The following is a 113,376-nucleotide window of genomic DNA, read 5'->3' on the forward strand; positions in this document are numbered from 1 at the left end:
TCAGCACGGCCTGCGCCGAGACCGTGCGTCGGCGGGCGACGGCGAGCACCGTGACGATCACGGCCAGGAGCGTCCAGATCGCGAGCCCCGTCAGGGCGGCACCGACGCCGGTGGCCGAGGTCAACGCGGCCACCATCCCGTTGTAGGCGGGGGACGTCGGCAGCACCGCGGCGATCGCGTTCAGCACGCCGGGCACCGTCGAGACGACCCCGGTGGCCACGAGGAGCACCCCGACGAGCGCGGCGATCCAGCGGCCCGCGCCTCCGAGGGCGGCGACGAGGGCCTGGTTCACCGCGGCGAACGCGATTCCCGCCGCGATGCTCACGCCCGCGAACACCGACCACTGCGCCCACTCGTACCCCGCAGCCCACTGGACGACACCGGCGACCAGCAGCCCCTGCAGCGCGCCGATCGCGGCCGCCGGCCCGAGAGAGCGCAGCGCCAGCGTCGCCGATGACGCCCGCGACGTCAGCGCGCGTCGCGAGACCGCCTGCAGCACGATGAACGTGGCGAGCCCCCCGAACCACAGGGCCAGCGTCGACAGCAGCGGAATGGCGGATGCCCCGAACAGCGACGATCCGAGGCCGTCGGTGCCGACCGGATCGGCGACGACGCTCGCGAGGTCGGCTGCTTCGTCGTCGGTGTACGAAGGAAGGGCGGCGACGGCGGTCGCGAGGCCCTCGGCGAGCTCGTCGGTCCCGGTCGCCAGCTCGTCCGCGCCGTCGCCGAGCTGGCCCGCACCGTCCGCCGCCGCTGTCGCGCCCGACGCGAGACCGCCGGCGCCCGCCGCGAGCTGATCGGCGCCCGCCGCGAGCTGCGAGACGCCGTCGGCGGCCTCGGTCGCGCCGGCGGCGAGTCCCGCCATTCCGTCGGCGATCTCGTTGAGGTTCCCCGACATGCCGACGAGGGTCTGCCCCACGGCCGGCAGCTGGTTGAGACCCTCGATGCCCGCCGCGATCTCATCGGCGCTGTCGATCACCCCGGTGACCGCCGGCAGCGCCTCGTCGGCGCGGGCGGCGGCCGCCGCGATGCCGTCGCACAGCTGGGGCGAGCCGCCCTCGGCGAGACACTCCGCAGCGAGCTGGTCGAGCTGCGCGACCGCGTCGGAGACGGCCGCCGAGATCTGGTCGCTGTTCGCGGCCGCCTGATTCGCGGCATCCACGATCTGCTGGGGCACCTGGGGTGACTGTGCGAGTCCCGCACCGATCTGTGCGACGCCTCCCGCGATCTGGCGGGTGTTGCCGGCGATCGACTGCGACCCCGCAGCCCACTGATCGATGCCTGCCGACGCCGCGTTCGCGCCGGCGGCCCACTCGGCGGTTCCCGATGCCAGCTGACCGGCGCCGCCGGCGAGCTCGACGATGCCGTCGGCGAGGCTCTGGGCACCCTCGGCCGTCTGCGACATGCCGTCGGCGAGCTGGGCCGCGCCGTCTGCGGCGTCGCCGAGCTGATCGCCGAGCGTCGTGAAGCCGAGGAAGACGTTCTCGAGGTACAGAGTCGACAGTTCGTCTCCCATGAGGGATGCCGCCGCCGTGGTGACCTGCGCGGTCACGGCGTCGTCGACGATGAGGCTGTCGTCCGGGGTCGTCACCTCGATGACGGCCTGTTCGGGCGTTCCGCCCGGCTGGGTCGATGTGGCCGCGGCCGAGAAGTTCTCGGGGATCGTGATGACCGCGTCGTACGTGCCGTCGGCGAGGCCGTCGGCGGCGTCGCCGGGATTCGAGATCGTCCACGTGAGGTTGCTCTCGATCTCGTCGGAGCCCTCGACGAGCCCGGCGGTGAGCTGACGCCCGAGCGGCACGAGCTGGTCGTCGATCGTGACCGGCGCGTCTTCGTTCACGACCGCGGCGTTGAGCGCGTCGAGGCGCTCGGTCGGGTTGTAGAGCGCGGCGACGAGGATGCCGCCGATCACGGCGGGCAGCAGCACGATGCCGACGATCGTCAGCCAGGTGACGGGCCGTCGCGAACGGGAGCGTTCGATGGGCAGGGTCATGCGATCACCTCGGAGGCGGGGGAGGTCGAAGCGGAGCGGACCCGCAGCGCGAGCACCGAGGTGTCGGTGCGGCGGGCGTCGGTCAGGATGTCGCGGGTCACCGGTGCGGCGGCGGTGGTGGCGACCACGGTCAGGGGCCCGTCGGCGCCGCGGCCCGCCGTGGCGTCGCGCAGCACGGCAGCGGCCTGGTCGCGGTCGGCGGAGTCGAGGTCGTCGAGGCCGTCGACCACGACGATGCCGATGCGGCCCGACAGCGCCGCGCGCAGCTCACGCAGCGGGTCGTCCGCGCCCCGCAGCAGGGCGAGGCCGACGTGGCTGCGCACCCACGGTGCGCGTTCGGGCAGGAGGTGCCCGCCGACGCGCAACCGGCCCTCATCGGTGCCGAGGCGGCCTGAGACCGCCAACGCGAAGGCGCGCGAGGAACGGGCGTCGCCGACGGCGACGAGGGTGCCGCCCGGCTCGATGCGGAAGTCGGCGCCGTCGAACAGCGCCACGCGCCCCGAGCCCGAGGGTTCGGCGTGCACCCCCACCCGCTCACCGACGAGGGCTGCCGTGGTGTTCGGCTCGGGCCAGTCCGCGAGGGCCAGCTCGCGCTCGACGGCCTCGCCCTCGATGTCGAAGTGGGGGAGGAGGCGGTCGAGCCAGCGCGGCATCCACCAGGCCTTGTCGCCCAGCAGCGCCATGACAGCAGGCGTGAGCGTCATGCGCACGAGGAACGCGTCGACGGCGATCCCGACCGCCAGTCCGAGTGCGATGGGCTTGATCGACGAGTCGCCCTCGGGCACGAACGCCGCGAAGACGAAGAACATGATGAGAGCGGCCGCGGTGACCACGCGCGCCGATGCGGTGAAGCCCGAGCGGATCGCGGCCATCGCGATCCGGCGGCGATTCGCGTCGGGGCCCGCCGCCCGCAGGGCGTGGACGTAGTCCTCGCGCATGCGCGAGACCAGGAAGACCTCGTAGTCCATCGCGAGTCCGAACAGCACGCCCATGAGGATGATCGGCATGAAGCTGATCACCGGTCCGGTGCGCGCCACGTGCAGGGCGTCGGCGAACCAGCCCCACTCGAAGACCGCAGCGACGACGCCGAACGCGGCGAGGATCGACAGCAGATAGCCGACGGTGGCCTTCAGCGGCACCCAGATCGAGCGGAACACGATCATCAGCAGGATGAACGAGAGGCCGACGACGAACAGGCCGAACGGCAGCAGCGCGGCGCCCAGCCGGTCCGAGATGTCGATTCCGACGGCCGTGAACCCGGTGACCTTGAGGTCGACGCCGTACTCGTCGAGCAGCCGTTCGTGCTCGGCGCGCAGGTCGCGCACCAGCTGCGCGGTCGCCGGGTCATCCGGCGCCGTCTCGGGGACGATCTGGATGAGACCCGTGTCGGCGGTCTCGTTGGGGGTCGCCAGCGCGACCTCTTTGACGCCGGGAACCTGCTCGATTTCGTCGGCGAGGTCTTCCATGAGCCCCAGCGGGTCGGTCGACGTGACGATCGTCCCCGCCATGATGAGCGCGCCGTTCTCGCCGGGTCCGAAGTGCTCGGCGGTCAGGTCGTACGCCTGTCGCGCCTCGCTCGACTCGGGCTGGACACCGGCGTTCGGCAATGCGAGAGTCAGGCTCGCGGCGGGGATGGCGGCGATGCCGAGTGTGACGACGACCGCGACGGTCGTGACGATCGGATGCCGTGTCACGAGCATGACCCAGCCGTTCTGCCTCGCGGCGGAGGGTGTTCCGCCGTCGGCGTCGGCGCTTCTCCGGCGGCGCCCGAAGCGGAAACCGGTGCCGACCCGCTTCCACCCGGCGACGCGAGCGCCCGCGAAGCCGAGCAGCGCGGGAGTGAGGGTCACAGCCACCAGTACGGCGATCGCGACGGCCACCGCGGCGGCGATGCCCATGGTCGTGAGGAACGGGATGCCGGCGAACGACAGGCCGATGAGGGCGATGAGCACGGTCATCCCCGCGAACACGACGGCCGACCCGGCGGTGCCGGTCGCACGCGCGGCCGATTCCGCGGGATCGGTCCCTGTGCGCACCTGGTCTTGATGTCGGGCCACGATGAACAGCGCGTAGTCGATGCCCACGGCCAGCCCCAGCATGATCGCGAGCATCGGCGTGGTCGACGAGATCGTCGCGAACGCGGTCGAGACGTAGATGAGTGCGATCGCGAGGGCGACGCCGATCAGGGCGCTCACCAACGGGAACCACGCGACCACGAACGACCGGAAGGTGACCATCAGCACGAACAGCGCGATGAGCACGCCGATCGCCTCGGTGATCGTGAGGGAGGGCACCGACGTCGAGAACAGCTCGCCGCCGATCGCGACCGCCGAGCCCTCGGGCAGCTCATCGCGGGCGTCCTGGGCGACCTGCATGAGGGCATCCGTCGTCTCGTCGGTGACGTCCGTCGGCGCGCCGTCGAACTGCAGGCGGATGATGGCGGCGGTCGAGTCGTCCGAGACGAGGCCGGTGACCATCTCGTCGTACGGGTCGGTGACGGCGAGCACGCCGTCGAGGTCTTCGAGCTGACCGATCGAGTCCTCGATCTGAGACGTGTAGGGCTCTTCTTCGATGTCGTCGCCGTCCGCGGCCACGATGACGAGCTGGGCGCTGGTTCCTGCGGCCTGGGGGAACGAGCGCGCGAGCAGTTCGATGCCCTCCTGCGCCTCGGTGCCGGGGATCGAGAACGAGTTGTCGGTGCCCTTCATGAACACGAGGGCGCCGCCGCCGGCGAGCACGAGGAGCAGGAGCCAGGCGATCAGAACACGCCAGGAGTGGTGGAACGACCAACGGCCGAGCGTGTAAAGGAGTGTGGACACAGCGGCTCCGGGTTCCAGGGGTTCAGACAGTCTGGATACAGCGCTGTATCGGATACATGAGTGTATCGTAGGGGCCGAATCGCGGCCGAACCTGAACGGACCGTGTGAAGATGACGGCGGAAGGAGCGCGATGACCGAGACCGTGAGCGTCGCCTCGCCCCGCCGTGAGGTGACGAGGCAGAAGCTGCTGGATGCCGCCGCCCAGGTGTTCGCCGAGGTCGGGCTCGATGCGGCGTCCGTCGAGGCGATCTGCGAGCGCGCCGGCTTCACCCGCGGAGCGTTCTACTCGAACTTCGAATCGAAGAACGAGCTGTTCCTGGCGCTGGTGGCGGCGGTGAGCGGCGAGCGGATGCGCATCGTCCGTGAACGCGTGAGCGACCTCAAGTGCCGCGCCGATCTGGGCGCCGACCCTGCACAGGTGCTCGGCCTGGTACAGCAGGTGCTCGACTTCGACGCCGACGACCGTGAGAGCGTGCTGCTCATGAGCGAGATCCGCATCCACGCGCTGCGCGATGCGGAACTGGCCGATGCGTACCTCGCGCAAGAGGACGAGCTGCTGCAGCAGATCACCGAGATCATCGACGACATCGCGGAGGCGCGCGTGCTGGCGTTCCGGCTGCCCGCCGATCGCACCGCGCGACTCATGCTCATGGCGTGGGAGGGCGCCGCGATCCGCAGCGTGATGCGTGGACTGTCCGCCGAAGAGCGCCGCCGCGCCGTGGGTGCCGAGCTGGCGCGGATCGCGCAGATCGCGATCCGGCCCGTCGACGCCGGGCGCTGACCGGCGTCCTCACTCTCCGAGCAGGATTCGGCAGCGGGCGAGTCGATCGAGCCACCAGCGCTCGCGGTCGGCGGGGGCGCGATGGCGGTCCAGCAGCTCCCGGTCGGCCTGAACGCGCCCCACGGGGATGGCGCCGTCGACAGGCACCAGCGGCGTGCCGGTGACGTCTGCGGCGAGCAGGGCCGCCGTGCCCAGGCCGCAGTCGAAGTCGAGGTCGGGCAGTGCGGCGGCCAGCGCCGCACCCATGCCGAGGCCGATCGAGGTGTCGAGTGCGCTCGAGACGACCGCCGGCAGTCCCGCTTCGCGGACGATGTCCAGTGCCCGGACGACGCCGCCCAGCGGCTGCGCCTTCACCACCACGAGGTCGGCGGCGCCCGCGCGCGCGACCGCAAGCGGATCATCGGCTTTGCGGACGCTCTCGTCGGCGGCGACGGGGATGCCCATGTAGCGGATGCGGCGTCGCAGCTCGGCGAGCTCATCGATCGTCGCGCAGGGCTGTTCGACGTACTCGAGGTCGAACTCCGCCAGCGCGTGCACCGCGTGCTCGGCCTCGTCGAGATTCCACGCGGCGTTCGCATCGACGCGGATGCGTCCTTCGGGTCCGAGTGCCGCGCGAACCGCGGCGACCCGTTCGACGTCGTCGGCGAGGGTCTGACCGCGCTCGGCGACCTTCACCTTGGCGGTGCGGCATCCGGGGAACCGCGCGAGGACGCCGGCGACCGATGCCGCGGCCACGGCCGGAACAGTGGCATTCACCCGCACGGTGGTGCGCACCCCGGCGGGCTGGGGGTTCCAGCCGTAGTCGATCGCGGCCGTAAGCCACATCGCCGCCTCGACGTCGTCGTACTCGGGGAACGGTGAGAATTCCGTCCACCCCTGCGGACCCTGCAGCAGCAGCGCCTCTCGGACGCCCACGCCACGGAAGCGCGTACGCAGGGGGAGTGCGACGACGCGTGCGGTCGAGAGCAGCTCGGCGGTGGAGGGGAGTGCAGGTGTCACGTCCCCATCATTCCGCCTGCACGCTCTGCATCAATGTGCGCTTGACTATAGTGTGCGTCACACAGTACAGTGTGACGCATGAGCGAGAACGAGGCCCTCGAGACCCACGTGCAAGAGCTGCGACGGGGCACCGTCGTGCTCGCCTGTCTGCGGCTGCTGCGCGAACCGGGCTACGGCTACGGCCTGCTGGAAGAGCTCCAGGGGCGTGGGTTCGACACCGACGCCAACACGCTCTACCCGTTGCTGCGCCGCCTCGAGAAGCAGGGTCATCTGACCAGCGAGTGGAACACCGACGAGGCACGTCCCCGCAAGTTCTATCGCACGAGCGCCGCCGGCGATCGGCTCGCGGCCGCGCTCAGCACCGAATTCACCGAGATCGTCCGTGCGATCCACGACCTTCCCCAAGGGAGCTGACATGTCCGCCCACACCCTCACCGAACGCTATGTCGCCGCGGCGATGCGCACCGTACCCGACGACCAGCGAGACGACCTGGCAGCCGAATTGCGCACGTCGATCGACGACCAGATCGACGCGCGCGTCGACGGCGGCGAGCCTCGCGAGCGCGCCGAGCGCGAGGTGCTGACCGCGCTCGGCGATCCCGACAAACTCGCCGCGGGCTACACCGGCCGGCCGCTGCAGCTCATCGGGCCGCAGTACTTCCTGGACTGGAAACGCCTCGTGACCGTGCTGCTGTGGATCGTCGTGCCGCTCGCGGCGCTCGGCATCGCGCTGGGTCAGACGCTCTCGGGCGCCGGCGTCGGCGCGATCATCGGCTCGGCCGTCGGCGGTGCGATCACCGTCGCCGTGCACCTCGTGTTCTGGACGACGTTCGTGTTCGCTCTGGTCGAGCGCTATCAGCGCCCAGCGGGCCCTCTCACGACCTGGACGGTCGACCACCTGCCCGAGCCCCGTCAGAGCGGCACCGGCGTCGGCGAGGTGATCGGCGGCGTGGTCGCGCTGCTCGCGGCGACCGCAGCGCTCATGTGGGATCACTTCGTGGGGTTCGTCCCCGGCATCCCGGTGTCGTTCGTCGCTCCCGAGCTGTGGCCGGCGGGCGTGACCTACGCCCTGATCGTCCTCGCCCTCGACGCGCTGCTGCTGCTGGTCGTCCACGTCGTGCGTCGCTGGACGATCCCGCTCGCGGCCATCGCGATCGTGCTGAACCTCGCGCTCGCGGTGCCGGCACTGTGGCTGCTGGCCACCGGCCAGCTGGTGAACCCCGAGTTCTTCCCGACGATCATCCCGTCAGGCGGCGAGCAGGTGGGGAGGATCGTCACGATCGTCGCCGGCTTCGTCATCGCCGGCACGTGCGTGTGGGACATCATCGACACCGTCCGCAAGACGGTGGCCGCGCGACGCGGCTGAGTCGCTCCGGCGCGCGCCGGGATGCCTAGGCTGAAGCCATGCTCCTCGACGTCCCGGTGCGCCTCGGCGTGCAGATCCCACCCCAGCATGTGACCTATCCCCAGCTGCGCGACGTCGTCCGCCGTCTCGAGGACATGGGCGTGGACGTCATCTTCACGTGGGACCACTTCTTCCCGCTCTCCGGTGACCCCGACGGCCTGCACAGCGAGTCGTGGACGACACTAGCGGCGTGGGCCGAGCAGACCGAGCGGGTCGAGTTCGGCGCGCTGGTCAACTGCAACAGCTACCGCAACCCCGACCTGCAGGCCGACATGGCCCGCACCATCGATCACATCTCGGCGCGAGGCGGCGAAGGACGCTTCATCTTCGGCACCGGATCGGGTTGGTTCGAGCGGGACTACACGGAGTACGGCTACGAGTTCGGCACCGCCGGATCCCGTCTCGACGACCTCGCCGACGGGCTGCGACGGATCGAAGCGCGCTGGGCGAAGCTCAACCCGCCGCCGACGCGCCGCATCCCCGTGCTCATCGGCGGAAAGGGCGAGAAGAAGACCCTGCGTCTGGTCGCCCGGCACGCCGACATCTGGCACAGCTTCGTCGGCGCCGAGGAGCTGCCCCACAAGCTCGCGGTCATCGAACGGTGGGCCGAGACCGAGCAGCGCGACACCGCCGGACTCGTCATCTCGAGCGAGCTCGGACGCCGCGATGGGGCGCAGGCCGACGCTCTGTTCGCCGGCGGCGCGCGGCTGTTCACGCTCGGCATCCTGGGCCCCGACTTCGACTACGACCTCGTCGCGTCCTGGTTGCGCTGGCGCGACGCGAAGAACGGCGTCTGAATCATGACCGGAGGACTCATCGCCGTCCCTCGCCGCGGCACGCCCAATCACCGCAGGTGGATGATCCGGGCCCTGGCGATCGGCGTCCTCCCGCCGCTGGCGGGACTGTCCGGTGCCGTCACGCTGTGGCTGTTCGCGCTGACCGAGCCGGGAGAGGCCCCCGTCTTCAGCGACATCGCCGTCCTCGCGGTCATCGTGCTCGTGGCCGCCGCTGTGCTCGGGTTCCTCGCGACCCTCGACGTGCGCACCCGCACCGCGGGCGTCGCGACGCTCGTCATCGCCGCGCTGCTCAACCCGGCGAGCTTCGCGCTCGTGCAGGCCGCGGCAGGCGTGCAATGGTGACCGAACCGCCGACGGCGGTGCGCCGCGGCATCCCGAGGCCACGGGTCGCGCTGGCGGCGGGCGGTCTCGCCGCATCGGCGGCGGTCGTCGCCGCGATGCTGCAGGCGCCGTGGCCGGTGCTCACGCTCATCGGCATCACGGCGATCGCGGTGGCGGTGCTCGCGACGCTCGTGGCGGTGCGTCGCGACTCGCGCGTGGTCGCACCGCTCGCCGTCGCCCTGGTCGCACTGGTCAACCCCGTCGTGCTGACCGCCGTGTCCGACCACGTCGTCGCGCGCGTGGGGGTCGTCTCCTTCACCCTCGACCGCGGATTCGTGCTGTGGGGCGTGTACCCGGGTATCGCCGGGTGGGATCCTCCCGCCGACCCGCCACTGGTCGACATCGGCGGCATCGCCCGCACCTCGCAGGATGCGGTGCGCGATGTGGTCGACGCGACGAGCAGCGCGTTCGGATGGGCGTGGCGTGTCGGCGACCAGCCGTCCGGGGCGAGGGCGATCGTCAACGGCTGGGGTGGCGTGTCCGCGTTCTGGCGGATCGACTCGCCGACCTGGATCAGCGACGACGCCGGCGACCTCGGCCGACGCGCCGTGCTCACGGACGCCGTGGCCGGGGCAGCGGAGCGCCTGGATCTGCCCTTCGAGGCCGATGTCGACGGCGACGTCGACACCGGCGACGGCGTGCGGGCGTGGAGCGACGACCTCGGCGGGACGCTCTTCCTCCAGATCGCCGGTGCCCGGGCCACCGTCTGGTACACCGGCGGCCCGTTCCTGGCGACGACGGTCGAGGACTTCGAGGAGCGGCTCGAGCCGTTCGAGGGCCTGCTGCCCCCGGCGACGATCGAGGAGCCCGACCTGCCGTGAGCGGCGCGGGACTCTAGGCTGGCACCCATGGTCTCAGAGCTGTTCGACCCGGAGCAGTGGACCCTCGCGCCCGGCGCCGAGGACTACACCGACATCACCGCGCACGTGAGTCTCGACGGACGCATCGCCCGCGTCGCGTTCGATCGACCCGAAGTGCGCAACGCGTTCCGTCCGCACACCGTCGATGAGCTGTACCGAGCTCTGGACGCCGCACGTCAGGACCCGCGTGTCGGCGTCGTGTTGATCACCGGCAACGGCCCGAGCCCGAAGGACGGCGGCTGGGCGTTCTGCTCGGGCGGAGACCAGCGCATCCGCGGTCGCGACGGCTACACCTACGCTGCCGACGACGCGACCACACCCGATCCCGCTCGCGCGGGGCGCCTGCACATCCTCGAGGTGCAGCGGCTCATCCGATTCATGCCCAAGGTCGTCATCGCCGTCATCCCGGGGTGGGCCGCCGGCGGCGGGCACTCGCTGCACGTCGTCTGCGACCTGTCGATCGCGTCGGCCGAGCACGGCCGGTTCAAGCAGACCGACGCCGACGTCGGCTCGTTCGACGCCGGATACGGCTCGGCCTACTTCGCGCGGCAGGTCGGTCAGAAGACCGCGCGCGAGGTGTTCTTCCTCGCCGAGGAGTACTCCGCGCAGCGTGCCCACGAGATGGGCGCGGTGAATCGCGTCGTGCCGCACGCCGACCTCGAGCGCGAGGCGATCGCGATGGCGCGGACGATCCTCACGAAGTCGCCGACGGCGATCCGGATGCTGAAGTTCGCGTTCAACGCCGTCGACGACGGTCTGGTCGGCCAGCAGGTGTTCGCGGGCGAGGCCACCCGGCTCGCCTACGCCACCGACGAGGCGGTCGAGGGTCGCGACGCGTTCCTCGGCAAGCGCGACCCGGACTGGTCGGCGTACCCGTGGCACTACTGACGCGCGACGGGTCACGGTCGCGATGAGGCTCGAGCCGATCACCGATGCGGATCCGCGGCGCATCCTCGCTGCCGTGCGCGCCGTGCTCTCCGGCGACGGACCCGCGCTGGGCCTGGGTCTGGTCGACCGCCGCCCCGCCCACGTCGGCGACGGCACGGCGGCGGTCATCACGACGTCGGGATCGACCGGCATCCCCAAGAGCGTCGTGCTCGCCCGCGACGCCGTCGTCGCCTCGGCACGCGCGACCGCCGACCGCATCGGCACGGGCACGTGGCTGCTCGCGCTGCCGGCCGCGTACGTCGCGGGACTCCAGGTTCTGGTGCGCTCGGTGGTCGCCGGGCGCGAGCCCGTGCTGCTCGAGGGTCCCTTCACTCCGGCATCCTTCGCCGAGGCGGCGCTGATGATGCCGCGGACGCGCGACGGTGCGCGCGAGCCGACCTTCACGTCGCTCGTGCCCGCTCAGCTGCAGCGCCTGCTCGACGCCGCCGATCACGACCGCGCGGTCGCCGAGGCGCTGCGCGCGTTCGACCGGGTGCTGATCGGCGGTCAGGCGCTCGCGGCGGTGACGCTCGAGCGCGCCGAGGCCGCCGGAGTCCGGATCGTGCGCACCTACGGCTCGACCGAGACCAGCGGCGGATGCGTATACGACGGTGTGCCGCTCGCCGGCGTCTCGGTGCGCACCGTCGACGGCGAGGTGCAGGTGTCCGGACCGATGCTCGCCGACGGCTATCTCGCCGAACCCGAGGCGACGGCAGCGGCTTTCCCGCACGACGACGCCGGTGTGCGCTGGTATCGCACCGGCGACGCCGGCGTCATCGAGGACGGCGTGCTGCGCGTGCGCGGGCGCCTCGATCACGTCATCGTCTCGGGCGGCATCAACGTCTCGCTCGACCGGGTCGAGCGCGTCGTCCGTTCGGTGCCGGGGCTCGCCGCCGCGGTCGTCGTCGGGGTGCCCGACGAACGGTGGGGCGAAGCATCCGTCATCGTCGCCGGTCGTGGCGAGGCGCTGCGACGCAGCGAGGCGATCCAGCTCGACGAGGCGCGTGCGGCCGTCGCCGCCGAGATCGGGGCGCACGCGCGGCCGGTGCGTCTCGTGCTCGTCGACGAGCTCGCGACCCTCCCATCGGGCAAGCCCGACCGCGAGGCGATCCGGCGGGCGGTGCTCTCGCTGCATTGACACGGTCGCGTCGGCCTATGATGTCCAGTCGTGGCAGGCACCTCGAGCAAGAAGCGCAAGCGCCCCGGGCCCAAGAAGCAGACGGCCCGCGGCAACCCCCAGAAGGCGAACGTCCCTCGCGACCCCCGGCAGGTGAAGCCCGCGACGGCGGGAGACTGGATCGGCGCGGCACGGCTGCGCACCCTGCCGCTCGCAGTGACGCCCGTCGTCATCGGGTCGGGGGCGGCGATGGTCGTCGTCGACGCGTTCCACTGGGTGATCGCGCTGTTCTGCCTCATCGTGTCGGTGTCGCTGCAGATCGGCGTGAACTTCGCCAACGACTACAGCGACGGCGTGCGCGGGACCGACGACCACCGCATCGGTCCCGAGCGCCTCACCGCGTCGAAGAAGGCGAAGCCGCGTACGGTGCTGGTCGTCGCACTCGCGTTCTTCGCGATCTCGGCCGTCGCAGGCCTGGCGATCACGATTCGCACACAGCAGTGGTGGCTGATCGCCGTCGGTCTGGTGTGCATCGCGGCGGCGTGGTTCTACACCGGCGGGAAGCGGCCGTACGGCTATTACGGCCTCGGAGAGCTGTTCGTGTTCGTGTTCTTCGGCCTGGTCGCGACGCTCGGCACGACATGGGTGCAGGCGTTCTCGCTGCCGCAGGAGGCCTGGTTCGGCGCGGTCGGCGCCGGCCTGATCGCCTGCGCGGTGCTGTTGGCGAACAACCTGCGCGACATCGATCAGGATCGCGCGGCCGGCAAACGCACCCTCACCGTGCTCATCGGCCGCACGGCGACGCGCTGGCTGTTCACGGTGTTCGTGCTGGCGCCCTTCGCGATCGCGATCTTCCTGGCGCTGTTCTACCCGATCGCATGGCTGACGCTGCTGGCGCTGCTGGCGGCTCTGCCGGCGATCCTCATCGTGTGGACCTACCGGCATCCGCGAGAGCTGGTCGTCGCCCTCGCACTGACGTCGCTCACATCGCTCGGATACGGCGCGTTCCTGGCCTGGGCGTTCGTCGGCTGATCTCGCCCGTCCTCCTCATCTGGCGCCGAGCGGACGAGGATGCACGACTCTCCCGGCGTGTCGCGTGCATTCCTGTCCGCTCGACAGGGGGGAGGGGGGAGGGGGCGACCGGGAGGTCAGGTTTCGTCGGTGGCGGCGTCCTCGACCTGCTCATCGGATGCCTCGCGCCGGCGCGCTTCCCGGCGTTCGGCGAGCCCGGCGCTGACCTCGTCGAGCGGCGTGCGCAGGAACAGCAGCGAGATGCTGAGGCCGATCATCGCCGCGAACAGAGCGGACAGCCAATAGAACTCGCGCCCGATCGGCAGCAGCATGAGCAGGCCGAAGGGCACCAGGAACGCGAGCAGTCGCAGCACCGAATAGACGAAGACGGAGCGGGCGCGCATCCCTCCATGGTAAGCGTCCGTCATCCTAGCCCTCTGCCACGGTTGGGTCACGACCCGGCCCCCGCAGCGGACGCGCGCCTAGGATGGAGGAGTGCCTCGGGTGCTGTTGATCCTCGCTCTGGTGGCGACCGCGTTCTGGGTCTTCACCATCGTCGACTGCGCCGTGCAGCCGCCCACCCGCCATCGCGGGGTGCGCAAGAGCGCCTGGATCCTCATCGTGGTCTTCCTGCCCGTCGTCGGCGGACTGCTGTGGCTGACGATCGGCCGCACGCGCGCCGCGTCGATGGCCGCGCGCCGCGCACCCGACGACGACCCCGAGTTCCTGGGCACGATCGGCTCGATCGCCGACCAGGATGAGCGCATCCGCCGACTCGAGGAGGAGCTCGCACAGCTCGACGCGGAAGACGACGACCCGCGGTGGAACCTGACGCACGCCGACGACGCCGCATCCGACGCGGCCGCCGCCGCTGACCCCGCGCCCTCCGATCCGCCCGCGCGCGGCGCCGAACGCGGCGACGGCGACGATGACGGCCGCGAACAGCGCGGCGCCGTCAGCTGACGTGAGCAGCGGCGACGCGCCGCCCGACGCGCGCTCCCCGGCATCGCCCGCGACCGACGCCGCCGCGGCACTGCTCGGACGACTCGTCGACCGCGGCGTGCGCCACGTGGTGGTCAGCCCCGGTTCGCGTTCGCAGGCTCTCGCCCTCGTGGCCGCCGAGCTGGAGGCGCGTGACGTCGTGCGCCTGCACGTGAGGATCGACGAACGCGTCGCCGGTTTCACCGCGCTCGGCGTCGGACGAGAGTCGGGCGTGCCGGCCGTCGTCGTCTGCACGTCTGGCACGGCCGCCGCGAACCTGCTCCCCGCCGCGCTCGAGGCCCATCACGCCGGCGTGCCGCTGATCCTCGTGACCGCCGACCGGCCGCCCGAGCTGCGAGGCGTCGGAGCGAACCAGACGACTCGGCAGCCGGGCATGTACGCGCCGAGCGTGCGATACGAAGCCGACCTGCCCGTGCCGGACCAGGTCGACGCGGGCGGCGACGCTGCGCAGACCGCGCTGCTGCGCACGGTGGCCGACGAGGCGTTCGACGCCGCACTCGGCGCGGGACTGCGCTCCGCGGGCCCGGTGCACCTCAACATGCCGCTGCGCGAGCCTCTCGCGGGCGAGCTGCCGGCCTGGCTCGGGATGCCCGTGCTCGATCCCGCTCCGGTCGTCCTCGATCCCGACCGGCCCCCCATCGACGAGCAGCCCGAGGATGAGGCATCCGGGGCTCTGTACCAGGGCGGCGGCGGGATCGGGGGTTCCGACGTACCCGACGAGCCGGGCGAGCTGCCCACCGTGCTCGCGCGCGGACCGCGGACGGTCGTCATCGCCGGCGCGGACGCCGGGCCCGACGCCGAGGTGCTGTCGAGCGCCGGCGGCTGGCCCCTGGTCGCCGAGATCGTCAGCGGGTCGCGGTTCGGACCGCACCTCGTGCACGGGTACCGGATTCTGCTGCGCGAGCCCGAACTCGGAGGTCGGGTCGAGCGCGTCGTCGTCGTCGGGCATCCGACCCTCAGCCGCGAAGTGACCGCGCTGCTCTCGCGCACCGACGTCGAGGTGTTCGCGCTGCGCGGACCGGGGGAGCCGCTCAACCTCAACGGCCGGACCGTGCCCGTCGATCTCATCGCCGTCGGCGCGGGGGAAGCCGATCGCGACTGGCTCGGCGCGTGGATGCGGGCCTCGCGCGCCGCCGCCGTCGACCTCGCTCCACCGGCACCCGATGCGGACGCGCTGAGCTCCGTCGTTCCCGACGAGCGGCTCGGTGCGATCCGCGATGAACTGGGCGTGATCCGTGCGCCGCTCGACCGCGAGGCGCTGGTCGACGCCGTGTGGCGGGCGACGTGGCCGCACGACCGGCTGATGTTCGGCTCATCGCGGCTCGTGCGGGTCGCCGACGCGGTGCTCGCGGGCAAGCGCGTGCCCGTTCACGCGAACCGCGGCCTGGCCGGCATCGACGGCACGGTCGCCACGGCGATCGGCATCGCGCTCGCGGCCGAGTCGGCGGGAGCCCGGGGGGTCACCCGTGTGCTGCTGGGTGACCTCGCCCTGCTGCACGACCTCGGCGCCCTGCTGCTGCCTCCCGGCGAGGCTGCCCCGCGGATGCAGGTGATCGTCGGCAACGACGGCGGCGGCACGATCTTCGACGGTCTCGAGGTCGCCGAGATCGCGGGCGAGGCCGCGATGGACCGCGTGCTGTACACGCCGCACACGGCCGACCTCGAGCGGCTCGCCGCCGCCACCGGGTGGGAGTTCCGTCGGGCTACCACGCGCGGCGAGCTGGACCAGGCGCTCACCGCCCCGCTGAGCGGGCGCATCCTCATCGAGGTGCCGCTGACACGCTGAATCCGACGCGCGGCCCCCGCATCGGCCATGATGGGCGGATGGGCAAGGACGCTGAGGACATCTGGTCGGACGACGTCGCGCAGCTGCTGCGCGTGAGCGAGGGGTTCATCCTCTCCGGGGTGGACCCTACGGGGACTCCCGGCTACGCGCACGGGAAGAAGCAGGGCGCCAAGGATCTCGCGACGGGCGCGGCCGAGCTCGACGAGTATCAGGATCGCCTCTTCGCGCGCAGTCGAGTGGATGCCACGCACTCGTCCGTGCTGCTCGTGCTCCAGGCAATGGACACGGCCGGCAAGGGCGGGATCATCCGTCATGTCGTGGGCTCGGTCGACCCGCAGGGGGTGAAGATCACGGCCTTCAAGAAGCCGACGCCGACCGAGTTGAAGCACGACTTCCTCTGGCGCATCGAGAAGGCGCTGCCCGAGGCCGGACAGATCGGCGTGTTCGACCGGTCGCAGTACGAGGACGTGCTGGTGGCGAAGGTGCGCGAACTCGCGCCGCCGGAGGAGATCGAGCGCCGCTACGGCGCGATCAACGACTTCGAGCAGGAGCTGACCGAGAACGGCACGCACGTGCTGAAGGTCATGCTCCACATCTCGTACGAGGAGCAGCGCGCCCGACTCATGGAGCGCCTGGACCGGCCCGACAAGCACTGGAAGTTCAACCCGGGCGACGTCGACGAGCGCTCGCTGTGGCCGCACTACATGTCGGCCTACCAGACCGTCTTCGAGCGCACCTCGACCGATCACGCGCCCTGGTACGTGGTGCCTGCCGATCACAAGTGGTACGCCCGGCTCGCCGTCCAGACGCTGCTGTTGCGCACGTTCGCCGCGGTCGACCCCCACTGGCCCGTCGCCGACTACGACATCGCCACCGAGCGCGCCCGGCTCGCCGCGACCTGAGGCCTACGCCAGCGCGTCGACGATCGGCCGGAACTTGACGCGGGTCTCGAGCAGCTCCGCCTCGGGGTCGCTTCCGGCGACGATGCCGGCCCCGGCGTGCGCCGTCACCGGCAGGGTGTCGCCGCCGGTCGCTTCACCGACCTGGGCGCACCGCAGCGCGATCGCCCACTCGCCGTCGCCGTTCGCGTCGACCCAGCCCACCGGCCCGGCGTAGCGGCCTCGGTCGAAGGGCTCGAGGCGGCGGATGGCCGCGATGGCGGCATCCGTCGGCGTGCCGGCCACCGCGGCGGTCGGGTGCAGCGCCGCGACCAGATCCAGGGACGATGCGGAGTCGGCGAGCCCGGCCTCGATGTCGGTGGCCAGGTGCCACACGTTCGGCAGCTTGAGGGCGAACGGCTGCTCGCTCGCCGAGAGGGCGCCCGCGTAGGGCCGCAATGCCGCGACGACGCTCTGCACCGCGTACTGATGCTCGTCGAGGTCCTTGGCGCTCGTTGCGAGGGCGAGGGATGCGGCGGCATCCGCGTCGGGGTCGGCTCCGCGCGCCGCGGTGCCCGCGAGCACGCGTGCGGTCGCGACGCCGCCGGCCACCGAGATAAGGGTCTCCGGGCTCGCGCCGATCAGTCCGTCGACGGCGTAGGCCCAGGTATCGGGGTATCCCGTCGACAGCGCGCGGGCGAGCCGTCGCAGGTCGGATCCGGCCGGAATGGTGCCGACCAGCTCACGGGCGAGGACGACCTTGCTGACCTCGCCGGCGGCGATCGCGTCGAGACCGCCCCGCACGGCGTTCTGGTACCCCTCGGGGTCGAGCCGGCCCGGTCCGAGCGTGGCGGCCCAGTACGGCCCGTAGCCCGTGGCCTCGGGCGGCTGCGGAGCAGGCCGCCCCTCGCGATGGATCGTGGTGATCCAGAAGCGATCGCCTGATCGCCCCAGGACGACCGACGGCACGATCAACGCCCCGCGCGTGGTCGACTCCGGGTCGAAGGGCAGCGCTCCGAACGCGATCAGACCCGTGCCGTGCAGGCCCACCGGGTCGTCGACCGCGGCGTCCTCGACCGCGGCGCGCCACGCCGACCCTACGGAATCGCCGGCGCCCGCGACGTCGATCCGCAGGGTCTCGCCGACCCCGACGAATCCGTCCCCGCGGCGCAACCACACCAGCGGTGCCGTCGGATGCGCGTAGGCGAGCAGGTCCTCGACCGGGTCGGCCTCGCGGGTGGTGGCGACCAGCCTCGCGGGTCGGGCGGCATCGAGGAAGGTCACGAGGAAAAGCCTAGACTCGTCGCATGCCCGGCGTTCCCGCATCCGACTCCCCGTCCCGTCCGGCGCCCGGCACGCGGGTCGAGTTCACCTGGCGCAAGTGGGACGGATCGCCGCACTGGGTGCACGAGTGCGTGTACCTCGGCAGCGACCGTTGGGGCGACTGGTTCGGTCAGCAGATCGGCTGGCGCAGTGCGCGTCCCGGACGCGAGGTGATCGCGCAGGCTCCGAACGTCACCCTCGTACCCCCGGACGGCGAGTACGCCTTCACGCACAACGCCCCGCCGGCGCGCACGTCGGTCTACATCGATCTCGCATGGGACGCCGGCTGGTCGGATGCCGGTGAGCCGACCGGTATCGACATGGACCTCGACGTCGTCGAGCACGCCGACCGCGGCCTGTACATCGACGACCGCGACGAGTGGGACGAGCATCGCGTCGCGTTCGGCTATCCCGCCGACATCGTCGCGCGGCTCGAGGCGCGCGCGGTGGAGCTCGAGCGTGCCGTGGGGGCCGGCGAGGCACCCTTCGACGGCCCGACCGCCGACGGGTGGCTGCGCACTCTGGCCGATCTCGTCGAGCGGGCCACGCGCGCCGACCTCGGCAAGGATCCCGCACGCGTCAGCGGCATGTTCGACCAGGTCGCCGCCGGCTACGACCGCACCAACACCGTGCTGAGCATGGGCAACGACAAGCTGTGGCGCGCGGCGACCACGCGCGCGGTCGCACCGCGCCGGGGCGAGCGCATCCTCGATCTCGCCGCCGGAACCGGCGCGTCGAGTGTCGCTCTCGCCCGCAGCGGCGCGACCGTGACCGCGGCCGACTTCTCGCCGGGCATGATCGCCGAGGGGCGCCGCCGGCACCGTGGCATCCCGAATCTGACCTTCGTCGAAGCGGACGCGACCGACCTGCCGTTCGACGACGCGGAATTCGACGCCGTCACGATGTCGTTCGGGCTGCGCAACGTCAACGACCCGTCGCAGGCGCTGCGCGAGCTGCTGCGCGTCACCCGGCCGGGCGGCCGGCTCGTCGTGTGCGAGTTCTCGCACACGCCGTCGAAGGCATTCGGGGGCGCCTACCGCTTCTACAGCGATCGGGTCCTGCCCGTGGTCGCCAAGGCGGTGTCGTCGAATGCCGACGCGTACGACTACCTGAACGAATCGATCCGCGCGTGGCCGGACCAGCGCACGCTGTCGGCGTGGATCCGCGAAGCCGGATGGACCGACGTGGCGTACCGGAACCTGACGATGGGGATCGTCGCGCTGCACCGCGCTCGTCGCCCGGCATGAGCCCTCCCGCCCGCCGGTAGGCTGTGGGGGTGACTCCGCCGCCACCCGACTCGCGTCTCGCGGGCAATCTCGGTCTGACGGACCGGATCTTCGCCGGCCCGCGGTCTCGGCGGCTGCTCGCCACGGTCGAGGCGGGCCTCGAGCGGGTGGATGCGTCGCTGCAGCGTGAGCTGCACGTCACCGATGCGCTCGCCGACTCGGCGAGCCGCTATCTGTACGAAGCGGGCGGCAAGCGCGTCCGCCCGATGCTGGCACTGCTGACCGCACAGCTGGGCGACGGCGTCATCGACGGCGTCGTCGACGTCGCCACCGCACTCGAACTGACGCACCTCGGCTCGCTGTACCACGACGACGTCATGGACGTCGCCGACCGTCGGCGCGGGGTGCCCAGCGCCCATGCCGTCTGGGGCAACAACGTCGCCATCCTCACCGGCGACCTGCTCTTCTCGCGCGCGAGCCAGATCATGGCGCGCCACGGAGATCGCGCGATCCGGCTTCAGGCCGACACCTTCGAGCGTCTCGTCTTGGGGCAGATGCACGAGACCGTCGGCCCGGGCGTCGACGACGACCCCGTGGACTACTCACTGCAGGTGCTCTCCGACAAGACCGGTTCGCTCATCGCGGCGGCCGCCCAGGCCGGAGTCATCTTCTCGAACGCCCCGAGCGCGTACGAGGAGCCGCTGCGCGTCTTCGGCGAGAAGGCCGGCGTCGCCTTCCAGCTCCTCGACGACGTGATCGATCTGTCGTCCGACCCCGACGAGACCGGCAAGGTGCCCGGCACCGACCTGCGCGCGGGTGTGCCCACCATGCCGTACCTGCTGCTCGGGCGCCGGACGGATGCCGCATCCGTCGGCCTGCGCGCCCGCATCGACGACGGGGTCGCAGACATCGCCGCCGGCGAGGACGCCGCAGTCCTCGACGCCGACCTCGCGCAGCTGCGCGACCACGACGCCACCGATGAGACGCTGCGCCTGGCGCACCAGTGGTCGCGCGAAGCCGTCGCCGCCCTCGATCCGCTCCCCGACGGCCCGGTGCGCGAGGCGCTGACGCGCTTCGCGCAGGCCGTCGCCGATCGCTCCAGCTGACACACGACACTTGAGGGGCCGCCGAGTCGGCTCCGCGGGAGGACCAATGACCAAGCTCAGGCTCGCCATCGTCGGCGCCGGGCCCGCCGGCATCTATGCGGCCGACATCCTGCTGAAGGCCGAGCGCAAATTCGACGTGTCGATCGACCTCTTCGAGCAGCTGCCGGCCCCGTACGGGCTCGTCCGCTACGGCGTCGCGCCCGATCACCCTCGCATCAAGGGCATCATCACGGCACTGCGCGGCGTGCTCGACCGAGGTGACATCCGGATCTTCGGCAACGTGCGGTTCGGCGAGGACATCACCCTCGACGACCTCAAGCGCCACTACCACGCGGTGATCTTCGCCACCGGCGCCGTGCAGGATGCGAACCTCGCGATCCCCGGGATCGATGCCGCCGGATCGTACGGTGCGGCCGACTTCGTCAGCTGGTTCGACGGGCATCCTGACGTGTCTCGCCAGTGGCCTCTCGACGCGGCATCCGTCGCCGTCATCGGCAACGGCAACGTCGCGCTCGATGTGTCGCGCATGCTCGCCAAGCACGTCGAAGACCTCATGCCGACCGAGATCCCCGCGAACGTCGAGGAGGGCCTGCGGGCGAGCCGTGTCACGGACGTGCACGTCTTCGGCCGTCGTGGCCCGGCCCAGGTGAAGTTCACACCCCTCGAGCTGCGCGAGCTCGGCGAGCTGCGCGATGTCGACATCGTCGTCTACGACGAGGACTTCGACTACGACGAGGCCTCGCGCGCGGCGATCGCCAGCAACAAGCAGGTCATGGTCATCGACCGGGTGCTGCAGTCATGGCGCAAGCGCGAATCGGTCAACAACGCGGGGGGAGAGGCATCGCGGCGCCTGCACCTGCACTTCTATGCGCGCCCTCTCGAGGTGCTCACCGACGACGAGGGTCGGGTGAGCGGTCTGCGGTGGGAGCGCACCCGACCCGATGGAGAGGGAGGCGTCGTCGGCACCGGCGAGATCCGCGAACTCGAGATCCAGGCGCTGTACCGCGCGGTCGGCTACTTCGGCTCACCGCTGCCCGGGGTGCCGTTCGACAAGCGCCACGGTGTCATCCCGAACCACGAGGGTCAGGTGCTGCGCAAGGACTCGAACGAGCGCGTGCCCGGCGTGTACGCGACGGGCTGGATCAAGCGCGGCCCGGTGGGCCTCATCGGCCACACCAAGTCGGACGCGATGGAGACGATCCGCCACCTCATCAACGACCAGGGGTCGTGGTGGCAGCCCGCCGACCCGTCGGAGGAGGCGATCCCTCGCCTGCTCGAAGAGCGTGGCATCGCGTGGACCGACCTCGAGGGGTGGCATCGACTCGACGAGCACGAGATCGCCCAGGGCGAGCCGCACGAGCGCGCCCGCGTGAAGGTCGTGCCGCGCGACGAGATGATCGCGATCTCGCGCGGCATGTGACAACCGCACGCCCGGCTCGCGCCGGGGCGGCCGCAGCGCGCGGGTCGGCGTGCAGGACGCGACGAGATGCGCCGAGCGGCGCTCGATCATCCCGTGTCATGATCGACGGATGCGGCGCCCTCTCGTGCAGGTATCGCTCGGCTCGCTGGCGGTCGCGACCGTGCTGCTGGCGGGTTGCGACGCCGCGCCGCAGGAGGCGGCGACGGAGTCGCGTGCGCCGACGGTCAGCTCCGCACCGTCGCCGACGCCCACCGAGTCGGCCGACGAGGGCCCCGGCAGCCGGTTCGAATTCGCGTGTCCCGACTTCACCGAGACGATCGCCGAGCTCCTCGGCGGCGACGTGCAGCTGGATGCCACGGTCCCCGAGACCGCCGGCGGACCCCGCTGGCTCGGCGGACCGGCTCAGTACGCGATCCCGCAGCTGGGGGGTCTGGTGTGCGAGTTCGGGGGTGCGCAGGACGGGTCGGGGTCGAGCGCGACGATCTTCGTCGTCCCCGACGGCGCCGGGGCGATCACCGCCCGCGCCGAGGTCTACGGTGACGGCGAAGAGCCGCGATGCTCTCCGCTGCTGGAGGACTTCTCCTGCACGTGGGTCGATCTCGTCGCCGGCTCGTACGCCGAACTGAGATCCAGCGGCATCGCCGTCGATGACGTCGACGAGGCCGAGGCCCGTCTCGACGCGGCGATCAGCGGCATCCGGAGCTATCTCGTCGCACTGCCCGCGTCGGACGACCGGTGGGCTCCCCCCACGGAGACGGTTGCGATCGCCGAGGGATGCGGCGGGATCCTGCCCCCTGAGGCGCTCGCCGGAGCCCTCGGTTCGCCCGAGCTCGCGATCGGGTTCCCCGCCGGCGGCTGGTCGATCGAGGCCTGGACGCTCGTCGACGAATGGGACGCGCTGCCGTGCTACTACTACGAGGTCGGGGTCGACCCGTTCACGTCGAGCGTCGGCGAACTCACGTTCCTGCCCGGCGGAGCGTGGGCGTTCGTCAGCGCAGTCCGCGGCACCCCCGTCACGCTGCCGGGCGAGGACCACGCCGCCGTGTCGTGCGGCACGAGCGAGGAGTGGGCGTGCACGATCGACGTCCTGGCGGGCGGCAGCTGGCTGCGGTGGGCGACAGATGTCGAACCCGACGACCCGCCGGAGTACGCCGCGGCGATCGCGGCGACGATCGTGGCCGGGGTCCGCGGCTGACGACGCTGCTCTCGTAGGGTGGCTCTATGACGGATGAGTGGCGACCCGATCTGCTCGGGGTCGGCTTCGAGCAGCTGTCGCTCCCCCTCGGCGCTGATGTCGAGGGCCCGGTCGGCGCGACGCTCGTGCGCCGGCTGCCCTCGCCCGCTCGCCGGTTGCTCGGCCCGCTGCGCGACGTCGACGTCCTCGCCGTCCACGGCTGGTCGGACTACTTCTTCGACGTCGAGCTCGCCCGGTGGTGGACCGACCGCGGTGCGCGGTTCTTCGCGCTCGATCTGCGCAAATACGGGCGCAGCCTGCGCGACGGCCAGACGCCCGGCTACGTCGACCGTCTCGCGGAGTACGACCCCGACATCGATGCCGGCCTGGCGGCGATGGGACACGCGCCGGATGCCTCATCCCACCGCCGGCTCGTGCTGCTGGGTCATTCCACGGGCGGTCTCACGCTCTCGCTGTGGGCGGCGCGTCACCCCGGTCGGGCGGCCGCCCTGGTGCTCAACAGTCCTTGGCTCGAATTCCAGCTCGGCGCGATCGGGCGTCAGGCGATCGCACCGCTGGTGGGTGTGCGCGCCCGGTTCGATCCGCGCGGCACGCATCCCGTCGTCGACCTCGGCTTCTACACGCGCGCACAGCGTGAGCTCGGCGTCCTCCCGGCCACCGGCTACCGCGAGGACTGGCGGCCCGCCCAGGGCTTCGCCACGCACCCTGGCTGGCTGCACGCGGTGATCGCCGGCCATGCCGCGGTGGCGGCAGGCATCGACGTGGGGTGCCCGGCGCTGGTGCTGCTGTCGACCCGTTCGACGCCGCCCGTGCAATGGGACGACCGTATGACCTCGACCGACTCGGTGCTCGTGGTCGATGAGATCGCGCGTGCGGCGTCGAGGATCGGCAGGCGGGTCACCCTCGCCCGCATCGACGGGGCGATCCACGACGTGTTCCTGTCACGGCCGCAGCCGCGCGCCGAGGCCTACACCGCCATGGGGGACTGGCTGCGGGGTCTTCCCCGCTCTTCCCGCCGTGCGCCGAGTTCGAGCCTCGCGACCTGATCGATGCGCGGATGCAGATCGTCGCCGTCGTCGACGCGTCCCGCGTGCCAACTCAGATCGAGGCCGTCGGGCCGCTCCTGGAGCACCGACAGGTTGTTGTCGAACCAGGGGCCGGCGATCGTGTTCCAGGTGAAGGGCGGGTCGGGAACCTTCGCCGAGCGCGCCGCGAGCGCGCCGAAAGGGGTCGCCACGCCGTACGACATGACCACCGAGAACCAGCGCATGACGATGGGAAGCGGGTTGCGCACGGGTGAGCACACCGCTTGCACGATCCTGCTGCCGCGGTCGCGGGCGATCTCGGCGACGTACGAGTAGTGCACGTCGCCGGACAGCACGGTGACGGTCTCGGGCGCACGTCCGCGCTCGCCGTCGGCCACTTCGGTGAGCGACGTCGCCATCGCCCGGAAGCTGTTCTGCCACGCCGCCCAGTGCTCGAGATCGACCATCTGCCGCAGCCGCTCGCCGATCCGCGCGAACCATCGCCCCCAGGCCCCCTGGGCGAGCGCTTCGTCCCACGACTCGACATGGTGCAGACCCATGGGCAGCAGCAACGGCAGTGAGGTCGCCACCAGCAGGTGCCGCACATCGCCCCGCAACTGCTGGTCGACCCACGACCACTCGACGCGGTCGACGAGGGCCCGATCGCTCGGCGTGAGGTCGCGTGCGGCGCGCGAGTCGACGACGACGAGCCGGATGTCGCCGAAGTCCCGCGCGTAGCTGAACCGGTAGGTGGTCGGTTCGCGGTCGACACGGTCGGCGAAGGCGTCGAGGGCCTCGGTGACGTCGGGCTCGTCCGGTCCGTCATGCGCGGCGATGAGCTGCCAGATCTCGTCGTCCGCCCGTTCGCGGGGTGAGAGATTCCCGAGGTGCTGATACACCCAGTACGAGGCGAGACCGGCGACGATGCGCCCGTGCCACCACGAGGTCTGCTCCATCGACTTCTTCCACGACAACGACGCGTTCCAGTCGTCACGTACGTCGTGGTCGTCGAAGATCATGGCGCTCGGCACCGTCGACAGCAGCCATCGGTTCATCGGGTCCGACCAGGCCAGCCGGTAGAGGTGGGCGTACTCCTCGAAGTCCTTGAGCTCGGTGCCCGGAGGCTCGCGGATGTCGCGCTTGTCACGGATGAAGTCCTGCATCGCCTCGGTCGTGATGTCGGCGTAGACCTGGTCGCCGAGCAGCAGGATGAGGTCGGGGCGCAGTGCGGCATCCTCGGCCATCGCGAGCGCGAACGTGCGCATCGCGTCGATGCCGTGTCGACGGTTGCCCTTCCGGTCATGGGGCACGCTGGTGCGGCACGACCCCCAGGCCATCCGCAGTCGCGCTTTCGGATCGCGGGTGACGATGCGTGACGCGGGATGTCCGGCGTCCGGCGCGGGCCACACCGGCCGGTCGTCGACGACGATCTCGTACTCCTCACTTGTTCCCGGCTCGAGCCCGTCGAGTTCGACGAGGGCGTAGTGATGGCCATGAACGCCGAACGTGCGGGCGTTCCACTGGCGAGCGCCCATGCGCACCGTGACGATGACCGCGTTCGCGGTCTCGACCCAGACGGCGGCGGTCGTCTCATCGGTGTAGCGCAGCATCGGGCCGAGGACGAGGGGTGAGTCCGACATGCTCCCGTCTTATCGGGTGCACCGCCGACGTGCGGGATCTTGCGTGGGGACGCCCGGCGTGCAAGGCCTACCCGATCCGGCGCAGCAGGAGGATCCCGTCGTCGAGGTGCGCGGCCGATCCGTCGGGAGCCGTGGCAGCCCGGCGCCGCACCTCCACGATCTGGGGCGCCCAGGTCTTCGGGTCGAGACGGAGCAGCGCGAGATCCTCCTCGGGCGCGCGCATGACGGGGGCGTGGGCGGGAACCTCGCGCACCCAGGGCGGCGGGGCCGCGTGCGAGACGATGAGCAGCAGGCCGCCCGGCGCGACGCGGTCGGCCGCATCACGCAGCATCCGCGTGCGGGGGAAGTCGGGCTCCCACGAGTGCAGGAAGCTCGCGAGCACCAGATCGAAACGGTCCTCGACCGTCGCTGGTCCGTCGCCTTCGACGAACGTCGCTGCGACGCCGCGGGATGCCGCGAACTCGGCGGCGCGCCGCACCGCGGTGGCCGAGACGTCGACACCGGTGGCCTCCCATCCGTGCTCGGCGAGCCACACCACATCGCCGCCCTCACCCGAGCCGATGTCGAGCGCCGTTCCCGGGGGCAGCTCGGCGACGATCGCGGCGACCGAGGAGTTCACGCGACCCGACCAGAAACGGTCCTGGGCGGCGTAGCGGGCCTCCCACTCGGCGTTGCGTCGGGCCGTCCGCTCGGCCACGGCGAGGTCGAAGTCCTCGGCGGCGAGCATCGCATTGGCGCCCGCCCCGGCCATCGATCCCGCGCCCATCGCGACCGGCACGTTGGCGAAGGGCATGGTGGCGTTGCCGGCCGCGAACACGCGCGGGTGGCTCGTCGCGCCCCGCAGGTCGGTGACGATCGGCCCGCCGGGCTGGTCGCCGCGGACGAGGCGCAGCTGCTCGGCGAAGTCGAGGCCGAGCTCGGGCTCACCGCCCGTGAACAGTGCGTCGACGACGACCTCGCTCTGGTCCTCGGTGGCGATGACGAGTCCGTCCTCGCGGTGGGCCACTTCGCGGACGGGCGACGGTGCGATGGCGATGCCGCGGGCGGAGAGGCGCTCGAGGGCCGCCTCGTCGAGCGTGCCGGCTCGGGCGGTGAAGGCGGTGACATGATCGGAGAGCTGGCGCACCAGTTCGATCTGATGGATGCTCGCGATCGAGGTGGCGAGAACGCCGAGCCGCTGCCCGGCGACCTCCCAGCCGTGGCAGTAGGGACAGTGGAGCACCGAGCGACCCCACTGCTCGCGCAGACCCGGGATGTCGGGGAGGTCGTCGCGGACTCCGGTGGCGATCACCAGGGCGCGCGCGGTGTCGACGAGGCCGTCCGACCTGGTGACGCGCAGGCGGCCGTCGACCTCGGTGACGGCGACGACGGTTCCCGAGGCGAAGGCGACGTCATACCGGTGCGCCTCGTCTCTGCCTCGCGCGAGCAGTTCCGCAGGATCGACGCCATCGTGGCCGAGCACGCCGTGCATGTGGGCCGCGAAGCGGTTCCGCGGTCTGCCCGCATCGATCACGAGCACCCGCCGCCGCGAGCGCCCCAGCATCTGTGCGGCACTCAGGCCCGCCGCGCCGCCGCCGATGATCACGGCATCCCAGTCGTTCGTCATGGTCCCAGCGTGACGAAGATCCGCTTCGATCGGCAAGCTGTCTTGCGAAGATGGCAAACTGGTGCCATGGACACCGCTCTCGCACAGATCGGTCCCCGATTGCGCGCCGCGCGACGGGACCGCGGCTGGACGCTGGACGACCTCGCCGCGCGTGCCGGGATGTCGGCGAGCACCCTCTCTCGCCTGGAGTCGGGCAAGCGCCAGGCCAGTCTCGCGCTGCTGCTGCCGCTCACACGACACCTGGGGATGCGGATCGACGATCTGCTGCCCACCCCGCCGAGCGACCCGCGGGTGCGGCGAGCCGTACAGCGGCGCGACGGCATGGTCATCGCGCCGCTCACGCTTGAGCACTCCGCGGTGCAGACCTTCAAGATCACCTACCCGGCGACGGATGCGGCGCCCGCAGCACGGACTCATGAGGGGTACGAGTGGCTGTACGTGCTCAGCGGTCGCGTGCGCCTCGCTCTGGCCGGCCACGAGCACATCATCGAGCGGGGCGAGGCGGCCGAGTTCGATACGCGGATGCCGCACAGCATCAGCGCCACGAACGACGGGCCGGCCGAGGTCCTGAGCATCTTCAGCGCGTCCGGGGAGCGCATCCACACCCACGTCGGGCCGGGTGAAGGGACGGTCTCCGCCTGACCTTCGCATAGAATCCGGTCTATGCACGCGACCCGCCCGCTGCCGGAGCACAACGGACCGACGCTCGGACGATCGGCGGCCGAAGAGCTGTCCCGCACACTGCGGGTCGTCGCCGACCCGACACGGCTGCAGCTGCTCAGTGCGATCCTCGGTTCCACCGACGCCAGGGCGACGGTGGGGCAGTTGGCCGAGGTGCTGGGGCTGACCCAGCCGACCGTCACCCACCACGTGCGCATCCTCGTCGACGATGGCGTGCTCGTGCGGGAACCGGAGGGAAAGTTCGTCTGGCTCTCCCTCGACCCGCATCGGCGCGACGCGATCGAGGACCTGCTGCGATGACCGAGGGGGAGAAGCGCACGCATCGCATCGGCAGGCCCCTCGACCCCGGCGAGGCGGTCGCGCGTGCAGCGCAGGCGGCCGTGCTCGGTGACTCGATCAATCTCCGCGTGCTCAGCGCGATCGCCGCCGGCATCCATCCGGCCGAGCTCGCCGACGCACTCCACGTGGCTGCGGAGCGGGCGGCGACCGCGGTCGACGTGCTCGGCCGCGCGGGCATCGTGCAACGCGACGCCGACATCGGCTGGACGCTGACGGCGCACGGTTGGGTGCGGTTCGGGCGGTTGCTCATCGACGACCCCGCGTTGCGCGCGCTGCGCGAACGCCGCGCGCCCGTCGCGGCGCTGCCGACCGCCGTCGATGCGGTCGCGCGCGACCTCGCCTACCGGTTCGCTTCGACCTTCAGCGCCGAGACGGTCTCACGCTACGTCGCCGAGAGCTATCTGCTGCTCAGCCGCAGCGCCAACGTGAGGTCGCACCTGGCGACCCTGACGGCGCGCTATGCGGCGGAGCGACTCGAGGCTCTCGCTTCCGCAGAGGGCCTCGTCCTGCGCGGGACGCCGGAGGTGCTCTTCGTCTGCGTTCAGAATGCCGGTCGGTCGCAGCTGGCCTCCGCGTACCTGCGGCATCTCGCGGGCAACACGGTGCACGTGCGCACGGCGGGTTCGGCGCCGGCCGCCGAGGTCGACCCTCGCATCGCGCGCACGCTCGCCGAGGTCGGCGTACCGGCAGCCGACGACTACCCGAAACCCCTCACCGACGAGGTCGTGCAGGCGGCCGACTACGTCATCACGATGGGATGCGGCGACGCGTGCCCGGTCTACCCGGGCCGGAGATACCTCGACTGGCCGCTCGAGGACCCGCTCACCGTCGACGACGACGAGCTGCGTGTGATCCGCGATGAGGTGAGGCTGCGGGTCGTCGACCTGATCGCAGAACTCGGTCTGGCCCCTCAGCAGGCGAGCCGGTAGCCGACTCCGCGCACCGTCTCGATGGGCGACGCGCCATTCGAGCCTGGGTCGAGCAGGCGGGTGCGCAGCCGGCTGACCGCCACGCGGATCGCCGCGAACGGGTCGGCCGTGCGCCCCGCGTACTCGGCGGCGAGCTCTTCGAGTGTCGCCAGATGGGGGTGCGAGCGGACGAGCGCCTCGAGCACGGCGAACTCGCGCAGCGTCACCTCGACGGGCTCGCCGCGCCACGTCACCCGGTGGCTGCGGGTGTCGACGGTGAGTCCGCCCACCGAGAGGATCTCGTCGCCGACATGCGGCGCGGCCGCATGGGGAAGACGGCCGATGGCCGCGCGCAGGCGGTCCGGCGTGAGCGGCAGCATGACGGTCGTGCGAACCCCCGCGGCGAGCGCCACGCGGACGGCGTCGACCGCCTCGGCGTCCGACAGGCCGAGGATGACCGAGTCGGGGCAGACCGCGAGAAGCAGATCGAGGGCGTCCGCGAGCGGCAGGGCGCTGAAGTCGCTGGCGAGAACGACGATCGTCCCCGGATCATGGGCTGCGTCGACCAGCGCATGGAGGGGGTCGGCATGACAGGCGATCGAGATCCCGGCGTGCCGGTACTCGGCCGGGCGACCGCGCACCGCGGCATCCGGCCCCAGCAGCAGCGCGCGCCGGGTGCCGTCGACCGCGAGGGGCCTCATCCGAACCGGCCGCTGATGTAATCCTCGGTGCGCTGGTCGGCGGGCTGCTCGAACAGCTTCGAGGTGAAGTCGTACTCGACCAGCACGCCGGTGCGGTCGCCGGTGGTGTCGTCGGCGAGTGCGGTGAAGAACGCCGTCCGGTCGGCGACGCGCGCCGCCTGCTGCATATTGTGCGTGACGATGACGATCGTGTACTCGTTGCGCAGCTCGTGCATGAGGTCTTCGATCTTCGTCGTCGCGATCGGGTCGAGCGCCGAGCATGGCTCGTCCATCAGGATGACCTCGGGCTGCACCGCGATCGTGCGCGCGATGCACAGACGCTGCTGCTGGCCGCCCGACAGCCCGAACGCCGACTGCTTGAGCTTGTCCTTGACCTCATCCCACAGCGCAGCCTTGGTGAGGGCCTCCTCGACGAGGTCGTCCATCGACGACACCTTCATGCCCGTGACGCGTGGGCCGTATGCGATGTTGTCGTAGATCGACTTGGGGAACGGGTTGGGCTTCTGGAAGACCATGCCGATCCGGCGACGCACCTCGATGGCGTCGACGTCCTTGCCGTAGATGTTCTCGTCGTTGAACATGATCGTGCCCTCGACGCGCGCGCCTTCGACCAGGTCGTTCATGCGGTTCAGAGAGCGCAGCACCGTCGACTTGCCGCAGCCCGAGGGGCCGATGAGCGCGGTGATCTCGTGGCGATGGAACGCGAGGCTGACGCCGGTGACCGCACGGAACGAGCCGTAGAAGATGTTGACGTCGTTGCAGTCGAGCACCGTGGGCGGGTCGTAGTCCGCGTGCGCGGTGCGGCTGAGCGCGTGGTCGAAGTGCATGCTGGGCTGAGCGCCGCTGATGTCGTTCATGATGGGCCTTTCGGGTCACCAGCGCTGCTGGTAGCGGTTTCGGATGAAGATGGCCAGCGCGTTCATCGCCAGCAGCACGATCAGCAGCACGATGCTCGTCGCGGCGGCGAGCTCGTGGAAGCCCTCCTGCGGGCGGCCGGTCCAGTTGAAGATCTGGATCGGCATGGTCGTGTAGCCGCTCTGCAGGCCGTTCGGATCGAACCGCAGGAAGACCAGGCCGCCCAGCAGCAGCAACGGCGCGGCTTCGCCGAGCGCGCGCGAGAGGCCGAGGATCGACCCGGTCGCGATGCCGGGCAGAGCCGCCGGCAGCGTGTTGCGGAACACGGTCTGCAGCGGCGTGGCGCCCAGCGCGAGCGAGCCCTGGCGGATCTCTGCCGGTACGGCACGCAGGGCCTCGCGGGTCGCGATGATGATCACCGGCAGGATGAGCATGCTCAGCGCGAGTGCACCCACCCACACCTGGTTCTTGTTGACGACGCCGAAGAACCCGAGCGCCGCGAGGGTGAGCATGCCGTAGATGACCGACGGGATCGCGGCGAGGTTCTGCACGTTGAGCTCGACACCGCGGTTGATCCAGTTGTTCCGGTCGGCGAACTCCTCGAGGTGGATCGCAGCGGCGACGCCGATCGGCAGTGTCATGACCGCCGTCGTGCCGATGACCCACAGCGAGCCGAGGATCGCGGGGCGGGCACCGGCGTCATCCGGGTTCGACGACGGGTACTCCGTGAACAGTCGCGAGTCGAGCCGTCCGTTCCCATCGATCCAGATGGTCACCAGCAGCACCGTCAGGAACAGCAGGGCGAACAGCAGGCAGAACCACAATGCGACCAGGAAGATGATCGAGCGCGGGCTCGACTCGCCGCCCTTGGCGCGACCGCGGATCGACTGTTGCATGACGCCGCCGATGCCGCGGGTCTTCGTGGACGTGGACATCAGTAGGCCTCCCGGAATCGACGCACGATCGCGATGCTGACGAAGTTCACCAGGAGCGTGATCAGGAACAGGAGCAGACCGACCGCGAACAGGGTGTCGTATTCGAGCGAACCGACCGGCGAGTCGCCGAGCGCCGCCTGTGCGATGAAGCCGGTCATGGTCTGGCCGGCTTCGAGCGGGCCGGTGACGATGCGGGCCTGCTGGCCGGCGGCGAGTGCGACGATCATGGTCTCGCCGACGGCGCGCGAGATGCCGAGGACGACCGCGGCGATGATGCCGGACAGCGCGGCGGGGAAGACGACGCGCACCGTCGTCTGCATCCGGTTCGCTCCGAGTGCGGCCGAGCCCTGGCGCAGGGCGTTGGGCACGGCCGACATCGCATCCTCGCTGATCGATGCGATGGTCGGGATGATCATGACTCCCATGACGAAGCCGGCCGACAGGACACTGAACGAGCCGGTGTCGAGCTGGAGCCAGTCGCGCAGGACGGTCGCCTGCACGAACTGGACGGCGAAGTAGCCGTAGACGACGGTGGGGATGCCCGCGAGCAGCTCGAGGATGGGCTTGAGGATCTTGCGGGCTCGGTGGTGCGCGTATTCGGAAAGGAAGACGGCGGCGCCCAGACCGAAGGGCACGGCGACCAGCAGCGCGATCGCGGTGGTCCACGCGGTGGCGGTGACCAGAGGGACGACGCCGAACGAGGCGTCGGCGAAGCGCGGCGCCCATCGCGTTCCGAAGAGGAACTCGGTGACCGGCACCTGGGCGAAGAAGCCGATCGAGGGGATCAGCAGCGCCACCAGGATGCCGGCGGTGATGACGATCGTGAAGATCGCGGCGAGCCGGAACAGCAGCCGGATCGCGAGATCCAGAGGCCGGGGCTTCGCGTGAAGGCTGGATGGTCCGCGGTCGACCTTGCGGTGGCGCGCGGTGGAGAGAGTGGTCATGGGGCTCCTCGATCGAACGGCCGGGGGCGGAGGGGTCTCCGCCCCCGGCCGTGTCGGATGGGCGTCAGCCGATCAGGCTGGCGAGCTCCTCCTGAGCGATCGAGACCTGCTCGTCGGTGAGGGGCACGAACAGCGCGGCCTGGGCGACGCTCACGGCGTTCTCGACGTAGTAGTCCACGAAGGTCTGCACCTCGGGCTTGTCTGCGTACGAGGCGTTGCTGACGTAGATGAACAGCGGGCGGCCCAGCGGCGTGTAGCTGCCGTCCTGCACCGTCTCGGTCGAGGGGTAGACGCAGCCGTCGCCGCCGTCGACCTCGAGGCCCTTGAGGAGGTCCATGTTCTCCTCGAGGTAGCTCAGGCCGAAGTAGCCCATCGCGCCGAGCTCGCCCGACACGCCCTGGATGGTGACGTTGTCGTCCTCCGACGGGCTGTAGTCGGTGCGGCTCGCGCCCTCTTCGCCGTTGATCACGTCGGTGAAGTAGTCGAACGTGCCCGAATCGGTGCCCGCACCGTAGAGCGTGAGCGGCTCGTCCGGGAACGAGGGGTCGACCTGGTTCCAATTCATGATCTCGCCCTCGGACTCGGGCGACCAGATGGTGTTGAGCTGCTCGACCGTGATGCAGTCGATCCAGTCGTTCTCGGGGTTCACGACGACCGACAGTCCATCGTTCGCGATCACGATCTCGGTGAACTCGATGCCGGCGTCGGCGCAGGCCTCGGCCTCTTCGTCCTTGATGGGACGCGACGCGTTGGAGAGGTCGGTCTCGCCCGCGCAGAAGGTCTTGAAGCCGCCTCCCGTGCCGGATGTGGCGACGGTGACCTGGATCTCGGGCTCGACGGACGCGAACTCGGTGGCGGCGGCCTCGGTCAGGGGAGCGACGGTCGACGATCCGTCGGAGGCGACGGTTCCGCCCATGGCGGAGCCCTCCTCGCCGGTGCCTCCGGCCGACGACTGGCCGCCGCAGGCGCTGAGCGCCAGGGCTCCGCTGAGCAGCAGGGCGGTAGCTGCGAACTTGGCTGTGGTTGTGTTCACGGTGCGCTTTCGTTCAGGGCCTTTCGGCCTTGTTCGAGCTCGCCGCAGATGGCGAGTCAGATAGATGGGTTTCTATCCGTGTTAGATAGAAGCGTCTCTATGTGAACGCACGGTGAACGAGGGTTGGCCGTCGGGCGCACGGTCGAGTGCCCAACGGCCGAACAGTTCCGCCGCGAGGGCGGAGGATGGTCTACCGGTAGTTGACGAACTGCAGGTCGACGTCGAGGTCGGCCGCCTTGAGCAGACGGATGACCTCCTGAAGGTCGTCGCGGCTCTTGGACTGCACGCGCATCTCGTCGCCCTGGATCTGCGACTTCACCGACTTGGGGCCCTCATCGCGGATGATCTTGCCGATCTTCTTCGCGTTCTCCTGCGAAATGCCGTCTTTGAGGCTCGATGCGATGCGGAACTCCTTGCCGCTGGCGACGGGGTCGCCCGACTCGAGGCTCTTGAGCGAGATGCCGCGCTTGATGAGCTTGGACTGGAAGACGTCGAGCACGGCCTTCGCCCGTTCCTCGGAGTTCGCGACGATGAGGATCTGCTCGCCGCTCCAGGCGATCGATGCTCCGGTGCCCTTGAAGTCGTAGCGCTGCTCGACCTCCTTGCGGGCCTGGTTCAACGCGTTGTCGGCCTCCTGGTGGTCGACCTTGCTGACGATGTCGAAAGAGGAATCAGCCATGCCGGGAGTCTAGCCTCGCACCGCACTGCTCCCGGATGTCCGTGAAGGTCACAGCGAGATATCGAACGCCGTTCCCGGTTGCCAGATCGTGGGGGTTGTGTGCAGAATGTAAGCGCTTGCATTCGCGAGCCGCACGTAATGGCCTCGACGGCGCCGCCGCTCGAGTGCCGATCATCCAGCACCCAGAGAGGCACACACACCAATGAAGGTGAACAAGAGGAGCGTCGTCGCCCTCGGCGCGATCGCCGCCGTTTCATCCCTGACCCTCGTCGGCTGCGCCGGCGGCAGCAGCAGCGACTCGGGCGGCGAGACCACCGCCCCCGAGATGTCCGGTTCGATCACGGTCTGGGTCGACGCCGACCGCGCCGGCGTCCTCGAGGACGCCGCAGCGGAATTCACCGAGGAGACCGGCGTCGAGGTCGAGCTCGTCCAGAAGGAGTTCGGCGAGATCCGCGACCAGTTCGTCCAGCAGGTTCCGACCGGTGAGGGCCCTGATATCGCGGTGGGCGCGCACGACTGGCTCGGCGTCCTCGTGACCAACGGTGTCGTCGCCCCGGTCGAGCTCGGCGACAAGTCGGCCGACTTCCAGCAGGTCGCGATCGACGCGTGGGCGTACGACGGCCAGACCTACGCCGTTCCGTACGCGATCGAGAACATCGCCATCCTGCGCAACGCCGACCTCGTGCCCGACGCCGCCACCGACTACGACGACATGATCGCCAAGGGTCAGGCCGCCGGCACCGAGTACGCGTTCCTCGTGGGTCTCGATCCCGAGGCCGCCGACCCGTACCACCTGTACCCGTTCCAGACGTCGTTCGGTGCCCCCGTCTTCGGCACCAACCCGGACGGCAGCTACAACGCCGAGGACCTCGAGATCGGCAACGAGGGCGGCCAGGAGTTCGCGACGTGGCTCGCCGCTCAGGGTGCTGCGGGCATCTTCAACACGAACATCACCGGCGACCTCGCCCGTGAGAACTTCGTGGCCGGCGAGGCGCCCTTCTTCATCACCGGTCCGTGGAACGTCCCCGCCGCCGAGGAAGCGGGCATCAACCTCGCCGTCGACCCGATCCCCTCGGCCGGTGGCCAGGACGCGCAGCCGTTCGCCGGTGTGCAGGGCTTCTTCCTGAGCTCCGAGAGCGAGAACCGCCTCGCCGCCAACGAGTTCCTCGTGAACTACATCGGCAGCGAAGACGTGCAGATGGCGCTGTTCGAGGTCGGCGGACGCACTCCGGCGCTGACCGCGGCGTACGATGCCGCTGTCGCCAGCAGCCCGATCACCGCCGGCTTCGGCGAGGTCGGCGCCAACGCGGTTCCCATGCCCTCCATCCCCGAGATGGGTTCGGTCTGGCAGTTCTGGGGCGTGACCGAGGCCGCCATCATCAACGGCACCGGCGGCGACCCGGTCGAGCTGTGGAACAAGATGGCCGCCGACGTCCAGACGGCGATCGAGTAACACTCCGATCAGTCGGCGGGGCGGCATCCACACGGATGTCGCCCCGCCCTCCACCGCCGTAGGATCCGAACGGGAAGAGCGACGATGACGACGCCGACGACAACGCGGGAGCGCGCAGCGAACTCCGCCGAAGACCGCAAGCGCGCTTCGCGCTCCAAGCGCGCGATGCAGCTGGCCGAGGCGGCGAGCGGCGGCTGGAAGATCCTGCTGCTCAAGGTCGTCGCATTGGGCATCATCGACGCCCTCGCCGTCTACTCGATCCTGGTGCTCATCCAATCCGAGCAGTGGGTGCCCGCCCTCGTCGTTCTCGCCGTCACCGGATACGCGAACTGGATCTACTTCACCCGCGGGCATCTGCCGGCGAAGTACCTGATCCCCGGCCTCATCTTCCTCTTCGTCTTCCAGATCTTCGCGGCCGCCTACACCGGCTACATCGCCTTCACCAACTACGGCACGGGCCACAATTCGGACAAGGACAGCGCGGTCAGCTCGCTGCTCCTGTCGGCACAGGAGCGCGTGCCCGACTCGCCCGCGTACCAGCTCACCGTCGTCGAGCAGCTCGGCGAGTTCTCGTTCCTGGTCACCGATCCCGACGGCGACGTCGAGCTCGGCGGCGAGGAGCGTCCTCTCCAGCCGGTCGACAACGCCGAAATGGACGGCGGAAAGGCCGTCGGCGTCCCCGGCTACAACTCCCTCGACTTCGCGGGAATCGTCGCCAACCAGCAGGTGATCGCCGACATGGCGGTGCCTCTGAGCGACGACCCCAACGACGGCTCGCTGCGCACCCCCGACGGGTCGAGCGCGTACGTGTACCTGTCCAAGCTCGTGTACGACGAGCAGGCCGACACCATGACCGACACGCGCACCGGGATCGTCTACGCCGACATCGGCACGGGTGCGTTCACCGCCGAGGACGGTTCGGAGCTGCTGCCGGGATGGCAGATCTGGGTCGGCTTCGACAACTTCGTGCGGGCCTTCACCGAACAGTCGATCCGCGCTCCCTTCTTCGGCGTGCTGATCTGGACCTTCGTCTTCGCGTTCCTGTCGGTGGCGACGACGTTCGTCATGGGCCTGTTCCTGGCGATCGTGTTCAACGATCCGCGCATGAAGTCCAAGAAGTACTACCGGGTCATCATGATCCTCCCGTACGCGTTCCCCGGCTTCCTCTCGGCGCTCGTGTGGGCGGGCATGATGAACCAGGAGTTCGGCTTCATCAACGTCGTCCTTCTCGGCGGCGCCGACATCCCCTGGCTGACGAACGAATGGCTGGCGAAGTTCAGCATCATCTTCGTGAACCTCTGGCTGGGCTTCCCGTACATGTTCCTCATCTGCACGGGCGCGCTCCAGGCGATCCCCGAGGATCTGCAGGAAGCAGCCCGGGTCGACGGCGCGAGCGCGTGGCAGGTGTTCCGCAACATCAAGCTGCCGCTGCTGTTCGTCGCGGTCGCCCCGCTGCTGATCGCTTCGTTCGCCTACAACTTCAACAACTTCAGCCTGATCTACATGCTCACCGGTGGCGGGCCGCGCGACGCCAGCGCCTCGGTGAACGTCGGCGCCACCGACATCCTCATCACCCTCGTCTACAAGGTCGCCTTCGTCGGCTCCACCGCCGATTACGGTCTGGCCAGCGCGTTCTCGATCATCATCTTCATCCTCGTCGGCACGATCTCGGTGATCGCGTTCCGACGGACCAAGGCACTCGAGGAGCTGAACTGACATGAGCAACCTCCGACCGGGCGCCCCCGCCGCACGCGATCTGCTCGACCGCGTCGCCGACGACGATGACGCCCTGCACACCCCCACCGGACATGACGGCGCAGGCGTCCGCGGTGAGGTGGCGCTGCCCCGCCGTCCTTTCAAGCGATACTTCCGCGAGACCGGCTGGCGACACCTGGTCGGTATCGCGGTCGCGATCTTCGCGATCTTCCCGCTCCTGTACGTCTTGTCGGCTTCGCTGAACCCGGGCGGAACGCTGCTGACGGCGAACTCGCTCTTCTCGAACCTCAGCATCGAGAGCTATGTGGAGCTGTTCACGACTCCGCGCCATCCGTACGGCGCGTGGTTCGTGAACACACTCGTCATCGGCCTGATCACCGCCGCAGGCACCGTGTTCCTCGGCGCGCTGGCGGCCTACTCGTTCTCACGCATGCGGTTCACCGGCCGCCGGTTCGGGCTGACGTCCCTGCTGGTCGTGCAGATGTTCCCGCAGATGCTCGCGATGGTCGCGATCTTCCTGCTCATGGTGCAGATCGGCGACATCTTCCCCGCGCTGGGACTGAACACCCAGGTCGGCCTGATCATGGTCTACCTGGGCGGTGCGCTCGGCGTGAACACGTACCTCATGTACGGGTTCTTCAACACGGTTCCCTCATCGATCGACGAAGCCGCCAAGATCGACGGAGCAGGCCACGCGCGGATCTTCTTCACGATCATCCTGCGCCTTGTCGCGCCGATCCTGGCCGTCGTCGGTCTGCTGTCGTTCATCGGCACCTCGAGCGAGTTCGTGCTGGCGAGCGTCATCCTCATCGACCCCGAGAAGCAGACGCTCGCCGTCGGCCTCTACAAGTTCATCTCCGACCAGTTCTCGCAGAACTGGAGCGTGTTCGCCGCCGGAGCCGTGCTCGCCGCGATCCTGCCCGTCGCGCTGTTCCTCGCTCTCCAGCGCTACATCGTGGGCGGGCTGACCGCGGGGAGCGTGAAGTAGCGGGATGCCGCACAACGTCCGCGCGGTCGTCCGCGCAGCCGTCGGCGCGCTCGCCGCGTGCCTGGTCGTGGGTGGGCTGGTCGCGTGCTCCCCGACGGTCGAATCGGTCGAGGTCGAGCCGGCTCCGCCGGACGTCGGCATCCAGCTCTTCCAGTTGCCCTGGACCGCGATCGCCGACGAGTGCGAGACGACGCTCGGACCGAACGGGTTCGCGTGGGTGCTCACGTCGCCGCCGAACGAGCACATCGTGCGCGACGAGTGGTGGGCGTCGTATCAGCCCGTGAGCCACGCGATCGACTCGCGCCTGGGCAGCCGCGAAGAGTTCGCCGACATGGTCGAGCGCTGCGACGGGGCCGGCGTGGCGGTGATCGCCGACGCGGTCGTCAACCACATGACGGGCCAGGACACCCCCGGAACCGGCTGGGCGGGATCGGCGTACGAGCACTACGAGTACCCCGGTCTGTACACCGACGCCGACTTCCACCACTGCGGCCTCACGGCCGACGACGACATCCAGGATTACACCTCGCGTGAGCAGGTCCAGACCTGCGAGCTGGTGAACCTCGCCGACCTCGACACGGCGAGCCCCTCCGTCCAGGCGACGATCACCGCCTATCTCGAAGACCTGCTGGCCCTGGGCGTCGCGGGCTTCCGCATCGACGCCGCCAAGCACATGGCGGCCGACGACGTGGCGGCCATCGTCGCGCCGCTGCCGGCCGGCACACGCATCATGAGCGAGGTCATTCGCGGCGGCGGTGAGCCGATCACCCCCGAGGAGTACGTCGGCTTCGGCGAGGTGTTCGAGTTCACATACGCCCGCGATCTCACCCCACCGCTGCAGAACGGCGTGTTCAACGATCCCGAACTCGACGGCGACCGGCCACTGCACGTTCCCTCGGACTCGGCGCTCGTGTTCGTCGACAACCACGACACCGAGCGGGGAGAGGCCAGGGTCACCTACCGGGACGCTGCGATGTACATCATCGCGAACGCGCTCATGCTGGCGGACGACTACGGCACGCCCGTCGTCTATTCGGGCTACGCGTTCAGCGACCGCGACGCCGGCGCCCCCACCGACTCCGACGGCCGCGTGACGCCGGTCTCGTGCGCGCTCGAGACCGACGTGCCCGCCGACGACTACGACGACGGTGCGCGCACATGCGTGCAGACGTGGCCGGCGGTCGCCGGAATGCTCGAGTTCCGCGCCTTCGCGGGCGACGCTCCACGGCTCGAGGGTGTCGATGCGGGCGACGCCTACGGCTTCGAGCGCGAGGGCCGCGGCGTGGTGGCCGTCAACGTGGGCTCCGAGACGCAGCGCATCGAGATCCCGACGAGCCTGCCGTCGGGGAAGTACTGCGATGTCGTCAGCGGCGGCCGTGACGCGGTCGTCGACGACGGATGCCGCGGCGAGACGTACACCGTCTCGGACGGCACCGTGCGTATCGATCTCGCACCTCAGACGGCCGTCGCGATCCACATCGGCGGCCGCCTCTGACTCTGTCGTCGCCGCGTGCCACGATGGATCGACAACCGAACAACAATCCGAGGGCTCTGTCATGGCGTGCGCCGTGCAACCACGTCGCATCCCGGGCGGCGACGCCGCCTGCAGTTCGAAAGGCATCCCGATGACGAATCTCCTGCCCCATCACGACGGCTCGCCGATCCATGTGTCCGATCTCGAGCCCTCCCTCGGCGACACCGTGACGCTGCGCCTTCGCGTCCCGGTCGGCTACGGGCCGTTGGCGGCCGTGCGCGTGCGCTCCAATCCGGACCACGAGCCCGCTTGGTCGACGGCGACGCCGGCAGGTGTCGCGGACGGATGGCAGTGGTGGGATGCGCCGCTGCGAATCGCGAACCCGCGTCAGGGCTACCGTTGGGTTCTCCAGCACGAGGACGGCCGCGTCGAGTGGCTCAATCAGGCGGGCATCCACTCGCTCGAGACCCTCGACACCGAAGACTTCGCGGTGATCGCCCACCCGGCACCGCCGCGCTGGATGTACGACGCGGTGATGTATCAGATCTTCCCCGACCGCTTCGCACGGTCGCAGGCGGCCGACGAGCGCGAGCTGCCCGACTGGGCGATCCCGGCGGAATGGGACGACCCGGTCGACCCGGTCCTCCCGGGCCGCTCGCAGCAGTTCTACGGCGGCGACCTCGACGGCATCGTCGATCGACTCGACCACCTCGCCGACCTCGGCATCGACCTCATCTACCTGACGCCGTTCTTCCCCGCCGCGTCGAACCATCGCTACGACTCGTCGAGCTTCGACCGCGTCGATCCGCTGCTGGGCGGAGACGAGGCGCTCGTGCGACTGGTCGAGGCCGCCCACGCGCGCGGCATCCGCGTCATCGGCGACCTGACGAGCAACCACTCGGGAGACCGACACGAATGGTTCCAGGCGGCCGTGGGCCATCCCGACGCGCCCGAGTCGGACTACTACTACTTCGTCGACGACGAGAACCTGCGCTACGAGGCCTGGCTCGGGACACCGTCGCTGCCGAAGTTCAACTGGTCGTCGCAGGCGCTGCGCGATCGCTTCATCGAGGGCCCCGACTCGGTCGTCGCGAAGTGGCTCGACGCGCCGTACCGCCTCGACGGGTGGCGGATCGACGTCGCCAACATGACCGGGCGACTCGGCGCGATCGACGTGAACGCCGACGTGAGGCGGGTGCTGCGGCGCACGATGATCGAAGTCAACCCCGACACGGTGCTGCTCGCCGAGGTCGCGAACGACCCCAGCGCCGATCTGCAGGGCGACGGCTGGCACGGTGCGATGACGTATCCGCCGTTCACGCGCCCGCTGTGGGCGTGGCTCGGCGAGGCGCGCGGTGCGGCCTACACCACCGCCGAGGGTGACGTCCGCCACGACCCCTGGTTCTTCGGCCAGCCCATCGGCGGCATCCCGCGCTACACCGCGCGCGACCTGGTCGCGGCGATGACCCGCTTCACCTCGAATCTGCCGTGGCGCGTGCGCCTGGGCAACATGCAGGCGCTGGACTCGCACGACACCGGGAGATTCGCCAGCGTCGCCCGCCCGGGCACGATTCCGATCGCCGTCGGACTGTCGATGACGCTGCCCGGGATGCCGGTCGTCTTCGCCGGAGACGAGTTCGGCGACACCGGGGTCGACGGCGAGATGAGCCGCGTGCCCATGCCGTGGGGGAGCGACGAGCGCGATCCCGCCGTCGCCGAGCGGCTGGAGGTGTATCGCGACCTGATCGGGTTGCGGCGCGCCCATCCGGCTCTCGCGCGGGGCGGGCTCAGGTGGGTGCACGTCGACGACGCGTCACTGGCGTTCGTGCGCGAGGGCGAGACCGAGACCGTCCTCGTCGTCGCCTCGACCGGCGACCTCGACGTCGAACTGCCGGCCGCGGCGCTCCCGGGTGCGCATCGAGCCGAGACGCTGTACGGCCAGGCCACCCTCGGCGTCGCCGACGACGGGGCGGTGCTGCTGTCTGCTGAGGGCCCCGTCTTCGCCGCGTGGCGGCTGCCGGCCCCCGCTGCGCCCGACCTCGCGCCCGACGGCCCCGATCAGTCGTGGAGCGGCATCGCGGATGCCCGCTGGCGCACCACGGCCGAAGAAGCCGAGCGATCGTGAGCGGCGCCTCGCGGTCCGACCGGTTCGCGCAGCGCAGCGACGCCCTCGCCCGTGCCGTGCGCGCGACCGACGGCCTGGTCGGCTTGGCGTTGCTCGGCTCTGCCGCCGAAGCGGGGTCCGTGCGACGCGACGAGTGGTCGGACCACGATTTCTTCGCCATCACCGCGCGCGGCGCCGGGGCGCGGCTGCGTCCCGACCTCACCTGGCTTCCCGAGCAGGACCGGCTCGTCCTCACCGCGCGCGAGGGCGAGATCGGCTTCGTCGCGGTCTACGACGATGGACACGTCTTCGAGTTCGCCCTCTCGGATGCCTCGGAGCTGGCGGACGCGGTCGCCGGCGAGGCATCCGTCGTCGTCGACGACGAGAGCGGAACCACCGCGCAGCTCATCGAGCAGGCGCAGGCGCGCGCCGCGGCATCCGATCGGTTCGATCCGGCCAACGACGCGCGGCTCGTGCTCGTGAAGCTGCTCATCGGCGTCGGTCGCTCGCGCCGAGGTGAACGGCTCAACGGCAACGGCTTCGTCCGACAGTGGGCGCCTCAGCACCTCGTGCGCGCCATCCGCGGCCGGTTCGCCGGCTCGTCGACGACGCAGCGCGACACGATCGACCCGATGCGTCGGTTCGAGCGCGACTTCCCGCAGTGGGGCGGCCGACTTGCGGATCTGCTCGACCGACCGCTCGAAGAGTCGGCGCGCGGCCAATTCCTGCTGCTGCGCGAGGTGCTCGAACCCGGCTGGGCGGACTTCCCCGTGATGGCCGCCGACGTCGTCGCGCGCCGTCTCGGCTGGTGATGCCTGCTCGCCTGTGGACAACGGGTGACACGGCGTAGCGGAATCCGGCACACTGAGTTCCATGTCAGCGTTGACGACCATCGGACTTCCCGTGGCCCTCGGAATCATCATGTTCGGTCTGGGCCTGAGCCTCACCCTCGGCGACTTCGCCCGGGTTCTGAAGCAGCCGAAGGCGGTGATCGTCGCTCTGCTGTGTCAGCTCGTGCTGCTTCCCGCCGTCTGCTTCGGGCTCGTGCTCGCCTTCCAGCTTCCGCCGATCCTCGCGGTCGGCATGATGATGCTCGCCGCGTCTCCCGGTGGGACGACGGCCAATCTGTACAGCCATCTGTTCCGCGGCGATGTCGCCTTGAACATCTCGCTCACCGCCGTGAACTCGGTCATCGCGGTGGTCACCCTGCCGCTGATCACCAACCTCGCGATCCTCTACTTCAACCCCTTCGACGACCAGCTCGGCCTGCAGTGGTCGAAGACGCTCGAGGTGTTCGCGATCGTGCTGCTGCCGGTGGCGCTCGGGATGCTCGTGCGCCGCTTCTGGCCCGCCTTCGCGAAGGCGATGGACAAGCCGGTGCGCATCGCATCGGTCATCATCCTCGTCGTCGTCATCGGTGGCGCCGTCGCGTCGAACTGGACGCTGCTCGTTGAGAACTTCGCGGCGCTGGCGCTCATCACGATCGTGTTCTGCCTCATCAGCCTCGGTGTCGGCTATACCGTTCCGCGTCTGCTGCGCGTGGGCAGGCGCCAGGCGATCGCCTCGTCGTTCGAGATCGGCATCCACAACGCCACCCTCGCGATCGTGATCGCGCAGACGGTGCTCGGCTCGGTCGAGCTCAGTCTGCCGGCCGCCGTCTACGGCGTGCTGATGTTCTTCATCGCGTTCGGTTTCGGGTTCCTGATCCGCGAACGCACGGATGCCGCGGACGGCTCGGCGGGTGGCGGCGCCGATGAGACGGATGCCGCGGAGGCCGCATCCCGCTGAGCGAACCCGGTGCCGTTCGGGCGTGCGCTTCGTAGACTGGGCGCACAGGAGGTGCCATGCGCCCACTGACCGAAACCGACGTGCGGTCGTCGTTCGTCAATGCTCCGGCGGACGAGGTGCGGATGGTCGCGTTGCCGACCGACTTCCCGCTCGCCGACTGGGACCACCTCGACTTCTATGCCTGGCGCGATCCGCGCGCCCGCGGGCGCGGCTATGTGATCGCCGAGATCGACGGTGCCGTGCGCGGCGTCGTGCTGCGGCGTGCCGACGGCAGCTCGCGGGCGCGATCGGCGATGTGCAACCTCTGCCACACGATGCAGCCCGCCGATCAGGTGTCGTTGTTCACGGCGCGCAAGGCGGGAACGGCGGGGAAGCACGGAGACAGCGTCGGCACGTACATCTGCGCCGACCTGTCGTGTCACGAGAACGTGCGGCTCGCACTGCCGCTGGCCCCGAATGAGATGCGCGCGAGCGTGGATCTGCGCATCGACGGCACGCGCCGGCGCGCCGAGGCGTTCGTGGAGCGGATCCTGGAGACCGCCGAGGAGGACTGAATGGGCGACAGAGTGGTCGTCGTCGGTGACGCGCTCATCGATGAGCTGCGCGACGACAACGGAGTGCGTGAGTTCGTCGGGGGTGCGGCCCTCAACGTCGCGGTCGGGCTGCAGCGGCTCGGCGTCGCTGCGACGCTCATCGCGATGGTCGGCGACGACGAAGCAGGTGAGCACATCCGCAGATACCTCGCCGATCACGGTGTCGAACTGCTCGCGACGCCGTCGTCGCGCGGCTCGTCGCGAGCGGTGAGTACGCGGTCGGGCGCAGGCGAGCCGACCTACGAGTTCAACGACGCAGCGTGGAACCGCGGCATCCGCTTCGGCGATGCCGAACGGGCGGCGATGACCGATGCCGCGATGGTCGCGGTCAGCTGCTACCCGTTCGACGACGACCGCCAGACCGAGGAGCTCGCCGACGCCCTCGGCGGCACGCGTGTCGCGATCGACCCGAATCCGCGCACCGGGATGCTGCACGACCGCGCTCGGTTCGTGGCGGGCTTCGAGAAGCTTGTGTCGGGCGCCGCGCTCGTGAAGGTGGGTGACGACGACGCGCGGTTGCTGTACGACGCCGACCTCGACGTCCTCCGCGCTCGCCTGATCGATCTCGGCGCCGAGGCGGTGCTCGCCACGGCAGGCTCGTCGGGCGCGACGCTGGAGGCCGACCGCCACGAGGTGACCCGACCGATCTCGTCGCTGCCGGGCCGCGTGATCGACACCATGGGAGCGGGCGACGCCGCGTTCGCAACCGTGATCGCCGCGATGGCGGCCGATCCGCCCGCCGACGCGGACGCCTGGGAGGCCGTGCTCACGCGCTCGATGGACGTGGCTGCGGCGACGTGTCGGTTCGAAGGGGCTCTGCTGCGTCAGCCTTCGGCGCTCGCGTCACTGGATCTCGACGCCATCGGCACCTGACCGGCGCGAGGGGGCGAAGGCGCCCCGGTCGCGGTGAGGATGAGGGCCCTGTCGCGGCGACCGGTCGGCGCCCGGTTCCGCTCAGACTCAGACCGTCGGGGGCGATGTCGGGCACGAGTCGGCGGGTGTGAAGGTGACCTCCGCGCTGGAGTTCTTGCACAGCACCGGCGGGCTCGTCGCCACGAGCAGATCCATCGTGATCAACGCCGCGAAGGTCACGCGGTTGGCGGGAGGATTGGCGTTCATCACGATCCGCAGCGGGATCGCCTGACCCGGCTGGAGGGTGTGGGAGCGGAACCATGGGAACGGAGTCGTGTACGCACCGCTTCCGTCGTCCGTGTAGGCGGTGAGTTCGTACAGCGCTCCGCTGCCCTGGAATCCCACCGTTCTCGGCTCGGCCACCACCGTCTCGCCCGATGTGTTGACCAGCCGGACGAAGTACTCGTAGTTCTGCGTTCCGTCGCCGACCGGCTGGGGGAAGCATCCCGCCGAGAAGTCGTCGAAGTACACGGTGTCGCAGGAAGCGGCGACGATGCTGGCGGCGGCGATGGGCACGGTCGCCGCCACAACGATGACGGGTACGGACCAGGCGGCGCCCCGGACGACGGTGCGGCGCGAAACGGCGGTGCTCATCGGCTTTCTCCAGGGGTAGGTGGGTGACCTCGACGATCGGGGTGGGGACGATGACGACGCTACCAGCACTTCGCACCGTGTTAATAGTTAACGTGTTGGATGAGGCGGAGACTGCTCGATCGCCTGCTCAGCTTCCGCAGACCGACGACCATCACCCCCACCCGGACCTCCTGGCGGAACACAGAGAAGGAGCCCGGCCGATGGCCGGGCTCCTTCTCTTGATTGTCTTCTCTGTCGCGACTCAGATGTGTTCTCTGTCGCGACTCATCACATCGGTGGCGAGTGAGGTGTCTGGGTTCACGACATCGTTGACACCTGATCGCGGGGTTGTTCGTTGTGATCGTTGACGGCTGAGTCGGGGCATCGTTGACGTTGCCGGTGTGGTGATCGTTGGCCGGTGAGTCGCGACATCGACGACGCCGGAGAACTCAACGATGCGGGTGTGAAGCCGAAGAATCTCGTCATCGTCCGCGCCGTCCGTGAGCAGGGGCTCAGCCACGCTGAAGCCGCTGTCCGGTTCGGTGTCACCCGCCAATGGGTGCACGCCCTTGTCACCCGCTACGACGCTGAGGGACCCGACGGGGTTGCGCCGCGCTCTCGCGCGCCGCGGACCCGTCCGGGAGCGACACCCGCTGTCATCCGCGACCGGATCATCGCGTTGCGGGTGGAGCTAACCGGCAACGGGGCAGACGCGGGACCGGCCACGATCGCATGGCATCTCGAGCAGGAAGGCCACCCGGCGCCGTCGACCTCCACGATCCGCCGGATTCTGCACACCGCAGCCCTGGTAACCCCGGCACCCCACAAACGCCCCCGCAGCTCCTACATCCGGTTCGAAGCGGACCTGCCCAACGAGTGCTGGCAAGCCGACATCACCCACTGGTACCTGTCCACGGGTGTGAGGGTGGAGATCCTCGACTTCCTCGACGACCACTCCCGCTACCTGCTCGCCATCCGCGCCGGCACCGCGTTCACCGGCCCGAACGTCGTCGAAACGATGACCGACCTGATCACCGGCTACGGCCCGCCGATGTCGACCCTCACCGACAACGGCCTGGTCTTCACCACACGGCTCGCCAGGTTCAAAGGAGCCCGTGGCGGATTCGAGAAGCTGCTCGCCGTACACGGCATCACCCAGAAGAACGGCCGCCCCGGGCACCCGCAGACCCAGGGGAAGATCGAACGCTTCCACCAGACCCTCAAACGCTGGCTCACCGCCCGCCCGCTGCCCGACACCCTCACCGACCTGCAGACCCTGCTCACCGAGTTCCAGAGCTGGTACAACACCGCCCGCCCGCACCGCTCCCTCGGACGCAGAACACCCGAACAGGCCTACACGGCACTGCCGAAAGCATCCCCGACCGGCCCGACCCGATCAGAATGGCGCTCCCGCACCGATCGGGTCGACCAGCACGGCAAAGTCACCGTCCGCTACGCCGGCAAACTCCGCCACCTCGGCATCGGCAAAGCACACACCGGCACCCCCGTGCTCCTACTCATCCACGACCGAGACGTCTCCGTCAGCAACGCGAACACCGGCGAGATCATCGCCGAACACACCATCGACCCCGCCCGCGACTACCAGCCCAAGCGGCGATGACCCGCCCCGTCAACGATGTCGCGACTCACCAGCCATCCGTCAACGTCAAGACCCCGAACCCACGAAAAGTCCTGAGCCGCGCCTCGCTCGTAAACGATGACGCGACTCAGGACATCGGTGGCGAGTGAGGGATTCGAACCCCCGAAGGCTACGCCGGCTGATTTACAGTCAGATCCCTTTGGCCGCTTGGGTAACTCGCCGAGTGCGCACCCGCCCGGCTTTCGCAGTCGACCGGAGGCGCGATCCACCATCTTACTCTGCGATGGAGGGTGGCTGAAATCGCCGTGCATGTCAGGATGGCAGAGCGGGATCGACCGCACGAGAAGGGATCGCCATGACCTCAGATCCGAGCATCGCACCCGAGCGCGACGCCTCACCGTCCTCGTTGGTCCGCGCGGCGATCTGGGTGGCGATCGGTGCCCTCATCGCCGCGGCGATCGTGTGCGTCATCTGGGTGCTCATCGGCTCGCAGAACGGGATCGTCGGCCGCGCGTTCCTCACCATTCTGCTGCTCGCGGCGTTCGCCGGCGTCGCGATCCTCGACGCACACCTCGCTCCCCGGCGCCCCGCGTGGTTCGCGCTGGCGAGCATGGCGAGCTGGGTCGTGGCGCTGCTGGTCGGCGCGGTGCTCATCTGGCTGCCGAGCGACGACAGCTGGTTCGGCTACCCGCGGTTCCTCGCCTTCCTGCTCGTCGTGCTGATCCTCCAGCTCGCCCTGCTGCACGTGCGGCTCTACTCGAAGGCATTCCAGCGCTACGTGACCGGCTTCACGCAGGCCGTCTTCATCGTGACCGTCTCGCTCGTGGTCGCACTCGTCGCGCTGCTCGTCGTGCCGCTCGTTCTCGCAGAGTTCGTCGACTTCGCCGACATCTACTGGCGCATCGTGGTGGCCGTGACGATCCTGGCGGCGGTGGGCACGGCCCTCATCCCGCTGGTGAATGCGCTGTTCGCGCCGAAGAAGGTGCGGCCCGCGCCCCCCGTCGGCCCTCCGGTGCACGCCGGCGCTCCTGCTCCCGGGTCCGAGGCTCGCGCGCTCGCCGCGCCACCGTCTGCGCCCACCGCTCCGGATCCCGGTGAGCCCCTCCCGTGGCCCACCTTCACCGACGGCGTCACTCCGCTGCCGATGATGCCCGATGGCAATCCCGACTGGGGCGCCTACTACACCGGATACCCCTCGGAGGGCGCGTACGTCTACGCGCTCCCTCCGGGCAGTCCGGCAGCCCAGCAGGCCGCTGCTTCCGCCGCGACCGCACCCGCCGAGCCGCCGGCGCCTCCGGCATCCATCGAGCCGCCGGTGCCTCCCGCGTCGACGCCGGGCTACGAGGGCTACCCGCCGCCTCCGCCGCTGCCGCCGCGGTCCTGACGGAAGTCGTCAGCCGTTCAGCATCTCCAACGCCGCCATCGCGGCGTTGTGGCCGCCGAGCCCACTGACGGCCCCGCCGCGTCGGGCTCCCGAGCCGCACAGCAGGACGGTGGGATGCCGCGTCGCCACGCCCCAGCGTTCGGCCGGCGTCTCGAGCGGCTCGTCGGCGCCTGCCCACGGCCAGGAGAGCGTGCCGTGGAAGATGTCGCCGCCGATCATGCCGAGTGAGGCCTCGAGGTCGGCGGTCGTGCGCGCCTCGATGCACGGTGTGCCGTCCGCGGCCTCGTACACGCAGTCGGCGATGGGCTCCGCCAGCACCGAGTCGAGCGAGCGCTGCGCGGCCGCGAGCAGCTCGTCCCGCGCTGTCGCCCGTTCGCGGTCGGCGACGAGGCGGTGCGGCACTTGCAGGCCGAAGAGGGTGAGGGTCTGCGCCCCCTCCTCGCGCAGCTGGGCGCCGAGGATCGACGGGTCGGTCAGCGAATGACAATAGATCTCGGCCGGAAGCGGCGAGGGGATGCCCGTCTCGGCCGCGGCCACGTAGGCGGCATCCAGCTGCGTCATCGTCTCGTTGATATGGAAGGTGCCCGCGAACGCCGCGTCGGGTGCGACCGCCGCATCGTGCAGGCGCGGCAGCCGTCGCAGCAGCATGTTCACCTTGACCTGAGCGCCCTCGGGCGGCTCGGCGGCATCGTCGTCGTGCGCTCCGCCCGCACGCAGCAGGCGTCGCAGCACGGCAGGACCGACACCAGACAGCACGATCTGCCCGCACAGCGCCTCGCCGCCGGCCAGACGCACCTCGCCGTCAGGGGTGACCGCTTCGACCTCGGCAGACGTCCGTACCTCGGCGCCCGCCTCGCGGGCGGCGCGCTCGAGTTCGCCGGTGACGCGCCCCATGCCGCCGACGGGCACGTCCCAGTCGCCGGTGCCGCCGCCGACGACGTGGTAGAGGAAGCAGCGATTCTGCCGCAGAGACGGGTCGTCGGCGTACGAGTAGGTTCCGATGAGCCCGTCGGTGAGCGCGATCCCTCGCGCGATGTCGGTCGTCAGTGCGCTGCGCAGCAGGTCGCCCAGTGGCCCCACGGCGACGTCGTGCCACAGGTCATCGTCGCCCAGCGCAAGCCGGAGCGACTCCTCGCGCACGAGCGGTTCGGTCATCGTGGGGAACAGCGCGCGGGCCAGCGGTGCCAGGCGCTCGCCGAATCGTGCGTAGCGGTCGGCCTCGTCTCGGTCGCCGGTCGTCCGCTCGAATGAGGCAGCGGTGGCAGCGGCATCCGCTGTGTCGACGAGGATGCCGCGTGCCGGATCAGTGGGGTCGGGCGTGTACGACGAGTACCGCCGCCGCCGCAGCGCGATGCGCAGACCGAGATCGTCGATGATGCTGCGGGGCAGGAGGCTCACCAGGTAGGAGTAGCGCGACAGTCGCGCCTCGACGCCTGCCCACGGCGTCTCCGAGACGGCGGCGCCGCCGACATGGTCGAGTCGCTCGAGCACGACGACGGATCGTCCGGCACGGGCGAGGTATGCGGCCGCGACGAGGGCGTTGTGGCCGCCGCCGACGATCACGACATCGTGGGTGCAGGGTTCGCTCACCCCCTCACGCTAGTCCGGGATGCCGCCACCGCCGATACGGTTCTTGTATGGGTCTGGCACAGGATCTCGAGGCCATCGCCGTCGACATCGCGCGTGAGGCGGGCGAGCGGGCGCGGATGCGACGCGCGGAGGGGGTGCGGATCGCCGCGACGAAGTCGGCGCTCGCCGACATCGTGACCGAGGCGGATCGCGAGGTCGAGGACCTCATCCGTGCGCGTCTGGCCGCTGAGCGACCCGACGACGGCTTCCTGGGCGAGGAGTCGGGGGCCGAGCGCGGCGACAGCGACATCACGTGGGTCGTCGACCCGATCGACGGCACCGTCAACTACGCGTACGGCATCCCGGTCTACGGCGTGAGCATCGCGGCGGTCGCCGGTGAGCCGGAACCGACCCGATGGGAGGCTCTGGCGGGCGCGGTGTTCCACCCGTCTACCGGTGACATGTTCCGTGCGGCGAGAGACGAGGGCGCATGGCTGGGCGAGCATCGGCTCGCCGTGAATGCCGAGCCCTCCGACGCCGGTGCGCTGGTGGCGACCGGTTTCGGATACGACCCGACGACCCACGCGGGCGACCTCGCCGCGGTCGAACGGATGCTGCCCTTGGCGCGGGACCTGCGTCGCGCCGGCGCGGCATCCCTCGACCTCGCCTACGTCGCCGCGGGTCGCCTCGACGGCTACTTCGAGCGCGGACTGCAACCGTGGGACCATGCGGCCGGATGCCTGCTGGTGACCGAGGCAGGAGGGCTCGTCGGCGGCTGGCACAGCAGGGATGCCGCGGGTCGCGCGCTGACGGTGGCCGCGGGACCGGCGCTGTTCCCTCGGCTGCTGCGCGCCGTCGACCTCGGCTGAGCGCCCCGGCATCCCCGGCGCGGATGCGGGATTCGACACAGGCGTGTTCGTACATGGCATTCTCAGGCGTCCCGGGGTAGTGTTTACCCGATCGTTACCTTTGTCGCCCGAACGGCAGGGGTGATCAGAAGCCCGAACGTCCGATCGTTGCCCCCCAGCGACCCGACCGCGAGATTCCGTTACGCGTGCACTCAGAAGTCCCACAGGCTGAGCCCGCCCCGACCCGCCGCTCCAGCCGCACCGCTCCGACGCCTGTCCAGGCGACCCCGGAGACGGCGCCACTGTCTCGCGCCGAGTTGAGGCGCCGCAACGCGGCCGCGGCTTCGCAGATCCCGGTCGAGCAGCCCCCGGTCGTCTGGGACCACCGTGAGGATGCTGGCGTCGACCAGGCGACCGACATGGTCGAGCCCGCCGCTCCCGTCGTCGCACCCCAGGTCGAACCCGCCGGGGACGTCGCCGAGCCGACCATCGAGGTCGTGCGAGCCGAGCCGCTGACACGTCGACGCGTGCGACAGGAGCGGGCGGCGACACGCGTCGAGCCCGTCCAGGTTCCCGTCGAGCCGTTCGCGCTTGTCGAGCCCGAGATCGAGACCGCGGTCCCGCAGTCGGTGGAGAGCCGGTTCGAGACCGCGGCGATGCCGCAGGTCGACGAATTCGCCGAGGCCGCACGCCTGTTCTCGTTCACGGGTGAGACGCCGGTGCTCGACTCGTCCGAGGCGCGGCCCGATTCATCGGGAGAAGGCGCCGACGATGTGCCGTCGCCGAGCGAGCCGGCGCCGCCTCGCCGCACCGGCGGGGCCCTCGTGAAGCAGCTCGTCGCCGCATCCTTCTCGATCGGCGTGATCGGTGTGGTCGGCCTGCTGACCGTCGGTCTGACCACACCCGCCGCTGCCGTCGCGGCGAACCGCGGTGACCAGGCGACGACCGTGTCGCTCGCGGCGGATGCGGAGACGATCGACGAGGACGAGATCCAGGCCTTCGTGACCTCGTCCGACACCGAGACGGAAGAGATCACGCGTGAGGAGAATTACTCCACGGCCACGATGATCGACCGCGCGGCGGCAGCCAGCATCAGCAACCCCTCGAGCTCGGTGTTCACGAACAACCCGAGCTGCGACATCCAGTGGCCGTTCGAGGTGGGTGTGCCGATGAGCTATGGATTCGGCATGCGCTCGGGCAAGATGCACGAGGGCATCGACTTCACGCCCGGCAGCGGCGCGCACATCCAGGCGATCGCCGACGGTGTCGTGCGGGTGTCGACCGAGTACGGCGCCACCTATGGTGTGACCATGATCATCGACCACATGGTCGACGGCCAGCTCGTCTCGAGCCGCTACGCCCACATGCAGTACGGATCGCGTCAGTTCGAGGTCGGCGACCACGTATCGGTCGGAGACTTCATCGGGCTGACCGGCAACACGGGCCTCTCGTACGGCGCTCACACGCACTTCGAGGTCCTCATGAACGGCACCACGGCCATCGACCCGCTGCCGTGGTTGAGGACTCACGCGGTCTGCTGACCGATGACAGGGGGATGCCGCGGCTCTGGTATTCTCTTCTAGTTGCCCGGAGGCGGGCGGCACGCCCCGATAGCTCAGTGGCAGAGCACTTCCATGGTAAGGAAGGGGTCGTCAGTTCAATCCTGACTCGGGGCTCGCAGCATTCCGTTCCGAAGAACCGGAATGCACGCGGCAGGGTAGCTCAGTTGGTGAGAGCGCACGACTCATAATCGTGAGGTCGCGGGTTCAAGCCCCGCTCCTGCTACAGATTGAAACCCCCGGATTTCCGGGGGTTTTGTCGTGTCGGGTGCGTCATCACCACCGTGGCGGCGACTCGACCCCACCCGCGCGCTGGGTCGACGGGCAGATCATCTTCGTCAACGGCGGACTGGCGTAGCGTGCGAAAACACACCTGTAACCTGTTCGCACGATCCGTGTGATCTACCGCGAGTGCCGCTCGCATAGGGTGATCACGTGCGCTACTCGGTCGACATCGCGGGCGTGGCGAACCTCACGTCGGACATGGTGGCGCGCGTCGACGAGGTGGCATCCGATGTGGCGGAAGCGCTGTCCGCCGTCGACGACGCGACCGACGCGCTGCGGGCCCACGCCGTCGACGTGGCCGCAGCGCTGGACGCCGTCTTCGCCGTCCGCCGCGCGAGTGGACCGGGCGTATCGGCGAAGTCGCGACAGCTGCTGGCCGCCGTGCAACAGGCGACGCTCGAGTATGCGATGGGCGACGAGCAGATGTCCACGCAGACGAGCGCGGTCACGCCCGACGCGCCGGGTCGAGGTTTCGGGCCGGTGGCACGATGACGAATCTGATCGCCGCCTCGGCGGTCCCCCCGCTTCCGGCCGACGGTGCACGTCTGATCGCAGCGGCTGACGTGCTCGCTGCGGCCGGGCGCGGGGTCGGCACGGGGGTCCAGGACGCATCGGCGGTCTGGAGCGGACTGCCGCAGGTGTACGACGCTCCCGAGACGTCGACGGCGGTCGCCGCGATCACGCCGGTCGTGCGAGCCGCTTCGGACTTCGACGAGGCGTCGGGTGCCGCAGCGAGGGCGCTGCGCCAGCTCGGTGAAACGTTCGTCGAACTCGCGCGCCTGCGCGACGTGCTGGTGGACGATGTCGCGGTGCATCGCACCCGCGTGCTCGATCATCGCGCGAGCGATGCCGCCGCGCACGAGGACCCGGCCGATCCGCTGTCGGGTTGGGGCTTCGGCGGCTTCGCCCGCAATCAGGAGCTTCTCGACCGGTGCGCGAGCCTCGCCCGGCTGTTCGACGCGGCGCTCGAACAGTGCGAGCGGGACCTCGGCCGGATCGGCGATCCCTACGGGTTCGCGTCGGTGATCGAGGCCGGTGCGAGCATGCCGGCGGCGTCGGTCGGCGCGAGCGAACAGTCCGCGCACTTCCACACCGAGCTCGGCATCATCGTGCTCGGCCGGCTCACCTCACTGGATCAGAACGGGATCGTCATGCTGCTCCAGCGGCATCCGGAATGGGTGTCGCTGCTGCGCGAGTCGCCGCCGCATCCCGCCGCCATCGCGCAGTGGTGGAGCGGTCTGGACGCGACGACCTCGTCGGCGCTCACTGAGGCCGCCGCTCGTGTCGTCGGCGGCCTCGGCGGGGTTCCCGCGACGGTGCGCGCAGAGGCGAACCGCACACTCGCCCACTCGCGTCTGGCGTGGATCGAGGCTGAGATCCGCCGCATCGAGCGCGACGGGTACGGCACCTCCAGCACTCTGCCGTACGCACACGAAGCCGCCGTGGCCCAGTACCTCCGTCGCCTCGCCGTCCTGCGCGGCGAGCGCGACTACCTTGACCGCGTCGTCAGCGGCGACGCACATCTGTATCTCTACGATCCCGATCACGGCGCCATCATCGAGATGTTCGGTGACCCCGCGGACGCCGACGTCATCCTGTCGTTCATGCCGGGGACGAACACGACGATGGAGTCCTTCTACGAGTCCACGGCAGGCTCCGGAATCACGGCGCTCGCCCGCTGGCAGGTGAACAACCCCGATCCGGCGGTGACGGTCGCGGGCTTCGTCGTCAAGCAGGGTGAGTTCCCTCAACTGTCGGCGGACATTCTGCGTACCGGCCCTCAGAACAACGACATGATGGAGTCCCTCGGCCGCGCCTACGCCGACTTCACCGGCGAGGTCAACGTCATCGCGCCGGACCTTCCGATCGTGAGCGTCGAGCACTCCGCCGGGTCGGCCGCCGGTGGCGCCGCCGAGGTCGCGGGCGCATCGTTCGCTGCGCGCGTGCCGCTTGCGGGCATCGGAATGACGGCCGAGTGGGTGAGGCAGCCCGGCACCGACTACTACGCCATGCAGGCGCCCAACGACATCAACAAGAACTTCGACGGCATCGAGGTCGGCAACTGGGGCTACGCGATCACCCCGACGGCCGAGAACGGCTTCGCCGAGCTCGAGACCGGCCTCCCCGGCACGTCGCCGTTGGTCGCGGTCGCCGCGCCGATCAGCCCGACGGTGGCGCTGAGCATCGAGGCCGCCAACCAGGTCGAGAACCACAACCGGATCATGAGCGGCGACATGACCCTCAACGGCACGGTGCTGCGCAGAATCCAGCAGATTCTGCGGCAGGAGGCGATCGAGCATGACTAGACGTGTTCCGCGCTCGCTCGCCTTCGTTTCCTCGCTCGCCCTCCTCCTCACGGGATGTTCGATGTCACAGCTTCCGACGTACGCCGAGGTCCAGGACGAGACCCACCGGGCGATGCAGCGCATCGTCGACGAGCTGCCGCCCGACAGCACCGTCGAGCGCGACCCCGACGGCACGCCGTTCGGGTGCGAGGGTGACGGCGTCTTCTATACCGCGCAGTGGGTGGTCCATCCCGGCGCAGACTTCGACGGGCAGCAGTTCATCGATGGACTCCCTGGTGCGCTCGGCGACGATTTCGAGGTGGAGGACACCGGACTCGCGCTCGACTTTCCGGCGGTGAGTCTTGTCGCGGTGGCGTATGGCGATACCGGCATGAACGTCTCCGTCGCTGCGGCAGGGGGCCACAGCAGCGTCGGCATCACCGCGACATCGCAGTGTGCACAGGCGCCGTCGGACTGATCGGCGCGGTCGGGTGGACCGCGCGAGCGCGGTAGGGTTTGCGTCATGGCGACGATCCCCCCGGGCTGGTACGACGACGGACGCGGCGTGCTGCGCTGGTGGGACGGTGCCGCGTGGACCGAGCACACCGCGGAGCCCGAATCCGCGCAGCAGGAGGCGTCTGCATCCGATGTCGCGGTGGCGCCGGAGGAGGACGGCGAGCCCTCCCCGGACGACGACGCGTCGCCCGGCCAGGAGGTCGACGCCGCACCCGAGTTCGACGCGGCGGCCGCCGCCGCGCTCGGCCTGCCTGCCCCCGGCGAGACTCCCGAGTATCCGGCGTATGCGAATGGATACCCCGGCGCGCCGCCCTCCGCGCCGCCCACCGACCCGAACGCGCCGGCGCCGCCGCCTGCGGCGTATCCCGCCTCGTATCCGACGGCGCCGTACCCGCCCGCCGGACAGAGCGGCGTCTTCACCGCGGCGACCGAGCCGCGCAGATCCAAGACCTGGATCATCTGGGTCATCGCGGGTGTCGTCCTGCTCGGCCTGGTCATCGCGGCGGCGGTGCTCATCCCCCTCGCGCTCATGGGCGCGGCGACCGGCGGATCCAACGGCCAGGGCGGCAACGTCGACACCGGCGATCCCGAGGTGCAGGCGGTGGTCGAGGTGGTCGAGACGTATGACCGCGCCTGGCAGGAACTCGACTGCGACCTCTACTTCGAGACGACGACCGAGAGCATGCGGGCCGTGCTCGGGATGATCGACTGCGAGACGTTCGTGTCGGAGGCAGGGGCGTGGGATCAGATCGTCGACGGATACACCCTTGACATCGTCGACGTGCAGTCCGCGGACGGCGTCTACACGGTCTCGACGAGCGAGACCTACTCGGGCATGTTCGACCAGGATGGCAACCCCACCGAAGAATCGGTCGACTACGAGGACCGCTACGAGTACACCGTCATCGAGGTGGATGACGCCTGGGTGATCGACGATCTGACGGTGGACTAGTCGTTGGCTGAAACCACCGCTCGCCGCGACGCGCGGTTCGTCCTCATCGCCCTCGCGATCGGACTGATCGCCGGCCTGCTCTCGGGTCTGTTCGGCGTCGGCGGCGGCACCGTGATCGTGCCCTTGCTCGTGCTCCTGCTGCGGTTCGACCAGCGGCTGGCCGCCGGAACGTCGCTGGCCGCGATCGTCCCGACCGCCACGGTGGGGGTCATCTCCTACGCGGTCCACGGCTCGGTCGCCTGGGTTCCCGCGCTCATCCTCGCCCTGGGCGCCGTCATCGGAGCGCAGGTCGGCACGTGGCTCCTGCCCCGCATGCCGATCACCGCGCTGCGCTGGGGTTTCGTCGGCTTCCTGGCCGTGGTCATCGCGAGCCTGTTCGTCGTCATCCCCTCGCGGGAGGCCGGACTGCCGATCACCGTGCTCTCGGTGATCGGCCTGATCGTCCTCGGCGTCGTCACGGGCATCCTGGCGGGCCTGCTCGGAGTGGGCGGTGGAGTGATCGTGGTTCCCGCGCTCCTGCTGCTGTTCGGCACCAGCGATCTCGTCGCCAAGGGCACGTCGTTGCTGATGATGATCCCCACGGCGATCTCGGGCACGGTCGGCAACGTGCGCCGCCGCAACGTCGACCTCGTCGCGGCGGCGCTCATCGGCGTCGCCGCGTGCACCACGACCGCATTCGGAGCCTGGCTGGCCACGATCGTGGACCCTTTCGTCGGCAACATGCTGTTCGCCGCGTTCCTCACGGTGATCGCGGTGCAGATGGCGATCCGTGCGATCCGGGGCCGCAAGCGCTGAGAGCGCGCACGGCTAGGATGGCACGGTGCCAGTGAACCCCGAGCTGGTCGGCCGTGTCTTCCCGCCGACCGAGTCCTACCTCGTGGGCCGTGAGAAAGTGCGTGAGTTCGCGCGCGCGGTCTTCGCCGACGACCCCCAGCACACCGATCCCGCGGCAGCACGCGAGCTGGGCTTCGCCGACGTCGTCGCGCCGCCGACCTTCGCGATGGTCGTGCAGGACCTCACGCTGCAGCAGCTTCTGGCCGAGCCCGACTCGGGCATCGAACTGTCGCGCGTGCTGCATGCCGAGCAGCGGTTCCGCTACTCGCGACCGATCGTCGCTGGCGACGAGCTGACCGCGCAGCTGGCGGTGACCGGCATCCGCACGATCGGCGGCAACGCGATGGTGACCAGCGATGCCGAGATCACGGATGCCGCGGGTGCCCACGTCGTCACGGCGACGTCGGTGCTGCTGGTGGGGGAGGGCTGATCATGGTCGGAACCGGAGACATCGTCGCCGAGCGCACGGTGCACCTCACCCGCGAGTCGCTCGTGCGCTATGCCGGTGCGTCCGGCGACTTCAACCCCATCCACTACCGCGACGACGTCGCGGAGAAGGTCGGCCTGCCCGGCGTGCTCGCGCACGGCATGCTGACGATGGGGCTGGCCGTCGAGACCGTCGTGCCGTGGATCGGCGACACGGGCCGCATCGTCGAGTACGGCGTGCGCTTCACCCGTCCCATCGTCGTCGACCCCGAAGAGGGTGCCGACGTGACCGTCGTCGCTCGCATCGGTGCGATCGACGAGGGGATCGCCCGCCTCGATCTGACGGTGACCCACGCCGAGACGACCGTCCTGGGCAAGGCCCAGGTGCGGGTGCGTCTCGACTGACCCATGCCGGAGGTCACACCGATCCCGCTCGCGCAGCTGACGACACTGCGCACCGGAGGCGCACCCTCGCGCATGCTCGACGCGCACGACCGCGCTGAACTCGTGGATGCGCTGCGCGAGGTGTGGGCCGACGGCGACCCGTGGCTCGTGCTCGGCGGCGGGTCGAACCTGTTCGCCGGAGACGAGCCGTTCGACGGCACGGTGGTGCGGATCCTCACTCAGGGGGTCGAGCGCCTGCCATCGCCGCGGGACGGATACGCACGCCTGTGCGTCGAGGCGGGGCACGACTGGGACGCCCTCGTGGCGCTCTCGGTCGATGAGGGGCTGTCCGGGATCACGGCGATGTCGGGCATCCCCGGAACCGTCGGCGCTGCGCCCGTCCAGAACGTCGGGGCCTACGGGCAGGAGATCGTGCAGACCCTGGTCGAGGTGGAACTCCTGGACGAATCCACCGGCGAGGTGTCGACGGTCCCCGCCGCCGAGCTCGGACTGGGCTTTCGCACCTCCGCACTCAAGCACCACTACGGATCGGCGCCGGCCCGCCGCGCGGTGATCCTGTCGGTCACGCTCGAGCTCTTCGAACTGGGCCACGCTGCGCACCCGATCGCGGGGGAGCAGCTGCGCACCGCGCTCGGCGTCGCCGAAGGCGAGGCGGTGTCGCTGTCGTGGATCCGAGAGCATGTGCTCGAGACCCGTCGCCGCAAAGGCATGGTGCTCGACGCCGACGACCCCGACACCTACAGCGCGGGATCGTTCTTCCAGAACGCGATCGTGTCGGCCGCCTTCGCCCGCACGCTGCCCCCCGAGTGCCCTCGGTGGCCGGTCTCGCCCGACCTCGACCCGGTGCTCGTCATCCCGTTGGACTCGTATGACGGCTACGTTCCGCCGGCGCAGTCGGTGCAGAGCGACGTCAAGGTGAGCGCCGCCTGGCTCATTGAGCACTCCGGGCTGCGCAAGGGGTTCCGGCTGCCGCGATCGCGCGCGGCGCTCTCCTCGAAGCACGCGCTCGCCCTGACGAACCGCGGCCGGGCGAGCGCCGCCGAGCTCGCCGAGCTCGCACGGTTCATCCAGGGGCGCGTGCAGTCCGAGTTCGGTCTCGTGCTTCAGCCCGAGCCGGTGCTGCTGAACGTCGAGCTCTAGGACGGCCCGATCCCGCCGCTCAGGCGAACAGCTCCTGCAGGCGGCGCACCCCTTCGAGCAGAGCGTCGTCACCGAGGGCGTACGACAGTCGCAGGTAGCCGCTCGGGCCGAACGCCTCGCCCGGCACGACCGCGACCTCGGCCTCGTCGAGGATGAGGTCGGCGAGCTCGAGCGAGGTGGTCGGCGTCGTGCCCCGCCACTCGCGGCCGAGTAGCCCGGTGACGTCGGGGTAGACGTAGAACGCGCCCAGCGGCGTCGGCACGGTCACGCCGTCGATCTTCGAAAGTTCGTCGACGATCAGCTTGCGGCGGCGGTCGAAGGCGACGCGGAACGCCTCGACGTCGTCCTGCGGGCCGGTGAGGGCTGCGAGGGCTGCGCGCTGCGCGACGTTGTTGACGTTCGACGTGAGGTGCGACTGCAGGTTGGCGGCGAGCTTGATGGCATCGGCGGGGCCGACCATCCAGCCCAGTCGCCAGCCGGTCATCGCGTAGCTCTTGGCGACCCCGTTGACGAGGATCGTCTGGCCTGCGGCAGCCGGCACCGCCTCGACGATCGAGACCGCGCGGGCGCCTTCGTAGACGAGGTTCTGGTAGATCTCGTCGGCGATGACCCAGATACCGTGCTCGACGGCCCACTCGCCGATCGCGCGGGTCTCGTCGGGCGTGTACACCGCGCCGGTGGGGTTGGAGGGCGACACGAACATGAGCGCGGTCGTGCGCTCGGTGCGCGCCGCCTCGAGCTGTTCCACCGTGACCTTGTACTCCTGGTCGGCACCCGCGAACACCTCGACGGGCGTGCCGTCCGCCAGCGCGATCGCCTCGGGGTACGTCGTCCAGTACGGCGCGGGCAGCAGCACCTCGTCGCCGGGGTTCACGACCGCCTGCAGAGCCTGGTACACCGCCTGTTTGCCCCCGTTGGTCACGACGACCTGCGACGGAGAGACGTCCAGACCCGAATCGCGCAGGGTCTTGGCGGCGATGGCTTCGCGCAGCACGGGCAGCCCCGCGGCGGGTGTGTACCGGTAGTTCGCAGGATCGCGCAGCGCGATCGCCGCGGCATCCACGATCGACTGCGGGGTCGAGAAGTCGGGTTCTCCGGCGGCATAGCTGATGACGGGCCGCCCGGCGGCCTGAAGGGCCTTCGCCTTCGCGTCGACCTTGAGGGTCGCCGACTCGGCGATCGCAGAGAGCTTGCGGGAGAGAGGAGCGCGTTCGGTCACGTTCGAAATGGTAGTCGTGCAGGCCCGCCCGCGCCGGGTGCGCGGCGCCGTGCCCCCACACCGACGACGGTGACGTTCCACCGAATGGGGGACACGGATTCGCCCGGACGGGCGTGCCGGGCTACCGCGGCGTCGCGGGAACGTGGACGCATGGAACAGAACGTGGTGCAGGTGCGGAACCTGCAGAAGGACTATTCAGGCCGTCGCGCGGTCGACGGGGTGTCGTTCGACATCGCGCGAGGTGAGACATTCGCGCTGCTCGGCCCCAACGGCGCGGGCAAGACGACGACCGTGGAGATCCTCGAGGGATTCCGTCGCCGCAGTGGCGGTGAGGTGAGCGTGCTGGGCGAAGACCCCGCCCGCGCCGGCCTCGCGTGGAAGGCACGCCTCGGGGTCGTGCTGCAGGGCGCAGGCCAGGCCGGAGTGCTCACCGTGCGCGAGCAGATCCGGCAGTTCGCCGGATTCTTCCCGAGACCGAGGGACGTGGACGAGGTGATCGCCGCCGTCGGACTCGACGAGCAGGCCGGGATGCGGGTGAGCAAGCTCTCGGGTGGCCAACAGCGTCGCGTCGACGTCGCGCTCGGCATCATCGGCAACCCCGAGCTGCTGTTCCTCGACGAACCGACGACCGGCTTCGATCCCGTCGCGCGCCGGGAGTTCTGGGCGATGATCCGGATGCTGTCGGCCGAGGGCACGACGATCCTGCTGACCACCCACTACCTGGACGAGGCGGCGCAACTGGCCGATCGCGTGGGGATCGTCGTGGGCGGAAAGCTGCGGGCCATCGGACCGGTCGACGAGATCGGAGGCACGCACGCGCGCGTTCCGATCGTGCGCTGGCGCGAGGACGGCCGGTCGCACGAGCGCCGCACGACCGAGCCCGCCGTGTTCGTGGCCGACCTGGTCGCCCGCGCCGGCGGCGAGCCGGCCGACCTCGAGATCATCCGCCCGTCCCTCGAAGACATCTACCTCGGCCTCGTGGCCGAAGACACCCGACCCGCCGACGCGGCCGACCTGGACGCCGCGCCCAGCCTGGAGACGAACCGATGAGCACCCTCACCCAGACCCCCGCCGTCACCGCGCAGCGCACGCCCGGCCGCGGCATCCTCGCGATGGGTGTGTGGCGCGCACGCTTCGAGCTGACGCAGTACTTCCGCTCGATCGACACCGTGATCTTCACGTTCGCCTTTCCGATCCTGCTGCTCGGCCTCATGTCGGTGGCCTTCGGCGGCGACGGAGACATGCAGCCGGCACCCGGACTGCCCCCGGTGCCGGTCGCACAGCTGTATCTGCCGGCGATGCTGGCGGCGGGTCTGCTGCTGTCGGGCCTGCAGAACCTCGCCATCGACATCGCCGTCGAGCGGTCGGAAGGCATGCTCAAGCGGCTGGGGGCGACGCCTCTGTCGCCGGTGAGCTACTTCATCGGCAAGATCCTGCAGGTCGGATTCACCGGCATCCTGCAGGCGACGGCCATCATCGCGTTCGCGGCCCTGGTGTTCCAGGTGCCGCTGCCGACCGAACCCGACAAGTGGCTCACGTTCGCGTGGGTGTTCGTGCTCGGCATCACCGCGTCGGCCCTGCTGGGCGTGGCGCTCTCGGCCGTGCCGCGGTCGACGCGCAGCGCGACGGCCGTCGTGATCCCGATCGTGCTGGTCGTGCAGTTCATCTCGGGCGTGTATCTGCTGTTCTACATGCTGCCGGAATGGCTGCAGGTCGCAGCGGGCTTCCTGCCCGTCAAGTGGATGGCGCAGGGGATGCGCTCGGTCTTCCTGCCCGAGCAGTATGCGGCACTCGAGCTCGGCGGCGAGTGGAACCTGGCCGGGGTCGCGATCGCGCTCGCGGTCTGGCTCGTCGTGGGTCTCGTGCTCGCGCGGGTCACCTTCCGGTGGCTGCGCCGCGACGCGTAGCCTGAGGGGGGACGGAACCGGATGCGCGCGATCAAGTGGTGGGACCTCGGCGTGGCCGCGGCGAGCGTCGCGGTCGCGGCGGCCATCGCCCTCGACATCAGCGGGGCCGGCGCGCCGGACGTCGTGATCGCGGTATGCGCTCTCGGGCTGTTCATCGCCGCGTATGTCCTCATCGCTCGCCCCGGCCTCGTCCGTCCCCGACCGTGGACCCAGCCCGCCTTCGTGGCGGTCACGGCGATCGCGCTGGCCGCCGGATGCGCCGGGCAGCCGTTCTTCGCCGTCACCCAGGCCGTGGTGTATCCCCTCGTGTGGGTCCTCTCCGGGCAGCGACGACGAGCGATCGTCGGCACAGTGGTGATCGGGTTCGGGGTCTTCGTCGGATTCGCCTTCTTCGCCGGCATCGCCGAAGGCGGCGGAAGGGTCGTGCCCGCCGTGGCCACCGCCGGTGCGACCGCCACGTTCGGCGTCGCCTTCGCGATCGCCTTCGGGCTGTGGATCACCGGGATCGTGGAATACGGCGAGGAGCGTGCGCGCCTGGTGGCCGAGCTCACCGCCGCGCAGGGAGAGATCGAAGCGCTCAGCCTCGACCGCGGCGCCGCCGCCGAGCGAGAACGGCTCAGTCGCGACATCCACGACACCCTCGCCCAGACGCTCGCGGGACTCGCGCTGTTGGCCGAGCGGGCCGGCCGGCAGCTCGAGAGCGGACGAGCGGATGCCGCCGCCGAGACCATCGGCACGGTCGAGCGACTGTCGCGCGACGCGCTCGCCGAAGCGCGTGAGATCGTCGCGCGCACCGCCGCCGTGCCCAGCGACACGGCCCTCGGCGATGCGGTGCAGCGCCTCGCCGACCGGTTCCGCGCCGAGACCGGACTCACGATCGACCTCGCGCTCGACCTCGACGTGTCGGGGGCGGTGCCGCGCGACACACAGCTGGTTGTGCTGCGGTGCCTGCAGGAGGCCCTCTCGAATGTGCGCAAGCACGCCGCTGCAACGGCCGTCTCGGTCGGGTTGACCACGACGGCCGCGGGCGCGGCGACTCTCGAGGTGCAAGACGACGGGCGGGGATTCGATCCCGCCGCCCGCCCCGACGGTTTCGGGCTCGACGGCATGCGCGACCGCGTTGCACTCGCCGGCGGGGTCTTCGAGGTCGCCTCCGGCGAAGACGGTGGCACGACGGTCTCGGTGTCGCTTCCCGCAGAGGACGCGGCGGAAGAGACGGCATCCGCTTCATCCGGGCCCTCGGCAGAGGCGGTGACCCCGTGATCCGACTGCTGATCGCCGACGACCACCCGGTGGTGCGCGCGGGGCTCGTCGGACTGCTGAGCGACGTACCCGGCTTCGAGGTGGTGGGCGAGGCCTCCGACGGCACGCAGGCCGCGCGGATCGCCGCGGCGACGTCGCCCGATGTCGTGCTGATGGACTTGCGGATGCCGGGCGGTGACGGCGTCGATGCGACGGCCGCGATCGTGGCGCAGGGCGACGCGAAGGTGCTGATCCTCACGACGTACGAATCCGACGATCAGATCCTCGCCGCCATCGAGGCGGGAGCGAGCGGCTATCTGCTCAAGGCCGCGCCGCAGGACGAGATCGTCGCCGGCATCCGCTCGGTGGCCGAAGGGCAGACCGCGCTGTCGCCGCAGGTCGCCGCGCGTCTCGTGCAGCGGATGCGGCAGCCCGTCGCACCCGCACCCGTTCTCAGCGGGCGCGAGGTCGAGGTGCTGCGCCTGGTGGCGCGCGGCCACAGCAACAAACAGGTCGCCGCGGGACTCGGCATCGGTGAGTCGACCGTCAAGACCCATCTGCTTCGCATCTTCGACAAGCTCGGCGTCGCCGACCGCACCCGTGCGGTCACGCTCGCCATGGAGCGCGGGCTGCTCGACTGATGCGCTGAGCGGTCCGGACTCAGCGCCCGCGAGGCCACCCGCTGAGCATGACAACCAGCCCGTCGACGAGGCCCGCGAAGCTGCGGTCGATCGAGCGGGGGATGCCGAACCCACCCGACGACTCGAGTGTCGTGAAGCCGTGAAGGGCCGAGCGCAGCGCTCGCGCCGCGTCGACGGCTTCGTCGCCGGTGAGGCCGTACCCGGCCAATACGGCGTCGACGACCGCGAGCGTGCGGGCGGCTCCGGGATTGTCGGATCCCGGATGCTGCGTGGCGGCGTACCGGCCCGGATGGGCGAGGGCGTACGCGCGGTAGGCGCCGCACAGCCGGGTCACCGCCTCGTCGCCGGCGACGCCGACGGTCGCCTCGGCGAGTGCGTCGGCGAGGTCGCCGGCGGAGACGACCGAGATTCCCCGACGCAGCGCGTCGAGCGATTCGACGTGCTTGTAGAGACTCGGCACCCGCACGCCGAGCTGTTCCGCGACCGCTGCGAGCGTCAGCTGGTCCCAGCCGTCCCGGTCGGCGATGCGGGCGGCCGTCTCGATGACGACCGCCGGCGTCAGGCCGGCCCTAGGCATCCGCGTTCACCTTGTTCAGGAAGGTGGTCAGCGCGTCGTTGACGACATCGGGATGCTGGACCTGCGGATAGTGACCGGCGCCGTCGACCAGGGTCACGTCGGCGTCGAGCTGTTCGGCGATCCACTCCGCTTCGCCGGCGGGGTCGGCGAAGTCGGGATCGTCGGTGCCCATGACCACGAGCGTCGGCGCGATGACCTGCGGCAGGCGCCGCTCGGCGACCTCGTGATCGGTGTGGGTCGTGGCGACGAACGCGGCGGTGCGGCCGGGCTCGCGCAGATTGGCGCCGATGCGCCGCCGGTGCTCGTCGAAGTCGGCCGGCTTGACTCCCGGGTAGAGACTCGGCAGGTAGGCCAGCCACGCGGCGCGCGCCCACGGGCGCAGCATCGCGAGCCGGAACGCGGCTGTCATCACGGGGTTCGTCGGCGCGTTGCGCACGAACGGCCCGATCAGGGCGAGGCCCGCGACCGCCGAGACGTCTTCTGCGGCGGCCCAGACGGCGGCGCCCGCACCGAGGGAGTTGCCCACGATGACCGCAGGGCCGCCGAGATGGTGGATGAGTGCCAGCGCATCGGAGCCGGCCGCGGCGTCGTCGTACGCGTCGAAGGTCGTGTCGCTGCGGCCGTGACCGCGCAGGTCCATGACGGCGACGCGATAGCCGGCGTCGCGCAGGGCAGGCACCGTGTGTCGGAACGAGGAGGCCAGTTCGCCCATCCCCGGAACGGCGACGACGAGCGGACCGGCGCCGGTCACGCGATAGGCGATGCGACCGCCCGGACGGTCGAGGTGGTGTACCGAGAGGTCGTCGAAGTCAGACATGGTGGTCCGTTCTCAAGAGGCTGATTCTAGTAGCTCTATGGCTAACGATATTAGCTGAGTCGTATTCCCGCAAGACCTGACTCATAGGTGAGACGTAGTTTCAGGTAGACTGACACTGCGTGTCACCACACACCTCGCTGCGCTCCGACGAAGGGACCATCCCATGCCCGACGGCTACACCGCCCCGATCGACGACTACGCCTTCCTGTACCGCGACGCCTTCGGCGTCGACCTGGTCGCGCGCGCCACCGACGGCGCGATGACCGCCGACGACGCGATCGACGTGCTGGGCGCGGCGGGGGAGTTCGCCGCCGAGGTGCTCGCACCCCTCGATCAGCCAGGCGACCGCGTCGGCGCGCAGCTCGTCGACGGCCAGACCCGGCTGCCCGACGGATTCGCGGAAGCATACGAAGCGCTCGTCGGCGCGGGCTGGATCACCGCCGAGGCACCGGAATCGGCGGGCGGCGACGGACTTCCCACCGTGGTCCATAACGGCCTCGGTGAGATCTGGAACGGCTCGAACATGGCCTTCGCGCTGTGCTGGATGCTGACCTCGGGCGCCATCCACGCGCTCGACGCCGTCGCATCCCCCGAACTGCGCGAGACCTTCCTCGCGCCGATGGTCGAGGGGCGCTGGACGGGCACGATGAACCTCACCGAGCCGCAGGCGGGCACCGACCTCGGCGCGATCCGCACCATGGCGACACCGAACGACGACGGGTCCTGGTCGATCACCGGTCAGAAGATCTTCATCACGTGGGGCGACCACGACGTGGCCGAGAACATCGTCCACCTCGTCCTGGCCCGCACTCCGGACGCACCCGAGGGTGCGAAGGGCATCTCGCTGTTCGTCGTGCCGAAGTTCCTCGTCGCAGACGACGGCGGAGTGGGCGAGCGCAACGGCGTGCAGACCGTGTCGCTCGAGCACAAGCTCGGCATCCACGGCAGCCCCACGTGCGTGCTCGCCTACGAGGATGCGACCGGCTATCTCGCCGGCGACCTGCACGGCGGCCTCGCCGGCATGTTCGTGATGATGAACTCGGCGCGCGCGGGCATGGGCCTGCAGGCGACCGGCGTCTCGGACCGCGCGTACCAGCGCGCCCGCGAGTACGCGGCCACACGACTGCAGGGTCCGGTGCTCGACCGGCCGGCCGGCGCGACGATCGCCGAGCACCCCGACGTGCGGCGCCTGCTGCTGTCGATGTCGAGCGAGATCTTCGCGATGCGCGCGATGGGCGTGCTGGTCGGCGACCTGTTCGACCGCGCCGAGACCGACGGCACGCTGAAGCTCGCCGAGTTCTTCGTGCCGATCTTCAAGGGCTGGACCACCGAGGAGTCGCTGCGGATCACCTCCGACGCCATCCAGGTGCACGGCGGCTCGGGCTTCATCGAAGAGACCGGTGTCGCGCAGCACTACCGCGACGCGCGCATCATGCCGATCTACGAGGGCACCACCGCCATCCAGTCGAACGACCTCATCGGCCGCAAGGTCATCCGCGACGGGGGAGAGACGGCATCCGCCCTCTTCGCGCAGATCGACGAGACCGTGACGACGCTGCGCGGCCTCGACGACGGCGTCGCGACGCGCACCGCCGATCGCCTCGCGCGCGCTCTCGAGGCTGCGCGGCAGGCGACCGAGGCGCTGCTCGGGTTCGCCGACTCGCCGCGAGACGCGTACGCCGTCGGCGTGCCGTACCTCATGCTGCTCGGCACGCTCGCCGGCGGGTGGCTGCACGGCCTCGCCGTGGTCGCGGTGATCGCGGATGGTTCGACGGATGCCGCCGGCGCCGACCGCCTCGTGTCGGCCGACTTCTACGGCGCCCACCACCTGTCGCGGGTGCACGGCCTCGCCGAGACCGTGACCGCCGGCGAGATCGTCTGACGCACACACGTCGAACCGCTGAGACGGCATCCGGTGGACGAGACTGCGGTCGTCACCCGCAGTCTCGTCCGACGATGCAGTCTCAGCGACAGCTGGCCGGGCGGGTCAGCTGAACTGGTTCATCGTGTTGTGCTGGCCGCCCGCCTTGAGGGCGGCGTCGCCGGCGAAGTACTCCTTGTGGTTGTCGCCGATGTCGCTGCCGGCCATGTTCTGGTGCCGCACCGTCGCGATGCCCTCGCGGATCTCGCGGCGCTGCACGCCCTTGACGTAGGCCAGCATCCCCTCGTCGCCGAAGTAGCCCTTCGCCAGGCTGTCGGTCGACAGCGCGGCCGTGTGATAGGTCGGCAGGGTGATCAGGTGGTGGAAGATGCCGGCTCGCGCCGAGCCGTCGCGCTGGAACGTGCGGATCTTCTCATCGGCCAGTCGCGCGAGCTCGGTGTCGTCGTACTCGACGCTCATGAGGTCGCTGCGGTCGTAGGCCGAGACATCCGCACCCTGCTCCACGAGCAGGTCGTACGCCTGCTGGCGGAAGTTGAGCGTCCAGTTGAACGACGGGCTGTTGTTGTAGACGAGCTTCGCGTTCGGGATCTCGGCGCGGATCGCGTCGACCATGCCGGCGATCTGCTCGACGTGCGGCTTCTCGGTCTCGATCCACAGCAGGTCGGCGCCGTTGCGCAGTGCCGTGATGCAGTCGAGCACGACGCGCTCCTCGCCCGTTCCGGGACGGAACTGGTAGAGGTTGCTCGCGAGACGCTTGGGACGCAACAGCTTGCCGTCGCGCTTGATGACGACGTCGCCGTTGCCCAGCTCGGCCTCGGCGATCTCTTCGGCGTCGAGGAACGCGTTGTACTGGTCGCCGAGGTCGCCGGGGGAGTGGGTGACCGCCAGCTTCTGCGTGAGGCCGGCACCCAGCGAGTCGGTGCGGGCCACGATGACGCCGTTCTCGACGCCGAGCTCGAGGAACGCGTAGCGCACCGCGTTGAGCTTGGCGATGAAGTCCTCGTGCGGCACGGTGACCTTGCCGTCCTGGTGGCCGCACTGCTTCTCATCCGACACCTGGTTCTCGATCTGGATGGCGCACGCGCCCGCCTCGATCATCTTCTTCGCCAGCAGGTACGTCGCCTCGGGGTTTCCGAAGCCGGCGTCGATGTCGGCGATGATCGGCACGACATGGGTCTCATGGTTGTCGATCTGCGACTGGATGAACTCGACGGCCGTCTCGTCGCCGGCCCTGCGCGCCTCGTCGAGCTGCGTGAACAGCAGGTCGAGCTCGCGCGCATCGGCCTGCCGCAGGAACGTGTACAGCTCCTCGATGAGCGCGGGCACGGAGGTCTTCTCATGCATGGACTGGTCGGGCAGGGGTCCGAATTCGGAGCGCAGAGCGGCGACCATCCACCCCGAGAGGTAGAGGTAGCGCTTGTTCGTGCTCTTGAGGTGCTTCTTGATCGAGATCAGCTTCTGCTGGCCGATGAAGCCGTGCCATACGCCGAGCGACTGCGTGTAGACCGATGAGTCGGCGTCGTACTCGGCCATGTCGCGGCGCATGATGTCGGCGGTGTACTGGGCGATCTCGAGCCCGGTGCGGAACCTGTTCTGAGCCCTCATGCGGGCGGCGGACTCGGGGTCGATGGCATCCCAACTCGGGCCGTTGTGCTCTTTGAGCGCCTGGATGGCTTCGATGTCGTCCTGGTACATGGTCATGTCTGTTCGTCTCTCTCGGGATGCGGGGGTTCAGTCGGTCTCGATCAAGAAGCGCGAGTACGCCGGGATCGTCAGGAACGCCGGGAAGTCCTCGCCGCACGCGACCTCGCGGAACAGGTCGGCGGCGTCGTCGAAGCGGTCGCCGTCGCGGCGGTCGACCTCGCCGAGCACCCGCTCGATCAGCTCTTCGATGTACTCGCGCGTGATGCGCGTGCCGTCGTCGGTGGAGCGATCCTGGTGGATCCACTGCCACACCTGCGATCGCGAGATCTCAGCCGTCGCGGCATCCTCCATCAGGTTGTCCAGGGCCACGGCACCCAGGCCCCGCAGCCACGCCTCGATGTAGCGGATGCCCACCGACACGTTGTCGTGCACGCCCTGCGCGGTGACCGGGCGACCGATGTGCACATCGAGCAGCTGAGCCGCGGTGACGTGCACGTCGTCGCGCTGCCGGTCGACCTGGTTGGGCTTGTCGCCCAGCACCGCGTCGAACTCGGCCATCGCGGTCGGGATCAGGTCGGGGTGCGCCACCCACGTGCCGTCGAAGCCGTCGCCGGCCTCGCGCTTTTTGTCGGCGGCCACCTTCTCGACGGCCCGCGCGGTCACCTCGGGGTCGCGGCGGTTCGGGATGAACGCGCTCATGCCGCCGATCGCGAAGGCTCCGCGCTTGTGGCACGTCTTCACGAGCAGTTCGGTGTAGGCCCGCATGAACGGCACCGTCATCGTCACCTCGCTGCGGTCGGGAAGCACGAACCGCGCACCGCGACCGCGGTAGTTCTTGATGATCGAGAAGATGTAGTCCCAGCGGCCGGCGTTCAGGCCCGCGCAGTGGTCGCGCAGCTCGAACAGGATCTCCTCCATCTCGAATGCCGCCGGCAGCGTCTCGATCAGAACGGTGGCGCGGATGGTGCCGTGCGGGATGCCGATGTACTGCTCGCTGAAGGTGAAGATGTCGTCCCACAGCTTGGCCTCTTCGCTCGATTCGAGCTTGGCGATGTAGAAGTAGGGGCCGCGGCCGTTCGCGATGAGCTGCTGCGCGTTGTGGAAGAAGTACAGGCCGAAGTCGACCAACGAGCCCGAGGCCGCCATCTCGCGACCGGTGCGGTCGGTGAAGCGGATGTGGTGCTCGGTGAGGTGCCATCCTCGCGGACGCATCACGATCGTGGGCGTGCGCTCGGCGGTCACGCGGTATTGCTTGCCCTCCGGGCTGGTGAACTCCAGCTCGCCGCGGATCGCGTCTCGCAGCGACAGCTGGCCCTCGATCACGTTGGTCCAGGTGGGGCTCGTGGCGTCCTCCTGGTCGGCCAGCCACACCCGGGCGCCGGAGTTCATCGCGTTGATCGTCATCTTCGGGTCGGTGGGCCCGGTGATCTCCACACGGCGGTCCTCCAGGCCCGGTCCGGCGCCCGCGACGGTCCACTCGTCGTCCTCGCGGATGTGCGCGGTGTCGTCGCGGAAGCGCGGGTCGTGGCCGTTGCCGATCTCGAAGCGGCGCCGCATGCGGTCGGCCAGCCGGTCGTGACGCCGGCCCCCGAAGCGGTGGTGCAGCTCGGTCAGGAACGCGAGGGCCTCGGGCGTGAGGATCTCGTCGTAGCGCGGTCGCATGCGGCCGGCGACCGCGATCGACGGCTCGGTGGTCTGGACCGAGATCGGACCAGTGCGGGTGCGCATCGGGGTAGCGGTTGCAGGTGTCATGTCGCTGTCTTCCTGTGAGTGGTCGAGCGGTGGGTCGTGAGACCACTCTGCGGTGAAACTCGGGGGTGTACCCGACGAATACGCGTGTGAAGTTCGGTGATAATTCGCTTTTCGTGACAGAATCGGCGCATGACGACCACGATCGCCCGCGATCCGCGTGCGGAAGAACACGACGATGATCAGGTGGACGCACTCACCATCGGCCGACGCATCCGTCAGCTGCGCACTGAGCGGGGGATGACGCTGGAAGAGCTCGCCTCGGCCGTGGAGCGCGTGCCCAGCCAGCTCTCGATGATCGAGAACGGTCGGCGCGAGCCGAAGCTGACGCTGCTGCAGTCCATCGCGCGCGCCCTCGGCTCGACGCTGGACGCGCTTCTCGAGACCGAGCCCCTGGACGAGCGCTCGACGATGGAGATCGCCCTCGAGAAGGCGATGCGCGGCCAGACGTTCCAGGCTCTCGGCATCGCGCCGTTCCGCATCGGCAAGACGGTCCCCGACGATGCGCTCAAGGCGATGCTGGCGCTGCAGGGCGAGATCGAGCGGCTGCGCGACGAGCGCGCCGCGACGCCCGAAGAGGCGCGCCGCGCCAACGTGGCGCTGCGCCGGCTGATGCGCACGCAGGACAACTACTTCGCCGACCTCGAAGAGCAGGCACGCGGCATCCTCGAGGCGGTCGACCACCCCGGGGGGCCGCTCACGCAGCGCACCGCGTCGGACATCGCGGCGCACCTCGGCTTCACGTTGCACTACGTTCCGGACCTGCCGCAGACGACCCGGTCGGTCGCCGACATCAAGAACGGGCGGCTCTACCTGTCGAGCCGCATGGCCTCGAAGGGAGACCCGCGTACCGCGGTGCTGCAGGCTCTGTCGAGCCGCATCCTGGGCCACCGCGAGCCCACGAGCTACGCGGAGTTCCTGCGGCAACGGGTGGAGACCAACTACCTCACGGGTGCGCTGCTGATCCCCGAGGCGCACGCGGTGCCGTTCCTCGCCGACGCCAAACAGGACCGCGCCATCTCGATCGAAGACCTGCGCGACGCGTACTCGGTCTCGTACGAGACCGCTGCCCACCGGTTCACCAACCTCGCGACGGTGCACCTCGGCATCCCGGTGCACTTCCTCAAGGTGCACGAGTCGGGCACGATCACGAAGGCGTATGAGAACGACGACGTCAACTTCCCGGCCGACCGGCTGGGTGCGATCGAGGGGCAGATGTGCTGCCGCAAGTGGACGTCGCGTGTCGTCTTCGACGTCGACGACCACTTCAACCCGTACTACCAGTACACCGACACCGGCAACGGCACCTACTGGTGCACCGCGCGCGTCGAGCTGTCGAGCGAGGGCGCCCACTCGGTGAGCGTCGGCGTGCGCTTCGATGACACCAAGTGGTTCCTCGGCCGCGACACTCCGAACCGAGGAGTGTCCACGCACTCGGTGGAGGCGTGCTGCCGGCGCGCACCCGCCGACCTCGAGGCGGCCTGGCGCGAGAATTCCTGGCCCAACGTCCGCACCCCGCGCACGCTGCTCGCGACACTGCCGACGGGCGCGTTCCCCGGCGTGGACACCACCGACGTCTACGAGTTCCTCGAGGCGCACGCCCCGCGCTGAGAGGCGGCCGGTCGGCGGCGGCGCCGAGATCCGCGCAGGCCTTCCGCAAATACCTGTTATCTGTTAGGTTTTTGCGCACACCGACGGTTCCGCCCGACGGAGCCGCTTTCGATGAGGAGAGCGCGATGAAGCAGATTCTGACGACGGCTGCCGTGACGGGTCTCGTGGCGGCCGGACTCGCACTGGGCGATCCGGCGGCAGGTGCCGGCAGGCCCGGCGATGACGACCTCCATCGCTGGGCGGAGGACACCTGGGTCTCGCTGGACGCGATGACCGACGAGTCGACGGGACTTCCGGCAGACAACATCACGGGTGATCTCGCGACGGCCGGCGAGTACACATCGCCGACGAACATCGGTGGCTACCTGTGGTCGACCGTGACGGCTCGCGACCTCGGCATCATCGATGATGACGAGGCGCACGCGCGCATGGCGACGACGCTCGACACGCTCGAGCAGTTGGAGCGCAACGAGGCGAGCGGCATGTTCTACAACTGGTACCACCCGGCGACCGGGGCGAAGCTCACCAGCTGGCCGGACTCGGGTGACCCCGTGCACCCGTTCCTGAGCACTGTCGACAACGGGTGGCTCGCCGCTTCCCTGCGCATCGTCCGAGAGGCGGAGCCCCGACTGGCCGATCGCGCCGATGCGCTCTACGACTCGATGGATTTCGCTGCGTACTTCGATCCCGCCGGGGCCGCCGGGCTGCCCGCGGGGACCAACCGCGGCGGCTTCTGGGACGAAGTGCCGCCCGGATGCAGCATCGAGGCTCCGATGTACAACGGCTCCGGTGAGACCGCGTACTACACGTGTCACCACTACGACACGACGGTGAGCGAGAGCCGGATCGCGACCTATCTGGGGATCGCGAACGGGCAGATCCCCGCGACTGCGCTCTACGGCACGCACCGCACGATGCCTCCGGGATGCGACTGGGCGTGGCAGGAGCAGCTGCCCGGCGGTGAGCACCGCGTCTACGACGGCTACGAGGTCTGGGAAGGCTCGTACTCCTACGCGGGCATCTCCTTCGTGCCGAGCTGGGGCGGCAGCATGTTCGAGGCCCTCATGCCCGATCTGCTCGTCCCCGAGACGCAGTGGGGCCCGCGATCATGGCGTGTCAACCACCCGAACACCGTCGCGGTCCAGAAGCATCACGGCCTCGAGGAGGCGGGATACGGCGCATGGGGGTTCTCGCCGGCGAGCAACCCCTTCGGCGGATATGCCGAGTACGGCGTCGATCTGGCGGGAATGCGATCCGACGGCTACACGTCGGACGCGGAAAGCACCGACGTGGACGTCGACCGGCCCGGGTGCGCCGATGGGGCCAATCCGCAGCCCGACTTCGGCGACGGCGTCGTGACCCCGCACGCCGCGTTCCTGGCGTTGCCGTACGACCGGCGCGGAGTGCTCGAGAACCTCGCCGTCCTCGAGGACGACCTGGACGCCTACGGGCCTGGCGGCTTCTACGACGCCGTCGCCGTGCGCAGCGGAACGGTCGCGCAGCGATACCTCTCGCTCGACCAGTCGATGATCATGGCGGCGATCGGCAACGAACTCACCGGCGATAGCCTGAAGCGGTACTTCGTCGACAAGGAGATGGAGAAGCGTCTGCGTCCGGCGATGGCTGCACAGGTCTTCTCCGTGGACAGGAAGGTGCGAGAGTGAGCAGCGAACCCGCGGCCGGCGACATCGGGGCATCCGGGGCGGATGCCCCGACGGAACCGTCGGCGGGTTCGCGAAGTGCGCGGGCTCCGAGGGGCAGCTATGCCAAGGGGCAGGCGCGTCGTCAGCAGATCGTCGACGAAGCGCTCGTCGTCTTCGCCCGTGGCGGGTTCCACAGCGGTTCTCTGCGCGAGATCGCCAAACGCGTGGGACTCACGCCGACGGGCCTCATGCACCACTTCGGCAACAAGGAGGAGTTGTTCACAGAGGTGCTGCGCCAGCGGGACGAGCGCGTCCGCGAGGCCGCCGGCGATCCGGCGGAGCACACGCTGATCCAGCAGGCCACCAAGGTGGTCGCCTACAACCAGGAGTCCCGCGGCCTCACGTCGCTGTACGCCACGGTGTCGGCGGAGGCGACCGACAGCGAGCATCCCGCGCATGAGCATTTCGCCCGCCGGTACCGCGAGAGCGCCGAGAACGCGACACCGCTCCTGCGCGCCGCTCAGGCCGACGGCGAAGTGCGCGCCGACATCGACCCGGCATTGGCGGCTCGGCTCATCAGCGCCGTCATGGACGGCATCCAGCAGCAATGGCTGCTCGACGACGATGTCGACATGAACGCGCTGTTCGCTGAGTTCGTTCGCGGCTACCTGGTGCCGACGCCCGACGCGTGACGGCCCGGCATCACCGCAGCGCGTTCGCCTTTGCGACGTCTCCCAGCCACGCGAGGCTGTGCTTCGGGTGACGCTCGAAGCTCTCCGCGTCCCACGCGATGAGGCCGAACGTGGGGCGGAAGCTCCCCCACTCGTAGTTGTCGAGCAGGCTCCAATGCAGGTATCCGCGGACGTCGACGCCCTCCTCGATGCAGGCATGGACTGACGTCAGTGCGCCGCGGGTGTAGTCGATGCGACGCTGGTCGTCGGCGGTCGCGATCCCGTTCTCGGTGATGATGACCGGAGCGCCGGCCCGCGCCCAGGCGTTGCGGATGCCGTCCCCGACCGCCGGCGGGTAATACTCCCAGCCGGTGAGCGTGCGTTCGGCATCGTCCGGGATCGCGAGGGGGCCGTCCGGACCGATTCTGGTGCGGGTGTATGCCTGCACACCGACCCAATCGTCGCCGCGCGCGGCGTCGAGGAAGACATCCTCGCGCGATGACCCGTACTCCGTGGCCACGTCTTCTGCGCCCTCGACCGGTTGGTAGGCCTGTGTCGCCACCGACCATCCGGCACGGCATCCCGCGCCCCGCACGAGATGCACCGCGCGCCTGTGCGCGTCGATGAGACGGTCGGTCACGGCCGGGACGCCGGGTGGCAGCCCCACCGACGGGAACCCGATGTCGGGGTCGGCGAGCACCGAGACCATGTTGGGCTCGTTGATCGTGCACACCAGGTCGACGTCTTCGAGCACCGGCAGCGCAGCCTCGACGTAGCGTTCGAATCGGGAGGCGGCCGCATCGGAGTTCCACCCGCCGCGGCGCGCGAACCACGCGGGGTTCGTGAAGTGGTGCAGCGTGACCATCGGCTCGAGCCCGAGTGAGCGAGCGGTGGCGACCATCCGCCGGTAGTGGTCGATGGCGGCTCGCGAGACGAAGCCGTCTTCCGGTTCGATGCGCGCCCACTCGATGCTGAAGCGGTACGCCGTCAGGCCGGCGTCGGCGAGGAGCGCCATGTCCTCGCCGAAGCGATGGTAGCTGTCGGCCGCATCTCCGGACGGCGTCTCGACGGGGGCGCCGGGCAGGTGCCCCCATTCGCGCTGCCACCAGTCCGAGTTGACGTTGCCGCCCTCGATCTGGTGCGCCGCCGTCGACGCGCCCCAGAGGAAATCTTCGGGGAAATCCATACGTTCGTTGTCCTCTCTCTGGGAGGCGGATGCCGCGGCATCCGCCTCGGTCACTTGATGCCGGTGAGCGCGATGCCCTGCACGAAGTAGCGCTGCAAGACGACGAAGACGATGAGGATCGGCACGACGACCACGACCGCCCCCGCCATCATCAGGCCGTAGCGCGCGGCGTTCTGACCGACCGAGTACAGCGCCAGCGCCACCGGGAGGGTGTACATGTCCTCGGTGGTGGCCACGACGAGGGGCCAGAGGAAGTTGTTCCAGCTGGCCAGGAAGGTCAGGATCGTGAGCGTCGCGATCGCGGGGCCGCACATCGGCATGATGACCCGCAGGAAGATCCGCCACTCGTTCGCGCCGTCGATGCGTGCGGCTTCGATCAGCTCATCCGGAAGGCCGAGCATGAACTGCCGCATGAGGAACACGCCGAGCGGCGAGATGAGGAAGGGCAGGATGAGACCGGGGTACGAGTTCACCAGTCCGAGATTGGCGGTCAGCACGAACAGCGGGACGAAGGTCACGACCCCCGGAACCATCAGGGTGGCCAGCACCAACGCGAACAGGAGTTTCTTGCCGCGGAACTGCAGCTTCGCGAGGGCGTAGCCCACCATCGAGCAGAAGACGATGTTCCCGAGAGTCACGACGGTCGCGACCACGACGCTGTTGATGAAGAACGTCGTGAAGTCGAGCCGACCGAACAGGGTCGCGTAGTTCTCGAGCGTCGGGTTCTCGGGCAGGAAGCCGGTGGGGTTCTGGCGGATCTCCGCGTCGGTCTTGAACGAGCCGAGGATCATCCAGACGAACGGCATCACCATCGCGACGACCCCGAGCGTGAGCGCCACGTAGAGCCACCATCGCGGCTGCCCGCGGTGACGGCGGCCGGCCGGCTCCGGCTCGGGTTCGACGACGTCGGTGTCGGTCACGGGTGAGGATGCGAGGACAGACATGATCAATCCTTCCGTCCGAGGAGGCGGAACTGCACGAGCGAGAGAACGACGATGGCCAGGAACAGCACGTAGCTCGCCGCCGATGCGTACGCGTAGTTGCCGAATCCGAACTGGTCGTAGGTGTACATCGCGGTCGAGAGCGTGGCGTCGAGCGGCCCGCCCTGCGTCATCACGTACGGCTCTTCGAAGAACTGCAGGAAGCCGATGCCGGTGATGACGGCGGCGAACAGGATCGCGGGCCGCATCGCCGGCACGGTGATGCTCCAGAACCGCTGCCAGGCGTTCGCTCCATCGACCATCGCGGCTTCATGATGCTCGCGCGGCACTCCCTGCAGTGCGGCGAGGAAGATGACCATGATCGTTCCGATGTTGCGCCAGACCGCCATCATGATGAGCGACGGCAGCGCCCAGGCAGTGGATTGCAGCCAATCGGGACCCTGGATGCCGAACACGGCCAGGAAGCCGTTGAGCAGACCGTCGGGTTGCAGGATGAAGCGCCACACGATCGCGATCGCCACGATGCTCGTGACGACCGGAGCGTAGAAGCCGACCCGGTAGACCGTCCGGAAACGCCGGATGCCCTTGTCCAGCGCGAGGGCGACGGCCATCGCCAGGCCGATCGTCAGCGGCACGGCGACCACGACGAAGGTGAAGGTGTTGACCAGCGAGCGCAGGAACCGCGGATCCTGGAACAGTCGGATGTAGTTGTCGAACCACACGAGCTCGACCTGGAACGGCGTCTGCAGGTCGCGTGTCGTCATGTCGGTGAAGCTCATCGCCAACGAGCCGATGATCGGCCCCGCCATGAAGACGGCGAACAGGATCACGAACGGCGTCGCGAAGAGCCATGCCGTGAGGGTCATGCGGCGCTCCCTCCGCGTCGCCGGCACGCGGGGGGAGCGGCGACGCGGCGGGGCCGCGGAATCGACGGTAGTCATCGGGATGCCTGGTCGTCGGCGGCGGGTCTATTGACCCGTGCCGATCGAGGACGCCTGCTGCTGGATCGTCGCGATCGCGTCGGCGGGGCTGGTGTCGCCTCGGGTGGCCTTCTCCAGCTCTTGGTCGATGACCGCGGACACCTGAGCCCAGGTGGGGATGGCGGGGGGCGCCTTCGAGTCCTGCAGCTGCTCGCCGAAGACGCTCAGGTACGGATCCTCAGCGAAGGTCGGGTCCTCCCACGCGGCCTGGACGCTCGGCAGATCGGTCGAGATCTCGTACCACGCCAGCTGCGTCTCGGGCTGGCTGAGCCAGCGGACGAACTTCCACGCGGCATCGCGATTGTCCGAGTCGTCGAAGACGGCCAGGTTGCCGCCGCCGGTGAAGCTCGTGCGACTGTCCGCGCCCGGGACCATGGCCACCCCGAACTTGTCGGCGAAGTCTTCACCGCCCTGTTCGAGGAGCAGACCCACATGGAACGGTCCGCTGTAGAAGGCGCCGACCTCGCCGTTGATGAACGCCTGTTCGATCTCGCCGCCCTCCAGGCGACGCGGCTCGGCGATGCCGTCTTCGAAGAAGCTCGTGTAGAAGCTGAACGCCTCCTCCCATTCGGGTGTGTCGAACGTGAACTCGGTGCCGTCTTCGGCGAGGATGTCGCCGCCCTGCTGCCAGGCCAAGGGGGCGACGTACTGCCAGGAGTCGAAGCCTCCCGGGGGCAGCGAGACACCCCAGTCGGCTCCGGCCTCTTGGAGTGCTCGAGTGAATTCGGTGTACTCGTCCCACGTCGTCGGCGGCTCGACACCGGCCTGCTCCGCGAGATCGGTTCGGTAGTAGAGCACGCGGGTGTCGACGTACCACGGCACTCCGTACGCGACGTCGTCCACGACGGCCGTCTCCCACGAGCCTTCGAAGAAGGACGACTCGTCCACCACACCGTCCGGCGTCGGTTCGAAGGCGCCGGTGGATGCGAACTCTCCCACCCACGTGGTGCCGAGCATGGTGACATCGGGTGTCTCGCCGCCCGCGATCGCCGTGGCGATGCGGTCGTGCGCACTCTCCCACGGCACCGCCGTCACCTCGATCGAGACGTCGGGATTCTCCTCTTCGAAGCTCGCCGCGAGCTCGTCGAGCACCTCGCCCTCGTTGCCCATCGCCCACACCTCGACGGTGCCGGTCGCGGGCTGGTCGTCGATCGCCTCTCCGCCCGCGTTCGTGCCTCCGCTCGGCGCGTCGCTGCGGCCGCAGCCGGCGAGCACGAGCGCGCCCGACAGCGCGAGCGCTCCGGCGGCCATCCAGCGAATGCTCGTGGTCCTGTCTGTCCTGATCATCGGTCTGACGCCTCCATTGGTCGTTACCGCTTCCGGCGGCTCTGCCTGGGTCGTGCGATGGCGCGCAGGGCGCCTGTCGAGATGGTACTTCAAAAACCTGACATATGAAAGGTATTCGCGATGGACTGATCCGTGGACGCCAGAATGCCGGGATCGGGCGGTCGTGCGGGTGGTCTGGCGCACCGCCCGATTCACTGCTAGTCGAGGCGGGTCGCCCGGCGTGGGCGCCACCGACGTCGACGAGTTCGTCGGGGGGCACGCCGCGCGCTGAGCCGGGAGGCGGGGCGTCAGCGCCCGGCGACCCACCCGGCGACGGCGGCCGGCCACGCCGTGCGCGAGGAGCGGCCGGATGCCTCGATGCGGTCGGCGGTGCGGTACGCGGCGTAGATGGCCTGCACGGCGACCCAGCGCAGCGGCTCGACCTCCCATCTCTTCGCGCGGTGCCCCACCCAGGGGAGTCGCACGAGGCCGGTGTCGCGCCCGAGCACGAGGTCGGCGAGCGTGCGCCCGGCGAGGTTCGTCGCGGTGACGCCGGTTCCGACGTACCCGCCGGCCCACCCGAGCCCGCTCGTGCGGTCCAAGCCCACGGTCGCCGCCCAGTCGCGGGGCACGCCGAGCACGCCCGCCCATGCGTGGTCGATCGCCGCGTCCGCCGTGCCTGGGAAGAAGTCGCGCAGCAGCGCGCTGAGCGACGCGATCGTGCGTTGCTGCGTGCGCCCGTCGGCGTCGACGCGCGAGCCGTAGCGGTAGGGCACGCCGCGGCCGCCGAACGCGATGCGGTCGTCGGCGGTGCGCTGGGCGTACATGTACACATGCGCGTAGTCGCCCAGTGTCTCGCGGCCGGCCCACCCCGCGGCATCCCAGAACGACGACGGAAGCGGCTCGGTCACGATCATCGACGAGTTCATCGGCAGCCAGGTGCGGTGCTCGCCGGCGAGATCGGGTGTGAAGCCCTCGGTCGCGCGCAGCACGTGGGTCGCTCGCACGGTTCCGCGATCGGTCGCCGCGCGACCCGGCTCGATGCGCACGACGCGGGTCTGCTCGTGGATGACGACGCCGCGCCGCTCGACGGCCGCGGCGAGGCCGCGCACCAGCTTGCCGGGATGGATGCGCGCGCAATGCGGATGCCACGTCGCGCCCAGCGTGCCCGCAACGCCGATGCGGGATGCCGCGGCCGAGGCATCCAGGTACTCCAGGTCGGTGTGCGCCCAGCCCTGCTCGTCACCGACGTGGGCCCGCATGCGGGCGAGCTGCGCGGGTGTGCGGGCGACCTCGAACTCGCCCCCCTTCGCGATGTCGGCGTCGATGCCCTCGCTGTCGGCCACGGCGATGACCTCGTCGACGGTCTCGTTGAGCGCGCGCTGCTGGGCGTTCGCGGCCTCGACTCCGTGCGAGAGGGCATAGCGGTCGCGGCCGCCGGTCACCGCGTTCGTGAGCCAGCCGCCGTTGCGCCCCGAGGCGCCGAACCCGGCGAAGCGCTGTTCGAGCACGGACACGCGCAGGTCGGGCTGCAGGGTCTTCAGGTAGTACGCCGTCCACAGGCCGGTGAAGCCGGCTCCCACGATCGCGACGTCGACGTCGATGTCGCCGGGCAGCGGCTGCCGCGGCTCGGGCGCTCCGCCGAGGTCACGCCACCACCACGAGATCTCGCCGTTCGCCGTCATCGTACGGCCCTCTCGTCGAGGGCGCGCAGTGCGGCCCACAGCTCGGCCCGCACGGCGAACGTGCCGAGATCGCGGTGCAGCAGCCGCTCGGCGAGAGCCAGCCTCGCCCGCACCGTGTGGCGGTGCACCCCCAGCGCGCGTGCGGTGGCTTCATGCGAGCAATCGTTGTCGAGCCACCCTCGCAGCGTCGCGAGGAGGAGGGTGCCCTCCGCCGAGTCGTGGTCGCGCAGCGGCGCGAGTTCGGCGGCGGCGAGGGCGGCCGCATCCGGGCTCAGCGCCGACAGCACGCCCGTGCGGGCGATCTCGGCGAACGTCGTCACCGCCGCGGTGCCGCGATCGCGTGCCGCCGTGGCCTGGCCGATCGCTCCGGCGAAGGCGTCGTAGCCGCCGGGATCGGAGATCCCGATGCGGATGTCGAAGCGCTCGGACAGCTCGCGGACGACCGTGCGCTCCTCGGCGGGGAAGACGATGACGATGCCGTCGTCGCCGCGACCGAAGAACAGCGCCCCGCGGCGTTCGTCGGCGCGCAGTTCGAGCAGGTCCGAGGCGGCCTCGACGCGCACGGCACGCGCATCGGTGACCGCCACGGCGATCGGCGCCGCAGGCAGCCCGCCCCACAGATCGCGGGCGATGCGGCGCGCCAGGGTCGTCTCGCCGGCGGCGAGCGCGCGCACCAGCCCCGACCGCAGCGCACCGCGCGCGCGGCTCAGGCTCTGCTGCTGCTCGAGCGCGAGCCCGGCCATCGCGATCACGGCGGTGACCACGTCGCGGCCCTCGCGGTCGAGGTCTCCGGCCGCGATGGCGATCACGCCGCGCAGCCGGCCGCCGCGGCCGAGGGTCTGCAGGCTGAACGACGTGTCGCCGACGGTGAGCGTCGAGGCGGCTCGGGCGCCGCGGCGCAGCACGCCGCCGACGTGCTCGTGCAGGTCGTCCGCCGTCTCCGCGCCCAGTGCGCCGGGCGGGTGCTGACGCACGAGTTCGCCCGCCGCGTCGTACATGCCGACCCACGCTCCGAGCTGCTTGGCGAGTTCGGCGAGGGTGGCGCCGAGACCGTCGGGGCGAAGCGCGGCCAGCGCGATGGCCCGCTGCGCGGCGAGCGCCCAGGTGCGTCGGGCATATGCCTCGGCGGCGATGGCCTCGGCGTTGGCCCGCGCGACGGCGATGAACGGGGTGCGGTAGGGCACTTCGAACAGAGGCATCCGCTGCGCGCGGCACGCATCGGCGAGGGCATCGGGAATGCCGGTCCGCGCGACCTCGGTGCCGAACCCGAGGCCGAGCAGACCACGGCCGGCGAGGCGGCTGACGTACGCGTCGTACTCGGCCGCGTCGGCGGACTCGCCGAACTGCGTGCCGGTGGTGAGCAGGACCATGCCCTCGGACAGGAACGGCGTGGGGTCGGCGAGGTCGCTGGAGTGGATCCAGCGCAGCTCGGCGTCGAGCGAGCGGGGGTCGAGGTCTGCGGGATCGTGCTGCAGCCGCAGGCCCAGATCCGGGCGGGCGAGCAGGGCCCGCAGCGTCGGCGGGTCGGACGGACGGGGCATGCGATCCTCGAGGTCACCGGGTGTACCGGACGTACAGCAGTGTAGCCAGAATGTACAGCACGTCAGGTGCTCGGGTCGCGCGCTCGTGGGTACGCTCCCGAGCATGACCGCTGTCGACACCGCCGTGAACACGCCCCTGGGTGGCCCGAGTCTGCCGCAGGAGCGGCGCCTGGTCACCAGCATCCCCGGTCCGCGCTCGCAGGAGCTTCTGGCGCGCAAGGCCGCCGCCGTCGCGTCGGGCGTCGGGCACACCGCCCCGATCGAGGCCGTCGCCGCCGGAGGCGGGGTCGTCGTCGATGCCGACGGCAACTCGCTCATCGATCTCGGCTCGGGCATCGCCGTGACCAGCGTCGGCAACGCGCATCCGAAGGTCGTCGAGGCGGTGCAGGCGCAGGTGGCGCAGTTCACCCACACGTGCTTCATGGTGTCGCCGTACGAGTCGTACGTCGCCGTCGCCGAGGCCCTCAACCGCATCACGCCCGGAACCCACGCCAAGAAGAGCGCGCTGTTCAACTCGGGCGCCGAGGCGGTCGAGAACGCGGTCAAGATCGCCCGCAAGTTCACCGGCAAGCAGGCCGTCGTCGCCTTCGACCACGGCTACCACGGCCGCACCAACCTGACGATGGCGCTGACCGCCAAGTCGATGCCGTACAAGAGCGGTTTCGGCCCGTTCGCCTCGGAGGTCTACCGGGCGCCGCTGTCGTACCCGTTCCGCGACGGTCTGTCCGGGGCGGACGCCGCCGCGCGCGCGATCACGGTCATCGAGAAGCAGGTCGGAGCCGACAACCTCGCGGCCGTCATCATCGAGCCCATCCAGGGGGAAGGCGGCTTCATCGTCCCCGCCGAGGGGTTCCTGAACGCGATCGTGGACTGGTGCCGCGCGAACGGCGTGGTCTTCATCGCCGACGAGATCCAGACCGGCTTCGCGCGCACCGGGGCGATGTTCGCGTCGCAGCGCTTCGGCATCGAACCCGACCTCATCACGACGGCGAAGGGGATCGCCGGTGGACTTCCCCTCGCCGCGGTGACCGGCCGCGCCGAGATCATGGACGCCACGCACACCGGTGGTCTCGGCGGCACCTACGGCGGCAACCCGGTCGCGTGCGCCGCGGCGCTCGCGAGCATCGACGCCTACGAGTCCGAAGACCTCGCTGCCCGCGCCGACCAGATCGGATCGGTCCTGACGGCGCGGCTGGCCGAGCTGCAGGCATCCGACCCGCGCATCGGCGATGTGCGCGGCCTCGGCGCGATGATCGCCGCCGAGTTCGTCGACCCCGAGACGGGTGCGCCGGATGCCGCGCTGACGGCCACCGTCGCCAAGGCCTGCATCGCCGAAGGCATCATCGTCCTCACGTGCGGAACGTACGGCAATGTCATCCGCTTCCTGCCGCCACTGACCATCGGCGACGCGCTGCTGAACGAGGCGCTCGACGTGGTCGCCGCGGCGCTGGCCGCGGCGTGAACGGGGGAGACATGGAGGATCTGACGCGGGACGTCGTCATCGTCGGAGCGGGAGCCGCCGGGCTCACCGCAGCCAACGAGCTGAAGAAGGCCGGGCTGTCGGTCCTCGTGCTCGAATCGCGCGATCGTGTGGGCGGGCGCCTGTGGACCGATGTCGTCGACGGCGCGATGCTCGAGATCGGCGGTCAGTGGGTCTCACCAGATCAGGAAGCGCTGATCGAGACCATCGCCGACCTGGGTCTCGAGACGTACAGCCGCTATCGCGAGGGCGAGTCCGTCTACATCGGGCGCGACGGCGCGCTCACCCGCTTCACCGGCGAGATCTTCCCCGTCGCCCCCGAGACCGAGGCCGAGATCGTCCGCCTCATCGGGATGCTCGACGCCCTGGTGGCCGAGGTCGATCCGGATCGGCCCTGGGAGCATCCGGATGCCGAAGAGCTCGACCGCGTCTCGTTCGAAGCGTGGCTCGAAGAGCAGACCGACGATCAGGAGGCGCGCGACAACATCGCGCTGTTCATCGCCGGTGCGATGCTCACCAAGCCCGCCTACGCGTTCTCCGCTCTCCAAGCGCTGCTGATGGCCGCGAGCGCCGGCAGCTTCAGCCATCTCGTCGACGCGGACTACATCCTCGACAAGCGCGTCGTCGGCGGGCTTCAGCAGGTTCCGCTGCTGCTGGCCGAACGGCTGGGATCGGACGTGCTGCTGGGCCAGCCCGTCAACACGATCCGCCGCGACGCCGACGACGCGGTGACCGTCATCACCGACAACGGCCTCACCGTGCACGCCCGGGCGGTGATCCTCGCGCATGCACCCGTGCTGTACCCGTGGATCGAGTTCGACCCGCCGCTGCCGCGCCTGAAGCAGCAGCTGCATCAGCACATCTCGATGGGCTTCGTCATCAAGGTGCATGCCGTGTACGAGCGGCCGTTCTGGCGGGATGCCGGACTCTCGGGCACCGCGTTCAGCCCGTACGAGATCTCCCACGAGGCCTACGACAACACCAATCACGGCGACCAGCGGGGCACCCTCGTGGGGTTCGTCTCCGACCGCAATGCAGACGATCTGTTCCGCGTGTCGGCCGACGAGCGCAAGGAGCGCATCCTCGAGTCGCTGTCGCACTATTTCGGCCCCGAGGCGAAGAGCCCGCTGGTGTATTTCGAGAGCGATTGGGGTGCCGAGGAATGGACACGCGGCGCCTACGCCGCGAGCTTCGACCTGGGTGGACTCGCCCGCTACGGTGCGGACCTGCGCACTCCCGTCGGGCCGATCCACTTCGCGTGCAGCGACATGGCCGGAGCCGGCTACCAGCACGTCGACGGCGCGATCCGCATGGGGCGCGTCGCCGCCGCCGCGATCGTCGAGCAGGTGCGCGCATGAGCGCTCCCGTCGTGGTGGGGTACACCGCGACGAAGGCGGGCAGCGATGCCCTCGCCCTCGCGACGCGGCTCGCTCGGGCATCCGGCGCCGAACTGCACAGCGTGATCGTGCTCCCCGCCGATACGCGCAGTGTCATCACGCCGCCGAAGTCGGGCTACGACCGCTACCTGCAGGACCAGGCGGACGCGTGGCTGGCCGACGCCGTGGCGGATCTGCCTGCGGGGCTCTCGCACGCCGAGCACGTGCGCTACGCCGATTCGTTCGGCGAAGGACTGCTGCAGGCCTCCCACGAGGTCGGCGCCGGTCACCTCGTCGTCGGCGGCGCCGACGGATCGCTGCGCGGCCGTCATCGCGTGGGCACGACCGCGGCGGAACTGGTCCACACCGCGGACGTCCCCGTCGTCCTCGTGCCCCGCGGTGCCCGCAAGACGCCGCTGAGTGCGGGCATCCCACGCCTCACGGTGGCTCTCGGAACCCGCCCGGGCGCCGATGAGGTGATGGCCGAGGCCGTCCGGCTGGCGACCGACACCGGTGCGCGCGTGCGGCTGCTCTCGCTGGTCACCGTCGACCTGCCCGCCACGGTCGACACCGGCGTGATCCGGGTCGCGGGCGCCGCCCACGCCCAGGACGTGCTCGCGCGCGCACAGTCCTCGCTGCCCGCCGACATCGACAGCCGTGTCGTCGTCGGCGACGGCGACAGCATCGAAGAGGCCGTCGCCGCACTCGACTGGGAGCCGGGCGAGCTCGTGCTCGTCGGCTCCAGCCGTCTCGCGCAGCCCAAGCGGCTGTTCCTCGGCTCGACGGCGACGAAGATGCTGCGTGAGCTGCCGGTGCCCATGATGGTCGTCCCGCGCTCGCGCGCGGCCGAAGGAGGTGACCCGTCGTGACCGAGACGACGAAGACCGGCGACCCGGTCGCCGGCGGCCTGTCGCAGAAGGGCCTCAGCGCCGGTACGGTCGGCCTCATCGGCGCCGTCGTCATCGGCATCTCGTGCATCGCGCCCGCCTACACGCTCACCGCCGCCCTCGGTCCGACCGTCTCTGAGGTCGGGTTCCAGGTGCCGGCGATCATCCTGCTCGGATTCATCCCGATGCTGCTGGTCGCGTTCGGCTATCGCGAGCTCAACCGGCAGATGCCCGACTCGGGCACATCGTTCACGTGGGCGGCGCGGGCGTTCGGCCCGTGGGTGGGCTGGATGGCCGGGTGGGGCCTGATCGCCGCGACGATCCTCGTGCTGTCGAACCTCGCAGGCATCGCCGTCGAGTTCCTGTTCCTGCTCATCGACCAGCTCGCCGGCAGCCCGGGCACGATCGCGGAACTCGCCTTCAACCCCTTCATTAACGTCGCGGTGTGCCTGCTGTTCATGCTGGGCGCGACCGTGATCTCCTACCGGGACATGCAGACCACCCAGAAGCTGCAGTATGTGCTGGTCAGTTTCCAGGTGCTGGTGCTCCTCGTCTTCTCCGTCGCCGCGATCGTCCATGTCGTCAACGGCACCGCGTTCGATGCCAGCCCGGTCGAAGCATCCTGGTTCAACCCGTTCGACGTCGCCACCCCGCTCGCGGTGGTCGCCGGTCTGTCGTTGTCGATCTTCATCTTCTGGGGATGGGACGTCACCCTCACGATGAACGAGGAGACGAAGGACCCCGAGCGCACGCCGGGGCGCGCCGCCACCCTCACCGTCATCACGATCGTGAGCCTGTATCTGCTGATCTCGGTGTCTCTGCTCGCGTTCGCCGGGATCGGCGAGGGCGGCCTGGGCCTGGGCAATCCCGACATCCAGGCGAACGTCTTCTTCTACCTGTCCGGCCCGATTCTCGGCCCGCTGGCGTTCCTCGTATCGCTCGCCGTGCTGACCAGTTCGGCGTCCTCGCTGCAGTCGACGTTCGTCTCGCCCGCTCGTACCCTGCTGGCGATGGGGCACTACGGGGCGCTGCCGAAGAAGTTCGCCGAGGTGAACCCCCGTTTCTTCACGCCGGGCTTCGCGACGATCGTCTCGGCCGTGGTGGCATCCGTCTTCTACGCCGTCATGCGATTCATCAACGAGAACGTGCTGTGGGACACGATCACCACGCTCGGCATCATGATCTGCTTCTACTACGGCATCACGGCGTTCGCGTGCGTGTGGTACTTCCGCCACCAGTGGTTCGACTCGGTGCGGTCCTTCTTCTTCACGCTGCTGTTCCCGCTGGTGGGCGGCGTCATCCTGTTCGCGCTGTTCGTGATCACGCTTGTGGAGAGCCTCGACCCCGACTACGGCAGCGGCACCGAGTGGTTCGGCGTCGGCAGTGTGTTCGTGCTCGGGGTCGTGATCATCGGGCTCGGGCTCATCATCATGGTCTGGCAGGCGATGAAGCGTCCGGCCTTCTTCCGCGGCGAGACACTTTCTCTCGAAGCTCCCGAAAGCCTGCGGCGCACCCGGCGCTGAAGGCAGACTTGACACATCCACCCAACCGATCGGAGACCTGAGCATGAGCTACGCAGTCGTGAACCCTGCGACCGGCGAGACCGAGGCGACGTATCCCACGCTGACCGACGCAGAGGTCGAGTCGGCGCTGGCCACCGCCCACGCCGCATACGGAGCCTGGCGCGAGACCGACGTCGCCGAGCGTGCGCGTCTGATCCGCCGCGTCGCCGAACTGCACCGCGAGCGCCGCGACGAGCTGTCGGCGATCATCGTGCGCGAAATGGGCAAGCCGCTCGCCGCCGCCGAGGGCGAGGTCGACTTCGCCGCCGACATCACCGAGTTCTACGCCGACAACGCCGAGGCGATCACCAAGGATCAGCCGCTCGACATCCTCGGCGAGGGCACCGCCGTCGTCCGCAAGGCGCCGCTGGGCGTGTTGCTGGGTATCATGCCGTGGAACTTCCCCTACTACCAGGTCGCCCGCTTCGCGGCGCCGAACATCGTGCTCGGCAACACGATCGTGCTCAAGCACGCCGAGCAGTGCCCCGAGTCGGCCGCGGCGATCGCCCGCATCTACGCCGACGCAGGCTTGCCCGAGGGCGTCTACACGAACGTGTACGTCTCGCACGAGCAGGCCGCGGGCATCATCGCCGACCCGCGCGTGCAGGGCGTGTCGGTGACCGGCTCCGAGCGCGCCGGCGCTGCCGTCGCCGAGGTCGCAGGTCGCAACCTCAAGAAGGTCGCGCTCGAACTCGGCGGGTCCGACCCGTTCATCGTGCTGTCCACCGATGACCTCGACGCCACCGTGGATGCCGCGGTCGAGGCCCGTATGGACAACAACGGCCAGTCCTGCAACGCCCCGAAGCGCTTCATCATCGCCGACGACATCTACGACGCGTTCGTCGAGAAGTTCACCGCTGCGATGACCGGCACCAAGATGGGCGACCCCTTCGCGGAGGACACGCTGCTGGGCCCGCTCTCGTCGCTGAAGGCGGCCGAAGGCCTCCAGGCCCAGATCGACAACGCCGTCGCGCAGGGCGCCACTCTCGTCGCCGGCGGGACGCGCGATGGCGCGTACTACACGCCGACGGTGCTCACGGGCGTCACGAAGGACATGGACGTCTACGGGCAGGAGCTGTTCGGCCCCGCCGGAGTGGTGTACCGCGTCTCGAGCGAAGACGAGGCGGTCGCGCTCGCGAACGACACCACCTACGGGCTCGGGTCGTACGTGTACACGACAGACCCCGAGCAGGCCGAGCGCGTCGCGAACCGCATCGACGCGGGCATGGTCTACGTCAACTGCGTGCTCGCCGACTCGCCCGAGCTGCCCTTCGGGGGTGTCAAGCGCTCCGGCACCTCACGCGAGATGGGCCTGCTGGCCGCCGACGAGTTCGTGAACAAGAAGCTCATCCGCATCGCCTGAGAAGAGGCATCCGCCACGAGTCGACACGGTTCGCGCGAGTCGACACATCCGCCGCGTCCGAGACGTGTCGGCTCGCGCGCAATGTCACGATCGACGGTGCCGTCGAGTCTGTTCCACAGGCCCGGTGGCGTCGTAGGCTGGCTGCATGGCTGACGACGGCTCGGGACCGGTGACCGTACTCGATGACGACGGATGCTGGGAGCATCTGGGCAGACACGAACTCGGACGTCTGGTGACCCGGGTGGGGGATGTGCTCGACATCTTCCCCGTGAACTACGTCGTCGATGGGCAAGAGATCGTCTTCCGCACCGGTCAGGGCAGCAAGCTCGTCGAGTTGACCGTCAACGACGAGGTGCTCTTCGAGGTCGACGACTATACCGACGACGCCGCGTGGAGCGTGGTCGTGCGTGGGCACGCCCGCGCCCTGGACTCGTCGACGGAGGTCGAGGCGGCGGACGGCCTGGGCCTGAAGCCCTGGATTCCGACCCTCAAGTACGTCTACGTGCGCATCACCCCTCACTCGTTGTCGGGGCGCGCGTTCGGGCGCGGCCCGGAGCCCGACCGCTACGGCGTGCAGCAGTACTGATCCGTGCATCCTGAAGGCTGCGCGGCCGCCCACGGGGATTCGTCGGGCCCCGCGGGCATGCCGTACACTGGGGGATGCAGTTGAAGTCTGCATTCTTTCGCCGTGCCCGCGAACGGGCAGAGCCCCCTGACTCTCGAGGACACGGCAGAGGACTGCGGACATCCCGAGGCCTCACGGCCTTTAGGGCGGTAGCTCAATTGGCAGAGCAGCGGTCTCCAAAACCGCAGGTTGCAGGTTCGATTCCTGTCCGCCCTGCGCGTCAGCCGAAGCTGACTCACGGAAGGTAATCAGGTGGCATCGATGGTCCAGGACGAGCCGAACGGCGAGATCGTCGCCGGCGGCGGCGCGCCGCGCGAGAAGAAGCCCAACGTCTTCGCGCGTATCGCACTGTTCATCCGGCAGGTCTTCGCCGAGCTCCGCAAGGTCGTCACCCCGACGCGGCAGGAGCTGCTGAAGTACACGGCCGTGGTGCTGGGCTTCGTCGTGGTGATGATGGCCGTCGTGTACGGGCTGGATCTGCTGTTCGTGTGGGTCGCGACCGTCGTCTTCGGCGTACCGTCCTGAGACCTGACGCGGGGTCCGACGAGCGATCCGGCCCTGACGAAACGGAAGAGAACCAAGTGTCAGAAAGATATGTCGACGACGCCGATTGGGCGACGGCCGCAGAGCAGTCCTCCGAAGAGGACGAGGCTCAGGAGGGCAACATCCTGGCGGCCGAGATCCACGCGAGCGACGCCGCAGAGCATGTCGCCGTCCACGTCGTCGCCGACGGTGACGACGAGCAGGACGACGACGACTCCGATCTGGACGACATCGAGATCACGGACCCGGAGGCCGACGCGATCGTGAACGACGCCCTGAACATCGACGAGACCAATGAGGCCGAAGCCGCCGCCGAGGTGCTCAACGACTCGATCGCCGAGGAGGAGGCCGAGTACGAGGCCGCCCACGCCGACGACGTCACCCCCTACGACGGCCCGGACGTCAACGGCGATGAGGACCGCCCCGTGCTCGACGGCGAGTTCGTCGCCGAGGTGAACGCGGCCGCCACTGTCGTCGACGAGGTCGAGCAGTCGGTCTCGCCGGCGGATGCGGCGGAGGCGCCCGAGGACGAGGATGCCGCCGACGCCGATGAGGACCCGTACGAGGCCTTCCGCGCCGATCTGCGCATGCTGCCGGGCAAGTGGTACGTCATCCACTCCTACGCCGGTTTCGAGCGCAAGGTGAAGGCCAACATCGAGCAGCGCAAGTCGACGCTCGAGGTCGAAGAGGACATCTACCAGATCGAGGTCCCCATGGAGGACGTCGTCGAGATCAAGAACGGCCAGCGCAAGATGGTCACGCGCGTCCGGATCCCGGGCTACGTGCTCGTGCGCATGGAGCTCAACGAAGACACCTGGTCGGTCGTGCGCCACACGCCCGGCGTGACCGGATTCGTGGGCAACGCCCACAACCCCACGCCGCTGCGGTTCGAAGAGGCCTTCAACATGCTCAAGAGCCTCGTCGAGATCAAGGAGACCGCGCCTGCCAAGACGGGGGCTCCCGCGGGCAAGGGCGGTCAGCCCATTGCGCGCAGCGTCGTCACCGAGGTCGACTTCGAGGTCGGCGAGACCATCACGATCAAGGAGGGCTCGTTCGCGGGCCTTCCGGGCTCGATCAGCGAGATCAAGCCCGAGAGCGGCAAGCTCACCGTGCTCGTGTCGCTCTTCGAGCGCGAGACCCCCGTCGAGCTCTCGTTCGACCAGGTCACCAAGCAGTAGAGACATCCCCGGAGACGGGGTCAGAGACACCGCGTCCAGGAACGGCCTGGATCGCGGGAGAACCGGATGCCGCGGCATCCGATTCGACGAAAGGAAAACACATGGCACCGAAGAAGAAGGTGACCGGACTGATCAAACTCCAGATCAACGCCGGCGCCGCCAACCCGGCGCCGCCGATCGGGCCCGCGCTCGGTCAGCATGGCGTCAACATCATGGAGTTCTGCAAGGCGTACAACGCCGCGACCGAGTCGCAGCGCGGCAACGTCATCCCGGTCGAGATCACCGTCTACGAGGACCGCAGCTTCACGTTCATCCTCAAGACCCCGCCGGCCGCCGAGCTGATCAAGAAGGCTGCAGGCGTCCCCAAGGGCTCGTCGACCCCGCACACGACCAAGGTGGGCAAGCTCACCAAGGAGCAGGTGCGCCAGATCGCCGAGGCCAAGCAGCCCGACCTGAACGCGAATGACATCGAGGCAGCCTCGAAGATCATCGCCGGCACCGCCCGTTCCATGGGCATCACGGTCGAGGACTGAGGGGAGAAGAGAAGATGGCAACCAAGTCCAAGGCCTACAAGGCCTCTGCCGCCAAGATCGAGGCGGACAAGTTCTACACGCCGACCGAGGCTGTGGCCCTCGCGAAGCAGACCGGTTCGGGCAAGTTCGACTCCACCGTCGAGGTGGCGCTCAAGCTGTCGGTCGACCCCCGCAAGGCCGATCAGATGGTGCGTGGCACCGTCATCCTGCCCCACGGCACCGGCAAGACCGCTCGCGTCATCGTGTTCGCGACCGGCCCCGCCGCTGAGGCGGCGATCGCCGCGGGTGCCGATGAGGTCGGCGGCGCCGAGCTCATCGAGAAGGTCGCCGGCGGCTGGACCGCGTTCGACGCGGCCGTCTCGACCCCCGAGCTCATGGGTCAGGTCGGTCGCCTCGGCAAGGTGCTGGGTCCGCGCGGCCTCATGCCGAACCCGAAGACCGGCACGGTGACCCCGAACCCGGCCAAGGCCGTCGAGGAGATCAAGGGCGGCAAGATCGAGTTCCGCGTCGACAAGCACGCCAACGTGCACTTCGTCGTCGGCAAGGCCTCGTTCACCGAGCAGCAGCTCGACGAGAACCTGCAGACCGCTCTCGACGAGATCGTGCGTCTGAAGCCGTCGAGCTCGAAGGGTCGCTACATCCAGAAGGGTGCCGTGTCGACCACGTTCGGCCCCGGCATCCCGCTGGACGTCAACGCGATCGGCTGATCCGCCTCACGAGAGATCCGCACGAAGGGCCCCACCCGATGGTGGGGCCCTTCGTCGTCGGTCAGCAGGTGTCGCGGACATCGAAGCCCCGCTCTGTGTGCGCGGGAGCGAGCTCGGTCACCCGAGCCGCGTCGACGCGCGACCCGGGCGGGCCCTTCGCCATCCATGCCAGCACCTCGTCGACGGCGGAATCCTCGCCCTCGACTTCGGACTCGACCGTGCCGTCGCGGCGGTTGCGCACCCAGCCGGTGACCCCGGCCTCGCGCGCGACGATGCGCAGGGTGTAGCGGTATCCGACGCCCTGGACGCTGCCCGACACCACTGCCTTCACCCGTCGCATGCCACCCATCGTGCCAGTGCGGACGGATGCGGCACAGAGTGACGGATGCAGCACAGAGCGGTGGGGTGCCCCGATGGATCGGGACACCCCACCGGTGCTGTGTCAGCCCTGACGTGCCCAGGGCCCGTTCGGGTCGCCCGGCACCTGATTGCGCGTCCACCACTTGGCCGTGTAGCGCACACCGTCATGCTCGACGACGTCGCCGCTGACGAAGATGCGCGTGGGCGTCCACACGGCGGTGCCGTCCGTGGTCTGGCGGATCTCCTGCCACGGTCCATAGAGCTGCCCCGGCGGCTGCCCCTTCGCGTACCAGGTTGCGAGCCACGTCGACCCGCTGTACCAGACGGTGTCGCCTGCGCCGTACACCGTCGCCGCACTCCAGGCGGGCTCGGTGAGCACGAAGACGACCGTCTGCGTGTTGCCTGCGACGTCGTGGACGACGAGGGTGTTCTCGCCGAACTCACCGCCGAACGTGCCGGGCTTGACGTAGTTCAGGTCGGACCAGACGCTGTTGGTCAGATCCTTCTCCACACCGTTGAGCGTGAGCCTGTCGATCATGCCCGCGTCGTGCAGCTTGAAGCTCACGAGCGAGTAGGTGCCGTCGGCTCCCTTGGTGAACGAGTCGCCCGACTTGACGGTCACCGTCGGAGCCGTCGCATCGAGGGTGACGGTCGTCTCCCGCGTGAGCGAGAGGTTCCCCGCGGCATCCCTGGCGTTGTAGCGGATCTGATACGTGCCGTCCGGCAGAGCGACCGTCGCGGTGTGGCTCACCGACGTCGCGCCGTTGCCGGCGGTCTGTGTCGACTTCACGAGCTTGCCGGACTGGTAGATGTTCGCCACCACCGCGTCGAGGCCGATGTCGTCCGTCGCGTCCACCTGGATCTCGAGCGTGCGCAGCGGACCCGCCGTCGTCGGCGAGACGAGTGTCGTCTGCGGCCGAACGGTTTCGATCGGGACCCCGAAGGCTCCCGACGCGAAGGCCGCCCGGGTTCCGCCGACCACCGGCAGGGAGATCGACGACGTCACGGCGTCGAGGGTCACCGTGGCGCCGGGAGAGCCGGCCGTGAAGCCCGACAGGTTGGTCGACAGCACCACGCCGATGCGCGATCCGGCGCGGAACACGTGATCGTAGGGCTCCATCTTCCAATCGAAGTCGTACTCCGCGCCCGGCGTGACGACGGTCGCCGCGCCCTCGGCGAACGACTCGCGGTTCGACGAGTCGAGCACACCGCGAGATACGCGCCAGTAGGCCGACTCGCTCGAACGACGTGCGGTCTCGAGGTAGCACGCAGAGTCGTACGGAGTCTCGGCACCCCAGCACGTGCGCTCGGTGAGGGTCTGGATGCCGTCGCCGGGGGAGCGCGGCGTGCGCGTCGCAGTGCTGTAGTCGATCAACAGCGCCGAGAGGTTCGACTGCTCCTGGCTGAGCGATGCATCCAGCTGGACGACCGGCGTTCCCGAGATCCGGAGGTCCTGCGCGAGGGGCTCCGACAGCAGGACGAGCCGGTTCGACTGCGTCGCCTCGGGGTTGTTCGCCAGCGAGGTCTCCGAAGGCGAGTTCGAGCCGCCGACGATCTGCAGGGTCGACGCGCCGTCGACCGGACGGAACGCCAGGCTTCCCGGCGTGCCCGAGGCGGTTCCGCTCAGGCTCAGGTCGACGTACTCCGTCGACGGTGCCGGCCAGGAGGCCTCATCGACGTACTCGGCCGGACCGAACTCGACCGTGGACTGCGGCTCGCTCATGATGCCGTTCTCGATGCCGTGCAGCCAGTAGTCGTACCAGCGGTGCAGCGTGTCGACCCAGACATCACGGCGGAAGTCGAACGGATCGATGTGTCCGAGCCGGGGGAGCCAGACCTTTCGAGGCACATCGTGCTCGGCGAGCGCCTGCCAGTAGTCGGCGAACTGGCTCATGCGCACGTTGTCGTCGTTGAGGCCGTGCACGGCGAACACCGAGGCGGTGACGGCGTCGACGGTGCGGGTGTAGTCGCGCTCGTCCCAGAACGCGTTGTAGTCGCCCGTCTCATCGCCGTCGATCTCGCTGAGCGTGGTGCGCGTCGGAGCGCACAGCGCGCGTCGATCGGGGTTGGTCACCGTGTTGGCCAGGCTCGACGGATAGTTCGTGTTGTGGCGGATGCCGTTGGTGCGGGAGTACCGGTACCAGTCGCTGATCGCGTCGATCGGCACGATCGTCGTCAGGCCCTCGACCCCGGTCGCGGCCACGCCGTTGGCGAGGGTGCCGTCGTAGGACTTGCCGATCATCGCCGACTTCCCGGTGTGCCAGTCGGCCGTCACTGCGACACCGTCGCCGTCGTACCCGGCGACGCGCCCGTTGAGCCAGTCGATCACGACTTTCATGCTCTGGATGTCGCCGGCTCCGCCGTGCATCGGGCATCCGGTGGAGAACCCGGTGCCGTTCATCTGCGCGTGGATCACCGCGTACCCGCGCGGGACGAAGTAGTTGTCGTAAAAGAGCGGGAACAGATCGGTGACGCCGTCGCCGTCGAGATCCTGCAGGCGCTGTGCCTCGTTCCCACGCCCGACGGTCGTGTAGTACGGGCTCGGGTCGATGATCGCAGGCACGCGCAGCGTGTCGGCGGTCTCGGCGGGACGGATGATGTCGATCGCGGTGACGTCGGTGACGCCGTCGAGGTCCTGGTCGACGCCGTCGACCGGAATGAACACGCGCTCGCGGATGGCGCTGGCGTAGTCCGAGAACGGCGCCGTCTTCCCGTCGACGACGGGAATGGCGGGATCGGGCGCCGCAGCGGCGGTGGGCGTCAGGATGGTGACGGCGAGTGCCGTGACCGTCGTGAGCACGGCGAGCGTGCGCAGGCGCCGCGCCGCGCGTGGCGGTGCGGAGGGGGGAAGGGTATGCGTCATGAGCAATGCCTATCGTTTCCAGTGCCCTGTTGACCAGCCTTTTCGAAAACTTGTAACAATTCAAGGGTTGAAGGTTCTGCATGCAGCGCGCGGTCCGCGCTGTTCGAAGTGATCACTCTGGTCGGCATACGGTGCGCAAAAAACCTCCGGCGGGGTCATGGCGCGGTCCCGTATGCCAGCCTGCTCACGTACTTCTCGACGACGGTCTCGACGCCTGCCTCGAGATCGACGAGCCGACACTCAGGCGCCGACCACCAAGCTGATCCCGAGTCCGATCATCACCACTGCGATCACGCCGTCGAGGATGCGCCATGCGCGCGGCGTGGCGAGCCGGCGGCCGAGGTGACGGGCGCCGAACCCGAGCGCGGTGAACCACACGGCGCTCGCGATCATCGCCCCCGCCGCGAAGGTCCACCGGCCGTCACCGTGCGTGCCGGCGACGCCCCCGAGCAGGAACACCGTGTCGAGGTAGACGTGCGGGTTCAGCCAGGTGAGGGCCAGTGCGGTGAACACGACCGGCATCGTCCGAGTGCGCGTCGCGGTCGCGACGTCGCCACGGACACCCGCCGCGGCGCGCTCGCCGACCTGGAGCGCCTCTCCCGATGGCCGCCACGCGCGCTTCGCGGCGAGCGCTCCGTACACGAAGAGGAAGACCGCCCCCGCCCAGCGCACCACCGTCACCAGCCAGGGGAGTGCGGCGATCGCCAACCCGACGCCGGACACCCCGAGCGCGATCAGCGTGATGTCGGATGCTGCGCAGACCGCGACGACCGCCAGCACGTGCTCGCGGCGGATCCCCTGCCGAAGCACGAAGAGATTCTGTGCTCCGATCGCGATGATGAGCGAGAGGCCGAGACCGAGACCGGCCAGGAACGAGGGGAGCACGGTTCCACGCTAGAGAGCGAGGGGTATCGAATCCAGCTCATGATCCTTCAGATGCATTAGCGTGACTTACGATGCGGATTCCCTTCGATCTCGCCGAGACCATTGCCACCGTCGTCGACGAGGGCACGTTGGAGGCCGCCGCTCGCCGACTGCATCTCACGCCGTCGGCGGTGAGCCAGCGCATCAAGTCGCTCGAGGAACTGCTGGGACAGGTGCTGCTCGTGCGGGCCAAGCCCGCGCGTCCGACCGATGCGGGCGTCGCGGTCGTCCGGCTCGCCCGCCAGGCGGCGCTGTTGGAGCACGACGCTCTGGCCGAACTCGGCGCAGCAGGCGGGGATGAGGCCGTGGTCTCGGTTCCCCTCGCCGTCAGCGCCGACTCGCTGGCGACGTGGTTCCTCCCGCCGCTGGCACGGCTGAGCGCGCGCCATTCGGTCGTCTTCGAACTGCGCCGCGATGACCAGGACTTCACGGCCGCCCTGCTCGAGTCGGGCACGGTCATGGGCGCCGTCACCTCTCGAGCGACACCGGTCGCGGGATGCCGCGTCACACCGTTGGGCTCGATGCGCTACGAGGCGTTCGTCGCGATGTCCGCCATGGCGCAGTGGTTTCCCGACGGACCCACACCGACCGCACTGGCGGCCGCGCCCGTAGTCGACTTCGACCGTCGGGACGACCTTCAGACCCAGTGGCTGCGGGCGATGGAGGCGGCGGAGCACATGCCCCCGCGCCACTACGTGCCGGCATCGGCCGACTTCGCGGCTGCGGTGCGGCTCGGGCTCGGGTGGGCTCTCCTGCCACGGCTGCAGTCGGATGCCGCCGTGGCGGCGGGGGAGATCGTCGCCCTCGGCGGACCGCCGGTGGACGTGCCGCTGTTCTGGCAGCAGTGGAATCTGCGCACACCCCTGCTCGACGCCATCGCCGCCGAGATCGTCGCCGAGGGCCGGCGCGTGCTCGCGCCCGTGTGACGGTGTGTCAGTCGTCGCTGACCCGCAGTACGACCTTTCCGCGAGTGTGGCCCTGTTCCAGTTCGGCGTGCGCGTCGGCGGCGGCATCCAGGTCGAAGACCTTGTCGATGTAGACCTGCACGGCTCCCGAGTCGAGCAGCCGACCGACCGTCGCGAGCGCGCTGCCGTCGGGGATGACCCGGTACGAGGTCGCGCGGACGCCGGCCTCATCGGCACGCTCCGCGTAGTCGGGCCACGAGCCCGTCGGCACCAGGACGTAGAGGCCTCCGGGGCGGAGCACCTGCAGCGAGCGGGTCCCGGTGTTCGCCGAGACGTTGCCCACGAGATCGATGACGACGTCCATGTCGGAGACGACCTCGTCGAACCGCGTCGTGGTGTAGTCGATGACCACGGAGGCACCGAGCTCGCGCAGCCACGCGGCATTCCGACCCGAGCCGGTGACCGTGACGTGGGCGCCGAAGTAGGCGGCGAACTGCACCGCGAAGTGGCCGACGCCGCCACTGCCCGCGTGGATCAGCATCCGCTGTCCTTCGTGGGCGTGCGCGGTCTCGACGACCAGGCCCCACGCCGTGAGGGCCGCCAGCGGAACCCCCGCGGCCTCGACGTGCGACAGCGACGCGGGCTTGCGCGCCAGTGACAGTGTCGGAGCCACGACGTACTCGGCGTACGATCCGCCCGAGCGCGGATACGGGGCCATCCCGTACACCTCGGTGCCGGGCGGGAAGGGATGGGCTTCGTAGGGCGAACGGACGACGATGCCGCTGAAGTCGTAGCCCGGCACGGTCGGGAACCGGTCGATGGCCCCGGCGACGCCCTTTCCAGCCCGGGTCTTGGCATCGATGGGATTGATCCCGGCGGCGACCACGCGGACGAGCACTTCGCTCAGCACCGGCGAGGGGACCGGGACGACCGCGGGGTGGAGCACGTCGGCTGCCCCCGGTTCGTCGAAGACGACGGCCCGCATCGTCTCGGGGGGAGCGGGGACCGCGATGGCGGCGGCCCGTTCGCTCGGGGATGATCGCAGCGGCCGGAATCTCATCGGTCGCTCCTTCCGCGTGCGTGTCGGCGTCGGCAGCACTCGTTGCTTGCACTGCCCACAGTCAACACCGCGATTGTCTCGCCCGTGTTACGCGGGTGCTACCGCGTCGATAAGGTGTGCGGTCAGGGCCGAACGCCTGCGGTGAGGGCGTGCAGCATCCGCGAGAACGTGCGGATGTCGTCCACCGACCACTCCTCGAGGGCGGCGGTGAGCTGTCCCTCCTGCGGTGCTCGCGTGGCGGCGAGGCGCTCGAGACCGAACTCGGTCGCCGAGATGAGCTGCGAGCGCCGGTCATCCGGGTCGGGCGTGCGCACGACGAGCCCGCGTTGCTCGAGATCGCGGACCGTGCGGCTGATCTGCCCCTTGTCCGCGAGCAGCACCTCGGCGAGCGCCGATGAGGTGATGCCGCCGCGGCGCACGATCGTCGTGAACGTCTTGTAGCCGCCGGGCAGCAGCCCGGGGCTCAGCCGTTGCGCGTTCTCGCTGATCAGGTGGCGCATCCGCGCGATCAACTCGCCGAACTCCGTCTCGAGCGAACGGATCGCGTCCGAGCGCTCGTCGGAGATTCCGCTGCCCCCGGGGTCGACCATGGCGCCGAGCCTAGTCGCGGTCGTCACGTGTCGCCTCCGGCTGCTGCGCGGCGCCGTCGTCGTGCGCTGAGCCGGTGGCGGTGAGTGCCTGCATCCCTTCGTCGACGGATACCGTGGCGAGGTCGGCCTCGCCCGCACGCTGACGCTCGCTGGTCGTCATGCGGGTGAGCGGCGTGTTCGGCAGGAAGACGATCGCGATGAGGCTCAGCACCGCGAAGGGCACGGCGATGAGGAACGCCTGCGAGATGCCCTGCGCATAGACGTCCTCGAAGATGACACGGACCACCTCGGGCATCGCCGAGACCTGGGGGAGTGTGCCCGCTTGCAGCTGAGTGGCGATGTCGACGCCCTGCTCGCCCAGGCCGGCGAGCGCGGCCATGAGTGCGTCGCGCCTGTCGTCCATCAGCTCGGTCACCCGCGCAGCGAGCGCCGCGCCCATGACCGCGACGCCGATCGTGCCGCCGAGGCTGCGGAAGAAGGTCACGCCCGAGCTCGCGACGCCCATCTCGGTGGGGTTCGCGGTGTTCTGCACGATCAGCACGAGATTCTGCATGGTGGTGCCGACGCCGGCGCCGAGCAGGAACATGTACACCGACACGAGCGCGAAGTGGGTGTCGTACTCGATCGTCGACAGCAGGTACGAGCCGGCGCTCAGCGCGATGGCGCCCGCGATGAGGTACGGCTTCCAGTGCCCGAATCGGGTGATGAGCGCCCCGACTCCCACTGAGGCCACGAGCAGGCCGGCGATCATCGGGATCGTCATGACCCCCGCCTCGGTCGGCGTGGCTCCCCGCGCGAGCTGCATGTACTGGCTGAGGAAGACGGATGCCCCGAACATCGCGATGCCCGTCGCGATCGACGCGATCACCGCGAGGGTGAAAGTGCGATTGCGGAACATCGACAGCGGGACGAGGGGCTCGCGCGAACGCAGCTCGACGACGATGAACAGCGCGGTGCCCAGCAGCGCGCCGCCGACCATGAGGACGCTCTCGAGGCTCCACCACTCGAAGCTGTCGCCGGCGAGGGTCACCCAGATGAGCAGCAGCGCGACCGACGTCGACAGCAGCACGATGCCGAAGTAGTCGATGTGCGAGGTGCGCTTCGCACGCGGAGGGATGTGCAGGGTGCGCTGCAGCATGATCAGGGCGACGACCGCGAACGGGAGCGCGACGAAGAAGTTCCAGCGCCAGCCGAGCGTGTCGGTGATGACGCCGCCCAGCAGCGGTCCGCCGATGGTGGCGACGGCCATCACGGCCCCGAACAGGCCCATGTACCGCCCGCGTTCGCGGGGGCTGATGATGTCGGCCATGATCACCTGGCTGAGCGCCGCGAGGCCGCCCGCGCCGACGCCCTGAACGGCGCGGAAGGCGATGAGTGTCTCGGGATTCTGCGAGAACCCGGCGGCCGCGGTGGCGAGCACGAAGATGGCGATGGCGAGCTGGATGAGCAGCTTGCGGTTGAACAGGTCGGCCAGCTTGCCCCAGATCGGCGTCGAGATCGCGGTCGTGAGCAGTGTCGCGGTGACGACCCACGTGAAGGCGGCCTGGTCGCCTTCGAGGTCGTGGATGATGACGGGCAGCGACGTCGAGACCACGGTCGCGGCCAGCATCGACACGAACATGCCGAGCAGGAGGCCCGTGAGCGCCTGGAGCACCTCGCGGTGGGTCATCTCGGGTGCGGCGGGCGGGGGTGGCGCAGCCGCGCCCGCGCCCGAGGGCAGATCTGTCATGGGGGTCCTTCGCGAAGACGGGGCGACGTCGCTGGCGCGATGATGGTTGACTCAGATCAATGGTTGAGCAAAGTCAACCATACGTCCTCGGTCGACACCCGTCAACCGATCGTGCGGTTCAGTCGGCGAGCGCGAGGGCGCGGAACGGCTGGCGCGGTGCGGGGCGCGGCGTCCGCTCGGCGGGGCGCGGCGCGCGACGGCCGGTCGTGCGCTCGTAGAGCTCGTCGATGAGGGCTGTGGCCAGATGTACGAGTTGCGCGATCTGCGCGTCGTCGCGGTCGATCCACACGCACCGTGGCTCGTCATGGACGGGCACGAAGTCGTCGTGCTGCTCCCATGCGACGAGGGTGCGCTCGGCCCCGAGCACGTGCTGCTGCCACCACACCTGCCGCAGGTACGAGCGCGGGATGCTGCGCCACGCCTTGTTCGTCGTCTTGATCTCGGCGAGCGTCACGCGGCCTGACGGATCCACCGCGATGCCGTCCGGTGTCGCGAGGTGGCGTTTCTCGATCTCGGCGTGGAACAGAGCGCTCGACGGCTGGATGCCGTGGGTCGCCGCGACCCAGGCTGCGATCTGCGGCTCGCGCGCGCGGCCGTGCGCGGTGAAGGCGTTGCCCGAGAAGCCCGAGCCGCCGAGTTTGGCATCGGCGGCACGTGCGATCGCCCGCTCGCTCGTGAGCGTCGCGACGTCGGTCGCGGTGATCCCGCGCGAGCGTGCACGCACCCAGGCGACCCGGTCGCGAGCGTCGGCGACGACGCGGGCGGCGAGTTCGGGGGTCACCCCATCACGGTATCCCGCCGCCGCGACACCCGCCCGCGCGACACCCGCGGGCGCGCTGCGCGATGACGGGATGCCCGCGATTTGGCCGGCCCGCATCGGTCGCCTACACTGGTCGAAGCCGAAGACCGCCGGTCATCGAGGTGCGCATGCGCACCGAGATCGAAGCACTGCGAATGCAGGGGCCCGCGCAGGTGTCACAGATCGATCTCCTGAATCCAGGACTCCCGCTCCGTGCGCTTGCGCCGGAGCTTTTTTCATGCGCAGGCGCCGCTGGTCCAGGCCGACGCCCCGCCACTGCGGAGCGTCTCGTACACACAAGGAGTGGCCATGGCGCAGAAGGAAGCATCGGTCGCCGAGCTCACGAAGAACTTCGAGGACTCGACCGCCGTACTGCTCACCGAGTACCGCGGTCTGACGGTTGCCGAGCTCAAGGAGCTTCGCAACAGCATTCGTCAGGACGCGGAATACGCCGTGGTGAAGAACACGCTGACCAAGATCGCCGCGAACAACGCGGGGATCACGGCGCTGGACGACGACCTGAAGGGTCCGTCGGCCGTCGCTTTCGTGCACGGTGACCCTGTCTCCGTCGCGAAGGGTCTTCGTGCCTTCGCCAAGGCACACCCTCATCTCGTGATCAAGGGCGGCTTCTTCGACGGTGCCCCCCTGACCGCGGACGAGGTCAACAAGCTCGCCGACCTCGAGAGCCGTGAAGTCCTGCTGGCGAAGCTCGCCGGCGCGATGAAGGCCTCGCTGTTCCAGGCGGCATACGTCTTCAACGCACCGCTGCAGAAGGCCGTCCGCACGGTCGACGCGCTGCGTGAGAAGCAGGAGTCCGCGGCCTGATCTCAGGTCCCCGGCGAACAACCCCCATCAACAAGGAGAATCATCATGGCAAAGCTCACCACTGACGAGCTGCTCGACGCCTTCAAGGAGCTGTCGCTCATCGAGCTCAGCGAGTTCGTGAAGAAGTTCGAGGAGACCTTCGAGGTCACCGCCGCCGCCCCGGTCGCCGTTGCCGCCGCGGGTGCTCCCGCTGCCGGTGGCGCGGGTGGCGAGGCCGCCGCCGAGGAGGAGAAGGACTCGTTCGACGTCATCCTCGAGGCTGCCGGCGACAAGAAGATCCAGGTCATCAAGGTCGTCCGCGAGCTCACCTCGCTCGGCCTCGGCGAGGCGAAGGCCGTCGTCGACGGTGCCCCCAAGCCCGTGCTCGAGGGTGCGAACAAGGACGACGCCGAGAAGGCCAAGGCGAAGCTCGAAGAGGCCGGCGCGACCGTCACCCTGAGCTGACGTCCCGCTTCAGCAACACCTCGACGAGGGCCCCGGATGCCGCATCCGGGGCCCTCGTTCATGCCCGGGTGTCGGGCGGAGCCGTCGATGCACGCACGACCAGGCGCGCCTTGAGCCGCACGTCGACAGGCGGTCGGTCGGGTTGGGCGATCTGCTGGAGCAGCAGGTCGACCGCGGCCGATCCCTGCTCTCGCGGAATCTGCTCCAGTGTGGTGAGCGAGAACATCTCGGCGAACTCGTGGTCGTCGATGCCGACGACACTCAATTCGCTGGGCACGCGGATGCCGAGCCGACGGGCGGCGATCATCGCCCCGATCGCCACCTCGTCACAGACCCCGACGACGGCGGTCGGCCGGCGGGTGTCGCCGAGCAGATCGGCGGCCGCGGCGTAGCCGCCGGGGAGCGTGACCTCCGACTGCACGTGCTGCGCTCGGTCGGCCAGGCCGGCCTCGGCCATGGCCGCCTCATAGCCGCTCAGTCGACGGCGATCCACCATGGCCCAGTCGGCGCCGCCGCCGCCCAGGAAGGCGATGTCGGTGTGACCGAGTCCGATGAGGTGCTCGGTCGCGCGCCGCACCGCGTGGTCGTCGTCGATGCCCACGGTGCACGTCGTGCCCTCGTCGCCGACGATCATGACGACCGGGCGGTCGATCGCGTGCATCCGCTCGATCTCGTGGTCGGCGGGCTCGAGCCCGACGGCGATGAGCCCATCGAACCGTTTGCGCGCGAGGTAGTCGTCGAAGATGCGCTGGCGGCCCACGGTGCCGGGCTTCGCGTCGTACAGGGTGAGATCGAGATCGCGCTCGAGAAGGGAGCGCTGGATGCCTTCGAGTACTTCTGCGAAGAACCACCGGTTCACGTAGGGCATGATGACGCCGACGTTGCGCGTACGCCCGGTGGCGAGGCTCACGGCGCTCGTGGAGGCGACATAGCCGAGTTCGCGCGCCGCGCTCACGACCTTCTGTCGCGTCGTGGGCGAGACGTACCCTGCCCCCGTGAGCGCGCGGCTGGCGGTCGCCTTGGACACGCCGGCGCGCTTCGCGACATCCGCGATTCCGCCCACCAGTCGATCCCTTCCGCAGCGCACCCTCGATGATCGCGCGGCCCCAGCCTAGGGCAAACGTCGAAAGTCCGGAACCGGTTCCACGCTTCGCGCAACGGAGACATTCCCGATTTTCCGCGGTTACGCAGTTGTGACCTTTCCTGATGTTGTGCCGTAACCTGTTTCTCCAATACCGTGGCATGGAATCGGTTCCCTATGTTCCTGCACACCCGATTCACCACGGAGGGGCGCAGCGCCCCCCGCTCGAAGAGGAGGACCTATGAAGACTCAGAGACGAGGACGCATCCTCATCTCGGTCGCGGCGCTCGGCGCCGCCGGCATGGTGATGGCCGGATGCTCCGGCGGACCCGGCACCGGCGGCGGCGGCGACGGCGACGGCGGTGACGACGACATGGTCGTCACCGTCTACGGCACGATCTCGGACACCGAGGCCGAACTGCTCGAAGAGTCGTGGGCCGACTGGGAGGAAGAGAACGGCATCGACATCGAGTACGAGGCGTCGAAGGAGTTCGAGGCCCAGATCGCCGTGCGCGCCCAGGGTGGCAACGCACCCGATCTGGCGATCTTCCCGCAGCCCGGTCTGCTCGCCGACATGGCGACGCGCGGATTCCTCGTACCCGCGCCCGAGGCCGTCGCGCAGAACGTCGCCGAGTACTGGTCGGAGGACTGGGCCGGGTATGGCACGGTCGACGGCACGCTCTACGGCGCTCCGCTCATGGCCAGCGTCAAGGGCTGGATCTGGTACTCGCCGTCGGTGTTCGCCGACAACGGCTGGGAGATCCCGGTGTCGTGGGACGAGCTGATCGACCTGACCGCGCAGATCCAGTCCGACACCGGCAACCCGCCGTGGTGCATCGGCTTCGGCTCGGATGCCGCGACCGGCTGGCCAGGAACCGACTGGATCGAAGACATCGTCCTGCGTCAGTCGGGCACCGAGGTCTACGACGGCTGGGTGGCGAACGAAGTGCCTTTCACCGACCCGCAGATCAAGTCGGCGTTCGACGAGTTCGGCAAGATCGCGCTCGACCCGAACTACGTGAACGCGGGCTACGGCGGTCTCGACACGATCGTCACGACGTCGTTCGGCGACCCGGCGACGGCACTGGTCAACGGTGACTGCGTTCTGCACCACCAGGCGTCGTTCTACGACGGCTTCATCGTCGACGCCGGTGGCAACGTCGCCGAAGACGGCGACATCTGGGCCTTCATCACGCCGGGCTTCGGCGGCGGCGGCGCAGAAGGAGCGGTCGTCACGGGTGGCGGCGAGATCGTCGGAGCGTTCGACGACTCGGAGTCGACGCAGAAGGTGCAGGAGTACCTGTCGAGCCCCGAGTGGGCCAACTCGCGCGTCTCCCTCGGTGGCGTCATCAGCGCCAACAAGGGTCTCGACCCGCAGAACGCCTCGAGCGACATCCTCAAGGAGGCAATCGGCATCCTGCAGGACGACGCGACCACGTTCCGGTTCGACGCATCCGACCTCATGCCGTCGGCTGTGGGCGCGGGAACGTTCTGGAAGGGCATGGTCGACTGGGTGAACGGCACACCGACCGACACGGTGCTCGAGCAGATCGAGTCCGGCTGGCCGTCCAGCTGATCCAATGACATGAGCGGGGTCACCCCGAGGGGTGGCCCCGCTCATCGGAAAGCGGCAGAGTGAGATCGCCGCACCCGAGTCCGACGTCGCACTCGAAAGGTAGACATGTCGATCGCCGCCTTCTTCCAATGGCTCGCCACGCTCAATCCCTGGCTCGAGATCGTCGTCATCGTGGCGATCTTCCTCGCCATCGTGGCGCTCATCCTGTTCTTCATCGAAATCGCGCCCCGGCGAGGGCGCATGTACACGGTCATCCGCTTGATCGCGTGCGTGGCCGGCCCCGCTCTGGTGCTGTGGATGCTGCAGTCCTATCAGTGGGCGATCGCCGCCGCGGCGGTGCTCGGCCTGCTGTTCTTCTTCCTCGATCGCCGCGCGAGCGGTGGCGCGGGGTCGATGTTCCAGCTCGTGGGGTTCCTGGCGCCGGCGATCCTGCTGCTGCTGGTGGGTCTCGTGGTCCCCACGATCCAGACGACGATCGGCGCATTCATGAACTCGCGGGCCACCGAGTTCGTCGGACTCGACAACTTCATCTGGATCTTCTCGCAGCCTCAGAACGTGCGGGTCATCGTCAACACCATCATCTGGGTGCTGATCGCCCCCATCGTCTCGACGGCGGCAGGACTGGCGTACGCCTACTTCATCGACAAGACGCGCGGTGAGAAGTACTACAAGATCCTCGTGTTCCTGCCGATGGCCATCTCGTTCGTCGGCGCGTCGATCATCTGGCGGTTCATGTACACGCCGCGTCCGGCCACCTCCGAGCAGATCGGATTCCTCAACCAGGTGATCGTCTGGTTCGGCGGCGAGCCGTACAACTTCCTCGCCGACGACCCGTGGAACACGCTGTGGCTGATCGTCGTGTTCATCTGGATCCAGACCGGTTTCGCGATGGTCGTCCTGTCGGCGGCGATCAAGGGCGTGCCGACGGAACAGCTGGAAGCGGCGGAGCTGGACGGCACGAACGGGTGGCAGAAGTTCTTCAATGTCATCGTTCCCGGCATCCGGCCGGCGCTCATCGTCGTGCTCACGACGATCTCGATCCTGTCGCTGAAGGTGTTCGACATCGTGCGGACCATGACCTCGGGGGCGAACAACACCTCGGTGCTCGCCAATGAGATGTACTCGCAGTTCCAGGCGTTCGAAGCCGGCAGATCGGCGGCGTTCGCGCTCATCCTGTTCATCCTGGTGATGCCGATCGTCATCTACAACGCGGTACAACTCAAGAAGCAGAGAGAGGTGCGCTGATGACCGTTCAGCCGATCGACCTGCCCATCGACGACGAGGCCGCCGCCCGCGAGAAGCGCGGTGAGGCGAAGATGGAGTCGCCCCTGCGCCGAACCAAGCGGCGGCTCACCTCGCGATGGGCAACCGCTGCGGCACTCGTGATCGCCGTCGCGTGGACGATCCCCACCTTCGGCCTGTTCATCTCGTCGTTCCGTCCCCGGGAGCTCATCAGCACCACCGGATGGTGGACGGTCTTCGAGAACTGGGGCTGGACGCTCGACAACTACGTCACGGCGCTTCAGACCGGAAACACGCAGCTCGACATGGCGGGCGCCTTCGTGAACTCGTTCGCGATCACGATTCCCGCCACGGTGTTCGCGATCTCGTTGGCCCTGCTGGCGGCGTACGCGTTCGCCTGGATGGACTTCAAGGGCAAGAACCTGATCTTCATCATGGTGTTCGCGCTGCAGATCGTGCCGATCCAGATGGCGTTCATCCCCGTGCTGCAGCTGTTCGCCCAGGGCACGATCTTCGGCGTTCCCGTCATCCAGGCGTTCGGATCGGCGGGATACGCCCAGGTCTGGATCGCCCACACGATGTTCGGTCTGCCGCTGATGATCTTCCTGCTCCACAACTTCGTGTCCGAGATTCCGCGCGAGGTCATGGAGGCGGCGCGCGTCGACGGTGCCGGCCACGGGCAGATCTTCTTCCGGGTCGTCCTTCCGCTGACGACGCCGGCAATCGCGTCGGTGGCGATCTTCCAGTTCCTGTGGGTGTGGAACGACCTGCTGGTCGCCCTGATCTTCGCCGACGGCAACGTCGCGCCGATCACCAAGCTGCTGGCCGAGATGACGGGAAGCCGCGGGCAGGACTGGCATCTGCTCACCGCCGGCGCGTTCATCGCGATGATCGTGCCGCTGATCGTGTTCCTGTCGCTGCAGAGATACTTCGTGAGGGGGCTGCTGGCCGGTTCCACCAAGGGCTGAGCCTTCGGTGCCGGCCGCGGCCGGAGCCATAGGGTGTGTGCATGGATGCCGCACTCGATGACTCCGGCCGCACCCTCACGACTCCCGCCGGGGGGCTGACCGCCGCGCAGGTCGCCGAGCGGATGGCCGACGGGCGTGCCAACGCGTTCGAGTCCGACACGAGCCGCAGCGCCTGGACCATCGTGCGGGCGAACGTGTTCACGCTGTTCAACGGCATCGTCTTCACGTGCTTCGGCATCCTGCTCGTGCTCGGCCGCTGGCAGGACGCGCTGTTCGGCCTCGCGGCCTTCGCGAACTCGATCATCGGCAGCTACCAGGAGTTCAAGGCCAAGGCGGCCCTCGATCGCCTGGCCCTGCTCAACGCACCCCGTGCCCGCGTGCGCCGCGACGGCGAGGAGGTCGAGATCCCGCCCTCCGAGGTCGTCGCCGACGACCTCCTCGTGCTGCGTGCGGGCGACCAGGTGCCGGCAGATGCGGTGGTCGTGGCATCCCGTGCCCTGCAGATCGACGAGTCGATGCTGACCGGCGAGTCGGATGCCGTCGACAAGAAGCCGGGCGACGAAGCGCTGTCCGGCTCCATCGTGGTTGCGGGCGAAGGCGACGCCGTCGCCGTCCGCGTGGGCGCCGAGGCCTATGCGAACCGCTTCGCCGACGAGGCCAAGAAGTTCTCGATGGTCTCGAGCGAGCTGCGCACCTCGATCGACCGCGTGCTGCGCTGGATGGCCTGGCTCATCGGGCCGATCGGGCTGCTCGTGCTCAACGCGCAGATGATGGTCGCGGGCGGCTGGGGCACGGCGTGGGAGAGCGGCTCGTGGGTGCAGGCGGTCGTGAACACGATCGCGGCGCTGACCGCGATGATCCCGCTGGGGCTGGTGCTCATGACGTCGATCGCCTTCGCGGTGGGCGCCGCCAAGCTCGCCGGCAAGCAGGTCCTCGTCAACGAGCTGCCCGCCGTCGAGGGCCTCGCCCGCATCGACGTCATCTGCCTCGACAAGACCGGAACGCTCACCGCCGGCGAGATCGAGTTCGACGCTGCTCACCCGCTGGACGGCGCGGACGAGCCCGATGCCGCGGCCGTCCTCGGCTGGTACGGTTCGGCACCCGACGCGAACGCCACCGCGAAGTGCCTGCGTGAGCCCTACCCCGTCGACGCGCCGCTCACCCCGGCGCGGTACATCCCCTTCTCGTCCGCACGCAAGTGGAGTGCCGTCTCGTTCGCATCGCGCGCCTCGGGTACCTGGGTGATGGGCGCTCCGGAGATGGTGTTCGGCGACGCTGCCACCGATCCGGAGCAGCCGCTGGGCGCCACGGTGACCCCGCTGGCGGCGACCGGCCGACGCACCCTCGTGCTGGCGCACAGCGCGACCGCCCTCGATGACGAAGACGTCGACGCCGAGCGGCTGCCTCCCGGTGTGACTCCGGTGCTCGTGCTGACCTTCCGCGAGCAGGTGCGGCCCGATGCCGCCGAGACGCTCGCCTATTTCGCCCGTCAGGGCGTGGACGTGCGCGTGATCTCGGGCGACAACCCCCGCACGGTCGCCGCGATCGCCCGTGAGGTCGGCCTCGAGTCGGCCGAGGGCTTCGACGCACGCCGACTGCCCGAGGACGACGACGAGCTGGCGGATGTGCTCGAGCAGCACGCGGTGTTCGGCCGGGTGACTCCCGAACAGAAGAAGCGGATCGTGATCGCCCTCCAGGCGCGCGGGCACACCGTCGCGATGACCGGCGACGGCGTGAACGACGCGCTCGCGATCAAGACCGCCGACATGGGGATCGCCATGAACTCCGGCGCAGCCGCGACCAAGGCCGTCGCGCGCCTCGTCCTGCTCGACGGACGCTTCTCGCATCTGCCGGACGTCGTCGCGGAGGGGCGGCAGGTCATCGCGAACATCGAACGGGTGTCGATGCTCTTCCTCACCAAGACGGCGTACGCGACCGGTCTGGCGGTCCTGTTCGGACTGCTGGTGCTGGAGTTCCCGTTCCTGCCCCGACAGCTGTCGATCACCGACGGCCTGACGATCGGCATCCCGGCGTTCTTCCTCGCGCTCATGCCGAACTCCCAGCGGTACGTGCCGGGGTTCCTGCGCCGTTCACTGTCGTTCGCGATCCCGGCAGGGATCATCATCGCGATCGCCCTCACGCTCTACACGCTCGGCGCGATGCAGTTGGGGATCGATGAAGACGAGCTGCGCACCGGCTCGACGATCATCCTCGCCGTCGTCGGCATCTGGGTGCTCACGGTGCTCTCGCGTCCGGTCACGCGCATGAAGGTGCTCGTGATCGGAGCGATGTTCATCGCCCTGATCGCGATCTTCACCATCCCGCTCGCGACCGAGTTCTTCCAGCTCGTGGACCCCGGTCAACAGGCCGCGTGGCTGATCGCGATCGTGATCGCACTGACGATCGGCGCGATCGAGGTCGTCCGGTTCTTCCACCGCCGCTTCGTGGCGAAGGCGCTGGCGGCGTCTCAGGTGGGCGAGACGGCGGGCTCGGCGCGCGTGAAGTGACGCGCGCCCGGCGGCAGCCAGACGACGGCGACGACGAACAGCTCGGCGAGCAGCTGCACGATCGAACCCCAGTCCCACGCATCCGATGAGACGATCGTCGCGACGTGCCCGACGGCCAGGAGTGCGACGTAGACGGTGATGAGCACGCGCGACAAGTGCGATCCTCGGGCCAGGCCCGAGGCGATCGCGATGATCAGCAGGCCCAGCAGCACGATCGCGGCGCCGAGGAGCGTGACCGGGAGGACCGAGTCCTCGGGTACGTCATAGCGGCTGAGCATCACCACGACGCCCACCGCGACATTGGCGAGCGCGCTGACGTAGACGATCACGACCGCGACGGTGAGCAGGACGGGCCGGCGTCGCGCGGTCTCGGTCTGCGTGCTCACCCGCACCACTGTAGCGGCGTGCGTGCGTTCAGCCGCCGCAGCCCAGCCGCTGCTGCATGGCCTGCATCGCCTCGATCTCGGCGGTCTGCCCCGCCCGGATGCTGCCGGCCACCGCGAGGACGCGTGGCTCGGAGCCGAGTTCGATCACGGCGTCGGCCATCGGGATCGCCCCTTCATGGTGGCGGATCATGAGCTCGAGGAACAGGCAGTCGGCCTCGATGCCGTCGGCGGCCGCGAGGGCGCCGAGCTCGGCGTCGGAGGCCATGCCCATGGCCTCGCGGGCTTCGGCATCCGTCATCGGCTCGGTCGCGCTCACCCCGTGGTCGTGGCCGGCGTCGGTGTCCGCCATCCAGGCCATGGTCGCGGCGCCGGCCTGGGGAAGCCCCCACTGCACGAGCCAGTCGTACATCTCGCCCCGCTGCGCGGCCTGCCCGGTGGCGATGTCGTACGAGAGGACGCGCAGCTCGTCGTCGTCGGTCTTGCGATAGATCTCCATGGCCATCGCGATCGCCTGCGCGTGGTGGACCTGCATGTCGCGAGAGAATCCCGCCTCGGCGGAGGCCGTGGTCGGTGCCGCGGTGGCCGCCGTGCTGCCGAACGTCGAGAATCGCCCGATCGCGAAAGCGAGTGCCGCGATACCCAACCCGGCGAGCAGGATCAGCGCCCACCGGCCGGCGCGGCCGCCCGCGGACGACTCGGTCATCGCGTCACTGCTTGCCGGGCGCGTCGAGCGCGCCGGTGCACGCGGCACCGGGCTCGGGCACGTTCTGGCTGCGCCAGAACTCGGTGAAGAACTGCCCGATGCGCTCGTCGTCGACGGAGTCGAGCTTGAGTTGGCTGTTCCAGCCGCTCAACACGACGGGGGAGTCCAAGCCCTCGTACGGCGAGAGGATGACGTAGCTGGACGGCATCTGCGCTTTGAGCGCCTCGAGGTCGTCGCCGGCGACGGCATCCGCGTCGTAGGTCACCCAGATGGCGCCGTGCTCGAGCGAATGCACGGCGTTCTCGTTCGGAACCGGCTCGCTGTAGATGCCGCAATTGAGCCAGACGGCGTTGTGCGGGCCGCCGGCGGGGGGCGACTGCTCGTAGTCGACGGTGCCCGTGACGTGGTCGGTCTCGTTCTCGAACGTCTCGACCCCCTCGATCTCGGCGCCGGTGCTGTTGCCGGCCGTGTACTCGGGCGGCGGCTCGGGTGCGAACACGATCGAGGCGACGACGACGGCCACGACGGCGATGGCCGCGACACCGCCGACCGTCCACCACACCAGCTTTCCGCGACGGCGCTTGGCCAGCTGCTTCTGGTACTCGGCCAGCTTCTGCTGCCGCTTCTGCTCGCGCTGCTGCTTGACGGTCAGGTCGATCTTGGCCTGCGTGGCTGGATTGCCGCTGTTGCGCTTCTGGTCGGATGTCGGGGTCATGGCGATGATGATCTCGGCTCGGGCCCGGCCGGGCGATGGGGGATGTTCGCCCATCCTAGGCGCCGGGCCTGGGCGCGGGCTGATCGAAGAGTGCTGTCAAATCCGGTAACATCGTCACTCGAATCGATTCGACTGAAAGCCTCTCTTCGTGCTCGACACCGCATCCATCCCGGTGCAGCAGCAGTCTTCGGCGTCTCAGCGCCCGGCTGCGCCGCCGCCCCCGCCCGCCTCCCCGACGCCGGACGGGTCGCCGCCGCGCACGACAGGGGCGATCCGCACCCTCGGCGCGAACCCCGCCACCGCGCCGATCGTGCTCCACCCCGGCGATGCGATCACCACGCGTCGCCGCGTCGTCTACATCATCCTGCTCGGTGCGCTCACCGCGCTCGGTCCCTTCACGATCGACCTGTACCTGCCGGCGTTCCCGACTCTCGAGGCCGACTTCGACACCACGGCCACCGCCATCC

Annotated in this window: 104 protein-coding genes, 4 tRNA genes and 1 pseudogene (1 of these 109 running past the window's edge); 71 read left to right on the top strand and 38 right to left on the bottom strand. The window is 69.6% G+C overall.

The annotated features are described in order from the left end of the window. Both ABD663_RS14135 and ABD663_RS14140 read right to left on the bottom strand, forming a co-directional pair. Positions 1-1,993, bottom strand: a 1,993-nt coding sequence (locus tag ABD663_RS14135; RefSeq protein WP_344739627.1) for a YhgE/Pip domain-containing protein, incomplete at its 3' end; no start/stop codon positions are given. After that, complete coding sequence (locus ABD663_RS14140; RefSeq protein WP_344739629.1) at positions 1,990-4,812, bottom strand: MMPL family transporter; 2,823 nt, start codon at positions 4,810-4,812, stop codon at positions 1,990-1,992. The genes ABD663_RS14135 and ABD663_RS14140, both read right to left, overlap by 4 nt. A 130-nt stretch (positions 4,813-4,942) precedes the next feature. Here ABD663_RS14140 and ABD663_RS14145 point away from each other — a divergent pair, with 130 nt between their 5' ends. Further along, positions 4,943-5,593: a TetR/AcrR family transcriptional regulator gene (locus ABD663_RS14145; RefSeq protein WP_344739631.1), complete on the top strand. Its 651-nt coding sequence runs from the start codon at positions 4,943-4,945 to the stop codon at positions 5,591-5,593. 9 nt (positions 5,594-5,602) lie between these two features. On the opposite strand, the gene ABD663_RS14150 is transcribed toward ABD663_RS14145, so the two are convergent. Further along, entirely contained in the window at positions 5,603-6,592 is a 990-nt protein-coding gene (locus tag ABD663_RS14150) for an o-succinylbenzoate synthase (RefSeq protein ID WP_344739633.1), read from the bottom strand. 78 nt (positions 6,593-6,670) lie between these two features. Between ABD663_RS14150 and ABD663_RS14155 the strand changes: the two genes are divergently transcribed. The 8 genes from ABD663_RS14155 to ABD663_RS14190 are packed head-to-tail and all read left to right on the top strand — an operon-like array spanning position 6,671 to position 13,111. After that, positions 6,671-7,006, top strand: a complete 336-nt coding sequence (locus tag ABD663_RS14155) for a PadR family transcriptional regulator (RefSeq protein ID WP_344739635.1) — start codon at positions 6,671-6,673, stop codon at positions 7,004-7,006. Position 7,007: 1 nt separating this feature from the next. Next, the gene (locus tag ABD663_RS14160; RefSeq protein ID WP_344739637.1) at positions 7,008-7,958 is read left to right on the top strand and encodes a permease prefix domain 1-containing protein; all 951 of its coding nucleotides are present in this window, start codon (positions 7,008-7,010) and stop codon (positions 7,956-7,958) included. Between the two features lie 38 nt (positions 7,959-7,996). Further along, a complete protein-coding gene (locus ABD663_RS14165) occupies positions 7,997-8,794 on the top strand; it encodes an LLM class F420-dependent oxidoreductase (RefSeq protein ID WP_344739639.1) in 798 nt (265 codons plus the stop codon). Positions 8,795-8,797: 3 nt separating this feature from the next. Further along, on the top strand, positions 8,798-9,136 hold the full coding sequence (locus ABD663_RS14170; protein ID WP_344739641.1) for a hypothetical protein: 339 nt from the start codon (positions 8,798-8,800) through the stop codon (positions 9,134-9,136). Beyond that, positions 9,133-9,996, top strand: a complete 864-nt coding sequence (locus tag ABD663_RS14175) for a hypothetical protein (protein WP_344739643.1) — start codon at positions 9,133-9,135, stop codon at positions 9,994-9,996. Before ABD663_RS14170 ends, ABD663_RS14175 begins: the two co-directional genes overlap by 4 nt. A gap of 27 nt (positions 9,997-10,023) precedes the next feature. Continuing rightward, complete coding sequence (locus tag ABD663_RS14180; protein ID WP_344739645.1) at positions 10,024-10,923, top strand: 1,4-dihydroxy-2-naphthoyl-CoA synthase; 900 nt, start codon at positions 10,024-10,026, stop codon at positions 10,921-10,923. Positions 10,924-10,945: 22 nt separating this feature from the next. After that, on the top strand, positions 10,946-12,100 hold the full coding sequence (locus tag ABD663_RS14185) for an AMP-binding protein (RefSeq protein ID WP_344739647.1): 1,155 nt from the start codon (positions 10,946-10,948) through the stop codon (positions 12,098-12,100). Between the two features lie 30 nt (positions 12,101-12,130). Further along, a complete protein-coding gene (locus ABD663_RS14190; protein WP_344739649.1) occupies positions 12,131-13,111 on the top strand; it encodes a 1,4-dihydroxy-2-naphthoate polyprenyltransferase in 981 nt (326 codons plus the stop codon). Between the two features lie 116 nt (positions 13,112-13,227). Here ABD663_RS14190 and ABD663_RS14195 read toward each other — a convergent pair whose 3' ends face one another. After that, a complete protein-coding gene (locus tag ABD663_RS14195; protein ID WP_344739651.1) occupies positions 13,228-13,494 on the bottom strand; it encodes a DUF4229 domain-containing protein in 267 nt (88 codons plus the stop codon). 91 nt (positions 13,495-13,585) lie between these two features. Between ABD663_RS14195 and ABD663_RS14200 the strand changes: the two genes are divergently transcribed. From ABD663_RS14200 to ABD663_RS14210, 3 genes are read left to right on the top strand one after another with little or no spacing between them, the layout of a single operon-like run. After that, a complete protein-coding gene (locus tag ABD663_RS14200) occupies positions 13,586-14,053 on the top strand; it encodes a PLD nuclease N-terminal domain-containing protein (protein WP_344739653.1) in 468 nt (155 codons plus the stop codon). Then, positions 14,019-15,878, top strand: coding sequence for a 2-succinyl-5-enolpyruvyl-6-hydroxy-3-cyclohexene-1-carboxylic-acid synthase (menD, locus tag ABD663_RS14205; protein WP_344739655.1), 1,860 nt, complete (start codon positions 14,019-14,021; stop codon positions 15,876-15,878). Before ABD663_RS14200 ends, menD begins: the two co-directional genes overlap by 35 nt. 38 nt (positions 15,879-15,916) lie before the next feature. Further along, positions 15,917-16,780, top strand: coding sequence for a polyphosphate kinase 2 family protein (locus tag ABD663_RS14210; protein ID WP_344739657.1), 864 nt, complete (start codon positions 15,917-15,919; stop codon positions 16,778-16,780). A gap of 3 nt (positions 16,781-16,783) precedes the next feature. Here ABD663_RS14210 and ABD663_RS14215 read toward each other — a convergent pair whose 3' ends face one another. After that, on the bottom strand, positions 16,784-18,040 hold the full coding sequence (locus ABD663_RS14215; protein ID WP_344739659.1) for an isochorismate synthase: 1,257 nt from the start codon (positions 18,038-18,040) through the stop codon (positions 16,784-16,786). A 23-nt stretch (positions 18,041-18,063) separates the two neighbouring features. Here ABD663_RS14215 and ABD663_RS14220 point away from each other — a divergent pair. From ABD663_RS14220 to ABD663_RS14245, 6 genes and pseudogenes are all read left to right on the top strand, one after another. Further along, a pseudogene (locus tag ABD663_RS14220) lies at positions 18,064-18,543 on the top strand (DUF402 domain-containing protein); the annotation flags it as partial. Between the two features lie 123 nt (positions 18,544-18,666). Next, positions 18,667-19,326, top strand: a complete 660-nt coding sequence (locus ABD663_RS14225) for a class I SAM-dependent methyltransferase (protein ID WP_425561801.1) — start codon at positions 18,667-18,669, stop codon at positions 19,324-19,326. 29 nt (positions 19,327-19,355) lie between these two features. Continuing rightward, the gene (locus tag ABD663_RS14230; RefSeq protein WP_344739661.1) at positions 19,356-20,411 is read left to right on the top strand and encodes a polyprenyl synthetase family protein; all 1,056 of its coding nucleotides are present in this window, start codon (positions 19,356-19,358) and stop codon (positions 20,409-20,411) included. A gap of 46 nt (positions 20,412-20,457) precedes the next feature. Next, the gene (locus ABD663_RS14235) at positions 20,458-21,831 is read left to right on the top strand and encodes an FAD-dependent oxidoreductase (protein WP_344739663.1); all 1,374 of its coding nucleotides are present in this window, start codon (positions 20,458-20,460) and stop codon (positions 21,829-21,831) included. A 109-nt stretch (positions 21,832-21,940) separates the two neighbouring features. Next, a complete protein-coding gene (locus tag ABD663_RS14240) occupies positions 21,941-23,026 on the top strand; it encodes a hypothetical protein (protein WP_344739665.1) in 1,086 nt (361 codons plus the stop codon). A gap of 26 nt (positions 23,027-23,052) precedes the next feature. Beyond that, entirely contained in the window at positions 23,053-24,072 is a 1,020-nt protein-coding gene (locus tag ABD663_RS14245) for an alpha/beta hydrolase (protein WP_344739667.1), read from the top strand. Here ABD663_RS14245 and ABD663_RS14250 read toward each other — a convergent pair. Beyond that, a complete protein-coding gene (locus tag ABD663_RS14250; RefSeq protein WP_344739669.1) occupies positions 23,994-25,691 on the bottom strand; it encodes an alkaline phosphatase D family protein in 1,698 nt (565 codons plus the stop codon). The genes ABD663_RS14245 and ABD663_RS14250 overlap by 79 nt on opposite strands. A gap of 67 nt (positions 25,692-25,758) precedes the next feature. Further along, positions 25,759-27,297, bottom strand: a complete 1,539-nt coding sequence (locus tag ABD663_RS14255; protein ID WP_344739671.1) for an FAD-dependent oxidoreductase — start codon at positions 27,295-27,297, stop codon at positions 25,759-25,761. A 66-nt stretch (positions 27,298-27,363) separates the two neighbouring features. Here ABD663_RS14255 and ABD663_RS14260 point away from each other — a divergent pair, with 66 nt between their 5' ends. Genes ABD663_RS14260 through ABD663_RS14270 form a run of 3 tightly spaced genes read left to right on the top strand, consistent with a single transcriptional unit; the run spans position 27,364 to position 29,246 of the window. Then, positions 27,364-27,939, top strand: coding sequence for a helix-turn-helix domain-containing protein (locus ABD663_RS14260; RefSeq protein ID WP_344739673.1), 576 nt, complete (start codon positions 27,364-27,366; stop codon positions 27,937-27,939). Between the two features lie 21 nt (positions 27,940-27,960). Then, positions 27,961-28,278 (top strand): ArsR/SmtB family transcription factor, encoded by a 318-nt coding sequence (locus ABD663_RS14265; protein WP_344739675.1) that lies wholly within the window; start codon positions 27,961-27,963, stop codon positions 28,276-28,278. Continuing rightward, positions 28,275-29,246 (top strand): arsenate reductase ArsC, encoded by a 972-nt coding sequence (locus ABD663_RS14270; protein ID WP_344739677.1) that lies wholly within the window; start codon positions 28,275-28,277, stop codon positions 29,244-29,246. Before ABD663_RS14265 ends, ABD663_RS14270 begins: the two co-directional genes overlap by 4 nt. Here ABD663_RS14270 and ABD663_RS14275 read toward each other — a convergent pair. From ABD663_RS14275 to ABD663_RS14300, 6 genes are all read right to left on the bottom strand, one after another. Next, the gene (locus tag ABD663_RS14275; protein ID WP_344739679.1) at positions 29,228-29,926 is read right to left on the bottom strand and encodes a winged helix-turn-helix domain-containing protein; all 699 of its coding nucleotides are present in this window, start codon (positions 29,924-29,926) and stop codon (positions 29,228-29,230) included. The two genes, ABD663_RS14270 and ABD663_RS14275, sit on opposite strands and share 19 nt — an antisense overlap. Further along, the gene (gene pstB / locus ABD663_RS14280) at positions 29,923-30,753 is read right to left on the bottom strand and encodes a phosphate ABC transporter ATP-binding protein PstB (RefSeq protein ID WP_344740254.1); all 831 of its coding nucleotides are present in this window, start codon (positions 30,751-30,753) and stop codon (positions 29,923-29,925) included. Before pstB ends, ABD663_RS14275 begins: the two co-directional genes overlap by 4 nt. 45 nt (positions 30,754-30,798) lie before the next feature. Continuing rightward, on the bottom strand, positions 30,799-31,716 hold the full coding sequence (gene pstA, locus ABD663_RS14285) for a phosphate ABC transporter permease PstA (RefSeq protein ID WP_344739681.1): 918 nt from the start codon (positions 31,714-31,716) through the stop codon (positions 30,799-30,801). Continuing rightward, positions 31,716-32,660 (bottom strand): phosphate ABC transporter permease subunit PstC, encoded by a 945-nt coding sequence (gene pstC / locus ABD663_RS14290; protein ID WP_344739682.1) that lies wholly within the window; start codon positions 32,658-32,660, stop codon positions 31,716-31,718. Before pstC ends, pstA begins: the two co-directional genes overlap by 1 nt. A 64-nt stretch (positions 32,661-32,724) precedes the next feature. After that, on the bottom strand, positions 32,725-33,693 hold the full coding sequence (locus tag ABD663_RS14295; protein WP_344739683.1) for a PstS family phosphate ABC transporter substrate-binding protein: 969 nt from the start codon (positions 33,691-33,693) through the stop codon (positions 32,725-32,727). Positions 33,694-33,883: 190 nt separating this feature from the next. Beyond that, positions 33,884-34,372: a YajQ family cyclic di-GMP-binding protein gene (locus ABD663_RS14300; protein WP_344739685.1), complete on the bottom strand. Its 489-nt coding sequence runs from the start codon at positions 34,370-34,372 to the stop codon at positions 33,884-33,886. A gap of 202 nt (positions 34,373-34,574) precedes the next feature. Here ABD663_RS14300 and ABD663_RS14305 point away from each other — a divergent pair, with 202 nt between their 5' ends. The 9 genes from ABD663_RS14305 (at position 34,575) to ABD663_RS14345 (ending at position 45,361) form a co-directional block, all read left to right on the top strand. After that, on the top strand, positions 34,575-35,825 hold the full coding sequence (locus ABD663_RS14305) for a sugar ABC transporter substrate-binding protein (RefSeq protein WP_344739687.1): 1,251 nt from the start codon (positions 34,575-34,577) through the stop codon (positions 35,823-35,825). Between the two features lie 84 nt (positions 35,826-35,909). Then, positions 35,910-37,541: an ABC transporter permease subunit gene (locus tag ABD663_RS14310; protein WP_344739689.1), complete on the top strand. Its 1,632-nt coding sequence runs from the start codon at positions 35,910-35,912 to the stop codon at positions 37,539-37,541. A gap of 1 nt (position 37,542) precedes the next feature. After that, positions 37,543-38,529, top strand: coding sequence for a sugar ABC transporter permease (locus ABD663_RS14315; RefSeq protein WP_344739691.1), 987 nt, complete (start codon positions 37,543-37,545; stop codon positions 38,527-38,529). A gap of 4 nt (positions 38,530-38,533) precedes the next feature. Then, positions 38,534-40,024 carry an alpha-amylase gene (locus ABD663_RS14320; protein ID WP_344739693.1) on the top strand — a complete coding sequence of 497 codons (1,491 nt, stop codon included), beginning with the start codon at positions 38,534-38,536 and terminating at the stop codon, positions 40,022-40,024. A gap of 130 nt (positions 40,025-40,154) precedes the next feature. Further along, entirely contained in the window at positions 40,155-42,128 is a 1,974-nt protein-coding gene (locus ABD663_RS14325) for a glycoside hydrolase family 13 protein (RefSeq protein WP_344739695.1), read from the top strand. After that, positions 42,125-42,919, top strand: coding sequence for a hypothetical protein (locus tag ABD663_RS14330; RefSeq protein ID WP_344739697.1), 795 nt, complete (start codon positions 42,125-42,127; stop codon positions 42,917-42,919). The genes ABD663_RS14325 and ABD663_RS14330 overlap by 4 nt, the downstream gene beginning before the upstream one ends. A 61-nt stretch (positions 42,920-42,980) precedes the next feature. Next, complete coding sequence (locus tag ABD663_RS14335) at positions 42,981-43,895, top strand: bile acid:sodium symporter family protein (RefSeq protein ID WP_344739699.1); 915 nt, start codon at positions 42,981-42,983, stop codon at positions 43,893-43,895. A 56-nt stretch (positions 43,896-43,951) separates the two neighbouring features. Then, the gene (locus ABD663_RS14340; RefSeq protein ID WP_344739701.1) at positions 43,952-44,449 is read left to right on the top strand and encodes an FBP domain-containing protein; all 498 of its coding nucleotides are present in this window, start codon (positions 43,952-43,954) and stop codon (positions 44,447-44,449) included. Further along, complete coding sequence (locus ABD663_RS14345) at positions 44,450-45,361, top strand: PfkB family carbohydrate kinase (protein WP_344739703.1); 912 nt, start codon at positions 44,450-44,452, stop codon at positions 45,359-45,361. Between the two features lie 87 nt (positions 45,362-45,448). Here the strand turns inward: ABD663_RS14345 and ABD663_RS14350 are convergent, their stop codons facing one another. Further along, entirely contained in the window at positions 45,449-45,994 is a 546-nt protein-coding gene (locus tag ABD663_RS14350) for a hypothetical protein (protein WP_344739705.1), read from the bottom strand. 442 nt (positions 45,995-46,436) lie between these two features. On the opposite strand from ABD663_RS14350, the gene ABD663_RS14355 reads away from it, so the two are divergent. Continuing rightward, a complete protein-coding gene (locus ABD663_RS14355; protein ID WP_425561802.1) occupies positions 46,437-47,594 on the top strand; it encodes an IS481 family transposase in 1,158 nt (385 codons plus the stop codon). A gap of 118 nt (positions 47,595-47,712) precedes the next feature. Here the strand turns inward: ABD663_RS14355 and ABD663_RS14360 are convergent. Next, a tRNA-Tyr gene (locus ABD663_RS14360) sits at positions 47,713-47,794 on the bottom strand. Positions 47,795-47,928: 134 nt separating this feature from the next. Between ABD663_RS14360 and ABD663_RS14365 the strand changes: the two genes are divergently transcribed. Beyond that, entirely contained in the window at positions 47,929-48,957 is a 1,029-nt protein-coding gene (locus ABD663_RS14365) for a hypothetical protein (RefSeq protein WP_344739707.1), read from the top strand. Positions 48,958-48,966: 9 nt separating this feature from the next. Here the strand turns inward: ABD663_RS14365 and ABD663_RS14370 are convergent, their stop codons facing one another. Continuing rightward, positions 48,967-50,547, bottom strand: coding sequence for a phytoene desaturase family protein (locus ABD663_RS14370; RefSeq protein ID WP_344739710.1), 1,581 nt, complete (start codon positions 50,545-50,547; stop codon positions 48,967-48,969). Between the two features lie 47 nt (positions 50,548-50,594). Here ABD663_RS14370 and ABD663_RS14375 point away from each other — a divergent pair, with 47 nt between their 5' ends. The 12 genes from ABD663_RS14375 to ABD663_RS14430 all read left to right on the top strand — a co-directional run bounded on the left by ABD663_RS14375 (position 50,595) and on the right by ABD663_RS14430 (position 59,776). Continuing rightward, positions 50,595-51,395, top strand: coding sequence for an inositol monophosphatase family protein (locus ABD663_RS14375; protein ID WP_344739712.1), 801 nt, complete (start codon positions 50,595-50,597; stop codon positions 51,393-51,395). 185 nt (positions 51,396-51,580) lie between these two features. Continuing rightward, positions 51,581-52,915 carry a M23 family metallopeptidase gene (locus ABD663_RS14380; RefSeq protein WP_344739714.1) on the top strand — a complete coding sequence of 445 codons (1,335 nt, stop codon included), beginning with the start codon at positions 51,581-51,583 and terminating at the stop codon, positions 52,913-52,915. Between the two features lie 63 nt (positions 52,916-52,978). Further along, a tRNA-Thr gene (locus tag ABD663_RS14385) sits at positions 52,979-53,050 on the top strand. Positions 53,051-53,085: 35 nt separating this feature from the next. Continuing rightward, positions 53,086-53,159, top strand: a tRNA-Met gene (locus ABD663_RS14390). Positions 53,160-53,368: 209 nt separating this feature from the next. Further along, positions 53,369-53,710 (top strand): hypothetical protein, encoded by a 342-nt coding sequence (locus ABD663_RS14395; protein ID WP_344739716.1) that lies wholly within the window; start codon positions 53,369-53,371, stop codon positions 53,708-53,710. After that, positions 53,707-55,524, top strand: coding sequence for a hypothetical protein (locus tag ABD663_RS14400; protein ID WP_344739718.1), 1,818 nt, complete (start codon positions 53,707-53,709; stop codon positions 55,522-55,524). The genes ABD663_RS14395 and ABD663_RS14400 overlap by 4 nt, the downstream gene beginning before the upstream one ends. A 61-nt stretch (positions 55,525-55,585) precedes the next feature. Beyond that, positions 55,586-55,981 (top strand): hypothetical protein, encoded by a 396-nt coding sequence (locus ABD663_RS14405; protein ID WP_344739720.1) that lies wholly within the window; start codon positions 55,586-55,588, stop codon positions 55,979-55,981. Positions 55,982-56,026: 45 nt separating this feature from the next. Then, a complete protein-coding gene (locus ABD663_RS14410) occupies positions 56,027-56,971 on the top strand; it encodes a DUF2510 domain-containing protein (protein ID WP_344739722.1) in 945 nt (314 codons plus the stop codon). A gap of 3 nt (positions 56,972-56,974) precedes the next feature. Then, positions 56,975-57,766: a sulfite exporter TauE/SafE family protein gene (locus ABD663_RS14415; protein WP_344739724.1), complete on the top strand. Its 792-nt coding sequence runs from the start codon at positions 56,975-56,977 to the stop codon at positions 57,764-57,766. Positions 57,767-57,791: 25 nt separating this feature from the next. Continuing rightward, the gene (locus tag ABD663_RS14420; RefSeq protein WP_344739726.1) at positions 57,792-58,235 is read left to right on the top strand and encodes an FAS1-like dehydratase domain-containing protein; all 444 of its coding nucleotides are present in this window, start codon (positions 57,792-57,794) and stop codon (positions 58,233-58,235) included. 2 nt (positions 58,236-58,237) lie between these two features. Further along, the gene (locus ABD663_RS14425) at positions 58,238-58,636 is read left to right on the top strand and encodes a MaoC/PaaZ C-terminal domain-containing protein (protein ID WP_344739728.1); all 399 of its coding nucleotides are present in this window, start codon (positions 58,238-58,240) and stop codon (positions 58,634-58,636) included. Between the two features lie 3 nt (positions 58,637-58,639). Beyond that, entirely contained in the window at positions 58,640-59,776 is a 1,137-nt protein-coding gene (locus ABD663_RS14430) for a UDP-N-acetylmuramate dehydrogenase (RefSeq protein WP_344739730.1), read from the top strand. Between the two features lie 19 nt (positions 59,777-59,795). On the opposite strand, the gene ABD663_RS14435 is transcribed toward ABD663_RS14430, so the two are convergent. Beyond that, positions 59,796-60,995 (bottom strand): pyridoxal phosphate-dependent aminotransferase, encoded by a 1,200-nt coding sequence (locus ABD663_RS14435; RefSeq protein WP_344739732.1) that lies wholly within the window; start codon positions 60,993-60,995, stop codon positions 59,796-59,798. 150 nt (positions 60,996-61,145) lie between these two features. On the opposite strand from ABD663_RS14435, the gene ABD663_RS14440 reads away from it, so the two are divergent. From ABD663_RS14440 to ABD663_RS14455, 4 genes are read left to right on the top strand one after another with little or no spacing between them, the layout of a single operon-like run. Beyond that, entirely contained in the window at positions 61,146-62,045 is a 900-nt protein-coding gene (locus ABD663_RS14440; protein ID WP_344739734.1) for an ABC transporter ATP-binding protein, read from the top strand. Continuing rightward, complete coding sequence (locus tag ABD663_RS14445; protein ID WP_344739736.1) at positions 62,042-62,902, top strand: ABC transporter permease; 861 nt, start codon at positions 62,042-62,044, stop codon at positions 62,900-62,902. Before ABD663_RS14440 ends, ABD663_RS14445 begins: the two co-directional genes overlap by 4 nt. A 21-nt stretch (positions 62,903-62,923) precedes the next feature. Then, on the top strand, positions 62,924-64,165 hold the full coding sequence (locus ABD663_RS14450; protein WP_344739738.1) for a sensor histidine kinase: 1,242 nt from the start codon (positions 62,924-62,926) through the stop codon (positions 64,163-64,165). Next, positions 64,162-64,785 (top strand): response regulator, encoded by a 624-nt coding sequence (locus ABD663_RS14455; protein WP_344739740.1) that lies wholly within the window; start codon positions 64,162-64,164, stop codon positions 64,783-64,785. Before ABD663_RS14450 ends, ABD663_RS14455 begins: the two co-directional genes overlap by 4 nt. A gap of 19 nt (positions 64,786-64,804) precedes the next feature. Here the strand turns inward: ABD663_RS14455 and ABD663_RS14460 are convergent, their stop codons facing one another. Beyond that, complete coding sequence (locus ABD663_RS14460) at positions 64,805-65,362, bottom strand: TetR/AcrR family transcriptional regulator (protein WP_344739742.1); 558 nt, start codon at positions 65,360-65,362, stop codon at positions 64,805-64,807. Continuing rightward, a complete protein-coding gene (locus tag ABD663_RS14465) occupies positions 65,355-66,179 on the bottom strand; it encodes an alpha/beta fold hydrolase (RefSeq protein WP_344739744.1) in 825 nt (274 codons plus the stop codon). The genes ABD663_RS14460 and ABD663_RS14465 overlap by 8 nt, the downstream gene beginning before the upstream one ends. 163 nt (positions 66,180-66,342) lie before the next feature. Between ABD663_RS14465 and ABD663_RS14470 the strand changes: the two genes are divergently transcribed. After that, positions 66,343-68,061, top strand: coding sequence for an acyl-CoA dehydrogenase family protein (locus ABD663_RS14470; protein ID WP_344739746.1), 1,719 nt, complete (start codon positions 66,343-66,345; stop codon positions 68,059-68,061). 105 nt (positions 68,062-68,166) lie between these two features. On the opposite strand, the gene ABD663_RS14475 is transcribed toward ABD663_RS14470, so the two are convergent. Beyond that, positions 68,167-69,762: an isocitrate lyase gene (locus ABD663_RS14475; RefSeq protein WP_344739748.1), complete on the bottom strand. Its 1,596-nt coding sequence runs from the start codon at positions 69,760-69,762 to the stop codon at positions 68,167-68,169. A 30-nt stretch (positions 69,763-69,792) separates the two neighbouring features. Further along, positions 69,793-71,433 carry a malate synthase A gene (aceB, locus tag ABD663_RS14480; protein WP_344739750.1) on the bottom strand — a complete coding sequence of 547 codons (1,641 nt, stop codon included), beginning with the start codon at positions 71,431-71,433 and terminating at the stop codon, positions 69,793-69,795. 153 nt (positions 71,434-71,586) lie between these two features. On the opposite strand from aceB, the gene ABD663_RS14485 reads away from it, so the two are divergent. From ABD663_RS14485 to ABD663_RS14495, 3 genes are all read left to right on the top strand, one after another. Next, complete coding sequence (locus tag ABD663_RS14485; RefSeq protein ID WP_344739752.1) at positions 71,587-73,065, top strand: helix-turn-helix domain-containing protein; 1,479 nt, start codon at positions 71,587-71,589, stop codon at positions 73,063-73,065. Between the two features lie 125 nt (positions 73,066-73,190). Then, positions 73,191-74,729, top strand: a complete 1,539-nt coding sequence (locus tag ABD663_RS14490; protein ID WP_344739754.1) for a glucoamylase family protein — start codon at positions 73,191-73,193, stop codon at positions 74,727-74,729. Further along, the gene (locus ABD663_RS14495) at positions 74,726-75,400 is read left to right on the top strand and encodes a TetR/AcrR family transcriptional regulator (RefSeq protein WP_344739756.1); all 675 of its coding nucleotides are present in this window, start codon (positions 74,726-74,728) and stop codon (positions 75,398-75,400) included. The genes ABD663_RS14490 and ABD663_RS14495 overlap by 4 nt, the downstream gene beginning before the upstream one ends. Before the next feature lie 10 nt (positions 75,401-75,410). Here ABD663_RS14495 and ABD663_RS14500 read toward each other — a convergent pair whose 3' ends face one another. The 6 genes from ABD663_RS14500 to ABD663_RS14525 form a co-directional block, all read right to left on the bottom strand. Next, positions 75,411-76,565, bottom strand: coding sequence for a glycoside hydrolase family 1 protein (locus ABD663_RS14500; protein ID WP_344739758.1), 1,155 nt, complete (start codon positions 76,563-76,565; stop codon positions 75,411-75,413). A gap of 50 nt (positions 76,566-76,615) precedes the next feature. Continuing rightward, entirely contained in the window at positions 76,616-77,509 is an 894-nt protein-coding gene (locus ABD663_RS14505; RefSeq protein WP_344739760.1) for a carbohydrate ABC transporter permease, read from the bottom strand. 2 nt (positions 77,510-77,511) lie between these two features. Beyond that, entirely contained in the window at positions 77,512-78,372 is an 861-nt protein-coding gene (locus ABD663_RS14510; protein WP_344739762.1) for a carbohydrate ABC transporter permease, read from the bottom strand. A gap of 102 nt (positions 78,373-78,474) precedes the next feature. After that, positions 78,475-79,737 carry a sugar ABC transporter substrate-binding protein gene (locus ABD663_RS14515; RefSeq protein WP_344739764.1) on the bottom strand — a complete coding sequence of 421 codons (1,263 nt, stop codon included), beginning with the start codon at positions 79,735-79,737 and terminating at the stop codon, positions 78,475-78,477. Positions 79,738-80,060: 323 nt separating this feature from the next. Further along, positions 80,061-81,437, bottom strand: coding sequence for an NAD(P)/FAD-dependent oxidoreductase (locus tag ABD663_RS14520; RefSeq protein WP_344739766.1), 1,377 nt, complete (start codon positions 81,435-81,437; stop codon positions 80,061-80,063). Continuing rightward, positions 81,434-82,978, bottom strand: coding sequence for a helix-turn-helix domain-containing protein (locus ABD663_RS14525; protein ID WP_344739768.1), 1,545 nt, complete (start codon positions 82,976-82,978; stop codon positions 81,434-81,436). Before ABD663_RS14525 ends, ABD663_RS14520 begins: the two co-directional genes overlap by 4 nt. Positions 82,979-83,081: 103 nt before the next feature. On the opposite strand from ABD663_RS14525, the gene gabT reads away from it, so the two are divergent. The 11 genes from gabT to rplA all read left to right on the top strand — a co-directional run bounded on the left by gabT (position 83,082) and on the right by rplA (position 93,232). Continuing rightward, a complete protein-coding gene (gene gabT, locus ABD663_RS14530) occupies positions 83,082-84,440 on the top strand; it encodes a 4-aminobutyrate--2-oxoglutarate transaminase (RefSeq protein WP_344739770.1) in 1,359 nt (452 codons plus the stop codon). Positions 84,441-84,451: 11 nt separating this feature from the next. Continuing rightward, the gene (locus ABD663_RS14535) at positions 84,452-85,816 is read left to right on the top strand and encodes a flavin monoamine oxidase family protein (RefSeq protein ID WP_344739772.1); all 1,365 of its coding nucleotides are present in this window, start codon (positions 84,452-84,454) and stop codon (positions 85,814-85,816) included. Continuing rightward, a complete protein-coding gene (locus tag ABD663_RS14540) occupies positions 85,813-86,703 on the top strand; it encodes a universal stress protein (RefSeq protein ID WP_344739774.1) in 891 nt (296 codons plus the stop codon). Before ABD663_RS14535 ends, ABD663_RS14540 begins: the two co-directional genes overlap by 4 nt. Continuing rightward, entirely contained in the window at positions 86,700-88,244 is a 1,545-nt protein-coding gene (locus ABD663_RS14545) for an APC family permease (protein ID WP_344739776.1), read from the top strand. Before ABD663_RS14540 ends, ABD663_RS14545 begins: the two co-directional genes overlap by 4 nt. 43 nt (positions 88,245-88,287) lie before the next feature. Continuing rightward, positions 88,288-89,646 carry an NAD-dependent succinate-semialdehyde dehydrogenase gene (locus tag ABD663_RS14550; RefSeq protein ID WP_344739778.1) on the top strand — a complete coding sequence of 453 codons (1,359 nt, stop codon included), beginning with the start codon at positions 88,288-88,290 and terminating at the stop codon, positions 89,644-89,646. A gap of 145 nt (positions 89,647-89,791) precedes the next feature. Continuing rightward, positions 89,792-90,232, top strand: a complete 441-nt coding sequence (locus ABD663_RS14555; RefSeq protein WP_344739780.1) for a pyridoxamine 5'-phosphate oxidase family protein — start codon at positions 89,792-89,794, stop codon at positions 90,230-90,232. Positions 90,233-90,414: 182 nt separating this feature from the next. Beyond that, positions 90,415-90,487, top strand: a tRNA-Trp gene (locus ABD663_RS14560). A gap of 45 nt (positions 90,488-90,532) precedes the next feature. Continuing rightward, positions 90,533-90,796, top strand: a complete 264-nt coding sequence (secE, locus tag ABD663_RS14565) for a preprotein translocase subunit SecE (RefSeq protein ID WP_344740258.1) — start codon at positions 90,533-90,535, stop codon at positions 90,794-90,796. A 56-nt stretch (positions 90,797-90,852) separates the two neighbouring features. Beyond that, positions 90,853-91,992, top strand: coding sequence for a transcription termination/antitermination protein NusG (nusG, locus tag ABD663_RS14570; protein ID WP_344739781.1), 1,140 nt, complete (start codon positions 90,853-90,855; stop codon positions 91,990-91,992). Positions 91,993-92,093: 101 nt separating this feature from the next. Next, complete coding sequence (rplK, locus tag ABD663_RS14575) at positions 92,094-92,525, top strand: 50S ribosomal protein L11 (protein WP_344739783.1); 432 nt, start codon at positions 92,094-92,096, stop codon at positions 92,523-92,525. 14 nt (positions 92,526-92,539) lie between these two features. Further along, positions 92,540-93,232, top strand: coding sequence for a 50S ribosomal protein L1 (gene rplA / locus ABD663_RS14580; RefSeq protein WP_344739785.1), 693 nt, complete (start codon positions 92,540-92,542; stop codon positions 93,230-93,232). Between the two features lie 61 nt (positions 93,233-93,293). On the opposite strand, the gene ABD663_RS14585 is transcribed toward rplA, so the two are convergent. The 3 genes from ABD663_RS14585 to ABD663_RS14595 all read right to left on the bottom strand — a co-directional run bounded on the left by ABD663_RS14585 (position 93,294) and on the right by ABD663_RS14595 (position 97,340). Further along, a complete protein-coding gene (locus ABD663_RS14585) occupies positions 93,294-93,572 on the bottom strand; it encodes an acylphosphatase (RefSeq protein ID WP_344739787.1) in 279 nt (92 codons plus the stop codon). A gap of 102 nt (positions 93,573-93,674) precedes the next feature. Next, positions 93,675-96,455 (bottom strand): CocE/NonD family hydrolase, encoded by a 2,781-nt coding sequence (locus ABD663_RS14590; RefSeq protein WP_344739789.1) that lies wholly within the window; start codon positions 96,453-96,455, stop codon positions 93,675-93,677. 240 nt (positions 96,456-96,695) lie between these two features. Continuing rightward, positions 96,696-97,340: a LysE/ArgO family amino acid transporter gene (locus ABD663_RS14595; RefSeq protein WP_344739791.1), complete on the bottom strand. Its 645-nt coding sequence runs from the start codon at positions 97,338-97,340 to the stop codon at positions 96,696-96,698. A 71-nt stretch (positions 97,341-97,411) separates the two neighbouring features. Here ABD663_RS14595 and ABD663_RS14600 point away from each other — a divergent pair, with 71 nt between their 5' ends. Then, on the top strand, positions 97,412-98,305 hold the full coding sequence (locus ABD663_RS14600; protein ID WP_344739793.1) for a LysR family transcriptional regulator ArgP: 894 nt from the start codon (positions 97,412-97,414) through the stop codon (positions 98,303-98,305). Between the two features lie 7 nt (positions 98,306-98,312). On the opposite strand, the gene ABD663_RS14605 is transcribed toward ABD663_RS14600, so the two are convergent. The 4 genes from ABD663_RS14605 to ABD663_RS14620 all read right to left on the bottom strand — a co-directional run bounded on the left by ABD663_RS14605 (position 98,313) and on the right by ABD663_RS14620 (position 102,444). Then, complete coding sequence (locus ABD663_RS14605; protein WP_344739795.1) at positions 98,313-99,344, bottom strand: NADP-dependent oxidoreductase; 1,032 nt, start codon at positions 99,342-99,344, stop codon at positions 98,313-98,315. A 122-nt stretch (positions 99,345-99,466) separates the two neighbouring features. Then, a complete protein-coding gene (locus ABD663_RS14610) occupies positions 99,467-99,934 on the bottom strand; it encodes a MarR family winged helix-turn-helix transcriptional regulator (RefSeq protein ID WP_344739797.1) in 468 nt (155 codons plus the stop codon). Between the two features lie 10 nt (positions 99,935-99,944). After that, the gene (locus ABD663_RS14615) at positions 99,945-101,603 is read right to left on the bottom strand and encodes an MDR family MFS transporter (RefSeq protein ID WP_344740260.1); all 1,659 of its coding nucleotides are present in this window, start codon (positions 101,601-101,603) and stop codon (positions 99,945-99,947) included. A 178-nt stretch (positions 101,604-101,781) separates the two neighbouring features. After that, entirely contained in the window at positions 101,782-102,444 is a 663-nt protein-coding gene (locus tag ABD663_RS14620) for a YqaJ viral recombinase family protein (RefSeq protein ID WP_344739799.1), read from the bottom strand. Between the two features lie 327 nt (positions 102,445-102,771). Between ABD663_RS14620 and rplJ the strand changes: the two genes are divergently transcribed. Then, complete coding sequence (rplJ, locus tag ABD663_RS14625; RefSeq protein ID WP_344739801.1) at positions 102,772-103,287, top strand: 50S ribosomal protein L10; 516 nt, start codon at positions 102,772-102,774, stop codon at positions 103,285-103,287. A gap of 45 nt (positions 103,288-103,332) precedes the next feature. Next, a complete protein-coding gene (gene rplL / locus ABD663_RS14630) occupies positions 103,333-103,731 on the top strand; it encodes a 50S ribosomal protein L7/L12 (protein ID WP_344739803.1) in 399 nt (132 codons plus the stop codon). Between the two features lie 58 nt (positions 103,732-103,789). Here the strand turns inward: rplL and ABD663_RS14635 are convergent, their stop codons facing one another. Continuing rightward, complete coding sequence (locus ABD663_RS14635) at positions 103,790-104,794, bottom strand: LacI family DNA-binding transcriptional regulator (RefSeq protein ID WP_344739805.1); 1,005 nt, start codon at positions 104,792-104,794, stop codon at positions 103,790-103,792. A 259-nt stretch (positions 104,795-105,053) separates the two neighbouring features. Here ABD663_RS14635 and ABD663_RS14640 point away from each other — a divergent pair, with 259 nt between their 5' ends. From ABD663_RS14640 to ABD663_RS14655, 4 genes are all read left to right on the top strand, one after another. Continuing rightward, entirely contained in the window at positions 105,054-106,388 is a 1,335-nt protein-coding gene (locus ABD663_RS14640) for an ABC transporter substrate-binding protein (RefSeq protein WP_344739807.1), read from the top strand. Positions 106,389-106,499: 111 nt separating this feature from the next. Then, positions 106,500-107,633, top strand: coding sequence for a carbohydrate ABC transporter permease (locus ABD663_RS14645; protein WP_425561803.1), 1,134 nt, complete (start codon positions 106,500-106,502; stop codon positions 107,631-107,633). Further along, positions 107,633-108,598, top strand: coding sequence for a carbohydrate ABC transporter permease (locus ABD663_RS14650; RefSeq protein WP_425561786.1), 966 nt, complete (start codon positions 107,633-107,635; stop codon positions 108,596-108,598). The genes ABD663_RS14645 and ABD663_RS14650 overlap by 1 nt, the downstream gene beginning before the upstream one ends. Before the next feature lie 41 nt (positions 108,599-108,639). Continuing rightward, entirely contained in the window at positions 108,640-111,105 is a 2,466-nt protein-coding gene (locus tag ABD663_RS14655; protein WP_344739811.1) for an HAD-IC family P-type ATPase, read from the top strand. Here the strand turns inward: ABD663_RS14655 and ABD663_RS14660 are convergent. From ABD663_RS14660 to ABD663_RS14670, 3 genes are read right to left on the bottom strand one after another with little or no spacing between them, the layout of a single operon-like run. Then, positions 111,066-111,491, bottom strand: a complete 426-nt coding sequence (locus ABD663_RS14660; protein ID WP_344739813.1) for a hypothetical protein — start codon at positions 111,489-111,491, stop codon at positions 111,066-111,068. The two genes, ABD663_RS14655 and ABD663_RS14660, sit on opposite strands and share 40 nt — an antisense overlap. A 28-nt stretch (positions 111,492-111,519) precedes the next feature. Beyond that, complete coding sequence (locus tag ABD663_RS14665) at positions 111,520-112,194, bottom strand: DUF305 domain-containing protein (protein ID WP_344739815.1); 675 nt, start codon at positions 112,192-112,194, stop codon at positions 111,520-111,522. A gap of 4 nt (positions 112,195-112,198) precedes the next feature. Next, the gene (locus tag ABD663_RS14670) at positions 112,199-112,909 is read right to left on the bottom strand and encodes a thioredoxin-like domain-containing protein (protein WP_344739817.1); all 711 of its coding nucleotides are present in this window, start codon (positions 112,907-112,909) and stop codon (positions 112,199-112,201) included. 271 nt (positions 112,910-113,180) lie between these two features. Between ABD663_RS14670 and ABD663_RS14675 the strand changes: the two genes are divergently transcribed. Then, positions 113,181-113,376: the 5' portion of a multidrug effflux MFS transporter gene (locus ABD663_RS14675; RefSeq protein WP_344740262.1), read on the top strand. The gene runs 1,073 nt beyond the window's last position; only the first 196 of its 1,269 coding nucleotides appear in the window; its start codon is at positions 113,181-113,183; the stop codon falls past the right edge of the window.

Source organism: Microbacterium awajiense, assembly GCF_039536545.1.
In the GTDB taxonomy this organism is placed as follows: Bacteria; Actinomycetota; Actinomycetes; order Actinomycetales; family Microbacteriaceae; genus Microbacterium; species Microbacterium awajiense.

What these genes read in the sequence shown, in the direction of transcription:
- ABD663_RS14145 (WP_344739631.1), top strand. Translation starts at nt 4,943, where the DNA reads ATGACCGAGACCGTGAGCGTCGCCTCGCCCCGCCGTGAGGTGACGAGG.
- ABD663_RS14155 (WP_344739635.1), top strand. Translation starts at nt 6,671, where the DNA reads ATGAGCGAGAACGAGGCCCTCGAGACCCACGTGCAAGAGCTGCGACGG.
- ABD663_RS14160 (WP_344739637.1), top strand. Translation starts at nt 7,008, where the DNA reads ATGTCCGCCCACACCCTCACCGAACGCTATGTCGCCGCGGCGATGCGC.
- ABD663_RS14165 (WP_344739639.1), top strand. Translation starts at nt 7,997, where the DNA reads ATGCTCCTCGACGTCCCGGTGCGCCTCGGCGTGCAGATCCCACCCCAG.
- ABD663_RS14170 (WP_344739641.1), top strand. Translation starts at nt 8,798, where the DNA reads ATGACCGGAGGACTCATCGCCGTCCCTCGCCGCGGCACGCCCAATCAC.
- ABD663_RS14180 (WP_344739645.1), top strand. Translation starts at nt 10,024, where the DNA reads ATGGTCTCAGAGCTGTTCGACCCGGAGCAGTGGACCCTCGCGCCCGGC.
- ABD663_RS14185 (WP_344739647.1), top strand. Translation starts at nt 10,946, where the DNA reads ATGAGGCTCGAGCCGATCACCGATGCGGATCCGCGGCGCATCCTCGCT.
- ABD663_RS14195 (WP_344739651.1), bottom strand. Translation starts at nt 13,494, where the DNA reads ATGCGCGCCCGCTCCGTCTTCGTCTATTCGGTGCTGCGACTGCTCGCG.
- menD (WP_344739655.1), top strand. Translation starts at nt 14,019, where the DNA reads ATGACGGCCGCGAACAGCGCGGCGCCGTCAGCTGACGTGAGCAGCGGC.
- ABD663_RS14210 (WP_344739657.1), top strand. Translation starts at nt 15,917, where the DNA reads ATGGGCAAGGACGCTGAGGACATCTGGTCGGACGACGTCGCGCAGCTG.
- ABD663_RS14225 (WP_425561801.1), top strand. Translation starts at nt 18,667, where the DNA reads ATGTTCGACCAGGTCGCCGCCGGCTACGACCGCACCAACACCGTGCTG.
- ABD663_RS14235 (WP_344739663.1), top strand. Translation starts at nt 20,458, where the DNA reads ATGACCAAGCTCAGGCTCGCCATCGTCGGCGCCGGGCCCGCCGGCATC.
- ABD663_RS14240 (WP_344739665.1), top strand. Translation starts at nt 21,941, where the DNA reads ATGCGGCGCCCTCTCGTGCAGGTATCGCTCGGCTCGCTGGCGGTCGCG.
- ABD663_RS14245 (WP_344739667.1), top strand. Translation starts at nt 23,053, where the DNA reads ATGACGGATGAGTGGCGACCCGATCTGCTCGGGGTCGGCTTCGAGCAG.
- ABD663_RS14250 (WP_344739669.1), bottom strand. Translation starts at nt 25,691, where the DNA reads ATGTCGGACTCACCCCTCGTCCTCGGCCCGATGCTGCGCTACACCGAT.
- ABD663_RS14255 (WP_344739671.1), bottom strand. Translation starts at nt 27,297, where the DNA reads ATGACGAACGACTGGGATGCCGTGATCATCGGCGGCGGCGCGGCGGGC.
- ABD663_RS14260 (WP_344739673.1), top strand. Translation starts at nt 27,364, where the DNA reads ATGGACACCGCTCTCGCACAGATCGGTCCCCGATTGCGCGCCGCGCGA.
- ABD663_RS14265 (WP_344739675.1), top strand. Translation starts at nt 27,961, where the DNA reads ATGCACGCGACCCGCCCGCTGCCGGAGCACAACGGACCGACGCTCGGA.
- ABD663_RS14270 (WP_344739677.1), top strand. Translation starts at nt 28,275, where the DNA reads ATGACCGAGGGGGAGAAGCGCACGCATCGCATCGGCAGGCCCCTCGAC.
- ABD663_RS14275 (WP_344739679.1), bottom strand. Translation starts at nt 29,926, where the DNA reads ATGAGGCCCCTCGCGGTCGACGGCACCCGGCGCGCGCTGCTGCTGGGG.
- pstB (WP_344740254.1), bottom strand. Translation starts at nt 30,753, where the DNA reads ATGCACTTCGACCACGCGCTCAGCCGCACCGCGCACGCGGACTACGAC.
- pstA (WP_344739681.1), bottom strand. Translation starts at nt 31,716, where the DNA reads ATGTCCACGTCCACGAAGACCCGCGGCATCGGCGGCGTCATGCAACAG.
- pstC (WP_344739682.1), bottom strand. Translation starts at nt 32,660, where the DNA reads ATGACCACTCTCTCCACCGCGCGCCACCGCAAGGTCGACCGCGGACCA.
- ABD663_RS14300 (WP_344739685.1), bottom strand. Translation starts at nt 34,372, where the DNA reads ATGGCTGATTCCTCTTTCGACATCGTCAGCAAGGTCGACCACCAGGAG.
- ABD663_RS14305 (WP_344739687.1), top strand. Translation starts at nt 34,575, where the DNA reads ATGAAGGTGAACAAGAGGAGCGTCGTCGCCCTCGGCGCGATCGCCGCC.
- ABD663_RS14310 (WP_344739689.1), top strand. Translation starts at nt 35,910, where the DNA reads ATGACGACGCCGACGACAACGCGGGAGCGCGCAGCGAACTCCGCCGAA.
- ABD663_RS14315 (WP_344739691.1), top strand. Translation starts at nt 37,543, where the DNA reads ATGAGCAACCTCCGACCGGGCGCCCCCGCCGCACGCGATCTGCTCGAC.
- ABD663_RS14320 (WP_344739693.1), top strand. Translation starts at nt 38,534, where the DNA reads ATGCCGCACAACGTCCGCGCGGTCGTCCGCGCAGCCGTCGGCGCGCTC.
- ABD663_RS14325 (WP_344739695.1), top strand. Translation starts at nt 40,155, where the DNA reads ATGACGAATCTCCTGCCCCATCACGACGGCTCGCCGATCCATGTGTCC.
- ABD663_RS14335 (WP_344739699.1), top strand. Translation starts at nt 42,981, where the DNA reads ATGTCAGCGTTGACGACCATCGGACTTCCCGTGGCCCTCGGAATCATC.
- ABD663_RS14340 (WP_344739701.1), top strand. Translation starts at nt 43,952, where the DNA reads ATGCGCCCACTGACCGAAACCGACGTGCGGTCGTCGTTCGTCAATGCT.
- ABD663_RS14345 (WP_344739703.1), top strand. Translation starts at nt 44,450, where the DNA reads ATGGGCGACAGAGTGGTCGTCGTCGGTGACGCGCTCATCGATGAGCTG.
- ABD663_RS14350 (WP_344739705.1), bottom strand. Translation starts at nt 45,994, where the DNA reads ATGAGCACCGCCGTTTCGCGCCGCACCGTCGTCCGGGGCGCCGCCTGG.
- ABD663_RS14365 (WP_344739707.1), top strand. Translation starts at nt 47,929, where the DNA reads ATGACCTCAGATCCGAGCATCGCACCCGAGCGCGACGCCTCACCGTCC.
- ABD663_RS14375 (WP_344739712.1), top strand. Translation starts at nt 50,595, where the DNA reads ATGGGTCTGGCACAGGATCTCGAGGCCATCGCCGTCGACATCGCGCGT.
- ABD663_RS14400 (WP_344739718.1), top strand. Translation starts at nt 53,707, where the DNA reads ATGACGAATCTGATCGCCGCCTCGGCGGTCCCCCCGCTTCCGGCCGAC.
- ABD663_RS14405 (WP_344739720.1), top strand. Translation starts at nt 55,586, where the DNA reads ATGTCACAGCTTCCGACGTACGCCGAGGTCCAGGACGAGACCCACCGG.
- ABD663_RS14410 (WP_344739722.1), top strand. Translation starts at nt 56,027, where the DNA reads ATGGCGACGATCCCCCCGGGCTGGTACGACGACGGACGCGGCGTGCTG.
- ABD663_RS14425 (WP_344739728.1), top strand. Translation starts at nt 58,238, where the DNA reads ATGGTCGGAACCGGAGACATCGTCGCCGAGCGCACGGTGCACCTCACC.
- ABD663_RS14430 (WP_344739730.1), top strand. Translation starts at nt 58,640, where the DNA reads ATGCCGGAGGTCACACCGATCCCGCTCGCGCAGCTGACGACACTGCGC.
- ABD663_RS14440 (WP_344739734.1), top strand. Translation starts at nt 61,146, where the DNA reads ATGGAACAGAACGTGGTGCAGGTGCGGAACCTGCAGAAGGACTATTCA.
- ABD663_RS14445 (WP_344739736.1), top strand. Translation starts at nt 62,042, where the DNA reads ATGAGCACCCTCACCCAGACCCCCGCCGTCACCGCGCAGCGCACGCCC.
- ABD663_RS14450 (WP_344739738.1), top strand. Translation starts at nt 62,924, where the DNA reads ATGCGCGCGATCAAGTGGTGGGACCTCGGCGTGGCCGCGGCGAGCGTC.
- ABD663_RS14460 (WP_344739742.1), bottom strand. Translation starts at nt 65,362, where the DNA reads ATGCCTAGGGCCGGCCTGACGCCGGCGGTCGTCATCGAGACGGCCGCC.
- ABD663_RS14465 (WP_344739744.1), bottom strand. Translation starts at nt 66,179, where the DNA reads ATGTCTGACTTCGACGACCTCTCGGTACACCACCTCGACCGTCCGGGC.
- ABD663_RS14470 (WP_344739746.1), top strand. Translation starts at nt 66,343, where the DNA reads ATGCCCGACGGCTACACCGCCCCGATCGACGACTACGCCTTCCTGTAC.
- ABD663_RS14475 (WP_344739748.1), bottom strand. Translation starts at nt 69,762, where the DNA reads ATGACCATGTACCAGGACGACATCGAAGCCATCCAGGCGCTCAAAGAG.
- aceB (WP_344739750.1), bottom strand. Translation starts at nt 71,433, where the DNA reads ATGCGCACCCGCACTGGTCCGATCTCGGTCCAGACCACCGAGCCGTCG.
- ABD663_RS14485 (WP_344739752.1), top strand. Translation starts at nt 71,587, where the DNA reads ATGACGACCACGATCGCCCGCGATCCGCGTGCGGAAGAACACGACGAT.
- ABD663_RS14490 (WP_344739754.1), top strand. Translation starts at nt 73,191, where the DNA reads ATGAAGCAGATTCTGACGACGGCTGCCGTGACGGGTCTCGTGGCGGCC.
- ABD663_RS14500 (WP_344739758.1), bottom strand. Translation starts at nt 76,565, where the DNA reads ATGGATTTCCCCGAAGATTTCCTCTGGGGCGCGTCGACGGCGGCGCAC.
- ABD663_RS14505 (WP_344739760.1), bottom strand. Translation starts at nt 77,509, where the DNA reads ATGTCTGTCCTCGCATCCTCACCCGTGACCGACACCGACGTCGTCGAA.
- ABD663_RS14510 (WP_344739762.1), bottom strand. Translation starts at nt 78,372, where the DNA reads ATGACCCTCACGGCATGGCTCTTCGCGACGCCGTTCGTGATCCTGTTC.
- ABD663_RS14515 (WP_344739764.1), bottom strand. Translation starts at nt 79,737, where the DNA reads ATGGCCGCCGGAGCGCTCGCGCTGTCGGGCGCGCTCGTGCTCGCCGGC.
- ABD663_RS14520 (WP_344739766.1), bottom strand. Translation starts at nt 81,437, where the DNA reads ATGACGGCGAACGGCGAGATCTCGTGGTGGTGGCGTGACCTCGGCGGA.
- ABD663_RS14525 (WP_344739768.1), bottom strand. Translation starts at nt 82,978, where the DNA reads ATGCCCCGTCCGTCCGACCCGCCGACGCTGCGGGCCCTGCTCGCCCGC.
- gabT (WP_344739770.1), top strand. Translation starts at nt 83,082, where the DNA reads ATGACCGCTGTCGACACCGCCGTGAACACGCCCCTGGGTGGCCCGAGT.
- ABD663_RS14535 (WP_344739772.1), top strand. Translation starts at nt 84,452, where the DNA reads ATGGAGGATCTGACGCGGGACGTCGTCATCGTCGGAGCGGGAGCCGCC.
- ABD663_RS14540 (WP_344739774.1), top strand. Translation starts at nt 85,813, where the DNA reads ATGAGCGCTCCCGTCGTGGTGGGGTACACCGCGACGAAGGCGGGCAGC.
- ABD663_RS14550 (WP_344739778.1), top strand. Translation starts at nt 88,288, where the DNA reads ATGAGCTACGCAGTCGTGAACCCTGCGACCGGCGAGACCGAGGCGACG.
- ABD663_RS14555 (WP_344739780.1), top strand. Translation starts at nt 89,792, where the DNA reads ATGGCTGACGACGGCTCGGGACCGGTGACCGTACTCGATGACGACGGA.
- secE (WP_344740258.1), top strand. Translation starts at nt 90,533, where the DNA reads ATGGTCCAGGACGAGCCGAACGGCGAGATCGTCGCCGGCGGCGGCGCG.
- rplK (WP_344739783.1), top strand. Translation starts at nt 92,094, where the DNA reads ATGGCACCGAAGAAGAAGGTGACCGGACTGATCAAACTCCAGATCAAC.
- rplA (WP_344739785.1), top strand. Translation starts at nt 92,540, where the DNA reads ATGGCAACCAAGTCCAAGGCCTACAAGGCCTCTGCCGCCAAGATCGAG.
- ABD663_RS14585 (WP_344739787.1), bottom strand. Translation starts at nt 93,572, where the DNA reads ATGCGACGGGTGAAGGCAGTGGTGTCGGGCAGCGTCCAGGGCGTCGGA.
- ABD663_RS14590 (WP_344739789.1), bottom strand. Translation starts at nt 96,455, where the DNA reads ATGACGCATACCCTTCCCCCCTCCGCACCGCCACGCGCGGCGCGGCGC.
- ABD663_RS14600 (WP_344739793.1), top strand. Translation starts at nt 97,412, where the DNA reads ATGCGGATTCCCTTCGATCTCGCCGAGACCATTGCCACCGTCGTCGAC.
- ABD663_RS14605 (WP_344739795.1), bottom strand. Translation starts at nt 99,344, where the DNA reads ATGAGATTCCGGCCGCTGCGATCATCCCCGAGCGAACGGGCCGCCGCC.
- ABD663_RS14610 (WP_344739797.1), bottom strand. Translation starts at nt 99,934, where the DNA reads ATGGTCGACCCCGGGGGCAGCGGAATCTCCGACGAGCGCTCGGACGCG.
- ABD663_RS14615 (WP_344740260.1), bottom strand. Translation starts at nt 101,603, where the DNA reads ATGACCCACCGCGAGGTGCTCCAGGCGCTCACGGGCCTCCTGCTCGGC.
- rplJ (WP_344739801.1), top strand. Translation starts at nt 102,772, where the DNA reads ATGGCGCAGAAGGAAGCATCGGTCGCCGAGCTCACGAAGAACTTCGAG.
- rplL (WP_344739803.1), top strand. Translation starts at nt 103,333, where the DNA reads ATGGCAAAGCTCACCACTGACGAGCTGCTCGACGCCTTCAAGGAGCTG.
- ABD663_RS14640 (WP_344739807.1), top strand. Translation starts at nt 105,054, where the DNA reads ATGAAGACTCAGAGACGAGGACGCATCCTCATCTCGGTCGCGGCGCTC.
- ABD663_RS14650 (WP_425561786.1), top strand. Translation starts at nt 107,633, where the DNA reads ATGACCGTTCAGCCGATCGACCTGCCCATCGACGACGAGGCCGCCGCC.
- ABD663_RS14655 (WP_344739811.1), top strand. Translation starts at nt 108,640, where the DNA reads ATGGATGCCGCACTCGATGACTCCGGCCGCACCCTCACGACTCCCGCC.
- ABD663_RS14665 (WP_344739815.1), bottom strand. Translation starts at nt 112,194, where the DNA reads ATGACCGAGTCGTCCGCGGGCGGCCGCGCCGGCCGGTGGGCGCTGATC.
- ABD663_RS14670 (WP_344739817.1), bottom strand. Translation starts at nt 112,909, where the DNA reads ATGACCCCGACATCCGACCAGAAGCGCAACAGCGGCAATCCAGCCACG.